Genomic DNA, 91,896 nt, shown 5'->3' on the forward strand with positions numbered 1-91,896 from the left:
CCGCTACCGGGCCGGCGTCGTCCTCGCCTCGCTGATCCTGTGGCTGCGAGCCGAGGAACAATGACCCACAACAAGATCAATTACGAGACAGGGCCTAGCACCGGCCCCCGCGCCGGCCCTCGCCGTCCGCCGCCGGCCCCGCCGTCGTCCGCCGGAGCAGCGCCGCCGTCACCAGTCGCGGGGCGCCACCAGCTCCTCCAGGTCGGCGTCCGGGAAGCCGTACGCCTGCGCGAGGTGCTCGAAGTCCACCGCGATGGTGTCGCGCGCGACGGTCTCGATCTCGCTGCCGGCCGCCTCGAACTCCTCCGCCAGCAGGTTGAACTCCTCCGTCGCGGCGTGCGTCAGGGCGTACAACTCGTCGAGTCCGCGCGGCGGTTCGGCCTCGATCCGCTCGCACAGCGCGCGCAGGATCTCGCCGCCCGCGGCGACCAGGTGCGCCGGGTAGTAGCCGTCGCCGCGCATCGGGCGCAGGAACTCGTACTCCGCCAGCCGCTCGTTGGTGATCGTCATGCCGCCGCTCCGTCCGTCCGTGGGGTCGTGCGGCCGATCATGCCGCCCGGCACCGACAGTGCCGGGCGGCCCCGGTTCAGCGGTCCGCGGCCGGGTCGCGCAGCAGGTCCTCGACGTCCCGGCGCGGGGTGGCCGGTCCGGGCGGGCCGTAGCCGACCCGCAGCACCACCTGCACGGTGCCGACGCCGCGCTCGGGGTCGCGCAACCGCCAACGGGTGTCCGGGAGTTCGACGGCCTGGTGGAGCACCGAGACCCGCAGCCCGCGGGTGGTGGCCACCAGCCAGACCCGTTCCATCGCCTGTCCGGCCCGCAGCCAGTCCGCGGCGGTGTCGCCCCGGGTGGCGATGGTGGCGACCTGCGGCAGCGCCTCGAAGCGCTGCGCGTGCGCGGGCCCGCGTCCGGCGAAGTCCCGTACGGGCACCCGGGCTTCGTGGTCCTGCGGGCCGAGGGCGCGTTCCGGGATGCCGTCCGGGGCCGCCGGCGCCGCGCCGGCCCGCACCCAGCCGGCGGTCTCCGCCCGGCGGGCGGCGTCGGCGGCGATCCTGGCCTCGGCCTCGGCGGTCAGCGCGAGCACCCGGCGCGCCCCGTCCTCCTCCAGCACGTCCAGCACGGTGTCCTCGTCGGCGGCGGCCGCGATCAGCTCGCCGATCACCGCCTCGGGCACGTCCCGGTTCCCGAACGGCTCGCGGCTGGAGTGCCGTTGGGTGATCGCCCCGGCCAACTCGGCCGTTTCGTACGGTACTCCGCGCGGCCCGAAGCGCACCACGGCCACCGGCCGGTCGGGGCCGAGCGGGTCCGGCAGCAGGTCCAACTCCTCGACGGGCAGGCCGAGTCGGGCCGCCGCGACCCGCAGGTTGAACAGCGCCGCGCCGATCGACAGCAGCATCCCGCGCCCGTCCGGGTCCGCCAGCGGCACCGCCCGCGCCGGGTCGGCGAACACCAGCACCCCGGGCCCGTCCGCGGTCGGCCGGAACCGCCAGGGCTGCGCGTTGTGCAGGGACGGCGCGGCCCCGGCCGCGGCCACCAGCTCCCGCAGTTCCGCCGGCCCCGGCCCGCCCGGCACCCCGTCCACCGGGCCGCCCGGCACTCCCGGCCCGGGCGCCGCCACCGGCCCGGGCACCGCCGTCGCCCTCGCCGTCGACTCGGTCATCGCGGATCACTCCTCGCCGCATCCTCGTCGCGTCCCACGTCTCCAGTGCCTCGATCCTGCGCCCGCCCGCCTCCCGCCCGGTAGGGCCCAAAGGCCCGGGCCGGACGACCTCCGTCCCGGTCCCCGCCGTCCCCCCGCGCCACCCGCCTCCCCTCCTCTCCCCCGCCACTGGCGTAGCGTACGGACCATGGAATTCCGCCACCTGGGCCGCAGCGGCCTGATCATCAGCGAGATCGCGTACGGGAACTGGCTCACCCACGGTTCGCAGGTCGAGGAGGACACCGCGGCCGCGTGCATCCGCGCCGCCCTCGACGCCGGGATCACCACCTTCGACACCGCCGACGTGTACGCCGAGACCCGCGCCGAGTCGGTGCTCGGGCGGGCGCTCAAGGGCGAGCGCCGCGAGGGGCTGGAGATCCTCACCAAGGTGTTCTGGCCGACCGGGCCCGGCCGCAACGACCGCGGGCTGGGGCGCAAGCACGTCATGGAGTCGATCGACGGCTCGCTGCGCCGCCTGCAGACCGACTACGTGGACGTCTACCAGGCCCACCGCTACGACCCGTCGACTCCGCTGGAGGAGACCATGGAGGCGTTCGCCGACGTGGTCCGCTCCGGCAAGGCCCTGTACATCGGCGTCTCGGAGTGGACCGCCGAGCAGATCCGGGCGGGCCACGCGCTGGCCCGCGAGCTGCGCGTCCCGTTCGTCTCCAGCCAGCCCCAGTACAGCGCGCTGTGGCGGGTCATCGAGGGTGAAGTGGTGCCCACCTGCGAGGAGTTGGGCATCGGCCAGGTGGTCTGGTCGCCGATCGCGCAGGGCGTGCTGACCGGCAAGTACAAGCCGGGCGCCGAGCCGCCGGCCGGCTCCCGGGCCACCGACGAGAAGGGCGGCGCGAACTTCGTGGCCCGCTTGCTGCGGCCCGAGGTGCTGGAGCGCGTCCAGCAGCTGCAGCCGCTCGCCGCGGAGGCCGGGCTCTCGCTCGCCCAGCTCGCGGTCGCCTGGGTGCTGCAGAACCCGAACGTGTCCGCCGCGATCATCGGCGCCTCCCGCCCCGAGCAGGTCACCGAGAACGTCAAGGCCGCGGGCGTGAAGCTGGAGCCCGCGCTGCTCGCCCGGATGGACGAGATCCTGTCCCCCGTCGCCGAGTTCGACCCGGCCCGGACGGCGGAGAACGCCCCCAAGACCCGCCCCTGAGTCCTGTCCCACCAGCACCACCCCGCACCACCCGCAACCCCTGAGCGGCCGCCGGCCGGAGCACCCCGCCGGCGGCCGCCCGCACTCCCGCGCTACCCGCGAATCCCCTCGACTCCCCGCGCTACCCCGGCAATTCGCCCTCGCCGCCGGCCTCCAGCTCCGCCGGGTCCCGCTCCCCCGGCACCTCCTGCTGCGCCCAGATGGTCTTGCCGTGCCGGGCGAACCTGGTCCCCCAGCGCTGGGCCAGCTGCCCGATGATGAACAGTCCGCGGCCGCCCTCGTCGGTGGTCTTGGCCCGCCGCAGGTGCGGGGTGCTGTCCGAGCTGTCCGACACCTCGCAGATCAGGCCCCGGTCGTTGATCAGCCGCAGCCGGATCGGCGACTTCCCGTACCGGATGGCGTTGGTCACCAACTCGCTGACGATCAGGTCGGTGGAGAACTCCAGCTCCTCCAGCCCCCAGGCGGCGAGCTGGTGCTCGGCCAGCCGCCGGGCGGTGCGCACCACCGCCGGGTCCTCGGGCAGGGTCCACACCGCGACCTTCTCGTCCGGCAGCCCCAGGGTGCGCACCAGCAGCAGCACCGCGTCCTCGCGCTGCCGTTCGGGCAGCAGCGCGTACACCGCCTGGTCGCACAGCTGCGGCAGTTCCTCCTCCCCGGCCCGGGCCAGCACCCGCTGCAGCACCGCCCGCCGGCCCTCCCCCGGCCCGACCGGCAGCACCTCCTCCACTCCGCCGCGCTCCGCGGCCCCGCCCGTCCGGGGGCCGGGGCGCCGCCCGGGGCCGGACATCAGCCCGTTGGTGTACAGCGCCAGGACGCTGCCGACGGGCAGTTCCGCGACCCGCGTCTCGTAGCAGCCGTCGCCGCAGCCCAGCGGCAGTCCGGGTTCCACCGGGAACGGCACGGGCACGCCGTCCGCGCCGACCACCACCGGCCCGGGGTGTCCGGCCGAGGCCGCCGTGCAGGTCCGGCCGATCGGGTCGTAGACCAGGTACAGGCAGGACGCGAGCCCGTCCGGCAGGGTGTCCGCGCCGGCCGCCAGGCTGCCCTGCTGCTCGTCGGTGAGCACCCGGGCCGCGTCGTCCAGCCGCACCAGCAGTTCGTCGGGCTGGAGGTCCTGGACGGCCAGCGTGCGCAGCGCGGTGCGGACCTGGCCCATCACGGCGGCGGCCTCGATGCCGGTGCCGGTGACCGAGCCGATCGCCAGGCCGACCCGGGCGGCGGACAGCGGCACCACGTCGTACCAGTCGCCGCCCGGTCCGACCACGCCCGGCAGGTAGACGTGCGCGCTCTGCACGGCGCTCAGCTCCGCCGGTTCCCGGGGCAGCAGTTGGCGCTGCAGCGTGGTGGCGATCGAGCGCTCGCGCGCGTAGCTGCGCGCCTTGTCGATGGACATCGCGCCGCGCGAGGCCAGTTCGACGGCCAGTTCCAGGTCGTCCTGGTCGAACGGCTCGGAGCGCCGGTACCGGTACAGCGCGAGCACGCCGAGCACGGCGTCGTGCACCACCAGGGGCGCGACGATCATCGAGTGCACGCCGAGTTCGCTCAGCCGCCGTCCGCGCTCCGGGTCGGCGGTCAGCCAGTCCTCGTCCCCGGTCAGTCCGCGGATCAGCCGGGCCCGCCCGTCCACCAGTGCCTGGCTGTACGGCGTGGGCGCCCCGTAGGTGGACAGCGCGCCGTGCGGGATCGGCCCGGGCGAGGGCCCGCCGGGGCCGCTGCCGTGCACGGAGCGGTAGGCGACGCGGCGCAGCGGCGCGCCGGGGTCGATCGGGCCGGTGCGCAGCGGCAGTCCGCGCAGCGGTTCGTCGAGCAGGTCGACGGTGGCGGAGTCGGCGAAGCGCGGGACGGCGACGTCGGAGAGTTCCTGGGCGGAGCCGACGGCGTCGAGGGAGGCGCCGAGGCGGCGGTGCGCGCTGTGCAGGATGTCGAGCCGGTCGAGGGCGCCCTGCCGTTCGGTGACGTCCTCGATGGCGGCGACCAGGTAGGGGCGGCCGGTGTCGGAGAGGATCCGGAAGAAGGAGACGGCGCCGACCATCTCCTGTCCGGGGTCGGTGGGCATCCGGCCGCGGACGAGGTGCTCGCGGACGTAGCCGCCGTCCTGGAGGGCCTGGCGGGCGAGCACCTCCAGTTCGGCGCGGTCGAAGCCGGGGGCGAAGTCGGCGGGGCGGTGTCCGACGATGTCGGCGCTGGGCATGCCGCGCACGCCCCGGGCGGCGGTGTTGTAGCGGATCACCCGCAGGTCCTGGTCGAGCAGGTAGAGGCCGAGCGGGGCCTGCGCGAACAGCGCGTCGAGCAGGGCCGCGTCGACGTGGTCGCCCTCGCCGCTGCCCAGCGGCTCGCCGCCCGGTGCCCCGCAGGCCACCGGTTCGCCGCCCTCCGGTGCCGTCTGCTCCGCCACGCCGTCCGCCTCCCCGGCCGCGGCCGCGCCGCCGCCACCGCCGTTGCTGCCGCTGCCGCTGTCACTGCCGTCGTGCCGGTCGTCCTGGTAGCCGTCCACGCCGCTCCTCCGCTTCCCGCCCTGCTCCTGTCCGGCTCCCCGGCTCGGTTCCCGGTCCCGGCCCGGTTCCCGGGCCGGCTCCTCCTCCTGGGGCCCGTTCACGGCCGTCCCCCGCTGCCCGCGCCGGGTGCGGCGCGCCCGACGGCGACCCGTCCGGGCGGGTCGGGCCGGAAGGCGATCACGGCGATGTCGTCGCGGACGTCGGCGACGCCGGTGACCAGGTGCTCGCAGAGGTCGGCGAGCGGTCGGCGGCGGGCCGCGGCGGCGGCTTCGCAGAGCCGGGCGATGCCGTCGCCGAGGTGTTCGCCGGGCACTTCGACCAGGCCGTCGGTGTAGAACAGCAGCGTCTCGCCGGGTCCGACCGGGTGCCGGTGGGTGACCCGGGGGCGGCGCGGGTCGACGCACAGCGGGACGTCGGCGTCCTCGGCGGACAGCAGCCGGGGCGGCCCGTCGACCGGGAGCAGGACGGGCGGCGGGTGTCCGGCGTTGGCCCACTCCATCTCCCAGCCGCCGTCGGCGCCGTGCCGCACCAGCCGGGCGTGCACGGCGGTGGCGAAGCTGCCGACGCCCAACCCCTCGGCGGCGGTGTCGAGTTCGCGCAGCGTGTCAGCGGGGGTGTGGGCCTGGCCGCGGGTGTAGGCGATGGAGCGCAGCATGGCGCGCAGTTGTCCCATGGTGGTGGCGGCGGCGAGGTCGTGTCCGGCGACGTCGCCGATGGTCATGGCGAGCGAGCCGTCGGGGAGGGTGAAGGCGTCGTACCAGTCGCCGCCGACCTCGGCGTTGCGGCTGCCGGGCTGGTAGCGGGCGGCGACGGCGGCGCCGCCGAGGGCGGGCGGGGTGGTGAGCAGGGCGCGCTGCAGGACGACGGCGGCGTGCCGGGCGCGTTGCAGGGCGAGGGCCTGGCGCAGCGGGGCCTGGGCGCGCTGCAGGACTTCGTGCTGGAGGTCGATGTCGGCCGGTCCGGGTGCCGGGGCGCCTTCGCAGCCGGCGGTGGCGGCGAGGGCGACGACGGCGCCGTCGACGACGATCGGCAGCAGGGTGAGGCTGGTGGCGCGGGTGTCGTGCAGCCAGCGGGCGGAGATCTCGGGGACGGCGCCGGCGGGGATCGCGCCGTCGGGGAAGCGCAGCAGGGTGGGGACGCGGTCGGTGACGGCCTTCCTGGCGTGCTCGCCGAGGGTGAAGGTCTGCCGGTCGAGCGGGGGCACCGGGGGCAGTCCGGGGCGGGCGACGGAGGCGATCCGGGTGGCGACGACCTCGTCGTCGGCGGCGTCGGGGCCGGGCAGCAGGTAGACGGCGCAGACGTCGGTGAGGTCGGGGACGAGGGTGCTGGCGAGGGCGGTGAAGGCGTCCTCGGCGCGTTCGGCCTCGGTGACGGCGCCGGCCCGGGCGAGCAGGCGTTCGCGCAGCCGGGCGTGCCACTGGTCCTCGATGTCGCGGGTGGTGCCGATCCATTCGTGGCCGCGTTCCTCGTGCAGGACGGGGACGGCCCGGGAGCGGACGTGCCGGTAGCCGCCGGCGGCGCTGCGGACCCGGAAGGTGTGGTCGAAGACGGAGGGCAGGTCGCGGGTGGCGGCGGCCCAGCGGGCGGCGGTGGCCTCGCGTTCGCGGGGGTGGACGACGTCCAGCCAGCCGAGGCCGGCGGCCTCGGCGAAGGGCTGGCCGGTGAGTTCCTCCCAGCCGGGCACGAGTTCGCGGGCGGTGCCGTCGGGGCGGACGACCCAGACCATCTGGGCGGCGGCGGCCATCAGCGCCTCGTAGCGCTGGAGGGCTTCGAGGCGTTCGGCGGACTGGCGTTCGGCTTCGAGCGCGGAGTGCAGTTCGGCGGTGGTGTCGATGGCGGCGGCGAGGATGCCGGGGCCGTACCGGGTGGCGGCGGGCGAGCAGGAGTAGACGAAGTGCCGGTGGGCGGTCCCGCCGGTGGGGCAGCCGAGGGTGCGGTGGGCGGTGACCTGCCGGGCGGTGCCGTCGGTGAGCACGGCGTCCAGGGTGGCGAGCAGCCGTTCGGTGCCGGGTTCGGTGAACGCCTCGCGGGCGGGTGCGCCGAGCGGGCGGTCGCCGAACAGGTCGCGGAAGGCGTCGTTGTAGTAGACCATCCGGTGTTCGGGGCCGGCGGTCAGGGCGATCGCGACCACGGCGCGGTCGAACACCTCGGGTGTCAGTTGCGGTTCCGGCACCCCGCCGTCCTCCTGCCGTCCGCCGCCGGGCCGGTCCGCGGCCCCGGCCCGGCGGGTGCGCGCGTCGGGCCGGGCCGGCCCGGGTGGGGTTCCCGTTCCGGCCCGGGCCGCGTGCGCGCGCCGTCCGATGTCCGTGGTCCGTCCGTCGGTTCGTCCGCCGGGGTCAGGCGAGCAGTTTCTGCTTGGCCCGGTCGAACTCCTCCTGGGAGATCGCGCCGGCGTTCTTCAGGTCGGCGAGCCGGGCGAGGTCCTCGACGTGCCGGGGCCCGGCGTTCTGGCCCTCCGTTCCGGCGGCCTTCCTGACGTAGTCCTGGAAGTCGCTCTCGGCCTTGGCGGCGAGGGCCCGGTCGCGTTCGCCCATCTCCTTGCCGCGGGCGATCAGGTAGACCAGGACGCCGATGTACGGCAGCACGATCACGAAGATCGTCCAGCCGGCCTTGCCCCATCCGCCCATGTCGTGGCTGCGGAAGATGTCCGTCAGCACCTTGAACATCAGGAAGAACCACAGGATCCACAGGAACAGCCACAGCATGGTCCAGAACAGGTTGAGCGCCGGGTAGTCGTCCATCGACTGGCTCCCTTCCACAGGTCCTTCGAGTGGTATCACCACATTCCGGACACCGCACGTCGGCGGCCGCCCCCTGTGCGCCGCCCGCGCGCTTCCCGCGCCCCTCCCGCGCGCCCGGAGCGCGAGCGGCCGCCCGCCGGGCGAGGATGCGAACGGGTGTCAGGTTCGGCGGCACGGGAGGCGCGGATGGGCGAGGGGCGGGCGGTGCGTCCGGACGGCGGCACGGAGGGTGCGGCGCCGGAGGAGGTGTCGCCGGAGCGGGTGACGGCGCTGCTGGCGCGGCTGGCCGGGATGCTGCTGGCGGCGAGCGGCGAGGGCGCCTCGGAGGTCGAGCAGACCGTGGCGCAGGCCGCGGCGGGCTTCGGCGCCCGCACCTCGATGGTGCTGGTCCCGGACGGCGCGACGCTGACCGTCGTCCTGGACGGGCGCACCTCGACGGTCGCGGTCCGGGCCTTCCCGGACGTCGCCCGGCTGGACAAGGTGGCCGCGCTCAAGCCCTGGGCGCACCGGGTCTCGCTGGGCCGCACCCCCCTCGCGGAGGCCGAGCGGCGGCTGGCGGCGATCGACGGCTCGCCCGCCCCCTACCCGTGGTGGCTCAAGGGCCTGGGCATCGTGCTGTTCTCGGTGGGTTTCGCGCCGCTGATGCAGCCGACCTGGTACGAGATCGGCAGCACGGCGGTGCTGGGCCTGGTCACGGCGGTGCTGGCGGTGGCGGCGGAGCGGTGGCCGCGGCTGTCGCGGGTGCTGCCGCTGGTCGCCTCGGCGGCGGTGTCGGTGCTGGTGCTGATGGTGTTCGCGCGCACCCCGGCGCACGGCGGGGCGGTGCTGCTGATGCTCCCGGCGCTGTTCTACTTCGTCCCCGGCGACCTGCTGTCGGCGGCCGCCGTCGAACTGGCCGCCGGGTTCCTCACCACGGGCGCGGTGCGCCTGGTGTACGCGGTGTTCCTGCTGCTGCAGCTGTACCTGGGCGTGATGCTCGGCGTGTACGCCACCGGCGGCGACACCTCGGCGATGTTCGACGTCGCGGCGCACGCCGACCTGCCGCGCTGGGCGACGTTCCTGTCCTGGGTGGTGTTCACCGTCGGCACGGTGCTGTCGTTCGCGGTGCCGTGGCGGCTGCTGCCGGTCCTGCTGGGGACGGTGTACCTGACGGTGGCGGTGCAGTCGGGGGCGACGAAGCTGGTCGGCGAGGTCGGCGGGACGTTCCTGGCCGCCGCGGCGCTCGGCGCGCTGGCCACGGTGGTGGCCCGCGGGCCGGGCCGGCCGCCGCGGATGCTGCTGGCGCTGCCCGGGTTCTTCACCCTGACGGTCGGCTCGCTGGGGATGCGCGGCCTGACCAGCCTGGCCGGCGGCCACCCCGTGCAGGGCTTCCACGACCTGCTGTCGATGGTCACCACGGTGGTGGCGATCGCCGTCGGCCTGCTGCTCGGCTCGGTCCTGGCCCATCGCCCGCAGCCCCTGCCGCACTCCTGAGCGCGGGGGCCCCTCCTTCCGGGCGCTCCCGGCTACCAGCCGTCGCCCGGGTAGTGCGGCAGGTCCAGGGCGGCCGGGTCCATCGCCGCCAGCCACTGCCCGCCCCGGCGCAGCACCGGCGTCAGCACGATCTCCGGTTCCCCGTCGTACCCGGCCCGCACCAGGGCGTCGTAGCGGACCGGTCGGTGGGCGGCCGTGGCGGGCGTGGGCCGCTCGTCGCGGCGGCCGCGGGCCTGCGCCTCCAGGGCCAGGTAGGTGCGCCGCAGGTGCTCCTCCCAGCCGGGCAGGTCGTGCGGGTCGGCGGGGACGAGGTAGCGGGCGCCGCGGTCGATCAGCAGGGTGACCAGCCGGCCGAGCGCCCCGGTGCGGTCGAGGCCGTCGGGCAGCAGGTCGAGGGCCTCGGCGAGCGGGCGGGTGACCCGCAGCAGGGCCTCGTTGAAGTCCAGTCCGTGTTCGCCCTCGGCCTGGATCTGCAGGGCGCGCTGCTCGCCGGTGAAGTTGAGCCGGCAGTGGTAGGCGCCGCCCTCGACGAGCAGGCCGGGCTCCCCCTGCCAGACCACGGGGGTGTCGCCGAGCTGCCCCCACTCGGGCCAACTCACCTCTCCCCCGGGCTGCTTGACGGCGTGGCCGAGCGGGTGGTCACCGACCGTGAGGATCTCGATCCGGGCGCCGACCACCTGCGCGGGTGCGGGGTGGACGGTCAGCCGGCGGGTGGTCTCGTTCCAGGCGAGGCCGCCGGTGTGCGCGTCGACGGCCTCGGTGGCGGCGAGGACGAGCGGCTGGTGCGGGTGGGTGTCGTGCATGTGGGCCACCGTGACCGGGACGAGGACGGCCGCGCGGAGCACGGCCTGCCGGTCGGGGAACGGTCTGGGCTGGACCGTCTCGGTGGTGAGCTGCTGCGTCATGCGTCGTGCCCTTCCCGCGCCCGTGCGGCGCGCACCCCCGCGGGCACCGGCGCGGGCGGCCGGCCGCCCCGCGGTCTGTCCCGTCGGCCGTTCGCGCGGCCAGGGGGACAGCGTACGGGGCGCCGACCGGTTCGGGAACGTGCCGCGGGCGGTCGGCGACGAATCGTGACCGGCCGCAACCTCCTTGTGCTCAGCGGTCGTTGGGTGAGATCCACCAGGCGAGCAGGACGACCAGGAAGGAGGCGGCGCTGAACCCGGTGCACCACCAGGCGGTGGCCACCTGGCCGCTCATCCAGGCGTTGGTGGCGGTGTTCAGGGCCCACAGCTGGCCGATCACGATGGTGACGGCCAGGCCGACCCGGGCGGACAGGATCGCCGACCGTTCGGGCTGCTGGTCGGTGCCCGCGCCGGGGCCGGGGCCGGTCGCCGAGATCCGCGGGTCGGCGTAGCCGGAGGTGGCCCGGATCTGCGGGTACCGCTCGTGGACGGGCCGGTTGAGCCGGGGCTCGTCGCTGCCGGGGTGGTAGCCCTCCGGGTAGTGGCCTTCGGGAACGCTCATCACGCACCTCCACGGGTGGGTCGACGAATCGTCGGTTCGCTTCGGGCGGCGGTCGGCCGCCGTTCTGCGGTGGTCGGCCGCCGTTCTCCGGCGGTCATCTGCCGCTCTTGCGGGTCGCGCAGCCGGCCGCTTCGGCGAGCGCCGGGTTGCGTTCGCGCAGGCCCCGGCAGAGGCCGGCCTGCTCGCTCTCGCCGGAGCGGGCGGTGCCGACCGCCCACACCACGCCCTGGGCGTCCTCGACCACCACCACCTTGGGCAGCGGGCGGGGCGGCGGACCGCCGGTGACCTCGCCGGTGCGGGAGTCGAACTGCCCTTCGTGGCAAGGGCAGTAGAGGTCGCCGTCGCTGCCGTGGTCGCGCCGCCAGAGCACGCCGCAGGCGAGGTGGGTGCAGACCGTGGAGTAGCCGACCAGGGTGCCGTCGGGGAGCCGGATCGCCATCGCCCGGTCGTCCTCGCCGGGGTAGTCGAAGCTGACCGCCTCGCCGCGCTCCAGCCGGTCGGCGACCTTCAGCGGGGCGGCGCCGCCGTCGCCGTGGCGGTGCAGCACGCCGGCCGAGACCACCGTGGAGCCGACCACCAGGCCGCCGGAGACGGTGGCGACGATCCGCAGGTAGTCGCGCCGGGTGGTCAGCGAGTCGGCGCTGATCCGCTCCTTGAGCGCGGTCTGCTCGGCCCGGTGGTCGTCCGGGCCGCCCTCCCGGCCGTACGGCCGGGGGGAGTTGTCGGGGCTGGTCACGCCCTCGCTCCGTTCCCGGGCGCGGGGCGCCCGTTGACCTCGATCAGGTTGAGCGTCCCGCCGGGGACGGGCGCCCGGCGCTCGGCGGGCACCACCATGGCGACGCCGGTGGAGACCACGGTGTCGCCGAACGCGAACATCGTGGAGACGTCGACGCCGGGCCGCTCGGCCTGGAGTTCTTCGACGGTGCCGTAGAACAGGGCGCCGGTGGGGCAGACCGTGGCGCACATCGGTGCCAGGCCGTAGGAGGTGCGGTCGTAGCAGAGGTTGCACTTCATCTGGAGCTTGGCCTCCAGGTCGATCTTGGGCACGCCGAACGGGCAGGCGTTGACGCAGTTCGCGCAGCCGATGCAGCGGGTCGGGTCGGCCTCCTGCACCACGCCGTCGGCGGTGATCAGGATCGCCTCGGCCGGGCAGACCTCGGCGCACGGCGCGACCGGGTCCTCGCAGTGCATGCAGACGGTCGGCAGCGCGGCGACGGTGCGGCCCTCGTCCGGGTAGTCCAGGTGGATCATCGACTTGCCGCGGTGCGAGTCGCACTCGCGGCAGGCCGACACGCACGCCTGGCAGCCGATGCAGCGGCCGGGGTCGATGAAGATGGTGCGTCCCAGCATGGCGGTCAGCCCCTCTCTGCGGTGCCGCGGCCCTGCGGGGAGGTCGGCGGCAGCGGGTCGGTGCGGGAGACCTGGGCCTCCGGGTAGGCCTCCCGGCCCGGCGGTACCGGCGGCGCGGGCACCGGGTCGATCGCCTCGGCCCGTTCGATCCGCACCGCGCACACCTTGTACTCGGGGATCTTCGAGCGCGGGTCCAGGGCGTCGATGGTGAGCACGTTCGCCGCCGTCGGGAACGGCCAGTGGTAGGGCACGAACACGTGGTCCGGGCGGATCGCCTCGGTCACCAGCGCGGGCAGCACCTCACTGCCGCGCCGGGTCACCACCCGCACCGGCTCCCCGTTGCGGAAGCCGTGCGAGGGATGGATCTCCACCCACGGCCGGGGGGTCTGCTCGACCAGCCCGCCCAGCCGCCGGGTCTGGTTGCCGGACAGGAAGTGCGCCACGGTGCGCCCGGTGGTCAGCCGCATCGGGAACTCGTCGCTGTACGGGTCGGCCGGCGGGTGCCACTCCACCACCTGCATGTGCACCTTGCCGTCCGGGTGGTAGGTCCGCCCGTCCTCGAACAGCCGCGGTGTGCCCGGGTGTTCGAGGCTCGGGCAGGGCCAGGCGATGCCGCCGGTGGCCTCCAGCCGCTCGTAGGTGATGCCGTAGTAGTCGATCACGGTGCCGGCCGAGGCGCGGCGCAGCTCGTCGAAGACGTCCTCGGAGCCCTCGAAGGCGAACTTGCTCCCCTCGCCGAGGCGGCGGGCGATCTCGCACATCACCCAGGTGTCGGTGCGCACGCCGGCGGGCGGCTCCTGGGCCTTGTTGTGCTTGATCACCCGGGCTTCGGCGTTGGCCATCACGCCCTCGTCCTCGGCCCAGGTGGTGACCGGGAAGACCACGTGCGCGTTGGCGGCGGTCTCGGAGAGGAAGAAGTCGAACTGGGCGTGGAACTCCAGCTTGTCGTAACCGTCCTTGACCACCGCGTAGTTGGGCAGTGAGACGAACGGGTTGTTGCAGACGCCGATCAGGCCGCGGATCTCGTGGCGCTGCATCTGCCAGACCATCTCCATCATCGAGGTGCCGGCCTGCGGGAGTTCGGACTCCTCGATGCCCCAGATCGCGGAGATCTGGCGGCGGTGCACCGGGTCGTTGATGGAGCGGCCGCCGGGCAGCAGGTCGGACTTCTGGCCGTGCTCGCGGCCGCCCTGGCCGTTGCCCTGGCCGGTGAGGGTGCCGTAACCGGCGCCCGGGCGGCCGAGGTTGCCGGTGGCGGCGCACAGGTTGATGACGGTCAGGCAGTTCTCCACGCCCTGGGTGTGGTGCTCGATGCCGCGCGCGTGGCAGGCCATCGCCCGCTCGGCGCGCCCGAACACCCGGGCCACCTGGACGATCTGCTCCGCGGGCACGCCGCAGATCTCGGCGGCCCGGGCCGGCGGGTACTCCTTGACGGTGGCCTTGACCTCCTCCCAGCCGGTGGTGTGCGCGGCCAGGAACGCCTCGTCGGTCAGTCCCTCCTCGACGATGACGTGCAGCACCGCGTTGAAGAACGCCGAGTCCGTACCGGACTTGAGCGCGACGTGGATGTCGGCGGTGCGGGCGACCGCGGTCTCGCGCGGGTCCACCACGATCAGGGTGGCGCCGCGGTCGCGGGCCCCCCACACGTACTGGGTCAGCACCGGGAAGCACTCGCCGACGTTCGCCCCGGCGATCAGCAGGCAGTCGGTCTGCAGGATGTCGGAGAACGGGTTGCCCGCCCGGTCGATGCCGAAGGCGAGCTTGTTGGCGCCCGCCGCGCTCACCATGCACAGCCGGCCGTTGTAGTCCACGTGCCGGGTCTTCAGCGCGACCCGGGCGAACTTGCCCACCAGGTAGGTCTTCTCGGAGAACAGGCTGGCCCCGCCGAGCATCCCGAACGCGTCCCGGCCGTGCTCGGCCTGGATCCGGTTGATCTCGGCGACGGTGAAGTCCAGCGCCTCCTCCCAACTCGCCTCCCGGAACGGCTCGTCGCGGCTGCGGCGCACCAGCGGCGCGGTCAGCCGGTCCGGGTGGTTGACCTGCTGGTAGGCGTTGATCCCCTTGGGGCACAGCCGCATCCGGTTGATGTCGTGGTTGCGCGGCTCGACCCCGAACACCTTGCCGCGGGCGTCCACCCGCAGGTACATGCCGCACTGGACGCCGCAGAAGCAGCAGTGCGTGGGGACGAGGGTCTGCTCGGTCTGGTCGGCCCGCCAGGCGGCGGCGGGCAGGCCGCCCGCGTCGCGGAAGTTGCGGGTGCCGAGCGGGGCGACGCTCGGGTCCAACGGGACGTGCTCGGTGCTCACTTGAACCCCCGCTTGACGCTCGACAGGTAGGCGGTGCCGCGCAGCACCCGCTTGCAACGGGGGCAGTACTCGGCCCACTCGTCGAAGCCCAGCTTCAGGTCGCGCATGGTGGCGCGCAGGTTGTCCACCGCCGCGACGGTGTCGATCGGCTGGCCGCAGCGCTTGCAGGGCTGCAGCTCCTGGGCGTCCGAACCCTGGCGCCGCGCCGTGTACTTGAACAGCTGCATGCCGACCGCGGCCGGGCGCTGCACGATGTGGAAGAACTTGCCGAACGGGAGGTAGACCAGGGTCAGCACGACCGAGGCCATGTGCAGGATGGCCAGGAACTCGTAGCCGCCGCCGTGCAGGAACATCTCGGAGAAGGTCAGCAGCAGGCCGGTGACCGAGATGGTGATCAGGGCCAGCAGCGGCAGGAAGTCGTAGCCGAAGCGCTGGCCGGTGGTCGCGGCGCGGTCGCGCATCCGCCGCCACAGGAAGTAGCCGGCGCCGCCGATCACCATCACGGCGGCCAGGTCCAGGCCGTGGTAGAGCGCCCAGCCGAGGAAGCTGCCGGAGTCGAAGCCGAACAGCTTGAAGCCCCACAGGCGCATCTCGTAGCCGGGGCCGGCCGCGCTGGCGGAGGTGAAGGTGAACCAGCCCCAGGTCAGCGGGAAGGTGATCGCCGCGGCCAGCAGGCAGCCCCAGAAGATCAGTTGGTGGGCGGCCCAGCGGGCGTGCGAGCGGGCACCGAGGAACTTCTGGAAGCCCAGGTAGGTGGCGATCATCTTCGGCAGCGCGGCGGGCGAGCGCTTCAGGTTGTCCCAGGACAGCGCGGCCTTCCAGCCCTGCACGAACAGCCGGCGGGCGGCGGGCGCGGAGACCCACACCACGTAGCGGTAGACCACGCCGAAGGTGAGGAACACCGAGGCCACCGCGTACGGGACCAGCGCCGAGTCGAAGTCCCGCAGGAGCCGGCTGCCCAGCACGATCGCCACCACCAGCAGCACGCTCGCCGCGGCGGCGATCAGCGAGGCCCGGGCCGCCGTCGACCGGGTCGCCGAGGCCACCACCCCCGCCGCGCCGTCCTCGGTCCGACTGCTCCCGGTCGGTCTGCCCTGCGGGGGCGGCGCTGTCCCGGCCACGCGCACTCTCCTAGCGCTCGACGAGCCACTCGATCTGACGTCCTCTCAGCCGGACGCTAGCGACGCGCCGGGAGGGGCGCCCGCCCGCTGCGCCGCACGCGGCGCGTCGCTGGGCCGTCCGGGTGAGCGGGCGGGGCGCCCGACCCGCGGGCGGCCCGGGAGACGGCTCAATGTCTTGCCGTCCGTCGGTGCGTACCGGAATGATCCTCCGCATGTCCGCGCACCCGAACGGCCTCCCGCCCGCTCCGCCCGCCGACTGGGCCGAGATCAACCGCAGCAACTGGGACGACCGGGTGCCGCTGCACGTCGGCGGCCGGTTCTACGACGTCCCCGGTTTCACGGCCGGGGCAGACACCCTCATCGACTTCGAGCTCGCCGAGGTCGGCGACGTCACCGGGAAGCGGCTGCTGCACCTGCAGTGCCACATCGGGCTGGACACCCTGTCCTGGGCCCGGCGCGGGGCCGAGGTGACGGGGCTGGACTTCTCGGCGCCCGCGGTCGCCGAGGCCGCGAGGCTCGCGGCGGCGATCGGTGCCGGCACGGCGCGGTTCGTCGTGTCGGACGTGTACGAGGCCGCCGAGGCGCTGGACGGGCGGACCTTCGACGTGGTCTACACCGGGCGGGGCGCGCTCAACTGGCTGCCCGACCTGGCGCGCTGGGCGCGCACGGTGGCGCGGCTGGTGGAGCCCGGCGGGTTCGTCTACCTGGCGGAGTTCCACCCGCTGTCGGAGCTGGTCGAGGACGACCCGGGCGTGCTGGTGGAGGACTACTTCCTGCGCGGCGCCCAGGTCGTCGACGCGCCGGGCAGCTACGCGGACCCGGCCGCCGAGCTGTCCTCGACCCGGACGGTGCAGTGGCGCCACGGCGTGGGCGACGTGGTCAGCGCGCTGGCGGCGGCCGGGCTGCGGCTGGAGTTCCTGCACGAGCACGCGCACGGGCACTTCCGGCTGCCGGCCGGCCCGCGCATCCCGCTGGTGTACTCGCTGCGGGCCGCCCGGCCGCTCTGACCGTCACGCGCCGAGCGCCGGCCGGCCGTCAGCCGTCCGCCGTGACGGCCGCCCGGAGGAGCTGCGGGCGGGCCAGCAGGTCGGTGCTGTCGGCCCACTGGTCGACCGAGCCGGTCAGCGGGCGGTCGCGCAACTCCGGTGCGGTGACCGTCCGTTGCAGCGCCCGGGCGAAGCGGTCGGCGTGCAGGACCAGGTACGGGCGGCCGTGGTAGCGGCGCCGGGCCGGGTCGATCGGCCCGGTCAGCCCGAGCGCGTTGTGCGCGCGGGCCGCGGCCTCGTACGCCTCGCACAGGTGCCGTTCGCGGGCCGCCGGGTCGGGGGCGGCCAGCGCGGCGCGCAGGGCGGGCGCCAGGTCGCGGGCGGTGTCGAGGCGGGCGAAGGCGCTGCCGAACCACTTGCCGTACGGGGCGTAGCGGCGGTCCATCAGGAAGGCCAGCCGCATCAGCTCGCGCACCAGGCGGGCGGTGACCAGGGCCGCGCCGAGGTCGTCGCCGCTCTCCGCGCAGCGGCCGGGGAACGCCTCCTCCTGGGCGATCCGCTGCCACTGGCAGGCCAGCAGGTGGCGCCAGACCTGGTCGGGGTACCAGCGCAGGCGCTCGCGGGCGGCGGTGAGGGTGCCGGGGCCGTCGTGGAAGACCCGTCCGCCGGTGAACTCGGCGAGCCGCTGCTGCGGGAGGGCCAGCCAGTCGAGCGGGCCGGGACCGTCGCCGGGGGTGCCGTCGGCCCAGGCGGCGGCGGGCGGACCGAGGCGCTCGGCGAGCCAACCGGGCAGGTCGCGGACGGTGACCCGGTGCTCGATCGGACCGCCGACGGGGGCCGGTTCCAGGTGGCTGACCGGGTCGTCCGGGTTCCCGGTGGCGCGGTAGTGGGTGGACCAGCCGCGGATCTCGCCGGGCAGCCGGGCGGCGAGCAGCTCGCGGACCGCCCGGCCGTGCCGCCGCGCGTCGGCGGGGGCGAGGAAGAGCTCCAGCCGCGGCCCCCAGTCGTGGTCGGCGGAGCGGGCGGTGTCGAAGCCGAGCACCTCCGACCCGGCGCCGATCCGGGCCGCCGCGTACCGCAGCCCCGGGTGGGCCTCGGCCAGCAGCGGACGGACCCCCTCCTCGTACAGCGCCCGGGCCAGGTCGAGCCCGGGGACGAACGGCGGGCCGGCGGGTTCGGGGGCTGGTGCCGGTCCGGGGGCTGGTGCCGGTCCGGGTCCGGGCGCGGATGCGGATGCGGATGCGGTCATGCGGCCCACTGTGGCAAAGCGGGGCCGGGCCGGGCCAGCGTTTATCGTCCGGGCGCGGTGGCGGGTCAGCCGACCGGGGCCGGGCGTCTGCCGGTGCGGTGGGCGGGCGCCGGTTCGGGCACCGCGGCCCGTGCGGAGACGGCGGGCCGGCCGGGCCCGTCCCGCCCCCGCCGGATCGGCACGGCGAGCAGCAGCGCGAGGGTGAGCAGGGCGTACGCGCTGCCGCCGAAGAAGCTGCCCGGACCTCGGCCGTCGGGGTGCCAGAGCCACACCATGCCGCTGGAGATGACGAGTTGGAGCAGCCAGCACAGGGTGAGCAGCAGGCCGCGGCCACGGGTGCGGTCGAGGGCGGCGTCGGCCAGGACGACCAGGGCGGGCAGCATCCAGACCAGGTGGTGCACCCAGGTGATCGGGCTGACCAGGCAGCAGGCGATCCCGGTGAGGCTGTACGCGGCGAGGCCGTCGCCGGCGGCGTCGGCGCGGCACAGGCGGTACGCCCAGAGCCCGAGGACCACCAGCGCGGCGGCCACCCACAGTGCCCGGCCCGGGAGTTGGGGGCCGAGCCGGGCGATCAGCCCCTGCAGGGACTGGTTGGACATGTTGGCGAAGCCGCCGACCCGATCGGTGTCCCACAGCGTGACGGTCCAGAACTGGCGGGAGACCCCGGGGCCGAACAGGAAGCCCACGCCGGTGGCGCCCAGCGCGGTGCCGGTGGCGGTCGCCGCGGCCCGCCACCGGCGGGTGAGCAGCAGGTGGACGATGAACAGGGCCGGGGTCAGCTTGATCGCCGCGGCCAGTCCGGTGCCGACCCCGGCCAGCAACCGCCAGCGGCTGTCGGCGAATCGGCGACCGGACAGCTGGTGATCGGCGAACACCAGGGCGACCAGCAGCAGATTGACCTGCCCGAAACTGAACGTGTCCCGGACGGGGTTGCTGAGCGCGCACAGGCAGGCCGCGAGACCGAAGGCGTACCAGCGGCACCAGCCCCGGCGGCGGGCGATCGGATCGACCAGCCAGTACAGCAGCAGAGCGGTGGCGACGGCGGACAGCGCGACCCCGACCGCGATCGCCGGATGCCAGCCGAGCAGCCGCATCGGCAGCATGCAGACGGCGGCGAACGGCGGATAGGTGAACCCGTAAACGGTGCCGGGCCGGACGTAGTCGTACAGCTGCCCGGTGTCGGCCCAGTGGCGGACCGTGCCGTAGTACACGCCGATGTCGAACCACCCGCGATGGCCCGGGATGACGGCCAGCACCAGGGCGGTGACGAGAACGGACACGACGAGGACGGCGGTCCTGGCGGTGGTGGTGCCGCGGGTCAGCACACCGGCTGCCTTTCCTGGAGGGTGGTTCGGATGGTGGCCGGTGACACGACAAGACCCGACCGGGCAGCCGCACCACTGCAGGCCGACCCGCCGACTCCCCCATCTTTCAGGGCAGTTCGGCTTCGGTCCGGTGGAACAGCAGGCATCGGCCCGTCGGCCCCCAGCCGGGCCGCCGGTCCGGGCTCCGCGCGAACGGCGGTCGCCGCGCCGCCGGTCACGCCGGCTGCCTCTCCGGGAAGGCGACCTGCTGCTCCGCCAGGAAGACGGCGGCCGCCCCGACGACGAGACCGCCCGCGGCGAGCACCAGTTCGGCGGCGTCCGGCTCGAAGCCGTCCGGCATGACGGTGAACGCGATTGCCGCGCAGGCGAGTTCAACGGCCCTGCGAGTGGTCGCGGCGCGCACCGCGAAGGCCGCCGGGACGACGCACCACAGCGCGTACCAGGGACGGAAGGCCGGGCCGAGGACGACCAGGGCGCCGAATCCGAGTGCCAGGGCCGTCAGCGGTTCGCTCACCCGACGGACGACCCGGACCGCCAGCAGGCCGAGCACCCCCGCCGCGAGCGCCAGCCCCAGCAGCCTGGCCCCGGCCACCGGACCCTCCGGGGCGACGCCGGCCAGCCCTGCGACCAGTCGGCCGAGACTGCTGCTCGGCGACCAACTGCTCTCAGTGGCCGGGGCGGTGAGCGCGGCGACCCAGCCGTAGCCGGTACCCGCCGTGGCGGTGACGGCGGCCGTGGTCACGGCGGCGACCGCCGCCATCGCCACGCCAAACCGGATCCCGCGCCACCACCCGCCCGGCCCGCCCGCCACACCGCCTCGGACAGCCGTCAGCCGACCCCGCCGAGCGAACCGGCGGCGTTCTCCCACGAGTTGCTCCGCTCGCGGTGGCACGGCCCCGGTGGCCGGCCTGTTCCGGCTGCGGGTGGGTTCGGTGCCGCCGTGGGCGGTGAGCCACCAGGCGGCGGGGAGGGCGAGTGCGGCGGGGGCCTTGACCAGGGCGGCGAGGGTGATCAGGGTGGCGGCGAGGAGCGGTCGGGAGCGGGTGGCGGCGAGCAGGCCGGTGACCATCAGGGCGAGCGGGACGGCGTCGTTGTGGGCGCCCGCGATCAGGTGCAGCAGGACCAGCGGGTTGAGCGCGCCCAGGCGCAGCGCGGCGGCGGGGTCGGTGCCCAGGCGGCGGGCGAGGGCGGGCAGCAGGGCGGTGAGGGCGGCGACGGCCAGGACGGCGCTGAGGCGCAGCAGCAGGGTGCCCGCGTACGGGTGGTCGGCGAGCGGGGCGGCGGCCCGGGCCAGCAGCAGGAAGCCGGGGCCGTAGGGGGCGGGGGTGTGCTGCCAGACGGGGGGCACCTGTTGGGCGGTCTGGCCGCCGAGCGCGGCCGGGCCGTCGGCGTAGACGTCCAACCCGGCCGCCCGCATGGCGCCTTGGGCGAGGTAGCTGTAGACGTCGCGGCTGAACAGCGGGGGCAGGAGCAGCAGCGGGGCCGCCCACCAGGCCAGGGTCGTGGTCAACCAGCGGGTGGTGGGGGGCGGTTGGCCTTCGGCGGCGCGGCCCGTGCTGCGACGGCCGGGGGTGCCGAGCAGCAGCCAGGCGGCGGTGAGGACGGTCAGGCCCGCGAAGACCAGGACGGTGCCCGCTCCGCCGGAGGCGCGCAGCGCGGGGCCGGTGCTGGCGGCGGGCAGGGCGCCGGAGGTGAGTCCGCCGGCGGCGAGGGCGAGCGAGCCCAGGAGTCCGAGCCACCGGTACCGGCTCGGGTAGGCGTTCGCGCCCGTGTTCGGCATGCCGGGAACGCTGGCAGAGCGGCGTGGCCCCCGGGGGAAGGGTCGGCGTCCGCCGGGTGGCCGGGGGGCGTCCGGATCCCGCTGTGCGCAGGCCGCGACGGTGGCCCGGCGAAGGCGGCTCCGAGCGGCCGAACCCGGCATTCAGCAGGTGCACATCTGGCCTCCCTCGGCCGGTCACCTCAGGGCCAGGCGGGTCGGGGAGACATACGGGTGCCGCCCGTGGCCGGTGCCGCCCGAACGGCGGCCCGGGTGCGAGCACCCGTGTCGTTGCGTGTCGTCCCGCGCCTTCCGTCGCCACCCTACCGCGCCCCGAGATCCCCGGAGAGTCCCGCCATGACCACTGCCCCCGCCCGTGCCGGACAGATCCCCGCCCAGCCTTCCCGGCGGTCGGCGAACCGGCCCGCCGAGCCCCAACAGCCCTCGTACCAACTGGCGTTCGCCCGGACCGCGGAGGACGTGCGGGCCGCCCAGCGGTTGCGCCACCGGGTGTTCGCGGACGAGATGGGCGCGGTGCTGGACTCGCCGCTGCCCGGTCTGGACGCCGACCCGTTCGACGAGTTCTGCGACCACCTGCTGGTGCGCGAGCAGCCCTCCGGCGAGGTGATCGGCACGTACCGGCTGCTGCGTCCCGAGCAGGCGCGCCGCGCGGGTCGGACGTACTCGGACACCGAGTTCGACCTGGCCCGGCTCGGCGGGCTGCGGGACGGGATGGTGGAGGTCGGGCGGTCCTGCATCGCCGAGGCGCACCGCGGCAACGGCGCGGTGATCAACCTGATGTGGGGCGGCATCGCCCGCTACATGACCGCCACCGGCAACGCCTGGCTGGCGGGCTGCTGCTCGGTGCCGCTGGCCGACGGCGGGGCGACCGCCGCCGGGGTGTGGGACACCGTCTCGGCCAAGTACCTGGCGCCGCCGCAGTACCGGGTCGCCCCGCTGCGCCCGTGGTCGGCCGAGGGGGTGGCCCGGACCGGCCGCACGCCCGTCCCGGCGCTGCTGCGCGGCTACCTGCGGCTGGGGGCCTGGGTGTGCGGGGAGCCCGCGTACGACCCGGACTTCAACGTGGCGGACCTGTACGTGCTGCTGTCGCTGGAGCGCACCGACCCGCGCTACCTGCGGCACTTCCTGGCGGCCGCGGCGGACCTGCCGGTCTCGGCGATCATCGGCGGGACGGCGGGGGCCGCCTCGGGCGCCGGTGCCGGTGCACCGGGAACGGCGGGTGCGCCGGGAACGGCGGGCGGGGCCGGGCGCGGAACGGCCACGGCGGCATGAGCGCCTGGCTGCCGACCGCGCCGTGCACGCCCGGCGCGTGCGTGAGCGTCGCCGGGCCCCGGACGGCCCTGCCGCACCGGGTGCTGCGGCTGGCGGGCTGCCTGGCGGTGCTGGCCGCCGGGCTGCTGGCGACGCCGCTGGTGCGCGCGCTGGCGTGGCTGCCCGCGGGGCGGCTGGCGCGCTGGTGGGCGCGGCTGCTGCTGGCCTCGCTGGGCGTGCGGGTGCGCTCGACGGGTGCGCCGGGGCGGCGGGAGGGCGGGTCGCTGCTGGTGGCCAACCACATCTCCTGGCTGGACGTCCTGTTGGTCGCGTCGGTCCGTCCGGGCCGGATGCTGGCCAAGACCGAGGTGGGCCGCTGGCCGGTGCTCGGCCCGCTGACCTCCTGGGGCGGCACCATCTTCATCGACCGGGACCGGCTGCGGGCGCTGCCGGGCACGGTGGAGGAGATCGCGGCGGCGCTGCGCCGGGGCCAGCGGGTGGTGGTCTTCCCGGAGGGGAGCACCTGGTGCGGGCGCGGCGGCGGGCGGTTCCGTCCGGCGCTGTTCGAGGCGGCGGTGCGGGCCGACGTCCCCGTGCAGCCGCTGGCGCTGCGCTACCTCGACGGGGACGGGCGGGCCAGCACCGCGCCGGCCTTCGTCGGGGAGGACGGGCTGCTGGCCTCGCTGTGGCGGGTGGTGTCGGTGCGGGGCCTGACCGCGGAGGTCGAGTTCCTGCCGCAGCTGCCGCCCGCGCTGTTCCCGGGGCGGCGGCAGTTGGCGGCGGCGGCGCAGCGGGTGGTGGACCGGCGGCGGCGCCCGCAGGAGGCCGCGGATCCGGGCCCGGCGGGCTGCGCGGCCTGCTCCGTGCACCCGGGCGGACCCGCGACCGGAGCCCCGGTCGACCGGCCGGTCGGCGTCCGGCTGCCGCTCCCGGCGGAGGCGGGGCGGTAGCGGGGCGGCGGCCGGGCGGGCCGGTGGAGCGCCTCCCGTATGATCGGGCGAGTTCAGGAAGGGCGAGGAGGTGCTCGATGCAGGTGGACGACGAGGCCGTCGGCGCGGTGTTGAACCGGCTGCGCCGGGCACAGGGCCAGCTGGCCGGCGTGATCGCGATGATCGAGGCCGGACGCGACTGCAAGGACGTGGTGACCCAGCTCGCCGCCGTCTCGCGCGCGTTGGACCGGGCCGGCTTCAAGATCCTCGCCAGCGGCATGCGCCAGTGCCTCGCGGAGGCCGAGGAGGGGGCCGCCCCGATGACCGAGGCGGAACTCGAGAAGATGTTCCTGACCCTGGCCTGAACGCCCGGGCGTCCGAGCGCCCGGTTGTCCGAGCGCCCGGTTGTCCGAGCATCCGGGCGCCCGAGCCCCCGGCCCGGCCCGTACGGCGGGTCAGGCGAGGGCCAGGAAGAGCTTCTCCAACTCGGCCTCGCTCATCGGGGCGGCGCCTTCGTCCGCCTCGGCCATGCACTGGCGCATGCCGCTGGCCACGATCTTGAACCCGGCCCGGTCCAGTGCCCTGGAGACGGCGGCGAGCTGGGTCACCACGTCCTTGCAGTCGCGTCCGGCCTCGATCATCGCGATCACGCCGGCCAGCTGGCCCTGTGCCCGGCGCAGCCGGTTCAACACCGCGCCGACGGCCTCGTCGCCCACCTGCATCGGTCTCCTCCTCGTCCTCGGCGGGCTCCGGTCGTCGCCCGCCCCCGTGTTCCGTGCCACGCACCGTGACGTCCTACTGATACCCCCGCCCGTATCAACCCGACCGGCGGACGGCGCATTCCCCCGCCCGCCGGTCTCCCCCGCCCTCCCGGCGCCGCGCCGCGGTCAGGCCGCGGCCTCCCAGGCGCCGTAGCCGCCGAGCAGGTCGGAGGTCAGCGGGTGGCCGTGGTGGCGCAGCAGGCTGGCCGCGATGGAGGAGCGGTGGCCGCCGGCGCAGTGCACGACGACGGGGCGGTCCTGCGGTATCTCGGCGAGCCGGTGCGGGAGTTCGGCCAGCGGGAGGTGGACGGAGCCGGGGATGTGCCCGTCGGCGCGCTCGCCCTCGCCGCGGACGTCGACGACCAGCGGGGGTTCGGCTCCGGCGAGTTCGGCGCGCAGGTCGGCGACGGTGCGGCGGGGGGCCTGGCGCATCTGCCCGGGGACGCCGCGGAAGGCGGTCTCGGGGTCGGCGAGGTAGCCGGCGACGCGGTCGAAGCCGATCCGGGCGAGCCGGGTGACGGTCTCCTGCTCGCGGCCCTCGGGGGCGATCACCAGCAGCGGCCAGGCCGGGTCGAGGACGGTGCCGGCCTGCTCGGCGAAACGCCCGTCGGCGGGGACGTTGACGGATCCGGCGAGGTGCCCGGCGGCGAACTCCAGCGGGTCGCGGGCGTCGACCACGACGGTGCCGGTCTCGGCGCGGCGGGCGAGGAACGCCTCCGCGTCCAGCGGGACGGCGAGGGCGGCGGCGTCGAACAGCTCGCGGTCGCGGCGGTTGAGGTCGGCGTCGTAGCCGAAGTAGCCGGGGGCGGCGGGCTGTCCGGCGGTGACGATGCTCACGAACTCGTCCTCGGTCATCGGCGCGCAGGCGTAGTTGGTGGCGCGCTGCTGCCCGATGGTGGACTGCCGCTCGGTGGACAGGTTCTTGCCGCAGGCGGATCCGGCGCCGTGCGCGGGGAAGACCCGGACCTCGTCGGGCAGCGCCATCAGCTTGCGCTGGACGCTGTCGTAGAGCATCCGGCCGAGCTCGTCGGCGGTGACGCCTGCGGAGGCCAGCAGGTCGGGGCGGCCGACGTCGCCGATGAACAGCGCGTCGCCGGTGAGCACCCCGTACGGGACGGCGTCGGCCTGCTCGCGGACCAGGACGCTGACCGACTCGGGGGTGTGGCCGGGCGTCTCGACGATCTCCAGGACGACCTCGCCGAGGCTGATCCGCTCGCCGTCGGCGAGCTTGCGGATCGGGTACTCGGTCTCGGCGCGGCGGCCGTAGCCGATCCAGGCGCCGGTGCGGTCGGCGAGTTCGAGGTGGCCGGAGAGGAAGTCGGCGTGGAAGTGGGTGTTGATGACGCCCTCGACGGTGAAGCCGCGGGCCTCGGCCTCGGCGAGGTACTCGTCCACGTCCCGGCGCGGGTCGACCACCACGGCGCGGCCGGTGGTCTCGTCCGCGATCAGGTACGAGGCCTGGGAGAGGCAGTCGAGGTAGTACTGGGCGAAGAACACGGGAGTCCTCTTCTCTGCGTGGGGCGCGCGGCGGTGGCGCGTTCGAGGGTGGTGACGGGCGCGGTCGCCGTACTGGCGGGCGCGGTCGCCGGCCGGGACGGCCCGGAGTGGACGCCGCGCACGGACCTGCGGGTTTCGATACCCCCATAGGTATTATTACAGGCAGTTCTCCGCCAGGAGGTCCGACCGGCTCATACCGGTGGGGGTATATGCTCGATACCAACGATATACCCCCGCCGGTATCTTCCCGAGGACGGCCAGCCGCCCGGGGACCCGCCGGAACCCCCGTACCACCCGCCCGTTCCCAGGAGGACACCGTGGCCTGGACCCCCCAGCCGCCCGCGCCCGCGCAGATCCACCCCGCCGAGGCGCACCGCCTGGCCGCCGCCGGCGAGGCGCTGCTGCTCGACGTGCGTGAGCCCGAGGAGCACGCCGAACTGCACGCGCCCGGCGCGCTGCTGCTCCCGCTCGGCGACCTCGGCACCACCCGGAGCCCGGACGCCGTGCGGGCCGCGGCCGGCGGACGGCTGGTGCTGGCGGTGTGCCGCTCCGGCCACCGCTCGCAGACGGCCACCGAACTGCTGAACGCGCACGGGGTGCCGACCGTGAACGTGGTGGGCGGCATGCGCGCCTGGCTCCGGGACGGGCTGCCCGCGCACCGGGACGGGTGTCGCTGCGGCGGCGCGATATGAGCATCGTCCTGCTCGCCCTGGTGGCCGGCGCGGTGGTCGGCCTGGCGCTGGGCGGACTCGGCGGCGGCGGCAGCATGCTGGCCGTCCCCGCGCTGATCTACCTGATCGGGCTGACGCCCGGCACCGCGACCACCGCCAGCCTGCTGATCGTCGCCGTGACCTCGCTCACCGGCCTGCTCGCCCACGCCCGGGCCGGACGCGTCCGCTGGCGCGAGGGCCTGCTGTTCGGCGCGGCCGGACTGCCGTTCGCCGCCCTCGGCGGGGCCCTCTCCCGCCACCTGCCCGGCCCCGCCCTGACCGCCGCGTTCGCGCTGCTGGCCGGACTGGCCGCCTGGCGGATGCTGGCGGGCGGACGGCGCGGCGGGCCGACCTCGGACGGGCCGGCCTCGAACGGGCGGACGGACGGGCGGACGGGCGGTGACGCCGGTGCTACCGGTGGTGCCGGTGGTGCCGGTCGCGCGCCCGGCGTCGGGCTCGCGGCGGAGCTGCCCTCCGCCCTCGGGTCGGCGGCGGTCGCCCGACTGCTGCCCGGGGGCGCCGCCGGCGCGGTGCCCGGCGGCGCGGGCCCGGCTGTGATCGTCGCCACCGAGACCGTCTCCGCACGGATGAACCTCGACCTGTGCCCGCTCCCGGTGACCGCCGGGCCCGCCACCGACTCCGACACCGGGTCCGCCACCGGGGCGGCGCTGCGGGCGCCCGTCCCGGCGCGGCGGGCCGCACTGGCGGGTGCCGGACTGGGGGCGGCGACCGGGGTGCTGGGCGTCGGCGGCGGGTTCCTCGCGGTGCCCGCGCTGGTCTCCTTCCTGCGCTTCCCGATGGCCGAGGCGATCGCGACCAGCCTGCTGGTGATCACCCTGAACTCGCTGGCCGCGCTGCTGCCCCGGCTGGGCGCGTCCGCCGAGATCCCGTGGTCGACGGTGGGCCCGTTCGCCGCCGCCGCGGTGCTCGGCGCCTGGGACGGCAAGCGGCTCGCCGCGAAGCTGTCCGGCCGCACGCTGCAACGGCTGTTCGCCGGGGCGCTGCTGGCGGTCGCCGCCCTGATGCTGGTGGACGCCGTGCTCTGACGCCCCCGGCCGTACCGCCCCGACGCCGCTCACCTGCGGTGACGCGGCTCACCCGGCCTTTCCGGTTCCCCGCGCCGCTCAGGCATCCTTGGGGACTCCCCCGCCTTCCCGCTCTCCCCGCCCGGCCCGTCCGTACGCGCCGGGGCCGTCCTCCCCCGAAGGGTTCACCGCTCCGATGACCACACCCCTGTCCGTCGACCAGCTCCAGCCCCGCCTGCACCAGCTGACCGTCATAGACGTCCGCTCGCCCGGCGAGTTCGCCGGCGGCCACATTCCCGGCGCCCACAACGTGCCGCTCGACCAGCTGGCCCAGGCCCTGCCCGCGCTGCGGGCCGCCGCCGAGCGCGGCGACGAGCTGGCCGTCGTCTGCGCCTCCGGCGCCCGCGCCCTGAACGCCTGCGAGCAGCTCGCCTCGGCCGGCGTGCAGGCGCTGCTCGTCGACGGCGGCACCTCCGCCTGGACGGCCAACGGCGGCCCGCTGAACCGGGTGCCCGGCCAGAAGCCCCGCTGGGCGATGGACCGGCAGGTCCGGCTGGTGGCCGGTTCGCTGGTGCTGGCCGGCATCGTCGTGGACGCGGCCGTCCCCGGCGTGCGCTGGGTCTCCGCCGCGGTGGGCGGCGGCCTGCTGTTCTCGGCCGTCAGCAACACCTGCGCGATGGGCTCGCTGCTGGGCAAGCTCCCGTACAACCGCCCGCGCGACTCCGGCGCCGCGCTCGACGCGACGCTCACCGCGCTGCGCGACGGCGGCAAGTGACGGACCAGACCTGACGTGTCGTCAACTCGCCTTCCGCTGCTGGCGAACCGGCCCCCGGTCTCCCTCCCCGTGCGGAGCGGGACCGGGGGCCGGCGCGCGTGCACCGGCCGCACGGACGGGGTCAGCGACCGGCGGCCGCGCCCTGCGGGCCCGGGGCGGACGCGTCCGTGCCGGCCGTCGGGGTGCAGGAAGCGGCGGGGGCCGGGGTGTTGTAGTGGCTGGCCAGCCAGAAGCCGGCCAGCAGGCCCGCCACGCCGAGTGCCTTGTGGCGGTTGCGCTTCCACCACGAGGGCGTGCCGGCGGCCATGAACCGCAGTTGGGTGAAGTCCGGATGCTCACTGGGTGGTGCGTCCTTGAACATTCCCATCGCGGATGATCCTCCTCTCGCGTCGGGGAGTTCATGACCATACGCCCGGTTCCGCCCTGACCGCAGGCAATTAATCCCGATTCAGGGGCCCACGCGCGCCCCCGCGCGCCCCCCTTGCGCGCCGGGCGGCGTGGCCCGGGCGGAACTCCGGACGGAACTCCGGGCCGGGCCCCGGTCGGCCCCGGCCGGGCTCACCAGTGCGCGGGGCGGGTCAGGGCGGCGCCGAGGCGGGTGGTCGAATCGCCCTTGGCGGCGTTGAGTTGGGCCCGGGTGAGGAACAGCGCGCCAGTCAGGTCGGCGCCCCGCAGGTCGGCGTCCCGCAGGTCGGCCCCGATCAGGTCGGCGTCCCGCAGGTCCGCGCCGGACAGGTCGGCCGCGATCAGGTAGGCGCCGCGCAGGTTCGCCCCGCGCAGGTCCGCGCCGCGCAGGCGGGCCCCGATCAGGTCGGCGCCCCGGTGGTTGCGCCGCTTGCCGGGCAGCGCGTTGCGGGTCAATTCGCTGGCCCGGAGCAGGAGTTCGTTCGCCCCGGCCCGGATGCCGGGCAGGTCGGCGGCGGCCAGCGCGGCCGCGTCCCGGCGGGTCAGCTCCTCGATCCCGTCGAACGTCCGGCGCAGTTCGGCGTGCACCGGCCGGGCTTTCGGCAGCTCCAGTGCCTCGGCCAAGTACCAGAGCAGCTCGTGGAGTTGGCGCATCACCGGGAACGTCTCGAACATCTGCCGGGCGGTGTCCCGGTCCTCGCGCCAACTGCGTCCGCCGAAGGTGTGCCGGGAGACCTTCTGCCCGGCCCCGAAGCAGTCGAAGACCGTGCAGCCCTGGTAGCCGCGTTCGCGCAGGTCCGGGTGGATCCCGCAGCGGTAGTCGGCCTGCAGGTTGCGGCAGGGCGTGCCCGCGTCCTTGTTCGCCGCGAAGTCGGCGGACTTGGCGAAGGGCAGGGCGACGCAGCACAGCCCGAAGCAGGCGGAGCAGTCGGCGAGCAGGTCAAGTCGACGGCCGGTCGGGGCGGGTTGCTGCTGGTCGGTCACGGTGCGGGTTCTCCTGTGGCGGGGGTGGCGGTCTTGCTCCATTCTCCCCGCCCGTCCGGCCCGGCCCGCCCCGGCGGCCCTGCTTCCCCCGCTCCGGCGGTCCTGCCCCGACCGTCCGCTCCCTCCCGGCCCTCCCGTCCCTTCCATCCCTTCCATCCCTTCCGGACGGGCCGCCGGGGCCGATTCTGTGGGCAAAAGGGCAGGGACCGGCAAAAAACCTCGCTCCCACCGGAATTCGTACCGCGTCGGGTTCGGGTACGGGCGGTTCGGCCGAGTATGGTGCGGTCCCCGGGTGCGGATCACCCGGGCGACGGCACACCGAGCCGTGCGGCACGGCGATGCGTCGTGCCCGCCGACGGCTCCACGGGGGACGCGGCGAGGGAGGGATCACGGGTGCGGCCCGATTCGGCGGGCGGCGACTCGACGGATTCGCTGCTCACGGCTGCCTCCGCGGCGCTGCGGGTGGACCGCGACGCGCTGGTCGGCGCCCTGCTCGACCAGCTGCCCGTCGCGCTGGCGGTGCTCGACGGCGAGCTGCGCTGGCGCTACCTGAACCCGCCGTTCCAGCAGGTCACCGGGGTGTCGCCGACGGCCGTGCTCGGGCGCGCCGTCACCGATCCGGACCGGGCGCTCCCGCGCGTCCTGGCCGACGGGCGGCCCCGCTCGGGGACGTTCGCCGGGCGCGCCGCCGACTTCCGCCGGCTGGAGGTGGCGGGCGCGCCGACCGGGGCGCTGGTCGTGCTGCCCGGCGGCGCCGACACCCACCGGGCGGAACTCGAACGCGTCCGGGCCAGGTTCGCCAAGCTGGAGGCCGGGTCGGAGCGGATCGGCACCACCCTCGAACCGGACACCACCTGCGCGGAGCTCGCCGCGTTCGCCGTCCCCGACTCCGCCGACCTCGCCCTGGTCGACGTGCTGCCGCTCGACACGCCCGACACCGTCTCCGACACCGCCGGCACCACCTCCGCGACACGCCCGGCCGCCGGCACCGGGCCCGCCGCCGGCACCGCCCTCGGTGCGGACCGGCCGCGCCCCCGACTGCGCCGGGCCGCTGCGGTCGGCCCGGCCACCGCGGCCACCACCGTCGGTTCGACCCACGGGGAGCAGGCACCGCACCCGCCGGACGCCCGGCCACCCGTACCGACCGGCGGGACGGTGCGCCACCGCCCCGGTTCGGTGACCGCCCGGGCGCTCGCCGAGGGCCGTCCGGTGGTGGCCAACCTGCTGTCCGGCGCGGAACTCGCGACGCTCGCACCGGACGACGACGCGCTGTCCGCCTGCCGGGCCGCCGGGGTCGACTGCCTGCTCGCGGTGCCGCTGACCGCCCGCGGGCGGCCGATCGGAGTGCTCACCCTGGCCCGGGCGCACGGCGGTTCGCTCGGCTTCACCGATGAGGACACCGAACTGCTCGCCGCCGTCGCCGGGCGCGCCGCGCTCACCCTCGACCACGCCCGGCGCTACGCCCGTTCGCAGAACACCGCCCTGGACCTCCAACGGGCCCTGCTCGCCGAGCCCGGCAGCCCGCACCCCAATCTCGAACTCGCCTCCCGCTACCTGCCGTCCGGGATCACCTCGGTGGTCGGCGGCGACTGGTACGAGACCGTGCGGCTGCCGTTCGGACGGACCCTGCTCGCGATGGGCGACGTGATGGGCCACGGCGTCGAGGCCGCCGTCGACATGAGCAACTACCGCTCCACGCTGCGCTACGTCGCCGCGATGGACCTGCCGCCGCACCGGATCCTGCGCCAACTCGACGCACTGATCGCCGAACAGGAGAACGCCCGCCCGGCAACCTGCGTCCTGGCCCTCGCCGACCCGGCCCGCGCCCGCTGGACCCTCGCCGGCGCGGGCCACCTGCCACCCGCGCTGCTCACCTCGCACGCCACCGAGCTGATCGAGGTGCCGACCGGCCCGCCCCTGGGCACCGGCGTCGGCGGCTACGAGCAGACCACCGTGGAACTGCGCGCGGACCACGCCCTCCTGCTGTACACCGACGGCCTGGTGGAGCGGCGCGGCGAGGACATCGACGTCTCGCTCGCCCGCCTGTCCGCCCTGCGGCTGCCCTCCGACGGCCCGCTCGACGCCCTGCTGGACGCCACCCTGGCCGCGCTGGCGCCGCAGGACGCCGAGGACGACATCGCCCTGCTGGCGGCCCGGGTCCGCCACCGACCGTCCTGAGCGCGGCCCCCTCCGCTCCGCCCCCGGCGCCTGATGTGCCACCGGCTGCCGCCCGGCGAGTGCGGCCCCGGCCCGGGCCGGTCGGACGTCCGCCGCACGCCCGCGGGACCAGCGCAGCGGCCACCACCGCCAGCTCAGGAAGCGGGGGCGGGAGGACCGGGCCGAGAGCCGGGCGCCGACCGCGAGGAACAGCGCACAGCCCGAGCGCCCCACCCCACCCCGCCCCTCTCCACGACAACGGCCCCGCCGTCCGCCCCCGACGCCCCGGCACCCGTGGTTGCACCGGGCCGCCCGACCGCCCTTCACCCGGCGGGGGCCGCTAACGCTCGGCGCCGACCGGGGGCCAGCCGCGGTGGTACCCGGCCGAGAGCGGGCCGCCGACCAGGTCGAGCACCGTCCCGGCGGCGGACAGCAGGTCGGCGGGGCCGCCGTCCTCGCACAGCACGCGGTGGGCCTCCAGGAGGCGAGCGCCGAGGTCGGGGGCGGCGGTGAGCAGGCGGCGCGGGAACCACTTGCCGGTTCCGGTCCAGGCCCGGTGGTGGTCGCTGAGCAGGTCGGCGGCGGAACGGAGCACCTCGGTCCCGACAGCCAGCGCCTCCAGCCGGTCCGGGGCGTCGCGCAGGTCGTCCAGCAGGTCGGTCAGCGCGTACCGCAGGTTCTCGCGCTGCTCGGCCGTGAGCGGGGCCGGACCGGCCAGCAGTTCGGCCCGGCAGTCCTCGGCGATCCGGGCGGCGTGCCCGTCGCGGTCCAGCAGGATCAGCCCGGTCGCGTACAACTGCTGGACCACCCCGCGCCGGGAGGCCGCGTCGAAAGCCCGCAACTCGTCCAGCCCGGAGCGGGTGTGCGCGAACACCTCGACCACCCGGCCCTCGTGGCGCAGCGTCTCGCGGCGGGTGTCCCGGCCGTCGGGCAGCAGGACGGCCAGGTCGAGGTCACTGCCCGCCCGGGCCCGCCCCGCAGCCACGGACCCGGCCAGCACCACCGCCGACGCGTCGGGGTGCAGCTCGGCAACGAGCCTCCTGGCCTGGTCGATCAGCATCTCTCACACCCGGCCCAGCCTGTCACACGGCCGTCCCCGCCCCCGAACCGGTCCGCACGCCGGCCCGGAAACCGGCCTGACGGATCGCCAGCAGAACGCTCCGGCCCCCGCGCAGCCCGCGCCGCCCGCCCGGCCACACGGACCGCGCGCCCAACGAGCCGACCCGCGGATCGGCCCGCAAGCCATTCGGAAGCCGGCCCGACGAATCGCCCATGGGTGCCGCATTCCCCCGCCTCCGCCCGGACCGCACGCGCCGCAGACCCAGCCGACCCGGGCGGCAGGCAACCACCCGACCCGCCGAACAGCCCGCGAGTCAATTCGGGAGTCAACCTGACAAATCGTCAGCCGCGCGTTCCCCCGCCCCCGGCAGGCCCATCAGGCCAGGCGGCAAGCAACCAATCGACTCGCGAACCGGTCCGCCGAACAACTCTCGGAGTCAGTTCGGGAGCACACATGACCAGCCGTCAGCTGCGCATTCCGCCGCCCCGCCGAGACCACGAGCTTTGCCCGGGCCACGCGGGCCGCAGGCCCAGTCGGCCCGGCCGGCAAGCAGCGGACCGCCCCGCGAACCGACCCTCCGAACAGCCCGCGAGTCAATTCGGGAGTCGGTCTGACAAACCGTCAGCCACGCGTCCCCCCACCCCGGCGAGACCACGAGCTTTGCCCGGGCCACGCGGGCCGCAGGCCCAGTCGGCCCGGCCGGCAAGCAGCGGACCGCCCCGCGAACCGACCCTCCGAACATCCCGCGAGTCAATTCGGGAGTCAACCTGACAAACCGTCAGCCGCGCGTTCCCCCGCCCCCGGCGGAACCACGTGCGCCATCTCGGCCGCGCGGCTCGCCCGGGCCGCGCGAGCCGCGGGCCCGGCGGGCCCGGTCGGCGGCGTAGGCCGCGCCCGCGGCGAGGGCGATCAGGAGGGCGGTGGTGAGGCGTCCGCCGGCCAGGTCGAGGCCGAGGAAGAGGACGAACAGGAAGGCGGCGACCGGGAGCAGCAAGGCGAGCAGGGTCTGGCCGAGGACGGCGATGGTGGCAGTGCGGGCGTACTTCTCCTCGGGCTGCGGCGTGACGGCGCCGGGGTCCTCTTGCGGCCAGTAGAAGGCGGTGGCGCGCCGGGCGAGGGCGGTGGTGGCACGGACGTTGGCACGCCCCATGACGGGGATCCACACCACGGGGCAGGCGAGTCCGACGACCACCAGCAGGGCGGTGCCGACCCAGCCCGCGATCCGGCGGACCGGGCCGCGGGGATCCTCGCCGATGGCGACCAGCCCGAGCAGGTAGACCATCCGCCGGATCATGTCGAGCCGGGACGGGCGGGGCGGCGGTCCGGCTTTGGGCGCGGCGTCCTCCGCCGCGGTGGCGGCGAGCGCGGCGCGGGCCTCCGCGACGGTGGGGTACACGCCCTGGAGGACGAGGAGTTCGGCGCTGCGCTCGGTGCGGTCGCCGTCGACGCCGGCGAGGGTGGCGAGTTCGAGGACCATCCGGGCCTGGGCGAGCATCCCGGCGCAGAACGCCACCGGGACGAGCAGGACGAGCGGTCCGCCGACCACGCAGCCCTCGACCATGGTCAGCCGGATGCCGTGGGTGATGACGGCCGTGCGCCGTTCGGCGAGCGTCGCCGTCCCGGACAGCCCGGCCACCGCTTTCGCGGCCGGCGCCGACTCCTGGCGCACCGCCAGCTCGGCCAGGTGCTCGGGCAGCCGCACGGCGTCGTGCCGGACGGCCCGCCACAGCTCGCCGGCCGCCCCGCCGCCGTCCACGCCCCCGTCCCCGTCCCGGGCCAGACCCTCGACGACAGTGCCGTCCGCGCCGCTCTCCGGGCCGTCGCCCGGCCCGTCGGCGGGTCCGGGCGTCGGCGGCTCGTCGGCGGGCTGCGTCGCTTCCCCTCCCGCGTGCTCCATCCCGCCAGCCTACTCGGACGAATCACCACAAAACACTCATAAAACAGCGTTCCGCCCGGGAAGGCGCCGCCCGCTCCCTTCCTCGCGCCGCCCGAATCCGACATTCACACACCAGTGCGGAAATGGCGGCAGACGTTCGTCTCCGCGAAAGATCCCTTTGGCTGACCGCACGCCCGGGTTGGCCACAACGTTGGCATGCGAGTCGCCATCGTCACCGAGTCCTTCCCGCCCGAGGTCAACGGCGTGGCCCACAGCGTGCTGAGGGCTGCCGAGCACCTCGTCCGGCGGGGCCACCAGCCCCTGGTGATCACCCCTGCCCCGGCCCGGGGTGCGCACTGCCCGCCGCAGTCCTTCGGCCCGGACCGGGAACCGCTGCCGGTGGTGCGCGTCCCCTCCGTCCCGCTGCCGCGCTACCCGCAGGTGCGCATCGCGCTGCCCAGCCGGAAGCTGGCCGCCGCGCTGGCCGCCCACCAGCCGGACGTGGTGCACCTGGCCAGTCCGTTCGTCCTCGGTGCGCGGGCCGCCCGGCTCACCGAGCGCCTGGACCTGCCGACCGTGGCGGTCTACCAGACCGACCTGGCGGGGTACGCGCAGGCGTACCGGATGGGCCGGGGGATCGGTTCGGCGATCGCCTGGGCCCGGATCCGCTCGGTGCACCGGGCCGCCGGGCGCACGCTCGCCCCGTCGACCCCGGCCGCGCAGGACCTCACCGCGCACGGGGTGCGCCAGGTGCGGATCTGGGCGCGCGGCGTGGACTCGGCGCGCTTCCACCCCGAGCACCGCGACGAGGCGCTGCACCGCGCGCTGGCCCCCGGCGGCGAGGTGCTGGTGGGGTACGTCGGGCGGCTCGCCCCGGAAAAGCGGGTGGACCTGCTGGCGGAGGCGTCCCGGCTGCCGGGCGTGCGGGTGGTGGTGATCGGGGACGGTCCGAGCGCGCCCGCGCTGAAGGCCGCGATGCCCGGCGCGGTGTTCCTCGGCCGTCGCACGGGCGCCGAACTCGCCCGCTGCTTCGCCTCGTTGGACCTGTTCGTGCACACCGGTCCGCTGGAGACGTTCTGCCAGACCATCCAGGAGGCGATGGCCAGCGGCGTCCCGGTGGTCGCCCCGGCGGTCGGCGGCCCGCTCGACCTGGTCGGCCACCGGCGCACCGGGCTGCTGGTCGCCCCGCGCGATCCGGGCGCCGTCGCCCGGGCCGTCGCCGAACTCGCCGCCGCCCCCGAACTGCGCGCCCGGTACGGCGCAGCGGGCCGGGCCGACGTCACCGACCGGACCTGGGAGGCGGTCGGCGACCAACTGATCCGGCACTACCAGGAGGTGATCACCGAACACCGGCGCCACACGCCGGCCTCCCCCCGGGTCGCCGCCCCCGTCCCCTCCGCCACCACCGCCGTCGACCCGTCCCCTGCCCCCGCTCCGGCCGCACCCGCACCCGCACCCGCGTCCGCACCCGCACCCACCGGGCAGCCGCTCCTCGGCGGCATCCCGGCACCCCGCCAGGCCGAGTCCGCCGAGTCCGCCGACCCGCCCACCGGCCCCGCCGTCGCGCCCGCGCCCTCCCCCGCCCCGCTCTCGGCCGAGGAGCAGCCCGCGTGAAGCGTGACGGAACGGCCGGTGCGGACGGCGGGTTGTGCATCGTCCGGGTGGCGAACTTCGTCACCCCGGTCTCGGGCGGTCTGCGGACGGCGCTGCGGCACCTCGGCGCGGGGTACCTGGCGGCGGGCCACCGGCCGGTGCTGGTGGTACCGGGCCCGGCCCGCAGCGACGAGTGGACCGAGCAGGGCCGGGTGATCACGCTGCCCGGCCCGCGCGTCCCGGGCACCGGCGGCTACCGGGTGCTCCGTGGCAGGCGCCGACTCGCCGCGCTGCTGGAGGAGTTGGCGCCGGACCGGTTGGAGGTCTCGGACCGCACCACGCTGCGCTGGACGGGCGGGTGGGCGCGGGCGCACGGGGTGCGGTCGATGATGGTCTCGCACGAGAGCGCCACCGGCGTGCTCGGCGCCTGGGGCGTGCCGCCCTTCACCGCGCGACGGCTCGCGGACCGGCTCAACTTCCGTACCGCGCGGGGCTACGACACGGTGCTGTGCACGACGGCTTGGGCGGCCGGGGAGTTCGAGCGGATCGGCGCCCGCAACGTCGAGCGGGCACCGCTGGGGGTGGACCTGGAGACGATGCGTCCGGAGTGCCACGACCCTTCGCTGCGGGCCGAGTTGGCCGATCCGCAGCAGGTGCTGCTGGTGATGTGCTCCCGGCTCTCCGGGGAGAAGCGGCCCGAGCGGGCTCTGGAGGCGCTGGCCGAGCTGCGTCGCCGGCACCGCGTTCCGGCCGTGCTGGCCGTCGCGGGGACGGGTCCGCTGCGCGGCCGACTGGAACGGCAGGCCCGTCAACTACGGCTCCCGGTAAGGTTCCTGGGCCATCTCGCGGAACGTTCCGCAGTGGCGTCCCTGCTGGCCACGGCGGACGCGGTGATCGCTCCGGGCCCGGTGGAGACCTTCGGCCTGGCCGCGCTGGAGACCCTGGCCTGCGGCACTCCCGTCGCGGTCAGCCGGTCCTCCGCACTGCCCCAGGTGGTCGGCCGGGCCGGCCTCGCGGCGACCGACACGGGGGCCGGATTCGCCCTCGCGGTAAGGGAGTTGCTGGAACGCCCGGAAGCGGAGCGGCGGGCCGCCGCCCGGGCCAGGGCGGAGGAGTTCAGCTGGGGCGCCGCCAGCGCCGCCTTCCTCGCCGCCCATCGGGCCCAGCCCACCGCACCCGCCTCCATGCCCCTCCCCGTCCCGGCCCCCGGCCCCGCTCCCGGCACCGCCTCTCCCTCCCACGCTCCCCGACCGGCGAGCACGGCCGACTGAGACCCCGACTCCCCCCTTTCGCAACGGAGTTCCCCAGTTCCACCACCTTCCCAGCCCCACCGGAGGGACGTGATGACGGTTCGATTCGCTGCGCTCGGCGACTCCCTCACCGAGGGTGTCGGCGATCCGGTGCCAGGGGGGTGGCGGGGTTGGGCGGCACTGCTCGCCCCCGCCCTCTCGCCGGATCCCGTCGAGTTCCGCAACCTCGCCAACAGCGGCGCGCTCAGCCGCGACCTACTGGTCTCCCAACTGCCCACCGCGCTGGCGCTGCGCCCGCAGTTCGCGGCGGTGCTGGTCGGCGGGAACGACACCCTGCGGGCCTCCTTCGCCCTGGAGACCACGGCCCGCCAATTCGCCTCCGTTCTCTCCTCGTTGACGTCCGCCGGGGCGGTCCCGCTGACCGCCTGCCTGCCCGATCCGGGGCGGCTGCTGGGGCTGCCCGCCCCGCTGGCCCGGCCGCTGGCCCGGCGGATGCGGGGCGTCAACGCGGTGGTGCACGCGCTGTCGGCGCACTACGGGGCGGTGCACCTGCACCTGGCGGAGCTGCCCTGGACGGAGCGGCGGGAACTGCTGAGCGCGGACCGGCTGCATCCGAGCACAGCCGGACACCAGTTGATCGCCCGGGAGTTCCACGCCCTGCTCGCCGGGGGCGGGCACCCGGTCGGGGCGGCGCCCGCCCGGCTCGCGGTCCGGAGCCCCGGCCGCGGGGCCGACCTGTGGTGGCTGGCCACCCAGGGCACCCGCTGGGTGGCGGCCCGCTCCACCGACCTGCTGCCCGGGCTGATCGCCCTGGCCGTACTGGAGGCCCGCCACCTGCTGCGCGGCTCGACCCGCCGCCTCGACCGGGCGGAGGCCGACGCCACCGCCGCGATCATCGCCCGCCTGACCACCGCCACCCACGACCCGGCGCCGAACCGCTCCCCCGCACCCGCACCCGCACCCGCACCCACGCCCACGCCCACCAACGGTTGACCGGCCGGTTCCCTACTCCCCTCCCGGCCCCGCCGCCCCGCCCAGTTCGCGCCGGTACCAGGTGCCGGGCTTGCCGCCGAGGTCCTCCGGGGCGGCGGGACCGACCGGGGCGAAGCCCGTCTTGGCCAGCACCCTGCGGGAGGCGGCGTTCCCGGTCGCGGCGGCCGCCAGCAGGGCGGTCAGCCCGTGCCGCGTCCGGGCCAGCCGGCACAGCTCCTCGACGCTCGCGGTGGCCAGGCCCCGTCCGGTGGCGTGCTCGGCGACGCGGTAGCCGAGCTTGGCGCTGCGGCCCGCGATGTCGATCAGGTTGAACCTGCCGAGCACCGAGCCGTCCGCGGCGACGAGCAGGTAGCAGGCGCAGTCACCGGCCTCCTGCTCGGCCAGCAGGGCGCGGTACCGGTCCTCGTACTGCGCGAAGAACTCGTCGCCGCGGTCGAAGAGGGTGGCCGCGAAGTACCCGCGGTTCTCCGTCTCGAAGGCCAGGACCGCCGGGGCGTGGTCGGGACGCAACTGCTCCAGTTCGGGCACCGTCCGATGCTAACGGGGCCGCGCGCCGCGGTCATTCGGCTTTCCGCCGCGCGCGGCCGACCGCCGCCCCGGTCTAGGCGGCCCACTCCTGCTCCAGCAGGGCGCGGAAGCCGACGGGCTCCCGGCCGATCAGTTCGGCCAGCGTCGGGTCGACGGCGGCGAACTCGCCGTTCCGGGCCGCGGCGAAGATGCTCAGCATCAGGTCGGCGATCGGGGCGGGGGCGCCGTGCGCCAGGGCCTGCTCGTGGAAGGCTTCGTCGGGGACGACGGTGCGGCCGAAGGGCCGTCCGGTGACCTCGGTCGCCACCCGGGCGACGGAGTCGAAGTCGAGCGCGGCGGGGGCGGTGAGCGGCGGGGTCGGGCCCTCGAAGCGTCCTTCCTCGGTCAGGATCACCGCGGTGGCCTCGGCGAGGTCGTCGTGACCGGTCCAGGCGACGGGGCCGTCGGCGGGCAGTTCGATGTCGCCGCTGTGGCGGGCGGTCTCCAGGAACCGCAGGGCGCTGGCGGTGTAGAAGCCGTTGCGCAGCGCCGTCCAGGGCCGGCCGGTGGCGCGCAGCAGGTCCTCGGTCCGGGCGTGGTCGCGGCACGCCTCGAAACGGGAGTCGTGGGCGGCGCCCATCTGGCTGGTGTACAGGATGCGGGCGGCTCCGGCCCGCACGGCCGCGTCGATCGCGGCGCGGTGGCCGCTCACGCACGCCTCGCCCGTGCGGTCGAGGGAGACCAGCAGCACCTGCTCGGCACCCTCGAAGGCGTGGGCGAGCGAGTCGGGGTCGTCGAAGTCGCCGGGCCGGACGCGGACGCCGCGGTCGGCGAGGTCCTCGGCCTTGCGGGGGTCTCGGACGCTGACGCCGACGCGGTCGGCGGGCAGCCGCTCCAGCAGGCGCTCGACGATGCGGTGGCCGAGTGCGCCGGTGGCTCCGGTCACGATGATCACGGGGTTCTCCCAACCGTGTTTCCAGTGGAATCACTTACACAGTAACACTGGAACTAACGGCGGAACCACAAAATCGATATCATCGATACATGCCTACTCGTGACACGTCCGGCAGCCCGCGGCAGCGCATCCTCGAAGCCGCCGTCGAACTGCTGGAGAGCGGCGGCCCCGACGCGATGAGCACCCGCGCGGTCGCCGCCGCGGCCGGGATGCAGCCGCCCGCCATCTACCGGCTCTTCGGCGACAAGGACGGGCTGTTGGAGGCGGTCGCCGAGCACGGCTACGCACAGTTCCTGGAGAGCAAGCGCGCCCAGCTCGACCCCAGCCCGGAGGACCCGGTGGAGGAGCTGCGCCACGGCTGGGACATGGTGGTGGAGTTCGGGGTCTCCCGCCCGGAGCTGTTCGCCGTGATGAGCCGGGCCACCTCCTCGGAGGCGGGCGCGGCGCACCGCGCGGGCCTGGAGATCCTGCACGGCCGGGTGCGCCGGCTGGCGGCCGCGGGATGGCTGCGGGTCGACGAGGAGCTGGCCGCCCAGATCATCCGGGCCACCGGCATGGGCGTGGTGGCCACCTGGCACGCCACCCCCGCGGAGCGCCGCGATCCGGCACTGCTGACCGTCATGCGCGAGTCCATGATCGCGGCCGTCACCCGCGCCGAACCGGCCGTCCCCGCCGCGGAGTCCGGTCCCGCCCCCGCCGCCCGGGCCCTGCGGGCGGCCCTCCCGGACGGCAGCGGCGCGCTGAGCGACGCCGAACAGCACCTGCTGGCCGAGTGGCTCACCCGCCTGGCCGGCGGTGGCACGTCCCAGGCCCGCCCCGCCTGAACTCCCCGACCGAGGTGCCCGCTTGAGACCGGTCCGAAGCCGGCCCGCAGCCCCGACCCGACGTCCTCGACTTGACGCCCGCGCCGCCCGGCCCGGGCGTCAGGTCACCAGAGGTCGCCCTCGCGCCAGTCGCACACCAGGTCGGCAGCGGGGTCCAACTCGCTTTCGCCGCCCAGCAGGTAGATCCAGCCGTCCTCCTCGGCGGTGCGCTGCCGCCCGTTCGGGCCGAGCGCCCAGGTGGGTCCGGGCCAGCGGCGCCAGCCCCGGGCGAGGTAGAACGGGACACCGGCCTCGCTGGCCCCGAGCGCGCCGATCTCGTGGGCGGCCCGGACGACGCGCTCCGCCTCGTCCATCAACTGCCCGCCGATGCCGCGCCGTTGACGGTCCCGCCGGACCACCACGCCTTCCAGGTAGCCGGTCCGCAAGATCCGGTCACCGTTCATCAGCCGGCGCTGCACCACGGCGGCGTGCCCGACCAACCGGCCGCCCTCCAGGGCGAGTACGTGCATTCCGCCGAGGCAGTGCGACCAGTCCTCCTCGGTCATGTCGTCCGCGCCGAACACCTCGAACAGCAGCTCCCGGGCCGCCCGCCGGTCCGCCGGATCGAGGTCCGCCGTGTGCACCGTCCGCACCGTCACCATGCCCGGCATCCTCCCAGACCGGCCGGGTGCGCTGGGCGGCAGCGCGCCGTCCGGGCGGTCCCGACCGTTCGGACCCCCGCGCCGTAGCATCGTCCCCGGAGCACCGGAACACCGGAGCACCGGAACGCCGGGCCCCTGAGCATCACGGCACCGGACGGGACCCACCGGGAACTGGAAGGCAGCGCACATGGACGTCGGTTTCATCGGCCTGGGAGGAATGGGCCGGGCGATGGCCCGCCGCCTGCTGGCGGCGGGACACTCGGTGCGGGTGTGGAACCGCTCGCCGGCGCCGGTGGCCGAGTTGGTCGCCGACGGGGCCACCGCCGCCGGAACGCTCGCCGGGGCGTTCGGGGCCCAGGTGGTGGTGTCGATGCTCGCGGACGACCGGGTGGTCGAGAGCCTGCTGCTGGACGAGGAGTTGCTGGCGGAGGCGCAGGCCGCCACGCACGTCAACATGGCCACCGTCTCGCCCGCGCTGGCCCGCCGGGCCGCCGAACTGCACGCCCGGCACGGCATCGGGTACGTCGCGGCGCCGGTGCTGGGCCGCACCGACGTCGCGGCGGCCGGGAACCTGAACGTCCTGGCCGCCGGACCGGCCGCCGAACTCGACCGGGTGGCGCCGCTGTTCGAGGCGATGGGCCGTCGCACCTGGCCGCTCGGGGAGGATCCGGCGGCCGCCAACGTCGCGAAGATCAGCGCCAACTTCCTGCTGGTGTCGGCGATCGAGGCGTTCTCCGAGGCGGCCGCGCTCGCCGAGGCCAGCGGGCTGGACCCGGCGGCACTGCTCGCCGTGCTCACCGATTCCCTCTTCCCCGGCCCGGTGTACGCCGGCTACGGGGGGATGATCACCCGGCAGTCCTTCGAACCGGCCGGGTTCCGGCTGGCGCTGGGCCTGAAGGACGTCAATCTCGCCCTGGCGGCCGGGAGCGACGCCGAAGTCCCGCTCCCGCTGGCCTCGTTGCTGCGCGACTCGCTACTCCAGGCGATCGCCCACGGCCACGGCGAGCAGGACCTGGCCGCGATCTCCACCACTTCCCGCACCCGCGCCGGAATCTGACGGGCAGTCAATTCGGTCGGCGCCGGAAGGCACCGCGACACGCGCCCCGGCCTGCCCCGGGGCGCGCTCCGCTCCGACGCCCTCACCGCTCTCCCACCCCGGGGACCGAACCGTCACCGGCCTCCGGCGCGGTGAGGTCGGGCGTGCCCCGGGGGATCCTGGTGCGGTCGGCGCCCGCGGGCCCGGCGAGGTCCTGGTGGACCTGCTGGGCGACGCGCTGGATGGTGCCGATGCCGTAGGACTCGGTGGGGTCGTCGTCGGTGAGGACGGCGATCCGGTAGACCCGGTCGGGAGCGGTGAAGATGCCGAGGCTGTGCACCCGCCAGCCGTGCGTGGCCCGTTGCAGCCAGCCGTTCTTGACGTGCGTGGTGACGCCGGGCGGGGCCCCGAACGGCGTGCCCCAGCGCTGGTCCTCCTCAACCTCTGCCATCAACTGCAGCCCGTAGTCCCGGTGTTCGGGGGTGAGGACGCCGGAGTCGGCGGTGTAGACGTCCAGTTGCTTCAGTTCGTCACCGGCGGTGACCCGGGTGAGCCCGAAGCCGTCGGTCGACAGGACGGTGTCGCGCATGTCCGCGAGGTCGAGGAAGTGCTGCATCCGGGCCGGGCCGACGTACTTCCACAGCCGGACGGCGGCGTCGTTGTCGGAGCGGGTGATCATCGGCCGCAGGTTCTCCTCCTCGAACGGGGTCAGCGGCCGGCCCTCGTCCTGCGCGATCCTCAGCACCGCGCCCATGATGGTGGCCTTGACGATGCTCGCCGAGTCGAAGTGCCGCGCGGGGTCGAGGAAACAGGACACCCCGGTGCCGGAGTCGCGCACGGCGAGGGCGAGCGTGGACTGCCGCCCCCGGACGGCAGCGGCGATGTCGCGGGCCAGGCGCTCGGCCAGCTCGGGGCGGGTCGCGGAGGAGCAGTGCACGGACTGCCCGACCGACGGGACGGGGGCCGCCGGGGCGGCGGTCGGAACGAGGGCGAGGGCGGCGGCTGCCGCGAGCACCCCGGCGACCCTCGTGGCGGCGGGGCGCGGATCGGTGCGGTGACGAGTTGCCGTGGTGGCCATGGTGAACGGGCTCCTGACTCTGCCGGGGTGTACTACGACGGGGGCCGGAAGGCGGCGACCCGGGCGGCCTGCGGGACGATCGGACCCGGGACGGCCGGACCCGAGCCCGCCGGGAGCGAAACCGCCGGGCCCACGGGGAAGGGCCGCACGGACATCCGGCCCCCGGAAACCGACGGCACCGCAGCCGGCGGCACGGCCACCGCGTAGGGGTGCCGGAGGTGGTCGCCGACCGTGGTCTGCGGACCGCCGTCGGCCGGCACCCGGACCACGCGGCTGTTGTTGAAGTCGGCGATGTACACGTTGCCCCGCGCGTCCGCGGCCACGCCGGTGGGGAAGTCCAGCCCGGCTCCGACCGTGGTCTGCGGCCCGCCGCCGTGCGGCAGTTCCACCACCCGGTTGTTGTAGGGGTCCGCGACGAACATGTCGCCGGCGCCGTCGAAGGCCAGGCCGGTGGGGTCCGCGACCTGGACCGGCACCTCGCTCTGCGGCCCGCCGTCGGCCGGGACCTCGACCACCCGGTTGTTGTACGGATCGGCGATGTACACGTTGCCCGACGCGTCCAGCGCGACCCCCGTCGGGTTGCCCAGGCCGCTGCCGACGGTCGTCGGCGAACCGCCGTCGGCGGGGATCCTCAGCACCCGCCCGTGGTCGGTGTCGGCGACGTAGAGGGTCCCGGCGCCGTCGACCGCGACGCCGTAGGGGGACTTCAGCTCCACGTCCGGGCGCACGACGGTGTGCCGTCCGGTGCCGGCGGAGACCTTCAGGACGCGGTCGTGGCGGCTGTCGGCGACGTACACGTCTCCCGTGGCGCCGACCGCCACGCCGTTCGGCAGGTCCAGGCCGCGGGCCAGCACCTCCTGCCCGTGGCCCCCGGCCCCCTCCGCCCTGACGACCCGGTCGTTGTAGGTGTCCGCGACGTACACCCCGCCGGACCCCGGCACCCCGGGCCATCCGACGGCGGCCGGAGCAACCGGAACAGCCGGAGCGGCCGGAGCCGTCACGGCCAGGACGGGAGAAGCGGCCAGGACGGAAGCGCCCAGGACCGAAGCGGCGAGGACCGAGGCCGCCAGAACGGGCGCCACCCGGAACCCCCCGGCCGAAGCGACCGGCAGCCGGGCCCGTGCGCACCCGTCCGGGGCGACGGTCAGGGGGCACGGGGAAGTGCGGGACGGTTTCACGATCGGCCCTTTCAGGAGGCGGTCGGGCAGCGAAGGCGGTCGGCCCCGAAAGGCGGCCGGACCACGGAACCCGCAGCCGCAGCCGCAGCCGCAGCCGCCGAACCCGCCGGCCGGCCGAAGCAGCGGTGCCCGACCGGGGCGGCGGCACCGGGCCCGCCCGATCAGCACCCTAGGCCGCCGCCCGCACTCGGCCGGCGCCCCGAACCGCCGTGCCCCGCAAGGCCGCTCGAACGGGCGAAGCGCGCACGGAACCCCACGCGCGGCCCCGACCGCCCCCGCACACCCCCTTTTCGTCGTATTGACGACAACCTCCCTCTCCAGTTATCGTCAGTGCGACGAAAAGAAAGGGAACCGACTCCCATGGCCGACATCACCCGCCGCTTCGGCTTCCGCCACCTGCGCTCCGCCCCCACCAGCCACATCCGCCACCTGCGGGGCGGCCAACTCGCCCACGAGGGCACCGGCCTGGCCTTCTGGTTCCGGCCGCTCACCGCCGCGATCTCCGAAGTCCCGGCCGATGACCGCGAGTTGGCAATGATGTTCCACGCCCGCACCGCGGACTTCCAGGACCTCGCGGTCCAGGCCACCGTGACCTACCGGATCAGCGACCCGACCACCGCCGCCACCCGCCTCGACTTCGGCATCGACCCGGACACCGGCAGCTGGCGCGCCGAACCGCTCGCCCAGCTCGGCACCCTGCTGACCGAGACCGCCCAGCAGCACGCGCTCCAGCTGATCGCCCGCACCCCGCTCGCCGACACCCTGGTCGACGGCGTGACGGCCGTCCGGGCCCGGATCGCCGAGGGCCTGGCCGCCGAACCCCGGCTGGCCGAGATCGGGTTGTCGGTGCTCGCGGTGCGCGTCACCGCCGTCCGGCCGGAGGCCGAGATGGAGCGGGCCCTGCGCACCCCGGCCCGCGAGCAGGTCCAGCAGGAGGCCGACCGGGCCACCTACGAGCGCCGTGCCGTCGCGGTCGAGCGGGAGCGCACGATCGCCGAGAACGAACTCGCCAGTCAGATCGAACTGGCCCGCCGTGAGGAGGAGTTGGTCGAGCAGCAGGGCGCCAACGCCCGGCGCGAGGCAGAGCAGAAGGCCGCCGCGGACGCGGTCCGCACCGACGCGGAGGCGGCCCGCCGCACCCGGATGGCGGTCGCCGAGGCCGAGGCCGCGGGCACGCTGGCCGCCCAACAGGCGGATTCGACACGGGCGTTGGGCGAGGCGAAGGCCGCCGCGGAGGCCGCCTGGCTGGCCGCGCACCAGCAGGCGGGCCCCGAGGTGCTGCGGGCGCTGGCGATGATCCGACTGGCCGAGCACCTGCCCCGGATCGACAGCATCACCCTCACCCCGGACGTCCTGACCGGCCTGCTGAGCCGCCTCGGCACGCCCAACGCCCCTGAGGGGAACGGGCGGTGAGCCTCGCCCCGCGGGTGGTACTGGTCCACCGGCGCACCGAGTACGAGGAGCTGATCGCCCGGCACGGCACCCGCGGCCAGGCCGAGTTCTTCCTCTCCCGGCGCGGCCGTTCGCTGGCCGAGGCCGAGCGGCGCCACCACCTGACCCGCGGCGCGCTGGCCGAGGTGTCGGCCGCGGTGCCGCTGGACTGGCGCCAGGCCCGGGTGGAGCGCTCCGACCTGGACCGCTTCCTGTTCGGCCCGGAGGACGTGGTCGTGGTGGTCGGCCAGGACGGCCTGGTGGCCAACGCCGCGAAGTACCTGGCGGGGCAGCCGGTGGTCGGCATCGACGCCGAGCCGGGCCGCAACGCGGGCGTGCTGGTCCGGCACCGGGCCGAGCAGGCGAAGGCGCTGCTGCGGGCGGCCGTCCTGCCGGGCGCGGAGCGGCGCCTGGAGCTGCGCACGATGGTGGAGGCGGTCGCGGACGACACCCAGCGGCTGCTCGCGCTGAACGAGGTCTACCTCGGCCAGCCGGGCCACCAGACCGCCCGCTACCGGTTGGCCGCGCCGGGCGGCGCCGCCGAGTCGCAGGCGTCCTCGGGGGTGCTGGTCGGCACCGGCACCGGCGCCACCGGCTGGTGCCGCTCGGCCTGGCTGGAGCGCTCCAGCCGGCTGGACCTGCCCGCGCCGACCGCCCCGCGGCTGTCCTGGTTCGTCCGCGAGGCGTGGCCGTCCCCGGTGACCGGCACCTCCCGCGTGGAGGGTCTGCTGGACGCCGAGCAGCACCTCGCGCTGACCGTCGAGTCCGAACTGCTGGTCGCCTTCGGTGACGGCATCGAGTCGGACGCCCTGCAGCTCACCTGGGGCCAGACCGTCCGGATCGGCCCGGCCGCGCAGCGCCTGCACCTGCTGGTCTGACCGCCCCGCCGCCACGAGATCACGCGCCGCCGCCCCCGGCCCGCCTACGATGGAACGACGCCCACCCAACGACGCCGACGGGAAGAAGGCCCGGCCATGACCCGACGTTTCGCACTCACGTTCCCCGGGGAGACCGGCGGTCACGCCGAACAGGACGTGGTGGTGGTCGAGGCCACCGGCGCCCGCGGCCCGGGCGGTCACCCGGTGTACGCGGACCCGTCCGGCATCGTGCAGGCCGAGATCAGCGATCAGGGCGAGGTCCGGATGCTGGCCAGCGGCGGCCACCAGACCCCGAACACCCCGCTGCACGCCGAACCCCTGCCCTGACCACCACCGCCCCCGGCCCCGCCCCCCTCCCGCCCCGGAACACGGAGAGCGCCCACCGGCCACCGCCGGTGAGCGCTCCGTGCCGCGACCCGTCGCGGTTCCTACCAGCGCGAGTGCACCTGGGCCCGCAGCCGCCGGTCGTACAGGTCCCGGACGGCCCGCAGGGTCGACTCCGGCAGCGGCGGCAGCGCCATCGTCTCCGCGTTCTTGCGGGCCTGCTCGGGCGTGCGGGCGCCGGGGATGACGGAGCTGACGCCGGGCTGCTGGACGATCCAGCGCAGCGCGGTCTGCGCGGAGGTGGCGCCGGGCGGGGCGAACCGGGCGAACTCGTCGGCGGCCTCGACGCCGGTCTCGAAGTCGATGCCGGAGAAGGTCTCGCCCTGGTCGAACGCGGAGCCGTCCCGGTTGTAGGTGCGGTGGTCGTCCGCGCCGAACAGGGTGTCCTTGGTGTACTTGCCGGACAGCAGGCCGGAGGCCAGCGGCACCCGGGCGATGATGCCGACGCCCGCCTTCTCGGCGGCGGGCAGCACCTCGTCGAGCGGCTTGAGCCGGAACGGGTTGAGGATGATCTGCACGCTGGCGACGCCGGGCCGGGCGATCGCGGTCAGCGCCTCCGCACAGGTCTCCACGCTGACGCCGTACGCGGCGATGACGTCCTCGGCGACCAGGGTGTCGAGCGCGTCGAACACCTCGTCGTCGGAGTAGACGGCGGTGGGCGGGCAGTGCAGCTGCACCAGGTCGAGCCGCTCGACGCCCAGGTTGCGGCGCGAACGGTCGGTCCACGCGCGGAAGTTGGCGAGGTTGTAGTTCTCCGGCAGCTGCGGCAGCCGCCGACCGAGCTTGGTGGCGACCGTCAACTCACCGGCGTCGCCGCCCCTTCCGCGCCCCTTCAGGAAACGGCCGATCAACTGCTCGCTGCGGCCGTCGCCGTAGACGTCCGCGGTGTCGAAGAAGGTCACCCCGGCGTCCGCCGCGGCCTCCAGCACCGCGAGCGCGTCGTCCTCCAGCACCACGCCCCAGTCCGCGCCGAGCTGCCACGTTCCGAGACCGATCACCGAGACCGGGCGTCCGGTCCTGCCAAGTACACGCTGTTCCATGCGCCGAGCCTGCCACAGTCCGGCGCGCCGTTCGAACGCCGACACTCCCCGGGCCCGGGCGAACGGCAGCCGGGCGACCAGGCAGCCAGGCAGCAGCAACGACGGCACCGACGGCGGGGACGGCGCGGGCCGCCCCGCTGCCCGGAGGCGTCGGGGCGGCCCGGGCCGCGACCTGAGCGGACGTCAGACGTTGACGCCGTAGTCGAGCGCGATGCCGCGCAGGCCGGAGGCGTAGCCCTGGCCGATCGCGCGGAACTTCCACTCGCTGCCGTAGCGGTACAGCTCGCCGAAGACCATGGCGGTCTCGGTGGAGGCGTCCTCGGAGAGGTCGTAGCGGGCGACCTCGCTGCCGTCGGCCTCGTTGAGGACCCGGATGAACGCGTTGCGGACCTGGCCGAAGCTCTGGTGCCGGTTCTCCGCGTCGTAGATGGAGACCGGGAAGACCACCTTGGCGACCTGCGGCGGAACGGCCGTCAGGTCGACCTTGATCTGCTCGTCGTCACCGTCGCCGCCACCGGTCAGGTTGTCGCCGCTGTGCTCGACCGAGCCCTCGGGGCTGCGCAGGTTGTTGTAGAAGACGAAGTGCTGGTCGCTGAGCACCCGGCCGGCCTCGCTGCAGAGCAGCGCGCTGGCGTCCAGGTCGAAGTCAGCGCCGGTGGTGGCCCGGACGTCCCAGCCCAGGCCGACGATGACGTTGGTGAGCCCCGGGGCCTCCTTCGTCAGCGAGACGTTTCCGCCCTTGGCGAGCGAGACTCCCATGTGTGCCCTCCTGTGGTTTCCCCGTACCGGGCCCGGCAGTTCGGCCGGTTCGGCGCGGCGGCCGTCGCCCGGCCCCTCGATCGGTCCCGGGCCCGAGCTGAATCTACAGCACTGTAGATCAGGACGGAATCCGCCTCCGCACCCCCGACTCCACCGGTCGTCCTTCCCCCGGGAGCAGCCCCTTACCCCGCCCGGAAGCGCCCGCCACCCCGCCGCGCCGGACCGGCTTCCGCCGCGCGGCCGCCGCACCGGGCATACCCTGGCCGAGGAGGTGCCACGATGAGCGACGACACGACGATCCCCGGTATCGACCCCGCCGTCCCGCCGAGCGGGGACGGCTGCGTGGAGTGCCTGGCGGGCGAGGGCCAGGGCTGGTGGTTCCACCTGCGCCGGTGCACCGCCTGCGGGCACATCGGATGCTGCGACTCCTCCCCGTCCCAGCACGCCACCGCGCACGCCCGGTCGGCCGGGCACCCGTTCCTCACCAGCTTCGAACCCGGCGAGGACTGGTTCTGGAACATCGAGACCGAGCAGTTCTACGAGGGCCCGCCGCTGACCGGCCCGACTGCCCACCCCGTCACCCAGCCCGCCCCGGGCCCGGCCGGGCACGTCCCGGTCGACTGGCAGCAGCGCCTGCGCTGACCGCCCCCGCAGGGTCAGTGGCGGCCGCCGACCGCGAACAGCAGGATCACGAACCCGGCGAACAGGTGCGTCCCGGCGATGTAGATCAGCGCCCGGACCAGCATCTGCTTGCGGCGCGAACTCTCCTCGCGCACCCCGTCGCCGACCACCGGCACCTGCCCGACCGCCGGCACCGGCCCGGCCACCGGCGCCTGCCCGACCGCCGCCGCTTCCCCGCCCACCGCTTCGCCGGTCACGGCCGTCCTCCTGTCCGCTGCTGCCCTGCTGCCGCTCTGCCGCACCGCCGGGTCGTGCACCGCCCGGAACACTTGCAGGGTACCGATCGCGCGCCCGTGGCGGAGATCACGCTGCGCCACGGGGCACCTACGGTGGCGTAAGTCACTTCACAAGGTAAAACATCTCCTGCATGGCCGACTATCAGGAGACCCTCGACCTCAGTTCCTACGCGGCCCTCGGTGACAGCTTCACCGAGGGCCTCAACGACCCCGGGCCCGACGGCCAGTTCGCCGGCTGGGCCGACCGCCTGGCCGGGATGCTGGCCGCGCGCCGGGCGGAGCACGACTTCCGGTACGCCAACCTGGCCGTCCGCGGCCGACTGCTGGACCAGGTCGTCGCCGAGCAGGTCCCCCGGGTGCGCGCGCTGCGGCCCGACCTGGTGACCCTGTGCGCGGGCGGCAACGACATCCTGCGCCCCGGCAGCGACCCGGACCTGATCGCCGAGCACTTCGAGGCGGCCGTCCTGGAGCTGCGCGAGAGCGCCGGAACGGTGCTGATCTGCACCGGCTTCGACACCCGCAACGTCCCGGTGCTGCGCCACCTGCGCGGCAAGATCGCCACGTACAACGCGCACCTGCGGGCGATCGCCGACCGCAACGGGCTGGCGGTCGCCGACCTGTGGTCGCTGCGCGCGGTGCACGACCGGCGGGCCTGGTCCGAGGACCGGCTGCACCTGTCGCCGGAGGGCCACCAGCGGGTGGCGCTGTTGGCGGCGCGCTCGCTCGGCCTGCCGGTGGACGCGGACCCGGAGGCCGCCTGGCCGCCCGTGCCCGCCCTCACGGCGGCCGACCAGCGCCGGGAGAACCTGCAGTGGGCGCGCACCTTCCTGCTGCCCTGGGTGGGGCGCCGGCTGCGCGGCGAGTCCTCCGGCGACCACGTGGAGGCCAAGCGCCCGGAGCTGCTCCCGCTCTGAGCCCCGCCCCCGGGAGCACAGCACTGCGGGCCGCTCCACCCCCATGTGGACGCGGCCCGCAGACCCCAACCGAGACCCCTGCCTCGCCCTATTCGACGACCAGCTCCACCGGAACGTTCCCGGCGGTGGCCCTGGAGTAGGGGCAGACCTGGTGGGCCTGCTTGACCAGCAGCTCACCGGCCTCGCCGGCCAGCGACTCCGGCAGCTCGACCCGCAGGACGACGGAGAGGCCGAAGCCGCCCTCGTCCTTGCCGATGGTGACCTCGGCGGTCACCGAGACGTCCGAGACGTCCACCTTCTGCTGCCGGGAGACCACGCCCAGCGCGCTGGCGAAGCAGGCCGCGTACCCGGCCGCGAACAGCTGCTCGGGGTTGGTGCCCTCGCCGTCGCCGCCCAGCGCGGGCGGCGGGGAGAGCTTGAGGTCGAGCCGGCCGTCCGAGCTGACGGCCCGGCCCTCCCGGCCGTTGGCGGTGGCGACTGCGGTGTAGAGCGGGTTCATCGCGGTGTTCTCCTCACGTCCTGCTGCCTGGTCCGTTTCCGGCCGTCCGTCGGCGCCGGGGCCCGGTTTCCCGTCGGCGGTGCGCCTCCGTACGGTTCCGGGCCCCGGGGCCGCCTCGTCCTGCCCATAACTACAGCACACAATTCAATTGCGCACAACTGAATGGGCCGCTTGCTACCCTGGGGCCATGACCTGGCACGGCGAGACCCCCCGCACCCCCGGCGGCGAGGACGCGGACCTGCTCCTGCTCGACCAGCAGATCTGCTTCTCGCTGAACGCCGCCTCCCGCGCGTTCGGCGGCGTCTACCGCACCGCGCTCAAGGAGCTCGGCCTCACCTACCCGCAGTACCTGGTGATGCTGGTGCTCTGGGAGGACGGGGCACTGCCGGTCAAGCAGCTCGGCGAGCGCCTGCGGCTGGACTCCGGCACCCTCTCCCCGCTTCTCAAGCGGCTGGAGGCGGCCGGCCTGGTGGTGCGCGAGCGCAGCCCGGAGGACGAGCGCTCGGTGATCGTCAGCACCACCCCGGCCGGGCGCGAACTGCGCGAGGGCGCGCTGAGCGTCCCGCGCCGGATCCTGGCCGCCGCCGGACTGCCGCTGGACGACCTGCGCGCCCTGCGCGAGCTGCTCGGCCGCGTCACGGCCAACCTGGACGCCGCCACCGGGGCCTGACGACCCCCGGCCGCAGCGCCGCACCCCCGCGCCGCCGCGCTACGACTCGTAGCGCTCGACCTCGTCCACGCTGCGCACGCTCGCCCCGTCGGGGTCGTCGCCCGCGCGGACCCGGGCGCGGCGCTGGCGCAGCAGGTCCCAGCACTGGTCGAGCTGCTCCTCGATGTCCTTGAGCTCGCGGTGCTCGGTGGACTCGTCGATGCGGCCCTCGGCGAGGGCGGCGCGCAGGCCGCGCTCGGCCTCGACCATCTCGCTGATCCGCTCCAGGATGCGGCGGTCGGTGCCGCCGGTGCCGCTCTGCTCACTCATCGGGGTCTCCTCGCGGTCGTCTGCCACCCACTCTAGGAAGGCCCGGTGGCGGCCGCGAGCCGGGCGGCACCGGGGTGCCGCGCCGAACGGGGGAGCGTAATTGACAGTGCGTCAGGGGAAGGACAGGATCACTTGTTGAAAACGACTTCCACTACCACTAGACCGGAAGGTCCGATCCGCCATGTCGCTGGACGTCTCCCCCACCCTGCTGGCCCTGGCCGAGCGCGACGAGGTCGCCGACGCCGACTTCCTCGCCACCGTCCGCACCTCACTGCCCTACGCCTACCGACTGGTCAACGACCTGACGGCCGAACTCGCGGTCACCGACGCCGAGTTCGCCGACAACACGGTGGCGCCGAGCGAGGCCGAGCGGGCGCAGCTGCTCCGGGCGCTGGCCAGCGACTCGATCCGCGGCGCCCTGGAGCGGCACTTCTCGGTGAAGCTGGCCTTCCAGAACTGCCACCGGCTGGCGGCCTTCCACCCGCACGCCGAACACACCGACGCCTACCGGAAGTTCACCTCGCCCCGGGCCCAACTGCTGAACCAGTCGCCGGAACTGCGCGACTGCTGAGGCCGGACGGACCCCGCCGGACGGACCCCGCCGGTCGGCCCCTACCGGTCGGGCCCGGCCGCACGACCCCGGAAGCCGCCGGGCCGGGCGACGCGCACCCGCGTGTCACCCGGCCCGGCACCCGTCGGTCCCCATCCGCGGACCCGCGGGGGCTCACCCGCCGACCGCCTCCCGGGGGAGCCCGGAGCGCTCGACCGCCGAACCCTCCACCGGCGCGGGGGCGGCGGGGCGCCGGGTCGGGACGAGCAGCGCGGCCAGCGCGGCGGCCAGGCAGAACGCGGCCAGCAGGGCGAAGCCGTGGGTGTAGCCGGACTCGGCGGGGCGCCCGTCGGCCTGCAGGTGGCCGGTGACCAGGCCGGTCATCAGCGCGGCGCCCATCGAGCCGCCGATGGTGCGGATGTTGGCGTTCATGCCGGTGGCGGCGCCGGTCTGGGCGGCGGGGACGGCCTGCACGATGAGGTTGCTCATCGAGGCGAAGGCCAGTCCGATGCCGAGGCCGAACACGCCCGCGGCGATCGCGACGTCCGCGGGGGTGCCGTGCCGGGCGGCGAGCAGCGCGCAGGCGACGGCGCCGAGCAGGGCGCCGGCGACCAGCTGGGCCTTGGCGGGGAAGCGCCCGGCCAGGCGGCCGCCGAGCACGCCGGCCACGAACATGGCGGCGACCATCGGCAGCATCAGCAGGCCGGCGCCGGTGACGCTGGAGCCGAAGCCGTAGCCGGCGCTGGAGGGCATCTGCACGAAGCCGGGCAGGAAGGCCCAGACCGCGTACATGCCGCCGCCGAACAGCAGGGCCGCGGTGTTGGTGGTCCACACGGCGGGCAGCCGCATCACCCGCAGGTCGATCAGCGGGTTGCGGGAGCGGGACTCGTTGAACGCCCAGGCGGCGAACAGCACGACGGCGACGGCGAGCAGGCCGAGCACCTTGGTCGAGGCCCAGCCCCACTGGGATGCCTGGCTGACCGGCAGCAGCAGCGCGACCAGCCAGCCGGAGAGCAGCACGGAGGAGAACCAGTCGACGCTGCCCTCGCTGCGGCTGGGCGACTCGGGGACGTAGCGGTGGGCGAGCAGGACGGTGCCGGCGACCACGATGACGGGCAGCCAGAACAGCCAGCGGTAGTTGAAGGCGCCGACGATCGGGCCGGCCAGGACCATGCCCAGGCCGCTGCCGACGGCGATCACCGCGGACATGTTGCTGATGCCGCCGGAGACCCGCGCGGGCGGGAACTCGTCGCGGATGATGCCGAAGGAGAGCGGGAACAGCGCGCCGGCGATGCCCTGGATCACCCGGGCGACGATCAGCACCGTGATGTTCGGCGCGAGCGCGGCGACCAGGCAGCCGACCAGCAGCGCGACCAGGGCGGCGACCAGGGTGCGCTTCTTGCCGACCAGGTCGCCGACCCGGCCGAGGATCGGGGTGAAGACCGAGGCGGAGAGCAGGTACGCGGTCATCACCCAGGTGACGGTGGACTGCGTGGTGTGCATCTCCTCCTGGACGATCGGGAGGGCGGGCGTGATCAGCGACTGCAGCAGCGCGTACACGCCGGCGCCGACGGCGAGCACGCCGAAGGTCAGGCGGGGGGATTGGCGGTTCATCGAACCCTCTCGGGACTCGGGGCGGGCGCGCGGTGAACGGGGCGCGCGCCACGGCAGGAGAACGGGCGCCGGTCGAACCCGGCCCGGACGGCGCGTCGGCGCCGCCGGGCCGTGACGGCCGGGCGCGGATCTGGTGGTGCGGTGCGCGAGTGCGGTGCGCGTGGTGGCCGTACGGTCACCCGGCGTCGTCGGGCGGGCGGAGGGTACGGCGGAACGGCCGGTCCGCCGGTACGCGACGGGCCGAAGTCGGGGCCCCGGTGCTAAAGTCGAGGCGTGCCTCCAGATTAGCGGAGGCGCACCTCCGGTTCAATCCGGTTTCCGGATTCCCCGGGCCGCCGTCGAACGGCGCCCGGACAAGCACCGCCGAACAGCACCCCGGCCGTCCGCGCACCACCCCCGCCCGCCCGTCCGGAAACGTCGAGAACGAGGTCCCCGTGCCGGATCAGATCGTGGTGAGCGAGTTCCTCGCCGCCCAGCGCCCGCGCCGCGCGGACGCCGCCCGCAACTTCGACGCGCTGCTCGTCGCCGCCCGCGAGGCCTTCGCCGAGCACGGCTCCGAAGCCTCCCTGGAGGACATCGCCCGGCGGGCCGGCGTCGGCATCGGCACCCTCTACCGGAACTTCCCCACCCGCCGGCACCTGTTCGAGGCGGTCTACGCCTCCGAGGTCGAGGACCTCGACCGGATCGCCCAGCGGGTCGCCGACCTGCCGCCGTGGGAGGCGCTGACCACCTGGCTGCGCCGGTTCGTCGAGTACGCGGTGACCAAGCGGGCGATCCGGGAGGCGCTGGCCGGCGAGGAGTCGGAGGTCTTCCACGCCTGCCGGCAGTCGATGTACGCCGGGGGCACCCCCCTGGTCCTGCGCGCCCAGGCGGCCGGCGAGGTGCGTCCCGACATGGACATCGACGACCTGCTGCGGATGGTCTCCGGCATCACCTCGGTGGCGTTCCCCGAGGAGGGGCAGCGCGATCACGTCCTGGCCATCGCCCTGGACGGGGTGCGCGCCCGCCGCTGAGGGCCCGGCCTAGCGGCCCAGCGGGTGCGCGGGGTCGCGGCCGACCAGGCCCAGCAGCCGGGTCGCGGCGTCCGCGTCGGCCGGGACGGGCACCGCCTCGGCGAACAGCCCGGAGGCGGCCAACCCGTCGGCCTGCGGGGCGAGTTCGGCGAGCGCGAACTCGGCGGCGGCCGGGTCGATCGTGGCGTCGGCGCCGATCCCCTGGGCCAGGTCCCAGCCGTGCACGACCGCGTCCACGGTCATCTCGCGGGCGTACCCGGCGGCCCGCCGCGCGCCGTACGACAGGTGCACGGTGCGCTCCAGCGCGCCCGGCGCGGCGAACGCGGCCCGGGCCGCGTCGGCGGCGGCCGTCCAGGCGGCGACCGGGTCGTCGCCCAGCGCGTCGCCGTCGAAGCGGTCGCCGACCTCGGCGACGGTGGCCCCGGAGAGCAGCGCGGGCACCCAGAGCTGCTCGGAGGTCAGGTGGCCGACCAGCTGGCGCACCGTCCAGTCCGTGCACGGGGTGGGCGCCCGCCAGCCGTCGTCGGGCACGGACCGGACCAGCGCGCCGAAGCGCTCCAGCGCCCGGGCGTGCAGCGCGAGCAGGGCCGGTCCGTCGAGGTGTGCTGCCATGGGGTACACGCTCGCCCGCCCGGGGCCGGGCGGGCAAGCCGACACCCCGTGCCGCGTCCGGCGGTTACTCGACCGGGGCCTTCTCGCGCAGCAGCTTGACGAACGCCCGCATCCAGGACGGGTGGTCCGGCCAGGCCCGGGCCGAGACCACGACGCCGTCCACCACCGCGTCCCCGTCCACGAAGTCCGCGCCGCCCGCCGCCACGTCCGGCTCCAGCGCCGGGTACGCGGCGGTGCGCCGCCCGGCCAGCGAGCCGGTCCGCAGGGTGATCAGCGGGCCGTGGCAGATCTGCGCGAGCGGCTTGTCCTCCTCGACGAACGCGGCGACGATCCGCTGCACCTGCGGGTCGTTGCGCAGGTACTCGGGAGCCCGGCCGCCGGGCAGCACCAGCGCGACGTACTGCGCCGGGTCGACGTCCTCGAACGCCAGGTCGGCGGGCCAGGTGTACCCGGCCTTCTCGGTGTACGTGTCGTACCCCGGGACGAAGTCGTGCACCACGAACTGCAGGGTCTTCTTGGTCGGCGCGGCGATGTCGACCTCGTAGCCCTCCTCCAGCAGCCGCTGGTACGGGTAGAACACCTCCAGCGACTCCGCCGCGTCACCGGTGATGATCAGGATCTTCGCTGCCATCCGGGGATTCCGTCCCTTCTTCGTGCCTGGCACCGCCCGGCCCCCGCGGGGTCGGGCGCAGCCCACCCTGCCCGCTGACGCCGCGTCAATCAAGGGGCGCGCACGGCGCGCCGCGGCCCGGGGGCGCGCGCCCCCCGACCGCCCCCTGGACCGCCCCTCGACCGCTCCGCCGTCCGCCGCCGCCGTCCGCCCGGCCGGGGGTACTCCGGGGGCGACCCGCCCGGGGCCCGCCTAGCGTGCTGGCAGGGTCCGCCCCTTCTCCGGGTCCGTCGACAGGGAGGCCGTCATGCAGCACTCGCACCTCGTGGACTCCGCCACCGTCGCCAACCTGCGCGACCTCGGCGGCATCGACCTGCCCGGCGGGAACCGGGTGCGGCCCGGACTGGCGCTGCGCTCCGGCCAGTTGGACCGGCTCGACCCGGCCGGCGACCCGATGTTCGGCGCGCTGGGCGTGCGCACCGTCGTCGACCTGCGCACCGCCGCCGAGCGCGCCGCCTTCCCCGACCGCGTCCCCGGCGGGGCGCACCTGCTGGTCGCGGACGTGCTCGCGGACGAGTCGGGCAGCGGCGCGACGGCCGCGCTGGCGGCGGCCCTCGCCGATCCGTCCGGCGCCAACCGGGCCCTGGGCGGCGGCCGGGCCGCGGGCGCCCTGCGCGAGGACTACCGGGCGTTCGTGACCTCGCCGTCCGCCCGGCAGGCGTACAAGCAGCTGCTCACCGCGCTCGCCCACCGGGGCGGCGGCCCGGTGCTCTTCCACTGCACCGCGGGCAAGGACCGCACCGGCTGGGGCGCGACCCTGCTCCTGCTGCTGCTCGGTGCGGACGAGCGGACCGTCCGCACCGAGTACCTGTCCGTCGACCCGGCGGTCCGCGCGCACTACGCCCCGCTGGTGGAGCGCTTCCTCGCGGCGGGCGGCGACCCGGAGGTCGCGGACGCCGTGTTCTCGGTCCGCGCCGAGTACCTGGACGCCGCGCTCGACGTCCTCACCGGGCACTGGGGCGACGCCGAGAGCTACGCCCGGGCCGGGCTCGGCCTGAAGGACGACACCCTGGAGAGCCTGCGCGAGCGCCTGGTCGAGACGGCCTGAGCGCCGCCCGTCAGCCCGCCGCCCCCGCGGCTCCCACGCACGCCTCGTTGCCCTCCGGGTCGGCCAGCACCCAGTGATTCGGGGCGTGCTCGTCCGTCACCAGGCGGCCGCCCGCGGCGATCGCGGCCGCGATCCGCCGCTCGGCGAGGTCGTGCGGCACCCAGACGTCCACGTGCACCCGGTTGCGCTGCGGGCGGGGCCCGTCCATCTGCTGGAAGTAGAACGGCGCGCCGCGGCGGACCGGGTCGAGCAGGTCCTCCGGGCTGCCGGAGCGGTCCCGGTAGCCGAGCAGCGCCCGCCAGAACGCGACCACGGCGGGCACGTCCAGCGCGTCGACGGTGACCTGGACGGTCTGCACGCCGCCCGGGTCGGCGACCGCCCCGAGCTCCCGGGCGACGCCGGACACCAACCGGGCCAGCTCCACGTGCCGCCCGGTCAGCCCGTAGTACTCCGCCCCCGCCTCGATCAGCCGGACGGTCACGCCCTCCGGCCGCAGGTCCACGTCCGCCTCCCCGACGCCCGCCAGCGCCTCCCCGATCGCCCCGACCAGCCGCGCCCCCGCCCCGAACGACTCCGTCCGGAAGAACGCGCACGCCCCCTCCCCCAGCACCCGCCAGTCCTCGGTCCCACCCGCCGCGTGGAACGCCAACGGCCTGATCCGCGTCTCTTCCTGCACATCAGTCATCCGCGCAGGCTACCGACCCGCACTGACAACACGTCACCACCCCCCGCCCGCCCCCGCAGGCACTCCCCTACCGCGCCCCCGCCCACGCCAGCAGGTGGTCCACCGACCAGGCCGTGATGATCCGCTCCGCATCCACCCCCACCCCCACCGCCCGCTCGCAACCGTCGATCTGCCAGTCCAGCTCGCACCACCTCCCCTCCCCCCTCAAGCCCGCCGCAGGCGCTCCCCCTACCGCGCCCCCGCCCACGCCAGCAGGTGGTCCACCGACCAGGCCGTGATGATCCGCTCCGCATCCACCCCCACCCCCACCGCCCGCTCGCAACCGTCGATCTGCCAGTCCAGCTCGCCCGGGGCGTGCGCGTCCGTGTCGATCGCGAACAGGCAGCCGAGGTCGGCGGCGAGGGCGAGCAGGTCGTCGGGCGGGTCCTGGCGGTCGGGGCGGCAGTTGATCTCGACGGCGGTGTCGTGCTCCCGGCAGGCGGTGAAGACGGCCTCGGCGTCGAACGCGGAGGGCGGGCGGGGCCGCTCGCCGAGCTTGCGGCCGGTGCAGTGGCCGAGGACGTCGACCAGCGGGTTGCGGACGGCGGCGAGCAGGCGGCGCGTCATCGCGTCGGGTTCCGCCCGCAGCTCGGAGTGGACGGAGGCGACCACCACGTCCAGCCGGCCGAGCAACTCCTCGTCCTGGTCGAGCGTGCCGTCGGGGAGGACGTCGCACTCGATGCCGGTGAGCAGCCGGAACGGGGCGGTGCGGGCGTTGAGTTCCTCGATCAGGTCGAGCTGTTCGCGCAGCCGGTCCGCGCTGAGGCCGCAGGCGACGGTGAGGCGGGGCGAGTGGTCGGTGAGGACGGCCCAGTGGTGGCCGAGGGTGCGGGCGGTGCGGGCCATCCGTTCGATCGGGGCGGTGCCGTCGGACCAGTCGGAGTGCAGGTGGCAGTCGCCCTGGAGCTTCTCGCGCAGCCGGAGCGCGGCGGTGGACGGGGCGGGTCCGGCGGCGGCGCGAGCCTCGGTGTCCAGCAGGTACTGGGGGGTGCGGCCGACCGAGGCGTCGGCGATCACCCGGGCGGTGACGGGGCCGACGCCGGGGAGGCGCTCGGCCTGGGCGGCGTCGATCGGTTCGGGGGGCAGCGCGGCGGCGGCGACGGCGGCGGTGCGGAACGCCCCGACCCGGTGCGGGGAGGCGAGTTCGCGTTCCAGCAGGAAGGCGATGCGTTCCAGGGCGGTGACCGGGTCCATGCGGCCAGTCTGCGCGGGGCCGGGCGGCGCCGCACGCGGGCGGGTCCGCCGCGGCCGATCGGCCCGGACCCCTTGTTGACACTCTGTCTCATTGGTTTACTCGTCCCGGAGCCCCCGTCGCACCCCCACCCTCCGGAGCCCGCCCGTGCCCGACACCACCGTCCCGCCGCAGCACCCCGCCCCGCCGCGGACCCCCGCCCGGCAGCGCAACGCCGACCGCGAACGCAACGCCGCCCGCCTGCTGCGCGCCTCCGCCCGGCACTCGTACGACCCGCTGACCGAGATCGACTGGTCCGCCCCCGTCGACCCGGACCACTACGCGCTGCCCGCGCACCGCGTCGCGCTGTACGGCACCCCGCTGTGGGAGCGGCTGGACGAGCGGGCCCGGGCCCGGCTGAGCGTGCACCAGTTCGCGTCCACCACGGCCGCCGGGATCTGGTTCGAGCTGGTGCTGATGGAGGGTCTGATCCGGCACGTCTACGCGGGCGACCTGACCACCGGGCACGCCCAGTACGCACTGACCGAGGTCGCCGACGAGTGTCGGCACTCCACCATGTTCGCCCGCTACATCACCGCCACCGGCTACCCCTCGGCCCGGCCGACCCGACGGGCGGACCGGCTGGGCAAGCTGCACTTCCTGCTCAACGACACCACCATGACCTTCGCCGGGGCGATCTTCGTCGAGGAGTTCACCGACGCGATGCAGCGCGAGATGGTCCGCGACGAGTCGCTGCAGCCGCTGGCCCGCGCGGTGGCCCGGATCCACGTGGTCGAGGAGGCCCGGCACATCGGCTACGCCAAGCCCGAACTGGAGCGCCGCTGGGCCGCGATGACGCCCGCCCGGCGGGCGGTGTTCCGGCGGGCGCTGGCCCTGCTGGCCCGGCAGGCGGTGGCCGAGATCGTGCACCCGCGGGTGTACGCGCTGGCCGGGCTGGACCCGGCCGAGGCCCGCCGCGCCGCCGGGGCCAACCCGCACTGGCGGCAGGCCCGGATCGACTGGGCCCGCAAGGCGCTGGAGTTCTTCACCGAGCTGGGCGTCCTCACCCCGGCCACCGCCCGCTCCTGGCGGCGCGCCGCGCTGCTGCCCTGACCCGCCGCCCGCGCCGCCTGCGCGCCGCGCCCCGCCGCCACCCCCGCTGCCCGAGACTCTGAGCGTGGACGACAACGGGATCCGCCTCGGCACGGGCCGCGGCCGGTGGGTGGTGGCGGCGACGGCGCTGGGCTCCGGCATGGCGATGCTGGACGGCACGGTGGTGAACGTGGCGCTGCCGCGGATCGGCGCGGACCTGGGCGCGGGCCTGTCGGCGCTGCAGTGGACGGTCAACGCGTACATGCTGACGCTGGCCGCGCTGATCCTGCTGGGCGGCTCGCTCGGCGACCGGTACGGGCGGCGGCGGGTGTTCCTGCTCGGGGTGTGCTGGTTCGCCCTCGCCTCGGCCGGGTGCGCGGCCGCGCCGAACGTCGAACTGCTGGTGCTGGCAAGGGCGTTGCAGGGCGTGGGCGGGGCGCTGCTGACGCCCGGTTCACTGGCGATGCTGCAGGCGGTGTTCGCCGAGGAGGACCGGGCGGGCGCGGTGGGGGCCTGGTCCGGCCTGGGCGGGGTGGCGGCGGCGGTCGGCCCGTTCCTGGGCGGCTGGCTGGTGGACGGCCCGGGCTGGCGGTGGATCTTCCTGCTGAACCTGCCGCCGGCCGCGGTGGTGGTCGCGGTGACGGCCCGGCACGTCCCGGAGAGCCGCGACCCGGACGCCTCCGGCCGCTTCGACCTGCCGGGCGCGCTGCTGGCGGCGCTGGCGCTGGCCGGGATCACCTACGCGCTGACCGAGGCCGGCTCGGGGCTGACCCCGGGCGCGGTGGCGGCCGGGCTGGCGGGCCTGGCGCTGGCGGCGGCGTTCGTGCTGGTCGAGCACCGCTCGGCGAACCCGATGCTGCCGCTGTCGCTGTTCCGCTCCCGGCTGTTCACCTCGGTCAACCTGGTGACGCTCTGCGTGTACGGGGCGTTCAGCGGGGTGTTCCTGCTGCTGACGGTGCAGTTGCAGGTCGTGGCCGGGTTCACGCCGCTGCTGTCGGGCGTCGCGCTGGTGCCGATCACCGTGCTGATGCTGCTGTTCTCCGGCCGGGCCGGAAAGCTCGGCCGGGCGGTGGGGCCGCGGCTGCCGCTGACGGCGGGGCCGCTGGTGGTGGCCGCGGGCGTGCTGCTGATGCTGCGGATCGGGCCGGACGCGAACTACTGGCTGGACGTGCTGCCCGCCGTCACCGTGCAGGGCGCCGGGATGACGCTGCTGGTCGCCCCGCTGACCGCGACCGTGCTGGCGGCCGTGGACGTCCGCCGGGCGGGCATCGCCTCGGGCGTCAACAACGCGGCGGCCCGGGCGGCGGGCCTGTTCGCGGTCGCCGCGATCCCCCCGCTGGCGGGCCTGAGCGGCGACGCCTACCGCGTCCCGACCGAGGTCGACGCCGCGTTCCGCACCTCGATGCTGATCTGCGCCGCCCTGCTGGCCGCCGGCGCCGCCCTGGCCTTCGCCACCGTCCGCTCCGACGCGCTGGCCCCGCCGCACCCGGTCGCCGAACCGGACTGCGACTGGTACTGCGCCCCGACCACGCCCCCGATGCACCCGGACGGCGAAGCGCCCGGTTCCGGCCGCACGGCCTGAAACGATCCGTGCACGCGAGCTGGACCCCGCCCGCCCGGAGACCGGGGCCCGCCTCCCCGGCGGCCCAACTCGGCCGTCCGGCAAACTTCTTGACCATACCGTGCTTGACTGACCGTCAATTTTCGGATCACTGGCCGGATGCCAGGGCGAGGGGCAGGGGCTAGACTCCGGTCACGCGCGCGATGCACCCGATCGGGTTACCGTCGGTCGTCGCACGTTGACGGTAAGGTAGCGCGCACGCCCAGCGGCTCCGAGAGCCCGCCCTGGGGCGCTGATGAGGTAGGACACCGGAGGCTCTGCTCCGGGCGCGACGACGAAGGCGGGGACAGAGAGGGCCGGGCGGGCACCGCGGGTGCCGGTCCGACCCAGTGGCGCTAATGAGACGGCACCGAGACGCGGTCGGTGGAGGGACGGTTGACCACCCCCGGCCGTTACTGGAAGTGGTGCGGCCCGACGGCCGCACCCGCCCGGGGACACCACCGAGCGGTGGCTCCCCCTCGGGGTCCGGCCGGGATCGACGACCGGCCCCGGAGCCCCGTCATTCGGCTCCTCACCCGGGGCGGCCCACCGGTCGACTCCGCTAGCCCGAAACGAGACCGCACGTTCGTGACCAGCAGCGCCACCGAGCCTCCGCCGCCGGAGCCGTCCGCCGGCAGTCGGCCGGACACGCCGACGCCCCGACTTCCCCGCCAGAGCGGCGGCGGCCGGAACCGGGGCCCCCGGGGAGCACGGCCCGACCGGGTGCCGCAGGAACCGCCGACCGACGGCCGGACGCCCGCGCCGCGCGGCGGTGACGGCGGTCGCAAGCCGAACCGACGCCCGGAGCCGCAGGCCCCGCAGCCGCGGACGCCGAAGCCGCAGGCCCCGGAGCCGCGGGCGCCGCGCGAGAACGCCCCGCGGAGCGACCGCGCCCCCGAACCGCTGGCGCCCACGCCGCCGGAGCAGCTGGGCAACGGGCCGCTGGCGTTCTTCGACCGCCTGGTCGGCCACCTGCGGGAGGTCAGCCGGGACACCGGCGACACGGTCCGGTTCATCCTGGTGCTGGGCGCGCTCGGCGCCGTCTTCTCCTTCGTGATCCCCGCCGCCGGCCGGATGCTCCACAGCGTTCCGCTCGCCGTCGCCGGCGGCCTGGGCACGGCGGTGCTGGCCGGCTGGGGAGTCGTCCGCGGCGCCCGGGCGAACCGCCAGCGCGCCGCCGCTGCCGAGGACCGGCCCCCCGCACCGCGCGACCGGCCCCCGGGGGCGCGGCGGCGCTGAGACCGGGCTCCGGGCGGTCCCGGTACCGGCCCCGGCCCCGGCCCCGGCCCCGGGGAGGGTCACCGCCCGCGGCGCCGCGCCACCGTGGTGAGCACCCGGTCCGCGCTGAGCACGGAGGCGACACCGACCGGAACGAAGAAGGCGCCGAACACCAGCGCCGTCCCCGCGCCGCCCGTGCCGCCGGCCAGGAGCCCGGCGAGCGCGGCGGACAGCAGCAGGTCGAGCGCACCGCACACCCCGATGTAGCCGATCACCGCGCTGGCGGGGATCCGCGTTCCGGGGGTGGCGGACCTGGCGACGGTCCTGGCGGTCGGCTTGATCGGTCGCATCGCTGGCTTCCCGTGCGGGTTGGGGGCCTCCGGCGGCGTCTGCGCTGTCGACGTCGTGACGGACATGTTCTGTCTACCCCCCGAACCCCGCGTCCGATCCCCGATTCCGGCTGTCTGCCCCCAGGTGGCACCGGGGTCCTGTAACGTGCCGCCCCTCCGGCGCCGTACCTGCCCTGCGGTCACGAGTCCAGGCCCGCACGCACGGGCGGTTCGACGAACAGACGCGGCGCAGCACGCCAAGGCTGACCCACCAGACATTCCCCCGTTCCGTCTGACCAGGCATCAGGTGCTCGTTCAAGGCGTAACTTACCCGCCCGGTTCGCGAATCGGGCAACCACCCCGGACAGTTGCCGCCCGCGCACGGAATCGGACCGGAACGCTCCGTCCGCCGACCCGATTTGGCCGATCGGCCGTCCGGCCCGGCCGGGTCTTGACCCTACGGCCCCGGGCAACCCTTGCCAAGGGGCCGTCCAGCGCGCTGCCCGCCCCCGAAGTCCTTCCGGGGACGGGCAGTTGGGCGCGACCGGTCGCCGGCCGAACGCCGGCGGAGGGTCAGAGGATGTCGCCGGGCGCGTACTTGGCGGCCTCCGGGTGGGCGGCGGCCACCGCTTCGATGCGGCGGACGAGTTCGCCGACCTGGGCGGCGGCGGCGCCGGTGAAGGAGAGGCGGTCGGCGAGCAGCGCGTCGAGGGCGGCGTGGTCGAGCGGGATGCGCGGGTCGGCGGCCAGCGCGGGGACGAGGGTGTTCTCGCGGGCGCCCTCGCGCATCGCCAGGGCGGCGGCCACCGCGTGCTCCTTGATGACCTCGTGCGCGGCCTCGCGGCCGACGCCGGCCCGGACCGCGGCCATCAGGACCTTGGTGGTGGAGAGGAACGGGAGGTAGCGGTCCAGTTCGGCCTCGACCACGGCGGGGAAGGCGCCGAACTCGTCGAGGACGGTCAGGAAGGTCTCCAGCAGGCCGTCGAAGGCGAAGAACGCGTCCGGCAGCGCGACCCGGCGCACCACCGAGCAGGAGACGTCGCCCTCGTTCCACTGGTCGCCGCCGAGCTCGGCGGTCATCGAGGCGTAGCCGCGCAGGATGACGGCGAGGCCGTTGACGCGCTCGCAGGAGCGGGTGTTCATCTTGTGCGGCATCGCCGAGGAGCCGACCTGGCCGGCCTTGAAGCCCTCGGTGACCAGCTCGTGGCCGGCCATCAGGCGGATGGTCTTGGCCAGGCTGGAGGGGCCGGCGGCGAGCTGGACGAGGGCGGAGACCACGTCGTAGTCGAGCGAGCGCGGGTAGACCTGGCCGACCGAGGTGAAGACGTTCTCGAAGCCGAGGTGGCCGGCCACCCGGCGCTCCAGCTCGGCGAGCTTGTCGGCGTCGCCTCCCAGCAGGTCGAGCATGTCCTGGGCGGTGCCGACCGGGCCCTTGATCCCGCGCAGCGGGTAGCGGGCGATCAGCTCCTCCAGCCGGACGTAGGCGACCAGCACCTCGTCGGCGGCGGTGGCGAAGCGCTTGCCGAGGGTGGTGGCCTGGGCGGCGACGTTGTGCGAGCGGCCGGCCATGACCAGTTCGCCGTACTGGGCGGCGAGGCGGCCGAGGCGGACCAGGACGGCCACCGTGCGGTCGCGGACGTGCTCCAGCGACTGGCGGATCTGCAGCTGCTCGACGTTCTCGGTGAGGTCGCGCGAGGTCATGCCCTTGTGGATCTGCTCGTGCCCGGCGAGCTCGGAGAACTCCTCGATCCGGGCCTTCACGTCGTGCCGGGTGACCTTCTCGCGGTTGGCGATGGAGGCCAGGTCGACCTGGTCCACGACCCGCTCGTAGTCGGCGATCGCGGTGGGCGGCACCTCGATACCGAGGTCCTGCTGCGCCTTCAGGACGGCCAGCCACAGGTGGCGCTCCAGGACCACCTTGTGCTCGGGGGACCACAGCTGGGCCAGGGTCGCCGAGGCGTACCGGGAGGCCAGGACATTGGGGATCTTGGGCTTCGCGCTCACGTTTCGCAAGCCTAACAGTCAAGGTCAGGGGAGGACGAAGCGCGTCCGGAAACCGGGATGAGCGCGGCGGGGGCGGCGGGTTAGGGTCCGGCCATGACCAAGCGCACTTTCCGGATCATGGTCCGCGGCTCCTTCGACGCCCTGACCGACGAGCAGCGGGCCGAGCTGCAGGCCGCGGCCGCCGAGCACGACGTGCTGCGGGCGGAGTTCACCGAGGAGGGGCACCTGACGTACGACCTGTCGGCGCGGCCGTTCTTCACCTTCCGGTTCCTGGAGCACGGGGAGGCGGAGGAGGACGTGGTGGCGGCGTCGGTGCGGGCCGAGACGGCGGCGGAGCTGTGGCTGACCGACCGCGGGTACGGCTACAAGAACCTGAAGTCGCAGGCGCAGGACATGGCGCTGGCGGCGCTGGGGGCGCGGCAGAAGCAGGAGGCCCGGCGGAAGGGCTGAGCCGCCGGGGCCCGGGCGGGCGGACCGACGCCCGCCCTGTCCGGACCGGTTGACCCCGTGTTAGCTTCTTTGCCAACTCATGGCCTGCGCATGGCACCGTCCATACGCGCGGGCCGGGCAACGGGGAAGAAGAGGGGCACCGCGATGGCGGGGGAATTCAGGGTCGATCCGGACGCGCTGCGCCGGTTCGCCCGCACCAGCGGCGAGCGGGCCGAGCGGCTGCGGGCGATCCGCTCCGAACTCGGCGCGCACCAGCTGTCGGTGTCGGCGTTCGGGAAGCTCCCGGAGGCCGACGAGACCGGCCGCGACTACGTGGAGCGGTCGGAGGCGGCGATCGAGAACGCGGGCGCGGCCGGCGACACCATGGACCGGATCGCCGAGTACGCCGAGGGCATGGCCGCGGCGTACGAGCGGGCGGACGAGGCCACCGGGCAGGACATGCGGGCGATCTCGGCGGGGCTGGGCGGATGAGCGGGCCGGTCTCGGGCGCGGTCGACGCCTACACGAAGATCAACAACTGGATGAGCCCGCTGGGCAGCGTGGTCGACGGGATCATGCGGCCCCTCGTGGAACCGCTCGCGGAGCCCCTGGAGTTCGTCACCGGCGACCCCGAGGGGCTGGAGGACGCCGCCCGGCTGTGGCAGCGGCAGGCCGAGCAGCTGCGCGAGCTGATCGCCGACCAGCGGCGCGACCGGGCCGCGCTGGCCGGCGAGTGGGAGGGGGCGGCGGCCGACGCCCTGCAGGCCGAACTCGCCGAGCTGGAGCAGGCCCTGGAGGCCGAGGCGGCGGACATGGAGGGCACCGCCGAACTGCTCACCGAGGCCGCCGCCGAGTCCCGGATGGCGCAGGACCTGGTCGAGACGGTGATCCGCGAGCTGATCGAATGGGCGATCATCACGTTCGCCGCCTCGCTCGCCTTCAGCGTGATCACCGCCGGGGTGTCGCTCGCCGCCGAGGCGGCCGCGGCCGCCGCCGAGGGTTCGATCGCCAGCGCCCGGATAGCCAACCTGGTGCGGAAGCTCGCCAGCGCGCTGAAGAAGATCGCCGACGCGATGAAGGCGCTCAAGGCGGTCTCCAAACGTCCGCACCTCAACCCGAAGAAGCCCTGGACCTGGAACAAGCCGCTGGACGTCGAGGCGTACCTGGCCAAGACCGGCGTCAAGGCCATCGGCAAGGCGGGACTGCACGGCATCGGCCTGACCGGCAACCCGGTCGGGCAGACCGTCCAGCAGGCGGTGCAGAGCGGCGCGGGCATCCTCGGCGACGAGGCCGACGACCGGATCGGCGGCACGCCCGGCCCCAGCACGGCGCTGCGCGAGCGCCTCGGCGCGGCCCAGCCCGCGCAGCCGCCCGCGCTCAGCCCCGAGGAGCGCCGTCGGCGCTTCGAGGACGCCTTCGGCTGAGCAGGCCCGCGCTCCACCGACCCGCACCCACCGAGGAGTTGACCCGTGCTCGACCGGGACCGCCAGTTCGCCGCACCGTTCCTCGCCGCCGGGGAGCAGCTCCGGGCCGCCGCGCCGGTCTCGCTCGCGCCCGGCATCCCGCGGCCGCCCGAGGAGCTGCTGACGCCCCGGCGGCCCGGTGAACTGGAGCAGCGGCTCGCCAAGCCGTTCGGCCTGCTGCGACGCGCGTACGCGGTGGTCAACCCGGCGTCCGCCGCCGTCGGGGCGGTCGAGGACCGGATGCTGAACGCGGTGCCCGAATCGGTGTGGCACGGCACCGGGATGGACGGCGGCTGGCACTCCACCGCCGGACGCCTGGTGGTCCGCCTGCACGAGGACGGCGCCCACGGCAGTGCGCTGCTCGCCCTCACCGACCGGCGGCTGCTGCTGCTCGCCGACCGCGCCAAGCCGTGGCAGCTCACCGAGCAGCACGCCCTCCAACTGGAGCTCCCGCGCCCGGAGGTCACCACCGCGCGGCGCAACGCCAAGGGCGTCACCCAGCGCGGCCGGGTCGACCTGTACTTCCGTGACGGCTCCTGGGTCGCCCTCACCACCCCGCTGCCGTCCGCGGCGGACGAACTCACCGCCGCGTTCGGTCAACCCTAGGGCCCGCACCGGGGCCCCGGTGCGGGCCGGGCGGAAGGGCCCGGCGGGAGGGCCGGGCGGGAGGGCCGGGCGCGGGGCGGCTCAGAACAGGGTGTCCTGTTCGGCGGCGGGGCGGGCCCTGGGGAGCAGGGCCAGGCCGTCGCAGGTGGTGGCGGCGGGGTCGGCGTGCAGGGTCCAGCCGGTGAGCAGGCGGGTGTCGAGCAGCAGCGGGGGGCCGTCGGGGCGGTCGAGGAAGAGGTGCCCGCCGATCGGTCGGCGCAGCCGGCCGGCCAGCCGGGCTCCGTCGGTGACGGCCTTGACCTGCTGGTAGTGGTCGGGGGCGCCGTCGGTGAGGCCGTAGAGCTCGACCTGGTCGGTGACGGGGTGGTCGGTGAGCAGTTCCAGCCGGTCGTGGCCCTGGTCGGTGAGCAGGCGGTGGGCGCGGGTGCGGGCGGCGGTGACCGCGTCGTGCCGCTGCGCGGGGGCGGGCAGGTTCCACCAGGCCGGGTACTTGGCGGCGGCGGGGATCCGCTCGCGGGCCAGTCGGGCGTGGGCGAGGGCGAGTTCGGCGCGGCGGACCACGGGCAGCGGGCCGCGGGCGACGAACGTCCAGGCGAGGGCGGCCTGTTCGAGCAGGCGGGCGGTGCCGCGCTCGACGGCGGTGAGGCCGACCTTGAGCAGGCCGGGGGCGAACCAGGCGAGGTAGAGCCGGTACTCGCGGCCGTCGTCGAGGATCCGGTCCCGGGCGAGCTGCAGGCCGCGGTCGGCGTTCTGGCAGGGCGGGCACTGGCTGGTGGTGCCCTCGGCGGGGACGGTGGCGCGGTGCGGGCAGGGCCGGTGGCCGCGCTCGGTGCGGGCGCCGGTGCAGCGGCGCGGGCCGGCGATCCGCCAGGCGACGGGGGTGCCGTCGGCGAGCGGCCGGGCGTGCCGCTCGCGGCCGTCGGTGGCGGTGAGCCGGGGTGCGCCGTCCTGCCAGCGCAGCCCCGTGGCGGTCCATCCGTTGCCCTGGTCCTGGTGCATCCGGTGAGCGTACGGCACGCCACCGACAGTCACGGTGACGGCGGCGGCGGTGGGGTGCAGGGGCGCTGCAGCAGCGGCAGGACCCGCTCGCAGAGGCCGGCGAGGGCGGCGCGCTCGTCGGGGTCGAGGCTGTCGAAGGCGGCGCGGGCGCGGGTCATGTCCTCGCGGATCAGGCCGAGCACCTCGCCGCCCTGCTCGGTGATGGTGACGATCTTGACCCGGCGGTCGGCGGCGGCGGCTTCGCGGCGGGCGTAGCCGAGCGCTTCGAGGCGGTCGACGATGCCGGTGACGTTGGAGGCGTCGCAGCCGAGGCGGCCGGCCAGGGCGCGCATCGGGACGGGTTCGAGGACCGCCTTGAGCGCCTTGGCCTGCGAGGAGTTGAGGCCGTGGCGGGCCGCGGCGGCGGCGAAGTCCTGGAAGTAGGCGGTGCCGACGGCGGCGATCTGCTCCATCAGCTCGGTGCTGGAGGGTGCGGTTGCGGCGGTGCCGCGGCCTGTGCTGCTGCCCATGGCGGTCAGGGTACGCCCATTCGTTTCAGCGACTCCAGTATTGAGTCTGGCAAGTAGTTTGCGGATCCGGTGGACGCGCCGTGCGCGCCCCCCGCGGCGGCGGGGCTCAGAGCACCAGCCGGTCGAACAGGTGGTGCAGTTCCGCCTCCGGGTCGGCGGTCAGCCCGGTGTGCACGGGGCCGGGCTGGACGACGGCGCTGCGCGGGGCGGTGAGCCAGCGGAAGCGCTGCCCGGCGCTGTCCCGGGCGGCCGGGCCGGCCGCCTCGCCGCCCGCGCAGACCGCCTCGACGCCGCGCAGCGCGCGCCGCACGCCCGTCACGTCGGCCAGCGCGTCCAGGGCCAGCAGCCGGCCCTGGTCGAGGTGGGTGCGGGTGCCCAGGAACCCGGCGTTCCGGCAGTACAGCAGGACGCCGATGTTGACGCACTCGCCGCGCTCGACCCGGGGGACGGCCCGGATCAGCGCGTACTCGTAGTCGTGGCGCAGCGGTTCGTCGACGGGCTCCATCAGGACGCCACCTCCGGCAGCCAGTCGCGGGGCCCGGCCAGGCGGGCGGTGAGCTGTGCGGTGTAGGCGGCGCGGACGTCCTCGGGGCCGTCGAAGCCGGGCTCGTCGGCCAGCCAGACGTCCGGGACGGCGGCGACCGCGGCGGGCAGCGCCTTGCCGGCGAGTTCGGCGAGTTCGACGTCGACCCGCGGCAGGTGGGCGGCGGCGTGCCGCAGCGCGTGGTCGGAGGCGTCGTAGGGCTTGCGGCGCCACTTCTCGGCGCCCGGCCAGCTGTGGTGGAAGACCAGGCTGGCGCCGTGGTCGATCAGCCGCAGGCCGCCGGCCGCGACCAGCAGGTTGGGGTTGCGCCAGGAGCGGTCGACGTTGCCGATCAGGGCGTCGAACCAGAGCACCCGGGCGGCGGAGTCGTCCTCGACCTCGAAGCACAGCGGGTCGAAGTTCAGCGCGCCGGAGACGTACGCCATGCCGAGGTTGGTGCCGCCGCTGGCCCGCATCTGGTCCTGGATCTGCACCTCGGGCTCGCTGCGGGCGAGCACCGGGTCCAGGTCGACCAGGGCGAGTTCGGGCACCGGCAGGCCGATCCGGCGGCCGAGCTCGCCGGCCAGCACCTCGGCCACCAGCGCCTTGCGGCCCTGGGCCGCGCCGACCCACTTCAGGACGTACAGGCGGCGGTCGTCGGCCTCGATGAGGCCGGGCATCGAACCGCCTTCGCGCAGCGGCGTCGCGTAGCGGACGGCCGTCACCTCGGAGAGCATCCGGACAGCCTAGCGGCCCCGGTGGGGGCATGGCCCGGCGCCCTGCGGGCAGGCGGTGGACAGCCGTTGGAGATGCACCCGCCGTTACCCCGTGCGAGTGTGGCCAACAGTCGTCCTTGCCACTCACGGACCTGCACACACGTAGGGGATGAAGATGGAACGACCTCGGATCCTGATCGTCGGCGGCGGATTCGCCGGACTGGAGTGCGCGCGCCGCCTGGAGCGCAAACTCGCCCCCTCCGAGGCGGAGATCTCCCTGGTCACGCCGTTCTCTTACCAGCTGTACCTGCCGCTGCTGCCGCACGTCGCGGCCGGGGTGCTGACCCCGCAGTCGGTGGCGATCTCGCTGCGGCGCTCGCTGCGGCGCACCCACATCGTGCCGGGCGGGGCGATCGGCATCGATCCGCGGTCGAAGGTCGCCGTGGTCCGCAAGATCACCGACGAGGTGGTGGCGGTGAAGTACGACTACCTGGTGCTCGCGCCGGGCAGCGTCACCCGGACCTTCGACATCCCCGGCCTGCCGGACTACGCGCGCGGCATGAAGACCCTCGCCGAGGCCACGTACATCCGCGACCACGTGATCGCCCAGCTCGACCTGGCGTCCGCGTCGATGGACGAGAACGAGCGGGCCTCGCGGCTGCAGTTCGTGGTGGTCGGCGGCGGGTACGCGGGCACCGAGACCGCGGCCTGCCTGCAGCGGCTGACCACGGCGGCGGTCAAGCGCTACCCGCGGCTGGACCCGCACCTGATCAAGTGGCACCTGATCGACATCGCGCCGAAGCTGATGCCCGAGCTGGGCGACAAGCTCGGCACCACCGCGATGGAGATCCTCCGGGCCCGCGGCGTGGACGTCTCGCTGGGCGTGTCGGTCGCCGAGGTCGGCCCGGAGACCGTCAAGTTCACCGACGGGCGCAGCCTGCCGTGCCGCACCCTGATCTGGACGGCCGGCGTGGCCGCCTCCCCGCTGATCGGGACCCTGGACGCGGAGACGGTGCGCGGGCGGCTCGCGGTGACCGCGGAGATGCGGGTGCCGCAGTTCGAGGGCGTGTTCGCGCTCGGCGACGCGGCGGCGGTGCCGGACCTGGCCAAGGGCGACGGGGCGGTGTGCCCGCCGACCGCGCAGCACTCGGCCCGGCAGGGCAAGAAGGCGGCCGACAACCTGGTCGCGGCGCTGCGCAACCAGCCGTTGCAGCCGTACTTCCACAAGGACCTGGGCCTGGTCGTCGACCTCGGCGGCAAGGACGCGGTGTCCAAGCCGCTGGGCGTGGAGCTGCACGGCGCGCCCGCCCAGGCGGTGGCCCGCGGCTACCACGTGATGGCGATGCGCACCAACGCCGCGAAGTACCGCACGGCGGCGAACTGGCTGCTGAACGCCACCGCGGGCGACGACTTCGTCCGCACCGGCTTCCTGGCCCGGCAGCCCGCCCGGCTGCGCGACTTCGAGTACACCGACGCGTACCTGTCCCGCGACCAGGTCCGCGAGCACGCGCAGGCGCTGCTGGCCAAGGGCTGAGCCGCGCCGGGGCCCCCGACCGGATCGCCTTCCGGTCGGGGGCCCTTCCGTGCCGTCAGCCCTGGCGGGCCTTGAAGCGCGGGTCCCTGCGGTTGATCACGAAGGTGCGCCCGCGGCGGCGGACCACCTGCGCGCCGGGCTTGGCCTTCAGGGAGCGGAGCGAGTTTCGGACGCGCATGACGGGGTCCTTCCTGGTCGGTGCCACTGCGGGCTGCAACCGGAACGGGCCGCCCGCTATTCCTCGCGGACATGACAGGCGTCAGAGGTCGTACGGGTGGAGCTCGGCGTGCGCGCACGGGCCAGCGGGGGCGGGCCGGGGCGCAGGCGGGTCAGGCGGATCGGCACGGGCCGTTCCTAGGTCAGTCGGGAGCCGGCGGCGGGGGCGGACAGGACGGCGGCCAGGTCGGCGGCGAGGTCGGCGGCCTCGGCCGGGTCGAGGGTGGAGACGGTGATCCGGAGGCCGGGCGGGGAGGCGAGGCGGAAGCGGGCGCCGGGGGCGGTGACCCAGCCGCGGTGCAGCATCGCGGCGGCGGTGGCGGTCTCGTCCGCGACGGGCACCCAGACGTTCAGCCCGCTGGCGCCGTGCGCGCGGACGCCGTGCGCGGCCAGGGCGGCCAGCAGGGCGTCCCGGCGGGCGCGGTAGACGGGGGCGGGGACGGGCGGGCGGCGGCGCAGTTCGAGCAGGGCGCGCTGCAGGAGGTGGCTGACCCAGCCGGCGTCGAGGCGCTGGCGGCCCAGCACGCGGGCGACGGTGTCGGCGTCGCCGGCGCAGACGGCGACCCGCAGGTCGGGGCCGAACGCCTTGGCGGCGGAGCGCACCAGCGTCCAGTGCGTGACAGTGCCGGCGGCGAGCGAGTGGAAGGGCTGGTCGACCATGCCGTGGCCGTGGTCGTCCTCGATCAGGACGGTGCCCGGGCGGTCGGCCAGCACGGCGCGCAGTTCGGCGGCGCGGGCGGCGGTGAGGGCGGCGCCGGTGGGGTTCTGGGCCCGGCTGGTGACGATCAGGGCGCGGGCGCCGTGGTCGAGGGCGGCGGCGACCGGGCCGGGCAGCGGGCCCTGGTCGTCGACCGGGACGGGGGCGGGACGCAGGCCGAGGGCGGGCAGCAGGTCGAGCAGGCTGCCCCAGCCCGGGTCCTCGACGGCGACGGTGTCGCCGGGGCGCAGGTGGGCGGCCAGCACCCGGGAGATGGCGTCCAACGCGCCGGAGCAGACCGCGAGTTCGCCCTCGGGGACGCCGTCGGCGCGGAACTCGGCGCGGTAGTCGGCGAGCAGGCCGGGCTCGGCGACGGGGTGCCCGTACAGCACGGCGGGGCCGGCGGCGGCGACCGCCAGGGCGGGGCCGAGCGGGGGCAGCAGGGCCGGGTCGGGGTTGCCGGCCGAGACGTCCCGCGCGCCGGGCGGGACGGGCAGCCGGGCCTGGTCCCGCGGGGCGGTGACGGGGCGGGGGCGGACCCGGCTGCCGCGCCGCCCGGCGGTCTCGATGACGCCGCGCTCGCGCAGCAGGCGGTAGGCGGCGGCCACCGTGTTGGGGTTCACCCCGAGCCCGTCGGCCAGCTCGCGCAGCGGGGGCAGGGCGGCGCCGGGGGCCAACTCCCCCGCGGCGACGGCGCGTTCGACGTCGGCGGCAATCTCGCTGGCTCGCCGACCGGTGATCCGATACTCTCCTAGCACAAAGCAGATTATGCACTAGTGCAGAGGAGTTGTCATGTCGGACGGTCCCGGCGGGTCGTACACCAGGGACGACCTGACCACCCCCACCCGCTCCAAGGAGCGCGCCGCCTGGGACGAGGAGACGGTGCACGCGATCCTGGACGCCGGATCCCTGTGCCACCTCGGCTTCGTCCGGGACGGCGCCCCGGTCGTGCTGCCCACCCTGTACGCCCGGGTCGGCAACCGGCTCTACCTGCACGGCTCCACCGGCAGCCGCCCGCTGCGCGGGGCGCGGGGCGAGCAGGGCCTGCCGGTGTGCGTGACGGTGACGCACCTGGACGGGCTGGTGCTGGCCAAGTCCGCCTTCCACCACTCCGTCAACTACCGCTCGGTGGTGGCGCACGGCACCGCGCACCAGGTCACCGACCCGGCGGAGCTGCGCCTGGCGCTGGACGCGATCGTCGACCAGGTGCTGCCGGGCCGCTCGGCCGACTGCCGGCCGGCCAACGCCAAGGAGCTGGCCGCCACCGCGGTGGTCCGGCTGGAGCTGGAGCGGGTCTCGGCCAAGACCCGCACCGGCGGCGTCAACGACGAGGAGGAGGACCTCGGCCTGCCGTACTGGGCCGGCGTCGTCCCGGTCGCCCCCGCGCACGGCACGCCGCTGCCCTCCCCGCACACCGACGCCGAGGTCCCCGCCTACCTGCGGGAGCGGCCGTGCTGATCCGGGGGTGGGACCGCGGCGCGGAGCAGGAGTGGCGCCAGTGGCTGGCCGAGGGCCGGAGCTTCGGCACGCTGGCGGCCAACGGGCCCGACGGCCCGGTGCTCACCCCCGCGCCCTTCCTGCTGGACGCCGGGGCGGGCGAGGTGCTGCTGCACCTGTCCGCCGCCAACCCGCTGCTGGCCGCGGTGCGCGCCGACCCGCACGTGACGCTGGCCGTCACCGACGACCACGCCTTCGTCCCCGGCCGCTGGCGCGCCGCCCCGTACACCCCGACCAGCTACTACGCCTCCGTGCAGTTCTCCTGCACCGCCGAGCTGGTCGAGGACCCGGCGGAGAAGGCCGCGCTGATCGACCGGCAGCTGGCGCACTTCCAGCCCGAGTGGCCCGCGGACCGGGTGGAGCCGCAGAGCGCCTACTGGGCGCAGCTGACCGCCGTCCGGGGGCTGCGGCTGACGGTGCGCCGGGTACGGGCGAAGTTCAAGTACGACGACAAGAAGCCGGTCGAGCTCCAGGGCGAGGTCGCCGAGCGGCTGGCCGAGCGGCACGCGGCCACCGGGAACCCGCAGGACGCGGCCGCCCGCGCGCAGCTGCTACGGCGGATGGCCCTGCGGGCGGGCGCCGCTGACCGTTCGTCGGACTGACAGTTGATCGGCCCCGGGCGTGTCGGACGCGTACGGCGGGGTAGCCGCTGGTCGAATTACCTCCGGAGATTTCCGTCCAAAACGGGACGGAACGTCATGTAGGGAGAGACCACTGGCTACCCACGCCGCCCCCAGGGACGAACACCTCGGCCACGTGGTGTTCATCTCCGCCGCCGCCGCGATGGGCGGATTCCTGTTCGGCTACGACAGTGCGGTGATCAACGGCGCGGTCACCGGCATCCAGAAGCACTTCGGCGTCGGCAACGGCGAGACCGCGTTCGTGGTCGCGATCGCCCTGCTCGGCTCGGCGGCCGGCGCGGTGGTGGCCGGCTGGCTGGCCGACCACTACGGCCGGGTGCGCACCATGCTGCTGGCCGCGGTGCTGTTCGCGATCAGCGGCGTCGGATCGATGTTCCCGCCCAGCATCGAGGTGCTCGGGATGTGGCGCGTGCTGGGCGGCATCGCCATCGGCATCGCCTCGGTGATCGCCCCGACCTACATCGCCGAGGTCGCGCCGACCGCGTACCGGGGCCGGCTGGCCTCCTTCCAGCAGATGGCCATCGTGCTCGGCATCACCGTCTCGCAGCTCGCCAACTGGGCGCTCAACCAGGCCGCCGACGGCCAGTCCACCAACCACCTGGCGGGTGTCCAGGCCTGGCAGTGGATGCTCGGCGTGGAGGCCGTGCCCGCCATCGTCTACGGACTGATGGCGCTGTCCATCCCCGAGTCGCCGCGCTACCTGCTCGCCGACAACCGGGAGGCGCAGGCCCGCAAGGTGCTGGCCGAGGTCGAGGGCTCGGACGTCGACCTGGACGCCCGGGTCACCGAGATCCGCCGCGTCCTGAACACCGAGCACAAGCCGCGCCTGAAGGACCTGCTGGGCGGGCGGTTCGGGCTGCTGCCGATCGTCTGGATCGGCATCGGCGCCTCGGTGTTCCAGCAGTTCGTCGGCATCAACGTGATCTTCTACTACTCGTCGTTCCTGTGGCAGTCGGTCGGCATCGACGAGTCCAACTCGCTGCTGATCTCGCTCTCCACCTCGATCGTCAACGTGGTCGGCACCGTGGTCGCGATGCTGCTGGTCGACCGGATCGGCCGCAAGCCGCTGGCGCTGGCCGGCTCCGCGGGCATGGCCGTCGCGCTCGGCCTGGCCGCCTGGGCGTTCTCCTTCCGGCAGGGCACCGGCGACAGCGCGACCCTGGACGACGCGTACGCCACCACGGCGCTGGTGGCCGCGCACGTCTTCGTGTTCTGCTTCGCCTTCTCCTGGGGCGTGGTGGTCTGGGTGCTGCTCGGCGAGATGTTCCCCAACCGGATCCGGGCACTGGCCCTGTCGGTGGCCGCCTCCGCGCAGTGGATCGCCAACTGGGCGATCACCGTCACCTTCCCCAACCTCTCGGACTGGAACCTGTCGGCGACGTACGTCATCTACGCCTGCTTCGCGCTGCTGTCCATCCCGTTCGTGGCCTTCTGCATCAAGGAGACCAAGGGCAAGGCGCTGGAGGAGATGGGCTGAGCCGCCCTCCCTCCCGGCCGGCCCCGCCCGGCCGGGAGGGAAAAGCGCTGGACGGCGGGGGTGTGGCAGGTCCATGGTCGGGCGGTGAACCTCCTCGACCCGGCCTGGGCCGGCCGCAACTACCGCATCCAGACCGCCGCGACGGTGGTGAGCGGGCTCGGCAACGCCGCGGCTCCGATCGCCACCGCTTTCGCGGTCCTGCACTCCGGCGAGCACTGGGGCAGCACCGAGGTCGGCTACGTGACCGCCGCCCGGACGGTGCCGCTGGTGGTGCTGCTGCTGGTCGGCGGCGCGATCGCCGACCGGCTGCCCCGGCACCTGGTGATGGTCGGGGCGAACCTGTTCAACGCCGCCTCGCAGGCGGTGCTGGCGGCGCTGGTGCTGCTCGGGCACCCGAGCCTGTGGGCGCTGATGGCGCTCTCCGCGGCGGGCGGCGCGGGCCAGGCGTTCTACGCGCCGGCCGCCGAGGGGGTGATCCTGCGGGCGGTGCCGGCCGCGCACGCGGCGAAGGCGTTCTCGGTGTTCCGGATGGCGATGAACGGCGCCTCGATCGCGGGCGCGGCGCTCGGCGGCCTGCTGGTCGCCACCGCCGGGCCCGGCTGGGTGCTGGCGGCGGACGCGGCCTGCTTCGCCCTCGCGGCGGCGCTGCGGGTGGGCCTGCGGCCGGAGCCGGCGGCCGAACGGGGCTCGGCACGGCCCAGCCTGGCCCGCGAACTGCTGGTCGGCTGGCGGGAGTTCACCGCCCGGCGGTGGCTGTGGGCGATCGTGCTGCAGTTCGGCCTGATCAACGCCTGCGTGCTCGCCGTGGAGGCGGTGTACGGGCCGGTGGTGGCCGAGCGGCGGATGGGCGGCGCCGGGGCGTGGGGCGTGGCGATGGCGGCGCTGAGCGTGGGCATGGTGCTGGCGGGCCCGCTGATGACCCGCTGGCAGCCGCGCCGGCTGCTGCTGGTCGGCAACGGCGGGGTGTTCCTGTTCGGGCTGCCCCCGCTGGCGCTGGCGCTGGAGTGGCCGCTGCCGCTGGTCGCGGCGGCGATGTTCCTGGCCGGCGCGGGCACCACGGTGTTCCTGGTGGGCTGGATGGTGACGCTGCAGCAGGAGGTCCCGGAGGAGCTGGTGTCGCGGATGTCCGCCTACGACTCGTTCGGCTCGTTCGCGCTGCTCCCGCTGGGCACCGGCCTGGCCGGTCCGGCCGCGGCGGCGTTCGGCCTGTCCGGGGCGCTGTGGGGGTGCACGCTGGTCTGCGCGGTGCTGGCCGGGCTGGTGCTGCTGGTGCCGGAGGTGCGGCGGTTGGAGCGTGCGGCTCCGGAGGCGCGCTCCGGGGCGGTGGAACCGGAACCCGTCACTTCCGGGTGACAGTCGCTGACAGCTTGCAACCTCCCGGGCCCCCGGCTCGTCCGACCAGGTGACTGGCCGCGACCCGGGGGAGACGACCGCATGGGCAAGCCACTGCTGTACCTCGACGTCGACGGGGTGCTGAACCCGGTGTTCCCGCACCCCGACGACGACTTCGACACCCACGCCCTGCTGGGCTACTCGGTGCTGCTGTCACCGCGCCACGGCGAGTGGCTGCGCGAACTGGCCGACCGCTACACCCTTGTCTGGGCCACCACGTGGGAGGAGCGGGCCAACGAGCACATCGCCCCGCTGCTCGGGCTGCCCGAACTGCCGGTGGTGGTGTTCAGCGGCTACGTGCCGCAGCCGGGCGACCCCCGGGTGCCGCTGATGGAGCTGTTCTCGGCCGCCAAGTGGGCGCCGATCCTGCGGCACGCGCAGGGCCGCCCGTTCGCCTGGGTGGACGACTGCATCCCGCCGCGCCTGGTGCGGCGCAGCGTGCTGCGGGCGGACCGGCTGCTGCTGCCGGTCGACCCGGCGCAGGGCCTGCGGCGCGAGCACGTGGACCGGCTGCTGCGGCGGCCGCCGTCGCGGGCCTGGCCGAACCCGTGGGCCTGCTGAGGCCCCGGACCGGCACCGGGCGGCGGGCTGCCGGGCGGTCGGAGCGGGACGCGCAACGGCCCGGGCCCCGCGTCCGAGGACGCGGGGCCCGGGTGGCCCTGGTGGCGGCGGGTCAGATGGCGGCGCCGCCGTAGTAGCCGCCGACCTGGTTGCGGTAGGCCGGGTCGTCGGCGTGCTTGTCCTTGTCGTACTCCGGGGAGTTCTTCACCTCGTCCTGGGTCCGGTCGACCCACACCGTCTTCTCCGCGTCGTCGACCCGGGTGATGGTGCCGGCCGGGAGCAGCACCTCGCGGCCGAAGATCCACGGGCCGGTGTCGACCACGACGTAGCCCGCGCCGACGTCCACGGTGTGCTTGTCGACCTTCCCGATGTGCCCGTCCGTCGCCTCGACCCGGTACCCCGTCAGGTCCGAGCCCGCAGCGTAGCCCTCGGCACCCTCGTAGCCCCACATCGCCTCAGTCATGCGCCGCCTCCTCGTTCTCGCGTGTCTCGTTCTCCGTACGACGGGCCGCCTGCCCCGGCGCCGGGGAACCATGCCTCGTCCACGGATCCGCCGGTGGGACGCAGGTGCATCCGGGGGTGAATCGGGTGCCGGGGGCGACTGGGGCCCCGGGAGGGGGATAGACGAGAAGAGCCCCCTGCGCCGCCGGTGCACGGCGCCCCCGGGCGCCCGCACGGGGTGCGCGCCGGAACCCCACGGGAAAGCGAGTCCGATGTCCTCCGTACCACTGTCGGCGTCCGCGGGAGGCCGAGCCGCCCCGCCCGGGCGGGGCGGACCCTCCGGTGTGCTCCCTCCCCCGGCCGAAGAACGCGGTTCGCCCGGCGGAACGGGGTCTCTTTCGGGGTGGGCCCCGGCATCGGCCGGGTGCGTCGACGGCGACGTGCCGGGCGCGGTCGGCCGGGTGCTCGACCACTACCTGGACCACCGGGTGGCGCGGGCGGCCGCCGCCGACGGGACCTTCGCGGCCGACGTCGCGCTCCGGGTGGCGGAGTTCACCCGGAGCGGGGGCAAGCGGACGCGGGGGCAGTTCCTGTGGTGGGCGATGCGCGCCTGCGGGCGGGGGGACGGGCCGGTCGGCACCGCGCTGGCCACGGCGGCGGCGCTGGAGCTGCTCCAGACCTGCGCGCTCGTCCAGGACGACGTGATGGACGGGTCGGTGACGCGCCGCGGCCGCCGGGCCCTGCACCTGGACGTGGCCGCCCGGTACGCGCCCGACGCGGGCGAACGGGGGGCCGAGCACCTCGGCGCGGTCGCGGGCGTCCTCGCCGGGGACCTGGCCCTCGCCTGGGCGGACGACCTCGCGGCCGCCGCGCAGGCGGAGCTGCGGGCGCAGGCCGGGGCCCGGGTGCGGGAGGTCTGGTCGGACCTGCGGACGGAGGTGGTCGCCGGCCAGTACGCGGACGTGCACGGCCAGGTGACCCGGTCGCGTTCGCCGGGCCGGGCGCTGCGGATCGCCCGGCTCAAGAGCGCGATGTACTCGGTGGAGCGGCCCGTGCACCTGGGCGCCGTGCTGGCCGGGGCCGGACCGGAGGAGGTGGCGGAACTGCGCCGCGCGGGCCGTTGCGCGGGCATCGCCTTCCAGCTCAGGGACGACCTCGACGGGGTCTTCGGGGATCCCGCGCGGACCGGCAAGCCCTGCGGGGAGGACCTCCGGGCGGGCAAGCCCACCTACCTGGCCGCGGTGGCGCACGCCCGGGCGGCGGCCGCCGGCGACCGGGTCTCGTCGAGCGTGCTGGAGCGCCGCCTGGGCGACCCGGACCTGGACGACGAGGCGTTGGCCGAGGTCAGGGAGGTGCTGGTCGGGACGGGGGCGCGGGCCGCCGTGCTGTCCCTCGTCGAGCGGCTCTCCGCACGCGGCGCGGAGCACCTGGAGCGGGCCCGCCCGGCGGGTCCCGGCGCCGGGCGGCTGGCCGACCTGCTCAGGGCGGCCGCCGGGCCGGCGCCGGGACCCGCCGGTGCGTGCGGTGCGGGGGCGGCGCGGTGAGGCGCGCCGTGCCGCCGTCCGACCACGTGGTCGTCGTCGGGGCGGGTCTGGCCGGGCTGTCCGCCGCCTGCCACCTGATCGGCGCGGGGCGGCGGGTGACCGTCGTCGAGCGGGACGAGGGGCCCGGCGGGCGGGCGGGGCGGATCCGGCGGGGCGGGTACCTCTTCGACACCGGGCCCACCGTGCTGACCATGCCCGACCTCGCCGACGAGGCGTTCGCGGCGGTCGGCACCTCGTTGCGGGCGCACGTGGACCTGCTGCCGCTGCACCCCGCCTACCGGGCCCGGTTCGCCGACGGCAGCACGCTGGACGTGCACACCGACGCGGAGGCGATGGAGGCCGAGGTGGCGCGCTTCGCCGGGGCCCGGGAGGCCGCGGGCTACCGGGAGCTGCGCCGCTGGCTCGTCCGGCTGCACCGGGCGCAGATGCGGCGCTTCATCGACGCCAACTTCGACTCGCCGTGGCAGCTGCTCAACCCGGACCTGGTGCGGCTGGCCGCCCTGGGCGGGTTCGGCCGGCTCGCGCCGCGGATCGGGCGCCACCTGCGCGACGAGCGGCTGCAGCGGGTCTTCTCGTTCCAGTCGCTGTACGCGGGGGTGGCGCCGGCCCGGGCCCTGGCCGCCTACGCGGTCATCGCCTACATGGACACGGTGGCCGGGGTGTGGTTCCCGCGCGGCGGCATGCACGCGCTGCCGCTGGCGATGGCCGCCGTCGCCGGGGCGGCGGGGGCCGCGTTCCACTACGGGAGCACCGTGACGCGCCTGGAGCGGCGCGGGGACAGGGTCACGGCCGTGGTCACCGACCGCGGGCGGATCGCCTGCGACGCGGTCGTGCTCACCCCCGACCTGCCGGTGGCGTACCGGCTGCTGGGGCGGGCGCCCCGGCGGGCGGTGCCGCTGCGGTTCTCGCCGTCGGCGGTGGTGCTGCACCTGGGCACCGACCGGACGTGGCCGGAGCTGGCCCACCACACCCTGTCGTTCGGCCGCGCCTGGGAGCGGACGTTCGACGAACTGACCCGCACCGGAAGCCTGATGACGGACCCCTCGCTGCTGGTCACCCACCCGACCGGCACGGACCCGTCGGCGGCCCCGGCCGGGCGGCACACCCACTACGTGCTGGCCCCGGTGCCCAACACCGCCGTCGGCCCGGGCGCCGCGGCCTGGGCCGACCTGGCGCCCGGCTACCGCGACCACCTGCTCGACACCCTGGAGCGGCGCGGGCTGACCGGGATCGGCGCGGCCGTGGAGGAGGAGTGCCTGGTGACCCCGGCGGACTGGACCGCCCTGGGGCACGCGGCCGGCACGCCGTTCTCCGCGGCCCACACCTTCGCGCAGACGGGTCCGTTCCGGCCGCGCAACCTGGTGCGGGGCCTGGAGAACGTGGTGCTGGCCGGGTGCGGCACCACTCCCGGGGTCGGCGTCCCGACCGTGCTGATCAGCGGGAAGCTCGCCGCCGCCCGGATCACCGGTGCCGACCGGCCGGCCCCGGGGCGCCGCCGCGCGCCTTCGGCGCCCGGCGCGGTGCCGCTCGCCTCCCCGACCGCAGGAGCAGCACATGACGGCCCGTGAACTGGACGCCGCGGGGATCACCGCCCCCGACCTGCGGGCGGCGTACACCGCCTGCCGCGAGCTCAACGCCCGACACGGCCGCACCTACTTCCTGGCGACCCGGCTGCTGCCGCCGGAGCGCCGGAGCGCGGTCCACGCGCTGTACGGCTTCGCCCGGTGGGCGGACGACATCGTGGACGGGCTGGACCGGCGCGAGCCGCCCGCCGAGCGCGACCGGCTGCTGGGGGTGCTGGAGCGGGACCTGGCGCAGGGCCTGCGGCACGGCGGCGCGGCGGAGCCGGTGGTGCGGGCGGTCGCGGACACCGCGGAGCGGTACGGCATCGACCCGGCGCTGTTCACCGACTTCATGGCCTCGATGCGCGCCGACCTCACCGTCACCGACTACCCGACCTACCGGGACCTGTGCGGCTACATGCACGGTTCGGCGGCGGTGATCGGCCTGCAGATGCTGCCCGTCCTCGGCACGGTGACCAGCCGCGCCGAGGCCGAGCCGTACGCGGCCGCCCTCGGGGTGGCGTTCCAGTTGACCAACTTCCTGCGCGACGTGGGCGAGGACCTGGACCGCGGCCGGGTGTACCTGCCGGCCGACCTGCTCGCGGCCCACGGGGTGGACCGGCCGCTGCTGGAGTGGAGCCGCCGCACGGGCCGGGACGACGCCCGCATCCGGGCCGCGCTGGTGGCGGCCGCCGCGCTGACCCGCGGCGCCTACCGGGACGCCGAGCCGGGCATCGCGATGCTGGAGCCCCGGGTGCGGCCCTGCATCCGGACGGCCTTCCTGCTGTACGGCGGCATCCTCGACGCGATCGCCGGGGACGGCTACCCGGTGCTGCACCGGCGCGCGGTGGTGCCGGTGCACCGGAGGGCGGCCGTCGCCGCGTCGGGGCTGACCCGCCTCGTGGCGGCCCGGGTGCGGGTCCCGGCGCGGGGCGGGTCCCCGCCCGGGCGCCCGCGCCGCCCTGGGGCGGGGCGGTGAGCGCCCGGCCGCGTTGGCGGCCGCCGCTGCGGCTGCGCCGGGCGGCGGCCTGGGCGCGCCAGGAGCCGTCGTGGCGGCAGGCGCGGCCCGCGCTGATCGCCGCCGCGCTGGAGCGGGCGGGGGCGCGGCCCGCCGGGAACTGGTTCGCCGTCGGCGCGGCCGGGGAGGTCGCCGCCGGCGGTCGGCCGTGCGGGCGGCTGGTGGCGGGCACGGAGGTGGTGCTGTGGCGGGACGTCGCGGGCGCGCTGCGGGCCGGGCCGGGGGTCTGCCCGCACCTGGGGGCGCCGCTGAAGGACGGCCGGGTGGTGTGCGGCACGCTGGTCTGCCGCTGGCACGGGCTGGCCCTGGACGGCGGCCCGGCGGCCGGCTGGGAGCCCTTCCCGGTGCACGAGGACGGGGTGCTGGCCTGGGTGCGGCTGGACGCCGCGGGGGGCGGGGAGCCCACCGGGCGGCCGGTGGCGGTGGAGCGGCCCGAGCTGCGGGGGGCGGTCGCGGCGGTGTACACGGGGCTGGGCCGCTGCGAGCCGGAGGACGTGGTGGCCAACCGGCTGGATCCGTGGCACGGCTCCTGGTTCCACCCCTACTCGTTCGCGGACCTGGCGGTGCGGGAGGTGCCGGACGGCACCGGGGAGGACCGGTTCGCGGTGGACGTGTCGTTCCGGGTGGCCGGACGGCTGGTGGTGCCGGTGCGCGCGGTCTTCACCGCACCCGGGCCGCGCACGGTCGTCATGCGCATCGTCGAGGGCGAGGGGGCGGGGTCGGTGGTGGAGACCCACGCGACCCCGCTGACCGCCCCCTCCTCCCCCGCCCCGCGCACGGCGGTGGTGGAAGCGGTCGTCGCCTGTTCCGGGCGGCGGGGTTTCGCCGTGGCCCGGGCGCTGGCCCCGGCCCTGCGGCCGCTGGTGCGCCGCACCGCGGGTCGGCTGTGGCGCGACGACCTGGCCTACGCGGAGCGCCGCTGGGCGCTGCGCAGCACCGGCCGTTTCCCCGGCTGACGGGGCCGGGCGGCCGGGCGGCCATCAGCGGGCCGCCCGGCGGGCCAGGGCCCGCAGCAGGCGGGAGCGGCCGGCCCGGGGCACCGACCACAGGGTCTGGCCGGTGACGCCCCAGCGGGCGAGCAGGGTGTTGGCGGCCTGGAAGCCGGTGGTGGCGGCGCGTTCCATCAGGGCGACGGGCAGGTCGGTGCGGACGAGGTCCCCGGCGAGGACGACGGCGGGGTGCGGGGTGGCGACGCCGGGGCGGCGCGGCCAGCCGCCGACCGGGAAGACCGGGCAGTCCCGGCGCCATTCGTGGCGGACGTCCACCGTCCGGGCGTCGCGGGTCTCCGGGTAGACCTCGTGCAGCCGGGCCGTCATGCGTTCCTGGAACTCCTCCGGTTCGGCGTCCTCGGCCACGGCGTAGGCGTGCAGTTCGACCACGGACCCGCCGGTGCGGGCGGACCAGCGGGCCGCTTCGCCCTCCCAGCGCTCCAGCACGCTGACGTTGTCCAGCCCGTCGTAGCCGCTGGTGCCGAGGAAGCCCGGCCGGTCGGCGGCGACCGGGCGGTCCAGCCAGAGCCGGGAGACCAGGAAGGGCGGCGCGGTGCGCAGCGCGGCGATGTTGGCGCGCCAGGCCGGGTCGCCCAGGTCCGCGGAGTTCGCGACGAGGTCCCGCAGGCCGGCCGGGTCCAGGGCGAGGACCACGGCCTGGTGGCGTTCGGTTCCCCCGCCGGGGGTCGCCACTTCGAGGTCCCCGCCGGGCAGCGGCCGGACCGCGTCGACGGCGGAGCCGGTGCGCAGGTCGACGCCGAGGGCGGTCAGGTAGGCGGCCAGCGGCTCCCACAGGGCCTGCGGGTAGGGCTCGGTGGGGACGTCGAAGAGCAGTCCTTCGGAGGAGCCGAGGAAGTAGATGTGGAACATCAGCAGCAGTTCGGCGGCGGACAGGTCGCGCGGGTCGGTGAAGAAGCTGCGGGAGAACACCTCGAAGGCGAGGTGGCGGGCGGCCTCGGGGAAGTTGATCCGCCGCAGCAGGTCGTGCGCGCTGGTGGTGTCGTGGCGTTCGAAGACCTCGGGGAGGCGGACGTCCAGCAGCGGGAGGGCGGCCCGGGCGTCCAGGGCGGCGAGGTCGCGCAGGCCGAAGGTGGGGCTGAGGGCGACGAAGCCGGCGGCGCTGAACGGCGGGGTGCGCGGTACCCGGGCGAAGCCGTCGGTCGCCCCGGAGCGTCGGCGCAGCGGGTAGTCGGGCAGGCCGACCAGCCGGGTCAGGCCGGGGTCGGTGCGCCGCAGCAGGCCGCGCAGGTTGTAGTACTGGCGGAAGAAGGCGTGGAAGCCCCGGCTCATCGTCGCGGTGGACCCGTCGGCGAGGCGGGTGCGCCAGCCCGCGACCCGCCCGCCCAGCACGGGTTCCCTCTCGTGGAGGACCACGTCGATGCCGCGTTCGGCGAGGGCCGTCGCGGCGGCGAGGCCGGCGATCCCGCCGCCGACCACGGCCACCCGGGGCGGCTCGGCCCCCGGGAAGCGGGGGCGGCCGGGGGCGGCGGGCAGCACTTCGGCGCGGCGGTCCCGGCCGTGCCGGGCGCCGGACGGGGTGCGGCTCATGCCCGCACCGCCGGGAGGACGGCGGCGGGGCGGGCGGGGTGGTCGTGGTGCCGGAGCGCGGTCACGGTGGTCCTCAGGGGTGGGCGGGGCTGGTGCCGGGCGCGGCCCGGCGGGGCAGCAGCGGCAGTTCGACGGCCGACCGCAGCATGGGGCCGACGGGGCAGCGCAGGCCGATGCGGAGTCCTTCGAGGGGGGTGCTCGCGCCGTCCAGGAAGCGGAGCACCTGGGCGGCGGGGGTGCGGCGGAACAGGTCGGTGAAGAAGCGGGGCCCGTCGATGCGACCGGTGTCCAGGGCGCGCAGCAGGACCGCGTCCATGGCCAGGTCCCGTCGGCGGTGGGGGGCGGGGGCCGGGGCGGGGCGGTGCGGCGCGGCGGGGCGGCCGAGGGCCTCGGTGATGGCGCGGCTCTGCCGCTGGACGGCGGCGAAGGTGTAGCCGGTGGCGGGGCGGGTGGCGCCGCCGGCCGTGCCGATGTGCACGTGCGCGGGGGCGATGCGGCGGGGGAAGCGGCCGTCCGTCATCGGGATGGCGCCCTGTTCGACGCCCTCCACGGTGAGTCCGCCCAGGCCCAGGACTCCCCCGGTGTAGGAGCGCAGGGCGCGTTCGTAGGCGGGGACGGTCAGCGGGTGCCGGGAGAACTCGGTGTACTCCACCAGGGCGCGGTCGGGGGCCAGCGGCAGGACGTACCCGAAGGCGAGGCCGTGGGCGGGCTGCGGGACCCGGAAGTCCATCAGGTCCGCCGTGCCCGGGTCGAAGCGCGGGCGGTCGGTGCGCACGAACCAGCCCCGGAAGTGCTGCAGCAGGGCGGTGCGGGCCAGCGGGGCCCGGGCGGGCGGCCTGGAGTCGAAGACGTACCGGGCGTCGAGGATGAGCGGCCGCCCGGCCGGGTCGTCGGCGTGCACCCGGGCGCCGGACCGGCCGTCCGTCCTCGCCCGCACGTGCCGGACGGTGGCGCGCAGGACCCGGACCCGGGGATGGGCCGCGAGCCGGGTGCGGACCAGTTCCTCGAAGGCGGTGGAGCGCAGCATCCGGTAGCGCAGGGGGGCGGGTGCCGCTTCGACCCGGTCGCCGTCGGGGCCGGTGATCCGCAGCCGGGACCACTGCGCGGTGACGGCCTCCTCGTACGCCCCGGGCCCGTCGTCCCAGAAGCACCAGGTCCGGGGGGCCGGGCGCAGCGGGCCCTCCGGCGCCTCGACCAGGGTCACGTCGAACCGGGGGCCGCCGGCCCCCTGCAGGTCGTGCCTGACCAGGCAGTCGGCCAGGCTGAGTCCGGCGGCTCCCCCGCCGATGATCACCAGCGCGAGGGGCGCGGCTTCCGGGGTGCCTCTCAACTCGCTTCCGCCTTCCGGCTCCGGACGGGGTGCGGGGCGTCCGACCCGTCCCCGGCGTACGGCCCGGGCTCCGTCCGGCGGGGCGCCCGGGGGGTGCTCCCACCCTGTCACCTCTGTCCCGGGCCGGTCGCGCCATCCGCCGGGACGGGCCGCCGTGTCGCCGGCCGGTGGATCCGGTGCGGCGGGGCGCGGCGGGTCCGCCTCCCGCCCGAACGGTGCGCGAGCGGTGCGCCTTTGCGCCCGGGCGCGGCCGGGTGGAGCGTGGGGAGTGGAAGCGAACCGGTACGCCACGAGACTCGGAACCACCGGGAGGACGCCATGTCCGTCAGCCACTCCGTCCCCGCTTCGGTCGGGTTGCCCGGCCACTCCCTGCCGGTCGAGACCCCCGAGTGCGAGGGCTCGACCACGCACGGCATCTCCACCCCCGAGGCGGTGGAACTGCGCACCGCCTGGCCCGGCTGGGTCCCCCTGCTGGTCATCATGGTCATGGTGGTCTGCTGCATCGGCTTCGCCGTCGGGCGGATCTTCGCCTGAGGAAGGAGCCGCCGCCCCGGGCCCGGGCCCGACCCCGGACCCGGCCGCAGCGGGTCAGCGGCGGCGGTCGGCGAGGGCGCGGGCCGCGGCGGCGATCGCGTCGCGGGAGATGCCGGCGGCCCGCAGCAGCTCCTCGGTGGTGCCGGAGCCGGGGAGGCCGGTGGCGCCGAGGTGGGTGACCGCGGGGTGGGCGTCGGCGGCGGCGAGGGCGGACAGGACGGCCTCGCCGAGGCCGCCCTCGGGGTGGTGGTCCTCGGCCACCACCAGGGCCCCGGTCTCGCGGGCGGCGCGCAGCAGAGCGTCGGTGTCGACGGGCTTGACGGAGTAGAGGTCGAGCACCCGGACGGGGACGCCCTCCTCGGCCAGCAGGTCGGCGGCGGCCAGGCACTCGTGCAGGGTCACTCCGGCGCCGACCAGGGTGACCCGGTCGTCCGGGCCGTGGCGCAGGGTCTTGGAGCCGCCGATCGGGAACTCCTCCTCGGGGCCGTACAGCACCGGGTAGGCACCGCGGGTGGTGCGCAGGTACGAGATGCCGGGCAGGTCGGCCACGGCGGCGGTCAGGGCGGCGGTGGCGGTGGCGTCGGCCGGGTAGAGGACGGTGGAGCCGCGGACGGCGCGCATCATGGCGAGGTCCTCCAGGCCCATCTGGGAGGGGCCGTCCTCGCCGATCTCCACGCCGGTGTGGGTGCCGCACAGCGTCATGGTGATCTGGGAGACGGCGGCCATCCGGATGAAGTCGTGGGCGCGGGTGAGGAAGGCGGCGAAGGTGGTCGCGTAGGGCCGGAAGCCCCGCACGGCCATGCCGACGGCGGTGGCGACCATCTGCTGTTCGGCGATGTAGCTCTGGAAGTACCGGGTGGGGTGGGCCTTCGCGAAGTCCTCGGCGTGGGTGGAGTTGCCGACCTCGGCGTCCAGCGCGACCACGTCGGGGCGGGCGCCGAGGGCGGCGAGCGTCTTGCCGTAGGCGACCCGGGTGGCGACCTGCTCGCCGGGCTCGAAGCGCGGCAGTTCGACCTCGGGGGCGTGCACCTTGAGGGCGGGGCTGCCGTGCGGGGGCTGCGGTCCGCGCACCCGCAGGTCGCGCTGCCCGCCCAGTTCGGCGACGGCGCGTTCGGCGAGGTCCTCGGGCAGCGGCTTGCCGTGCCAGCCCTCCTGGTCGGCGACCTCGGCGACGCCCCGCCCCTTGACGGTGCGGGCGACGATCACGGTGGGCGCGGTGCCGTCGGCGGCCGTGGTCAGGGCCCGGTCGACGGCGTCCAGGTCGTGGCCGTCGACGACCAGGGCGCGGCAGCCGAAGGCCTCGACCCGGCGGGCGTAGGCGTCGGTGTCCCACTGGAGTTCGGTGGGGCCGCTCTGGCCGAGCCGGTTGACGTCGATGATCGCGGTGAAGTTGCCGAGCCGGTGGCGGCCCGCCGCGTCCAGAGCCTCCCAGACGGAGCCCTCGGCGGTCTCGCTGTCGCCGCACAGCACCCACACCCGGAAGTCGCGGCGCTCCAGGTCGCGGCCGGCCAGCGCGATGCCCACGGCGTAGGCGACGCCCTGGCCGAGCGAGCCGGTGGCCAGGTCGACCCAGGGCAGTTCCGGGGTGGGGTGGCCCTGGAGGCGGTGGCCGAAGCGCCGGTAGGTGGTCATCAGCTCCTCGTCGCCGATCGCGCCCGCCGCCTTGAACATCGCGTACAGCAGCGGGGAGGCGTGGCCCTTGGAGAACACCAGGTGGTCGGCGTCCGGGTTGTCGGGCGCCTCCCAGTCGTAGCGCAGGTGGCGGGCCATCAGCACGGCCATCAGATCGGCGGCGGACAGGCTGGAGGTGGGGTGCCCGGACCCGGCCGAGGTGCTGGCGCGGACGGCGTCGACGCGCAGTTGCTGGGCGAGGTCGAAGAGCCGGGCGGGTTCGGTGTCGGGGCCGAGCAGGGACTGGGCGGTCATGTCGGACGGCCTTTCTGGTCGTGGGGTGCGGCGGGCCGCGGGGCGCGGGGCCGGGCGGGACGGCCGCGGCGCGCCTACCCGCTGGGCCGGCTCCGACGCACGGGTCGTCCGCCCGGCCCCCGGCTCCGGGAGCGGGGCGGGGTGTCGGGCGGGGCGGGGTGGGTAGAGGCGGGGCACAGTCGAGGAGGTGATGGAGATGGCAGCGACCACCGTGGTCCGGCGACCCGCGCCACCGCGTCCGCGTCCCCCGCTCGACCTGCGTACCCCCTCCGGCCGCCCGATGCCCTACTGAACCCGCCGTCCGGCGCAGGTCGGCGGGACGGGGCCGCCGGTGCGGGCCGGGCGCCCGCGACGGTCCGGCCGGGGGCGCGGGGAGCGGTCCGCCCGCGCACCGGCGGGCGGGCGGGCGTCACCCGATCGGGTGGTGCGATCCCGGCGGGGCGGTACGCCCGGTTCCAGAACGGCTCCGGCGCCGCGACGTCGGCCGCGCCCGCCGCCTCGACGAACCCGATACTGGAGGGCGGGGCCGTCGCGCCCGGCGCCCCGCAGGAGGGGCCGGCCCGGCGGGCGGGGGCCGCGAACGGGCCTTCCGGGAGCACCGGCGCACCGCCGCCGCGGTGGCGGCCGGCGGCGGCGCGCCCGCCCGGGACTGTCCGGGCCGCTGCCGGGCAGACGGGCCGGTGGGAAGTCCGCACGGGAGTGGAGGCGAGCACATGGCACCGATCGGTGAGCCGGAACGGCCGGGGGGTCTCCCCGGGGACCCGGACGAGATCACGGCGGAGCTGGCCCGGATCGCCGCCGAGGTGGAGGAGCGGGACGACGGGTCGCGGGGCGGGACGGCGCGCCGGGTGCGCGCGCTGGCGCGGCGGCTGGGCAACGGCCTGGCCCGCGGCGGCCACCGGCTCGGGACGGGTCCCCGCAACGGGCTGCGGATGCTGACCGAGCGGCTGCTGGACGCGGCCCCGCGGATCCCGGTGCGGAACCTGGCGACGCTCCGGGCCCAGCACCCCGGGGCCCGGACGCCGGACGAGCTGGCGGACCTGCTCGTCGCCGGGTCGGTGCGGGCCTCGACCGCGGTCGGCGCGAGCGCCGGGACGGTGGCGATGATGCCCGTACCGCTGGTGATGCCGGTCGAGCTGGCGTCCGAGCTGCTCGCCTCCGCGGCGATCGAGCTGAAACTGATCGCCGAGCTGTACGCGGTCTACGGCCAGGTGCCGGAGGGCTCCGCGCGGCAGCGCTCGTACGCGTACCTGGCGGTGTGGAGCGAGGGCCGCGGGATGGACCTGACCCGCCCGGGGGCGCTGCTGGCGCTGAACCGGAGCGCGGCGCTGCGCCGGCAGGTGAGCAGGCGGCTGACCCGCTCGGGGCTGCGCAAGCTTCCGACCCTGGCCCCGCTGCTGGCCGGTGCGGTGATCGGGGCGCGGGTCAACCGCAAGGACACCCTGCGGCTGGCCACCACCGTCCGGGAGGACCTGCGCGGGCGCCGACCCGCCGACCCCGGCTACTGGGACGCCGCCGGGGCCTGACCGGAAGCCGGTCCGGTCGCCGCGCCTGGTGCGTGCCGGGCGGTCAGCCGTGCGCCGGGCGGTCAGCCGTGCGCCGGGGGCCGCGGTGCGGGGCGGCGCTGCGCCGGCTGCTGGCGGCCGCGGGGCGCGGGTGCGGCGGTTCCGGCAG

The 91,896-nt window shown here is 75.7% G+C and carries 89 protein-coding genes and 1 pseudogene; 43 read left to right on the top strand and 47 right to left on the bottom strand.

Annotated elements, in window-relative coordinates; translation table 11 throughout:
* Nucleotides 1–168: 168 nt before the first annotated feature.
* Nucleotides 169–510, bottom strand: coding sequence for a DUF5713 family protein (locus ABD345_RS23655; protein WP_344554597.1), 342 nt, complete (start codon nucleotides 508–510; stop codon nucleotides 169–171).
* A 76-nt stretch (nucleotides 511–586) separates the two neighbouring features.
* The gene (locus tag ABD345_RS23660; RefSeq protein WP_344554598.1) at nucleotides 587–1,660 is read right to left on the bottom strand and encodes an Acg family FMN-binding oxidoreductase; all 1,074 of its coding nucleotides are present in this window, start codon (nucleotides 1,658–1,660) and stop codon (nucleotides 587–589) included.
* Nucleotides 1,661–1,847: 187 nt separating this feature from the next.
* Here ABD345_RS23660 and ABD345_RS23665 point away from each other — a divergent pair, with 187 nt between their 5' ends.
* Nucleotides 1,848–2,852 (top strand): aldo/keto reductase family protein, encoded by a 1,005-nt coding sequence (locus ABD345_RS23665; RefSeq protein ID WP_344554599.1) that lies wholly within the window; start codon nucleotides 1,848–1,850, stop codon nucleotides 2,850–2,852.
* 121 nt (nucleotides 2,853–2,973) lie between these two features.
* Here the strand turns inward: ABD345_RS23665 and ABD345_RS23670 are convergent, their stop codons facing one another.
* From ABD345_RS23670 to ABD345_RS23680, 3 genes are all read right to left on the bottom strand, one after another.
* The gene (locus ABD345_RS23670; RefSeq protein ID WP_344554600.1) at nucleotides 2,974–5,346 is read right to left on the bottom strand and encodes a SpoIIE family protein phosphatase; all 2,373 of its coding nucleotides are present in this window, start codon (nucleotides 5,344–5,346) and stop codon (nucleotides 2,974–2,976) included.
* Between the two features lie 98 nt (nucleotides 5,347–5,444).
* The gene (locus ABD345_RS23675; protein ID WP_344554601.1) at nucleotides 5,445–7,520 is read right to left on the bottom strand and encodes a SpoIIE family protein phosphatase; all 2,076 of its coding nucleotides are present in this window, start codon (nucleotides 7,518–7,520) and stop codon (nucleotides 5,445–5,447) included.
* A gap of 163 nt (nucleotides 7,521–7,683) precedes the next feature.
* Nucleotides 7,684–8,088, bottom strand: a complete 405-nt coding sequence (locus ABD345_RS23680) for an SHOCT domain-containing protein (RefSeq protein WP_344554602.1) — start codon at nucleotides 8,086–8,088, stop codon at nucleotides 7,684–7,686.
* Between the two features lie 156 nt (nucleotides 8,089–8,244).
* On the opposite strand from ABD345_RS23680, the gene ABD345_RS23685 reads away from it, so the two are divergent.
* Complete coding sequence (locus ABD345_RS23685; protein ID WP_344554603.1) at nucleotides 8,245–9,561, top strand: threonine/serine exporter family protein; 1,317 nt, start codon at nucleotides 8,245–8,247, stop codon at nucleotides 9,559–9,561.
* Between the two features lie 32 nt (nucleotides 9,562–9,593).
* On the opposite strand, the gene ABD345_RS23690 is transcribed toward ABD345_RS23685, so the two are convergent.
* The 6 genes from ABD345_RS23690 to ABD345_RS23715 form a co-directional block, all read right to left on the bottom strand.
* A complete protein-coding gene (locus ABD345_RS23690) occupies nucleotides 9,594–10,466 on the bottom strand; it encodes a hypothetical protein (protein WP_344554604.1) in 873 nt (290 codons plus the stop codon).
* Nucleotides 10,467–10,656: 190 nt separating this feature from the next.
* Complete coding sequence (locus tag ABD345_RS23695; RefSeq protein WP_344554605.1) at nucleotides 10,657–11,025, bottom strand: hypothetical protein; 369 nt, start codon at nucleotides 11,023–11,025, stop codon at nucleotides 10,657–10,659.
* Between the two features lie 94 nt (nucleotides 11,026–11,119).
* Nucleotides 11,120–11,761: a QcrA and Rieske domain-containing protein gene (locus ABD345_RS23700; RefSeq protein ID WP_344554606.1), complete on the bottom strand. Its 642-nt coding sequence runs from the start codon at nucleotides 11,759–11,761 to the stop codon at nucleotides 11,120–11,122.
* A complete protein-coding gene (locus ABD345_RS23705) occupies nucleotides 11,758–12,375 on the bottom strand; it encodes a 4Fe-4S dicluster domain-containing protein (protein WP_344554607.1) in 618 nt (205 codons plus the stop codon). The genes ABD345_RS23700 and ABD345_RS23705 overlap by 4 nt, the downstream gene beginning before the upstream one ends.
* A gap of 5 nt (nucleotides 12,376–12,380) precedes the next feature.
* Nucleotides 12,381–14,681, bottom strand: a complete 2,301-nt coding sequence (locus ABD345_RS23710; protein WP_344554608.1) for a molybdopterin oxidoreductase family protein — start codon at nucleotides 14,679–14,681, stop codon at nucleotides 12,381–12,383.
* Nucleotides 14,678–15,802: an MFS transporter gene (locus ABD345_RS23715; RefSeq protein WP_380275725.1), complete on the bottom strand. Its 1,125-nt coding sequence runs from the start codon at nucleotides 15,800–15,802 to the stop codon at nucleotides 14,678–14,680. The genes ABD345_RS23710 and ABD345_RS23715 overlap by 4 nt, the downstream gene beginning before the upstream one ends.
* A gap of 212 nt (nucleotides 15,803–16,014) precedes the next feature.
* Between ABD345_RS23715 and ABD345_RS23720 the strand changes: the two genes are divergently transcribed.
* Nucleotides 16,015–16,809 (top strand): class I SAM-dependent methyltransferase, encoded by a 795-nt coding sequence (locus ABD345_RS23720; protein WP_344554609.1) that lies wholly within the window; start codon nucleotides 16,015–16,017, stop codon nucleotides 16,807–16,809.
* A 28-nt stretch (nucleotides 16,810–16,837) separates the two neighbouring features.
* Here the strand turns inward: ABD345_RS23720 and ABD345_RS23725 are convergent, their stop codons facing one another.
* The 3 genes from ABD345_RS23725 to mptB all read right to left on the bottom strand — a co-directional run bounded on the left by ABD345_RS23725 (nucleotide 16,838) and on the right by mptB (nucleotide 21,142).
* Nucleotides 16,838–18,037 carry a DUF4037 domain-containing protein gene (locus ABD345_RS23725; RefSeq protein ID WP_344554610.1) on the bottom strand — a complete coding sequence of 400 codons (1,200 nt, stop codon included), beginning with the start codon at nucleotides 18,035–18,037 and terminating at the stop codon, nucleotides 16,838–16,840.
* A gap of 65 nt (nucleotides 18,038–18,102) precedes the next feature.
* Complete coding sequence (locus ABD345_RS23730; RefSeq protein WP_344554611.1) at nucleotides 18,103–19,362, bottom strand: glycosyltransferase 87 family protein; 1,260 nt, start codon at nucleotides 19,360–19,362, stop codon at nucleotides 18,103–18,105.
* A 214-nt stretch (nucleotides 19,363–19,576) separates the two neighbouring features.
* Complete coding sequence (gene mptB / locus ABD345_RS23735) at nucleotides 19,577–21,142, bottom strand: polyprenol phosphomannose-dependent alpha 1,6 mannosyltransferase MptB (RefSeq protein WP_344554612.1); 1,566 nt, start codon at nucleotides 21,140–21,142, stop codon at nucleotides 19,577–19,579.
* A gap of 333 nt (nucleotides 21,143–21,475) precedes the next feature.
* Here mptB and ABD345_RS23740 point away from each other — a divergent pair, with 333 nt between their 5' ends.
* The 3 genes from ABD345_RS23740 (at nucleotide 21,476) to ABD345_RS23750 (ending at nucleotide 23,684) form a co-directional block, all read left to right on the top strand.
* Nucleotides 21,476–22,411, top strand: coding sequence for a GNAT family N-acetyltransferase (locus ABD345_RS23740; protein WP_344554613.1), 936 nt, complete (start codon nucleotides 21,476–21,478; stop codon nucleotides 22,409–22,411).
* A complete protein-coding gene (locus tag ABD345_RS23745; RefSeq protein WP_344554614.1) occupies nucleotides 22,408–23,340 on the top strand; it encodes a lysophospholipid acyltransferase family protein in 933 nt (310 codons plus the stop codon). Before ABD345_RS23740 ends, ABD345_RS23745 begins: the two co-directional genes overlap by 4 nt.
* Before the next feature lie 77 nt (nucleotides 23,341–23,417).
* Nucleotides 23,418–23,684 (top strand): metal-sensitive transcriptional regulator, encoded by a 267-nt coding sequence (locus ABD345_RS23750; protein ID WP_344554615.1) that lies wholly within the window; start codon nucleotides 23,418–23,420, stop codon nucleotides 23,682–23,684.
* 90 nt (nucleotides 23,685–23,774) lie between these two features.
* On the opposite strand, the gene ABD345_RS23755 is transcribed toward ABD345_RS23750, so the two are convergent.
* Nucleotides 23,775–24,041, bottom strand: coding sequence for a metal-sensitive transcriptional regulator (locus tag ABD345_RS23755; RefSeq protein WP_344554616.1), 267 nt, complete (start codon nucleotides 24,039–24,041; stop codon nucleotides 23,775–23,777).
* A gap of 165 nt (nucleotides 24,042–24,206) precedes the next feature.
* Entirely contained in the window at nucleotides 24,207–25,577 is a 1,371-nt protein-coding gene (locus tag ABD345_RS23760) for a rhodanese-like domain-containing protein (protein WP_344554617.1), read from the bottom strand.
* A gap of 317 nt (nucleotides 25,578–25,894) precedes the next feature.
* Between ABD345_RS23760 and ABD345_RS23765 the strand changes: the two genes are divergently transcribed.
* The 3 genes from ABD345_RS23765 (at nucleotide 25,895) to ABD345_RS23780 (ending at nucleotide 28,087) form a co-directional block, all read left to right on the top strand.
* Complete coding sequence (locus ABD345_RS23765) at nucleotides 25,895–26,269, top strand: rhodanese-like domain-containing protein (RefSeq protein WP_344554618.1); 375 nt, start codon at nucleotides 25,895–25,897, stop codon at nucleotides 26,267–26,269.
* Complete coding sequence (locus tag ABD345_RS23775) at nucleotides 26,266–27,333, top strand: sulfite exporter TauE/SafE family protein (RefSeq protein WP_380275721.1); 1,068 nt, start codon at nucleotides 26,266–26,268, stop codon at nucleotides 27,331–27,333. The genes ABD345_RS23765 and ABD345_RS23775 overlap by 4 nt, the downstream gene beginning before the upstream one ends.
* A gap of 175 nt (nucleotides 27,334–27,508) precedes the next feature.
* Nucleotides 27,509–28,087 (top strand): rhodanese-like domain-containing protein, encoded by a 579-nt coding sequence (locus tag ABD345_RS23780; protein ID WP_344554619.1) that lies wholly within the window; start codon nucleotides 27,509–27,511, stop codon nucleotides 28,085–28,087.
* A 121-nt stretch (nucleotides 28,088–28,208) separates the two neighbouring features.
* On the opposite strand, the gene ABD345_RS23785 is transcribed toward ABD345_RS23780, so the two are convergent.
* The gene (locus tag ABD345_RS23785; protein WP_344554620.1) at nucleotides 28,209–28,454 is read right to left on the bottom strand and encodes a hypothetical protein; all 246 of its coding nucleotides are present in this window, start codon (nucleotides 28,452–28,454) and stop codon (nucleotides 28,209–28,211) included.
* Nucleotides 28,455–28,645: 191 nt separating this feature from the next.
* Nucleotides 28,646–29,476: a pentapeptide repeat-containing protein gene (locus ABD345_RS23790; protein WP_344554621.1), complete on the bottom strand. Its 831-nt coding sequence runs from the start codon at nucleotides 29,474–29,476 to the stop codon at nucleotides 28,646–28,648.
* A 393-nt stretch (nucleotides 29,477–29,869) separates the two neighbouring features.
* Between ABD345_RS23790 and ABD345_RS23795 the strand changes: the two genes are divergently transcribed.
* The gene (locus tag ABD345_RS23795; protein WP_344554622.1) at nucleotides 29,870–31,654 is read left to right on the top strand and encodes a SpoIIE family protein phosphatase; all 1,785 of its coding nucleotides are present in this window, start codon (nucleotides 29,870–29,872) and stop codon (nucleotides 31,652–31,654) included.
* A gap of 319 nt (nucleotides 31,655–31,973) precedes the next feature.
* Here the strand turns inward: ABD345_RS23795 and ABD345_RS23800 are convergent, their stop codons facing one another.
* Nucleotides 31,974–32,693, bottom strand: coding sequence for a nucleotidyltransferase domain-containing protein (locus ABD345_RS23800; RefSeq protein ID WP_344554623.1), 720 nt, complete (start codon nucleotides 32,691–32,693; stop codon nucleotides 31,974–31,976).
* A 778-nt stretch (nucleotides 32,694–33,471) separates the two neighbouring features.
* Complete coding sequence (locus ABD345_RS23805) at nucleotides 33,472–34,590, bottom strand: hypothetical protein (protein WP_344554624.1); 1,119 nt, start codon at nucleotides 34,588–34,590, stop codon at nucleotides 33,472–33,474.
* Nucleotides 34,591–34,785: 195 nt separating this feature from the next.
* Here ABD345_RS23805 and ABD345_RS23810 point away from each other — a divergent pair.
* From ABD345_RS23810 to ABD345_RS23820, 3 genes and pseudogenes are all read left to right on the top strand, one after another.
* Nucleotides 34,786–35,922: pseudogene (locus tag ABD345_RS23810) on the top strand (glycosyltransferase family 4 protein); the annotation flags it as partial.
* A 257-nt stretch (nucleotides 35,923–36,179) separates the two neighbouring features.
* Nucleotides 36,180–37,433 carry a glycosyltransferase gene (locus ABD345_RS23815; protein WP_344554625.1) on the top strand — a complete coding sequence of 418 codons (1,254 nt, stop codon included), beginning with the start codon at nucleotides 36,180–36,182 and terminating at the stop codon, nucleotides 37,431–37,433.
* Nucleotides 37,434–37,505: 72 nt separating this feature from the next.
* Nucleotides 37,506–38,405, top strand: a complete 900-nt coding sequence (locus ABD345_RS23820) for an SGNH/GDSL hydrolase family protein (protein WP_344554626.1) — start codon at nucleotides 37,506–37,508, stop codon at nucleotides 38,403–38,405.
* A gap of 12 nt (nucleotides 38,406–38,417) precedes the next feature.
* Here ABD345_RS23820 and ABD345_RS23825 read toward each other — a convergent pair whose 3' ends face one another.
* The gene (locus ABD345_RS23825; protein ID WP_344554627.1) at nucleotides 38,418–38,933 is read right to left on the bottom strand and encodes a GNAT family N-acetyltransferase; all 516 of its coding nucleotides are present in this window, start codon (nucleotides 38,931–38,933) and stop codon (nucleotides 38,418–38,420) included.
* Nucleotides 38,934–39,006: 73 nt separating this feature from the next.
* Nucleotides 39,007–39,867 carry an SDR family oxidoreductase gene (locus tag ABD345_RS23830; protein WP_344554628.1) on the bottom strand — a complete coding sequence of 287 codons (861 nt, stop codon included), beginning with the start codon at nucleotides 39,865–39,867 and terminating at the stop codon, nucleotides 39,007–39,009.
* Between the two features lie 89 nt (nucleotides 39,868–39,956).
* Between ABD345_RS23830 and ABD345_RS23835 the strand changes: the two genes are divergently transcribed.
* A complete protein-coding gene (locus ABD345_RS23835) occupies nucleotides 39,957–40,691 on the top strand; it encodes a TetR/AcrR family transcriptional regulator (RefSeq protein WP_344554629.1) in 735 nt (244 codons plus the stop codon).
* A gap of 104 nt (nucleotides 40,692–40,795) precedes the next feature.
* Here the strand turns inward: ABD345_RS23835 and ABD345_RS23840 are convergent, their stop codons facing one another.
* On the bottom strand, nucleotides 40,796–41,332 hold the full coding sequence (locus tag ABD345_RS23840; RefSeq protein ID WP_344554630.1) for a GNAT family N-acetyltransferase: 537 nt from the start codon (nucleotides 41,330–41,332) through the stop codon (nucleotides 40,796–40,798).
* A 187-nt stretch (nucleotides 41,333–41,519) separates the two neighbouring features.
* Here ABD345_RS23840 and ABD345_RS23845 point away from each other — a divergent pair, with 187 nt between their 5' ends.
* Nucleotides 41,520–42,389 carry an NAD(P)-dependent oxidoreductase gene (locus ABD345_RS23845; protein WP_344554631.1) on the top strand — a complete coding sequence of 290 codons (870 nt, stop codon included), beginning with the start codon at nucleotides 41,520–41,522 and terminating at the stop codon, nucleotides 42,387–42,389.
* 82 nt (nucleotides 42,390–42,471) lie between these two features.
* Here the strand turns inward: ABD345_RS23845 and ABD345_RS23850 are convergent, their stop codons facing one another.
* Together ABD345_RS23850 and ABD345_RS23855 are read right to left on the bottom strand one after the other, a co-directional pair.
* Complete coding sequence (locus tag ABD345_RS23850; RefSeq protein ID WP_344554632.1) at nucleotides 42,472–43,446, bottom strand: serine hydrolase; 975 nt, start codon at nucleotides 43,444–43,446, stop codon at nucleotides 42,472–42,474.
* Nucleotides 43,447–43,478: 32 nt separating this feature from the next.
* Nucleotides 43,479–44,369, bottom strand: coding sequence for an SMP-30/gluconolactonase/LRE family protein (locus ABD345_RS23855; protein WP_344554633.1), 891 nt, complete (start codon nucleotides 44,367–44,369; stop codon nucleotides 43,479–43,481).
* A gap of 615 nt (nucleotides 44,370–44,984) precedes the next feature.
* On the opposite strand from ABD345_RS23855, the gene ABD345_RS23860 reads away from it, so the two are divergent.
* The 3 genes from ABD345_RS23860 (at nucleotide 44,985) to ABD345_RS23870 (ending at nucleotide 47,260) form a co-directional block, all read left to right on the top strand.
* Nucleotides 44,985–46,037, top strand: coding sequence for an SPFH domain-containing protein (locus tag ABD345_RS23860; protein WP_344554634.1), 1,053 nt, complete (start codon nucleotides 44,985–44,987; stop codon nucleotides 46,035–46,037).
* The gene (locus tag ABD345_RS23865; RefSeq protein ID WP_344554635.1) at nucleotides 46,034–46,933 is read left to right on the top strand and encodes an NAD(+)/NADH kinase; all 900 of its coding nucleotides are present in this window, start codon (nucleotides 46,034–46,036) and stop codon (nucleotides 46,931–46,933) included. Before ABD345_RS23860 ends, ABD345_RS23865 begins: the two co-directional genes overlap by 4 nt.
* A 96-nt stretch (nucleotides 46,934–47,029) precedes the next feature.
* A complete protein-coding gene (locus ABD345_RS23870) occupies nucleotides 47,030–47,260 on the top strand; it encodes a DUF6296 family protein (protein WP_344554636.1) in 231 nt (76 codons plus the stop codon).
* Nucleotides 47,261–47,361: 101 nt separating this feature from the next.
* Here the strand turns inward: ABD345_RS23870 and ABD345_RS23875 are convergent, their stop codons facing one another.
* Together ABD345_RS23875 and ABD345_RS23880 are read right to left on the bottom strand one after the other, a co-directional pair.
* On the bottom strand, nucleotides 47,362–48,357 hold the full coding sequence (locus ABD345_RS23875) for an aldo/keto reductase (RefSeq protein ID WP_344554637.1): 996 nt from the start codon (nucleotides 48,355–48,357) through the stop codon (nucleotides 47,362–47,364).
* Nucleotides 48,358–48,540: 183 nt separating this feature from the next.
* On the bottom strand, nucleotides 48,541–49,116 hold the full coding sequence (locus ABD345_RS23880; protein WP_123564260.1) for a TerD family protein: 576 nt from the start codon (nucleotides 49,114–49,116) through the stop codon (nucleotides 48,541–48,543).
* Nucleotides 49,117–49,395: 279 nt separating this feature from the next.
* Between ABD345_RS23880 and ABD345_RS23885 the strand changes: the two genes are divergently transcribed.
* The gene (locus ABD345_RS23885; protein ID WP_344554638.1) at nucleotides 49,396–49,758 is read left to right on the top strand and encodes a UBP-type zinc finger domain-containing protein; all 363 of its coding nucleotides are present in this window, start codon (nucleotides 49,396–49,398) and stop codon (nucleotides 49,756–49,758) included.
* A 14-nt stretch (nucleotides 49,759–49,772) separates the two neighbouring features.
* Here ABD345_RS23885 and ABD345_RS23890 read toward each other — a convergent pair whose 3' ends face one another.
* Nucleotides 49,773–49,994 carry a DUF6126 family protein gene (locus ABD345_RS23890; RefSeq protein ID WP_344554639.1) on the bottom strand — a complete coding sequence of 74 codons (222 nt, stop codon included), beginning with the start codon at nucleotides 49,992–49,994 and terminating at the stop codon, nucleotides 49,773–49,775.
* Between the two features lie 170 nt (nucleotides 49,995–50,164).
* On the opposite strand from ABD345_RS23890, the gene ABD345_RS23895 reads away from it, so the two are divergent.
* Nucleotides 50,165–50,947 carry an SGNH/GDSL hydrolase family protein gene (locus ABD345_RS23895; RefSeq protein WP_344554640.1) on the top strand — a complete coding sequence of 261 codons (783 nt, stop codon included), beginning with the start codon at nucleotides 50,165–50,167 and terminating at the stop codon, nucleotides 50,945–50,947.
* Between the two features lie 88 nt (nucleotides 50,948–51,035).
* Here the strand turns inward: ABD345_RS23895 and ABD345_RS23900 are convergent, their stop codons facing one another.
* Nucleotides 51,036–51,446, bottom strand: a complete 411-nt coding sequence (locus ABD345_RS23900; protein ID WP_344554641.1) for an organic hydroperoxide resistance protein — start codon at nucleotides 51,444–51,446, stop codon at nucleotides 51,036–51,038.
* Between the two features lie 187 nt (nucleotides 51,447–51,633).
* Between ABD345_RS23900 and ABD345_RS23905 the strand changes: the two genes are divergently transcribed.
* Nucleotides 51,634–52,116, top strand: a complete 483-nt coding sequence (locus ABD345_RS23905; protein WP_344554642.1) for a MarR family winged helix-turn-helix transcriptional regulator — start codon at nucleotides 51,634–51,636, stop codon at nucleotides 52,114–52,116.
* 39 nt (nucleotides 52,117–52,155) lie between these two features.
* Here the strand turns inward: ABD345_RS23905 and ABD345_RS23910 are convergent, their stop codons facing one another.
* Nucleotides 52,156–52,425, bottom strand: coding sequence for a DUF2630 family protein (locus ABD345_RS23910; protein ID WP_344554643.1), 270 nt, complete (start codon nucleotides 52,423–52,425; stop codon nucleotides 52,156–52,158).
* A gap of 181 nt (nucleotides 52,426–52,606) precedes the next feature.
* Between ABD345_RS23910 and ABD345_RS23915 the strand changes: the two genes are divergently transcribed.
* Nucleotides 52,607–52,996, top strand: coding sequence for an SCO5389 family protein (locus tag ABD345_RS23915; protein WP_344554644.1), 390 nt, complete (start codon nucleotides 52,607–52,609; stop codon nucleotides 52,994–52,996).
* A gap of 153 nt (nucleotides 52,997–53,149) precedes the next feature.
* Here the strand turns inward: ABD345_RS23915 and ABD345_RS23920 are convergent, their stop codons facing one another.
* Nucleotides 53,150–54,589 carry an MFS transporter gene (locus tag ABD345_RS23920; protein WP_344554645.1) on the bottom strand — a complete coding sequence of 480 codons (1,440 nt, stop codon included), beginning with the start codon at nucleotides 54,587–54,589 and terminating at the stop codon, nucleotides 53,150–53,152.
* A gap of 434 nt (nucleotides 54,590–55,023) precedes the next feature.
* Between ABD345_RS23920 and ABD345_RS23925 the strand changes: the two genes are divergently transcribed.
* Nucleotides 55,024–55,602, top strand: a complete 579-nt coding sequence (locus ABD345_RS23925) for a TetR/AcrR family transcriptional regulator (RefSeq protein WP_344554646.1) — start codon at nucleotides 55,024–55,026, stop codon at nucleotides 55,600–55,602.
* A gap of 9 nt (nucleotides 55,603–55,611) precedes the next feature.
* Here ABD345_RS23925 and ABD345_RS23930 read toward each other — a convergent pair whose 3' ends face one another.
* Both ABD345_RS23930 and ABD345_RS23935 read right to left on the bottom strand, forming a co-directional pair.
* Nucleotides 55,612–56,214: a TIGR03086 family metal-binding protein gene (locus ABD345_RS23930; RefSeq protein WP_344554647.1), complete on the bottom strand. Its 603-nt coding sequence runs from the start codon at nucleotides 56,212–56,214 to the stop codon at nucleotides 55,612–55,614.
* Nucleotides 56,215–56,278: 64 nt separating this feature from the next.
* Nucleotides 56,279–56,845 carry a DJ-1/PfpI family protein gene (locus ABD345_RS23935; protein WP_344554648.1) on the bottom strand — a complete coding sequence of 189 codons (567 nt, stop codon included), beginning with the start codon at nucleotides 56,843–56,845 and terminating at the stop codon, nucleotides 56,279–56,281.
* Nucleotides 56,846–57,131: 286 nt separating this feature from the next.
* On the opposite strand from ABD345_RS23935, the gene ABD345_RS23940 reads away from it, so the two are divergent.
* A complete protein-coding gene (locus ABD345_RS23940; protein ID WP_344554649.1) occupies nucleotides 57,132–57,932 on the top strand; it encodes a tyrosine-protein phosphatase in 801 nt (266 codons plus the stop codon).
* Nucleotides 57,933–57,942: 10 nt separating this feature from the next.
* On the opposite strand, the gene ABD345_RS23945 is transcribed toward ABD345_RS23940, so the two are convergent.
* Together ABD345_RS23945 and ABD345_RS23950 are read right to left on the bottom strand one after the other, a co-directional pair.
* The gene (locus ABD345_RS23945; RefSeq protein WP_344554650.1) at nucleotides 57,943–58,617 is read right to left on the bottom strand and encodes a VOC family protein; all 675 of its coding nucleotides are present in this window, start codon (nucleotides 58,615–58,617) and stop codon (nucleotides 57,943–57,945) included.
* Between the two features lie 228 nt (nucleotides 58,618–58,845).
* Nucleotides 58,846–59,850, bottom strand: a complete 1,005-nt coding sequence (locus ABD345_RS23950; protein WP_344554651.1) for a PHP domain-containing protein — start codon at nucleotides 59,848–59,850, stop codon at nucleotides 58,846–58,848.
* A 145-nt stretch (nucleotides 59,851–59,995) separates the two neighbouring features.
* On the opposite strand from ABD345_RS23950, the gene ABD345_RS23955 reads away from it, so the two are divergent.
* The 3 genes from ABD345_RS23955 to ABD345_RS23965 all read left to right on the top strand — a co-directional run bounded on the left by ABD345_RS23955 (nucleotide 59,996) and on the right by ABD345_RS23965 (nucleotide 63,758).
* Entirely contained in the window at nucleotides 59,996–60,940 is a 945-nt protein-coding gene (locus ABD345_RS23955; protein WP_344554652.1) for an AurF N-oxygenase family protein, read from the top strand.
* 64 nt (nucleotides 60,941–61,004) lie between these two features.
* Nucleotides 61,005–62,501 (top strand): MFS transporter, encoded by a 1,497-nt coding sequence (locus ABD345_RS23960; protein ID WP_344554653.1) that lies wholly within the window; start codon nucleotides 61,005–61,007, stop codon nucleotides 62,499–62,501.
* 741 nt (nucleotides 62,502–63,242) lie between these two features.
* A complete protein-coding gene (locus tag ABD345_RS23965; RefSeq protein WP_344554654.1) occupies nucleotides 63,243–63,758 on the top strand; it encodes a hypothetical protein in 516 nt (171 codons plus the stop codon).
* 59 nt (nucleotides 63,759–63,817) lie between these two features.
* On the opposite strand, the gene ABD345_RS23970 is transcribed toward ABD345_RS23965, so the two are convergent.
* Together ABD345_RS23970 and purB are read right to left on the bottom strand one after the other, a co-directional pair.
* Nucleotides 63,818–64,087 carry a hypothetical protein gene (locus tag ABD345_RS23970; protein WP_344554655.1) on the bottom strand — a complete coding sequence of 90 codons (270 nt, stop codon included), beginning with the start codon at nucleotides 64,085–64,087 and terminating at the stop codon, nucleotides 63,818–63,820.
* 552 nt (nucleotides 64,088–64,639) lie between these two features.
* Complete coding sequence (gene purB, locus ABD345_RS23975) at nucleotides 64,640–66,070, bottom strand: adenylosuccinate lyase (RefSeq protein ID WP_380275700.1); 1,431 nt, start codon at nucleotides 66,068–66,070, stop codon at nucleotides 64,640–64,642.
* Between the two features lie 93 nt (nucleotides 66,071–66,163).
* On the opposite strand from purB, the gene ABD345_RS23980 reads away from it, so the two are divergent.
* The 4 genes from ABD345_RS23980 to ABD345_RS23995 all read left to right on the top strand — a co-directional run bounded on the left by ABD345_RS23980 (nucleotide 66,164) and on the right by ABD345_RS23995 (nucleotide 68,568).
* On the top strand, nucleotides 66,164–66,520 hold the full coding sequence (locus ABD345_RS23980; RefSeq protein ID WP_344554657.1) for a DUF6204 family protein: 357 nt from the start codon (nucleotides 66,164–66,166) through the stop codon (nucleotides 66,518–66,520).
* A 144-nt stretch (nucleotides 66,521–66,664) separates the two neighbouring features.
* A complete protein-coding gene (locus ABD345_RS23985) occupies nucleotides 66,665–66,991 on the top strand; it encodes a type VII secretion target (RefSeq protein WP_344554658.1) in 327 nt (108 codons plus the stop codon).
* Entirely contained in the window at nucleotides 66,988–67,923 is a 936-nt protein-coding gene (locus ABD345_RS23990; protein ID WP_344554659.1) for a WXG100 family type VII secretion target, read from the top strand. The genes ABD345_RS23985 and ABD345_RS23990 overlap by 4 nt, the downstream gene beginning before the upstream one ends.
* A 45-nt stretch (nucleotides 67,924–67,968) precedes the next feature.
* Nucleotides 67,969–68,568 (top strand): hypothetical protein, encoded by a 600-nt coding sequence (locus ABD345_RS23995; protein ID WP_344554660.1) that lies wholly within the window; start codon nucleotides 67,969–67,971, stop codon nucleotides 68,566–68,568.
* Nucleotides 68,569–68,649: 81 nt separating this feature from the next.
* On the opposite strand, the gene ABD345_RS24000 is transcribed toward ABD345_RS23995, so the two are convergent.
* The 4 genes from ABD345_RS24000 to ABD345_RS24015 form a co-directional block, all read right to left on the bottom strand.
* The gene (locus ABD345_RS24000; RefSeq protein WP_344554661.1) at nucleotides 68,650–69,567 is read right to left on the bottom strand and encodes a DUF2797 domain-containing protein; all 918 of its coding nucleotides are present in this window, start codon (nucleotides 69,565–69,567) and stop codon (nucleotides 68,650–68,652) included.
* A 29-nt stretch (nucleotides 69,568–69,596) separates the two neighbouring features.
* Nucleotides 69,597–70,076 (bottom strand): MarR family winged helix-turn-helix transcriptional regulator, encoded by a 480-nt coding sequence (locus ABD345_RS24005; protein ID WP_344554662.1) that lies wholly within the window; start codon nucleotides 70,074–70,076, stop codon nucleotides 69,597–69,599.
* A gap of 106 nt (nucleotides 70,077–70,182) precedes the next feature.
* Entirely contained in the window at nucleotides 70,183–70,581 is a 399-nt protein-coding gene (locus ABD345_RS24010) for a DUF3037 domain-containing protein (RefSeq protein ID WP_344554663.1), read from the bottom strand.
* Complete coding sequence (locus ABD345_RS24015) at nucleotides 70,581–71,336, bottom strand: HipA family kinase (RefSeq protein ID WP_344554664.1); 756 nt, start codon at nucleotides 71,334–71,336, stop codon at nucleotides 70,581–70,583. The genes ABD345_RS24010 and ABD345_RS24015 overlap by 1 nt, the downstream gene beginning before the upstream one ends.
* 154 nt (nucleotides 71,337–71,490) lie before the next feature.
* Here ABD345_RS24015 and ABD345_RS24020 point away from each other — a divergent pair, with 154 nt between their 5' ends.
* Nucleotides 71,491–72,849: an NAD(P)/FAD-dependent oxidoreductase gene (locus ABD345_RS24020; RefSeq protein ID WP_344554665.1), complete on the top strand. Its 1,359-nt coding sequence runs from the start codon at nucleotides 71,491–71,493 to the stop codon at nucleotides 72,847–72,849.
* Between the two features lie 55 nt (nucleotides 72,850–72,904).
* Here the strand turns inward: ABD345_RS24020 and ykgO are convergent, their stop codons facing one another.
* Complete coding sequence (gene ykgO, locus ABD345_RS24025) at nucleotides 72,905–73,027, bottom strand: type B 50S ribosomal protein L36 (protein ID WP_111552099.1); 123 nt, start codon at nucleotides 73,025–73,027, stop codon at nucleotides 72,905–72,907.
* A 176-nt stretch (nucleotides 73,028–73,203) separates the two neighbouring features.
* Nucleotides 73,204–74,520 (bottom strand): aminotransferase class I/II-fold pyridoxal phosphate-dependent enzyme, encoded by a 1,317-nt coding sequence (locus ABD345_RS24030; protein WP_344554666.1) that lies wholly within the window; start codon nucleotides 74,518–74,520, stop codon nucleotides 73,204–73,206.
* A gap of 34 nt (nucleotides 74,521–74,554) precedes the next feature.
* Between ABD345_RS24030 and ABD345_RS24035 the strand changes: the two genes are divergently transcribed.
* The 5 genes from ABD345_RS24035 to ABD345_RS24055 all read left to right on the top strand — a co-directional run bounded on the left by ABD345_RS24035 (nucleotide 74,555) and on the right by ABD345_RS24055 (nucleotide 79,330).
* Nucleotides 74,555–75,220 carry a pyridoxamine 5'-phosphate oxidase family protein gene (locus ABD345_RS24035; protein WP_344554667.1) on the top strand — a complete coding sequence of 222 codons (666 nt, stop codon included), beginning with the start codon at nucleotides 74,555–74,557 and terminating at the stop codon, nucleotides 75,218–75,220.
* Nucleotides 75,214–75,861, top strand: coding sequence for an FMN-binding negative transcriptional regulator (locus tag ABD345_RS24040; RefSeq protein ID WP_344554668.1), 648 nt, complete (start codon nucleotides 75,214–75,216; stop codon nucleotides 75,859–75,861). The genes ABD345_RS24035 and ABD345_RS24040 overlap by 7 nt, the downstream gene beginning before the upstream one ends.
* Nucleotides 75,862–76,042: 181 nt before the next feature.
* Complete coding sequence (locus ABD345_RS24045) at nucleotides 76,043–77,377, top strand: sugar porter family MFS transporter (protein ID WP_344554683.1); 1,335 nt, start codon at nucleotides 76,043–76,045, stop codon at nucleotides 77,375–77,377.
* Between the two features lie 84 nt (nucleotides 77,378–77,461).
* Nucleotides 77,462–78,730: an MFS transporter gene (locus ABD345_RS24050; RefSeq protein ID WP_344554669.1), complete on the top strand. Its 1,269-nt coding sequence runs from the start codon at nucleotides 77,462–77,464 to the stop codon at nucleotides 78,728–78,730.
* A gap of 81 nt (nucleotides 78,731–78,811) precedes the next feature.
* Nucleotides 78,812–79,330 carry an HAD domain-containing protein gene (locus tag ABD345_RS24055; RefSeq protein WP_344554670.1) on the top strand — a complete coding sequence of 173 codons (519 nt, stop codon included), beginning with the start codon at nucleotides 78,812–78,814 and terminating at the stop codon, nucleotides 79,328–79,330.
* A gap of 112 nt (nucleotides 79,331–79,442) precedes the next feature.
* Here ABD345_RS24055 and ABD345_RS24060 read toward each other — a convergent pair whose 3' ends face one another.
* On the bottom strand, nucleotides 79,443–79,793 hold the full coding sequence (locus ABD345_RS24060) for a PRC-barrel domain-containing protein (protein ID WP_344554671.1): 351 nt from the start codon (nucleotides 79,791–79,793) through the stop codon (nucleotides 79,443–79,445).
* 418 nt (nucleotides 79,794–80,211) lie between these two features.
* On the opposite strand from ABD345_RS24060, the gene ABD345_RS24065 reads away from it, so the two are divergent.
* Genes ABD345_RS24065 through ABD345_RS24080 form a run of 4 tightly spaced genes read left to right on the top strand, consistent with a single transcriptional unit; the run spans nucleotide 80,212 to nucleotide 84,851 of the window.
* A complete protein-coding gene (locus ABD345_RS24065) occupies nucleotides 80,212–81,315 on the top strand; it encodes a polyprenyl synthetase family protein (RefSeq protein WP_344554672.1) in 1,104 nt (367 codons plus the stop codon).
* A complete protein-coding gene (crtI, locus tag ABD345_RS24070) occupies nucleotides 81,312–82,883 on the top strand; it encodes a phytoene desaturase family protein (protein ID WP_344554673.1) in 1,572 nt (523 codons plus the stop codon). The genes ABD345_RS24065 and crtI overlap by 4 nt, the downstream gene beginning before the upstream one ends.
* The gene (locus ABD345_RS24075; protein WP_344554674.1) at nucleotides 82,870–83,856 is read left to right on the top strand and encodes a phytoene/squalene synthase family protein; all 987 of its coding nucleotides are present in this window, start codon (nucleotides 82,870–82,872) and stop codon (nucleotides 83,854–83,856) included. The genes crtI and ABD345_RS24075 overlap by 14 nt, the downstream gene beginning before the upstream one ends.
* The gene (locus ABD345_RS24080) at nucleotides 83,853–84,851 is read left to right on the top strand and encodes a Rieske (2Fe-2S) protein (protein ID WP_344554675.1); all 999 of its coding nucleotides are present in this window, start codon (nucleotides 83,853–83,855) and stop codon (nucleotides 84,849–84,851) included. Before ABD345_RS24075 ends, ABD345_RS24080 begins: the two co-directional genes overlap by 4 nt.
* Before the next feature lie 24 nt (nucleotides 84,852–84,875).
* Here the strand turns inward: ABD345_RS24080 and ABD345_RS24085 are convergent, their stop codons facing one another.
* On the bottom strand, nucleotides 84,876–86,432 hold the full coding sequence (locus ABD345_RS24085) for an FAD-dependent oxidoreductase (protein ID WP_344554676.1): 1,557 nt from the start codon (nucleotides 86,430–86,432) through the stop codon (nucleotides 84,876–84,878).
* Nucleotides 86,433–86,505: 73 nt separating this feature from the next.
* Nucleotides 86,506–87,762, bottom strand: a complete 1,257-nt coding sequence (locus tag ABD345_RS24090; RefSeq protein WP_344554677.1) for a lycopene cyclase family protein — start codon at nucleotides 87,760–87,762, stop codon at nucleotides 86,506–86,508.
* Between the two features lie 318 nt (nucleotides 87,763–88,080).
* Here ABD345_RS24090 and ABD345_RS24095 point away from each other — a divergent pair, with 318 nt between their 5' ends.
* A complete protein-coding gene (locus ABD345_RS24095; protein ID WP_344554678.1) occupies nucleotides 88,081–88,296 on the top strand; it encodes a DUF6480 family protein in 216 nt (71 codons plus the stop codon).
* A 54-nt stretch (nucleotides 88,297–88,350) separates the two neighbouring features.
* Here ABD345_RS24095 and ABD345_RS24100 read toward each other — a convergent pair whose 3' ends face one another.
* Nucleotides 88,351–90,222, bottom strand: coding sequence for a transketolase (locus tag ABD345_RS24100; protein WP_344554679.1), 1,872 nt, complete (start codon nucleotides 90,220–90,222; stop codon nucleotides 88,351–88,353).
* 713 nt (nucleotides 90,223–90,935) lie between these two features.
* Here ABD345_RS24100 and ABD345_RS24105 point away from each other — a divergent pair.
* Entirely contained in the window at nucleotides 90,936–91,748 is an 813-nt protein-coding gene (locus tag ABD345_RS24105) for a hypothetical protein (RefSeq protein WP_344554680.1), read from the top strand.
* Nucleotides 91,749–91,896: the final 148 nt, after the last annotated feature.

Source organism: Kitasatospora saccharophila (assembly GCF_039529925.1).
GTDB classification, from domain to species: Bacteria; Actinomycetota; Actinomycetes; order Streptomycetales; family Streptomycetaceae; genus Kitasatospora; species Kitasatospora saccharophila.

Excerpts from the sequence above, each read along its gene's own strand:
- ABD345_RS23885 (WP_344554638.1), top strand. The coding sequence starts at position 49,396 with ATGAGCGACGACACGACGATCCCCGGTATCGACCCCGCCGTCCCGCCG.
- ABD345_RS23660 (WP_344554598.1), bottom strand. The coding sequence starts at position 1,660 with ATGACCGAGTCGACGGCGAGGGCGACGGCGGTGCCCGGGCCGGTGGCG.
- ABD345_RS23725 (WP_344554610.1), bottom strand. The coding sequence starts at position 18,037 with ATGACCGCATCCGCATCCGCATCCGCGCCCGGACCCGGACCGGCACCA.
- ABD345_RS23915 (WP_344554644.1), top strand. The coding sequence starts at position 52,607 with ATGTCGCTGGACGTCTCCCCCACCCTGCTGGCCCTGGCCGAGCGCGAC.
- ABD345_RS23665 (WP_344554599.1), top strand. The coding sequence starts at position 1,848 with ATGGAATTCCGCCACCTGGGCCGCAGCGGCCTGATCATCAGCGAGATC.
- ABD345_RS23985 (WP_344554658.1), top strand. The coding sequence starts at position 66,665 with ATGGCGGGGGAATTCAGGGTCGATCCGGACGCGCTGCGCCGGTTCGCC.
- ABD345_RS23935 (WP_344554648.1), bottom strand. The coding sequence starts at position 56,845 with ATGGCAGCGAAGATCCTGATCATCACCGGTGACGCGGCGGAGTCGCTG.
- ABD345_RS23785 (WP_344554620.1), bottom strand. The coding sequence starts at position 28,454 with ATGGGAATGTTCAAGGACGCACCACCCAGTGAGCATCCGGACTTCACC.
- ABD345_RS23655 (WP_344554597.1), bottom strand. The coding sequence starts at position 510 with ATGACGATCACCAACGAGCGGCTGGCGGAGTACGAGTTCCTGCGCCCG.
- ABD345_RS23900 (WP_344554641.1), bottom strand. The coding sequence starts at position 51,446 with ATGAACCCGCTCTACACCGCAGTCGCCACCGCCAACGGCCGGGAGGGC.
- ABD345_RS24095 (WP_344554678.1), top strand. The coding sequence starts at position 88,081 with ATGTCCGTCAGCCACTCCGTCCCCGCTTCGGTCGGGTTGCCCGGCCAC.
- ABD345_RS23910 (WP_344554643.1), bottom strand. The coding sequence starts at position 52,425 with ATGAGTGAGCAGAGCGGCACCGGCGGCACCGACCGCCGCATCCTGGAG.
- ABD345_RS23775 (WP_380275721.1), top strand. The coding sequence starts at position 26,266 with ATGAGCATCGTCCTGCTCGCCCTGGTGGCCGGCGCGGTGGTCGGCCTG.
- ABD345_RS23980 (WP_344554657.1), top strand. The coding sequence starts at position 66,164 with ATGACCAAGCGCACTTTCCGGATCATGGTCCGCGGCTCCTTCGACGCC.
- ABD345_RS23755 (WP_344554616.1), bottom strand. The coding sequence starts at position 24,041 with ATGCAGGTGGGCGACGAGGCCGTCGGCGCGGTGTTGAACCGGCTGCGC.
- ABD345_RS23895 (WP_344554640.1), top strand. The coding sequence starts at position 50,165 with ATGGCCGACTATCAGGAGACCCTCGACCTCAGTTCCTACGCGGCCCTC.
- ABD345_RS24105 (WP_344554680.1), top strand. The coding sequence starts at position 90,936 with ATGGCACCGATCGGTGAGCCGGAACGGCCGGGGGGTCTCCCCGGGGAC.
- ABD345_RS24085 (WP_344554676.1), bottom strand. The coding sequence starts at position 86,432 with ATGAGCCGCACCCCGTCCGGCGCCCGGCACGGCCGGGACCGCCGCGCC.
- ABD345_RS24060 (WP_344554671.1), bottom strand. The coding sequence starts at position 79,793 with ATGACTGAGGCGATGTGGGGCTACGAGGGTGCCGAGGGCTACGCTGCG.
- ABD345_RS23920 (WP_344554645.1), bottom strand. The coding sequence starts at position 54,589 with ATGAACCGCCAATCCCCCCGCCTGACCTTCGGCGTGCTCGCCGTCGGC.
- ABD345_RS23835 (WP_344554629.1), top strand. The coding sequence starts at position 39,957 with ATGCCTACTCGTGACACGTCCGGCAGCCCGCGGCAGCGCATCCTCGAA.
- ABD345_RS23875 (WP_344554637.1), bottom strand. The coding sequence starts at position 48,357 with ATGGAACAGCGTGTACTTGGCAGGACCGGACGCCCGGTCTCGGTGATC.
- ABD345_RS23945 (WP_344554650.1), bottom strand. The coding sequence starts at position 58,617 with ATGACTGATGTGCAGGAAGAGACGCGGATCAGGCCGTTGGCGTTCCAC.
- ABD345_RS24045 (WP_344554683.1), top strand. The coding sequence starts at position 76,043 with ATGGGCGGATTCCTGTTCGGCTACGACAGTGCGGTGATCAACGGCGCG.
- ABD345_RS23940 (WP_344554649.1), top strand. The coding sequence starts at position 57,132 with ATGCAGCACTCGCACCTCGTGGACTCCGCCACCGTCGCCAACCTGCGC.
- ABD345_RS23845 (WP_344554631.1), top strand. The coding sequence starts at position 41,520 with ATGGACGTCGGTTTCATCGGCCTGGGAGGAATGGGCCGGGCGATGGCC.
- ABD345_RS23800 (WP_344554623.1), bottom strand. The coding sequence starts at position 32,693 with ATGCTGATCGACCAGGCCAGGAGGCTCGTTGCCGAGCTGCACCCCGAC.
- ABD345_RS23820 (WP_344554626.1), top strand. The coding sequence starts at position 37,506 with ATGACGGTTCGATTCGCTGCGCTCGGCGACTCCCTCACCGAGGGTGTC.
- ABD345_RS24055 (WP_344554670.1), top strand. The coding sequence starts at position 78,812 with ATGGGCAAGCCACTGCTGTACCTCGACGTCGACGGGGTGCTGAACCCG.
- ykgO (WP_111552099.1), bottom strand. The coding sequence starts at position 73,027 with ATGCGCGTCCGAAACTCGCTCCGCTCCCTGAAGGCCAAGCCCGGCGCG.
- ABD345_RS23780 (WP_344554619.1), top strand. The coding sequence starts at position 27,509 with ATGACCACACCCCTGTCCGTCGACCAGCTCCAGCCCCGCCTGCACCAG.
- ABD345_RS23705 (WP_344554607.1), bottom strand. The coding sequence starts at position 12,375 with ATGCTGGGACGCACCATCTTCATCGACCCCGGCCGCTGCATCGGCTGC.
- ABD345_RS23950 (WP_344554651.1), bottom strand. The coding sequence starts at position 59,850 with ATGGACCCGGTCACCGCCCTGGAACGCATCGCCTTCCTGCTGGAACGC.
- ABD345_RS23860 (WP_344554634.1), top strand. The coding sequence starts at position 44,985 with ATGGCCGACATCACCCGCCGCTTCGGCTTCCGCCACCTGCGCTCCGCC.
- ABD345_RS23750 (WP_344554615.1), top strand. The coding sequence starts at position 23,418 with ATGCAGGTGGACGACGAGGCCGTCGGCGCGGTGTTGAACCGGCTGCGC.
- ABD345_RS23870 (WP_344554636.1), top strand. The coding sequence starts at position 47,030 with ATGACCCGACGTTTCGCACTCACGTTCCCCGGGGAGACCGGCGGTCAC.
- ABD345_RS24000 (WP_344554661.1), bottom strand. The coding sequence starts at position 69,567 with ATGCACCAGGACCAGGGCAACGGATGGACCGCCACGGGGCTGCGCTGG.
- ABD345_RS24005 (WP_344554662.1), bottom strand. The coding sequence starts at position 70,076 with ATGGGCAGCAGCACAGGCCGCGGCACCGCCGCAACCGCACCCTCCAGC.
- ABD345_RS23720 (WP_344554609.1), top strand. The coding sequence starts at position 16,015 with ATGTCCGCGCACCCGAACGGCCTCCCGCCCGCTCCGCCCGCCGACTGG.
- ABD345_RS23990 (WP_344554659.1), top strand. The coding sequence starts at position 66,988 with ATGAGCGGGCCGGTCTCGGGCGCGGTCGACGCCTACACGAAGATCAAC.
- ABD345_RS23970 (WP_344554655.1), bottom strand. The coding sequence starts at position 64,087 with ATGCGACCGATCAAGCCGACCGCCAGGACCGTCGCCAGGTCCGCCACC.
- ABD345_RS24020 (WP_344554665.1), top strand. The coding sequence starts at position 71,491 with ATGGAACGACCTCGGATCCTGATCGTCGGCGGCGGATTCGCCGGACTG.
- ABD345_RS23740 (WP_344554613.1), top strand. The coding sequence starts at position 21,476 with ATGACCACTGCCCCCGCCCGTGCCGGACAGATCCCCGCCCAGCCTTCC.
- ABD345_RS23840 (WP_344554630.1), bottom strand. The coding sequence starts at position 41,332 with ATGGTGACGGTGCGGACGGTGCACACGGCGGACCTCGATCCGGCGGAC.
- ABD345_RS23695 (WP_344554605.1), bottom strand. The coding sequence starts at position 11,025 with ATGAGCGTTCCCGAAGGCCACTACCCGGAGGGCTACCACCCCGGCAGC.
- ABD345_RS23680 (WP_344554602.1), bottom strand. The coding sequence starts at position 8,088 with ATGGACGACTACCCGGCGCTCAACCTGTTCTGGACCATGCTGTGGCTG.
- ABD345_RS23880 (WP_123564260.1), bottom strand. The coding sequence starts at position 49,116 with ATGGGAGTCTCGCTCGCCAAGGGCGGAAACGTCTCGCTGACGAAGGAG.
- ABD345_RS24015 (WP_344554664.1), bottom strand. The coding sequence starts at position 71,336 with ATGCTCTCCGAGGTGACGGCCGTCCGCTACGCGACGCCGCTGCGCGAA.
- ABD345_RS24075 (WP_344554674.1), top strand. The coding sequence starts at position 82,870 with ATGACGGCCCGTGAACTGGACGCCGCGGGGATCACCGCCCCCGACCTG.
- ABD345_RS24010 (WP_344554663.1), bottom strand. The coding sequence starts at position 70,581 with ATGGAGCCCGTCGACGAACCGCTGCGCCACGACTACGAGTACGCGCTG.
- ABD345_RS23850 (WP_344554632.1), bottom strand. The coding sequence starts at position 43,446 with ATGGCCACCACGGCAACTCGTCACCGCACCGATCCGCGCCCCGCCGCC.
- mptB (WP_344554612.1), bottom strand. The coding sequence starts at position 21,142 with ATGCCGAACACGGGCGCGAACGCCTACCCGAGCCGGTACCGGTGGCTC.
- ABD345_RS23745 (WP_344554614.1), top strand. The coding sequence starts at position 22,408 with ATGAGCGCCTGGCTGCCGACCGCGCCGTGCACGCCCGGCGCGTGCGTG.
- ABD345_RS24035 (WP_344554667.1), top strand. The coding sequence starts at position 74,555 with ATGTCGGACGGTCCCGGCGGGTCGTACACCAGGGACGACCTGACCACC.
- ABD345_RS23805 (WP_344554624.1), bottom strand. The coding sequence starts at position 34,590 with ATGGAGCACGCGGGAGGGGAAGCGACGCAGCCCGCCGACGAGCCGCCG.
- ABD345_RS23905 (WP_344554642.1), top strand. The coding sequence starts at position 51,634 with ATGACCTGGCACGGCGAGACCCCCCGCACCCCCGGCGGCGAGGACGCG.
- ABD345_RS24100 (WP_344554679.1), bottom strand. The coding sequence starts at position 90,222 with ATGACCGCCCAGTCCCTGCTCGGCCCCGACACCGAACCCGCCCGGCTC.
- ABD345_RS23930 (WP_344554647.1), bottom strand. The coding sequence starts at position 56,214 with ATGGCAGCACACCTCGACGGACCGGCCCTGCTCGCGCTGCACGCCCGG.
- ABD345_RS23690 (WP_344554604.1), bottom strand. The coding sequence starts at position 10,466 with ATGACGCAGCAGCTCACCACCGAGACGGTCCAGCCCAGACCGTTCCCC.